The sequence below is a fragment of the Rhodanobacter sp. C03 genome (assembly GCF_002001175.1).
Classification (GTDB): domain Bacteria; phylum Pseudomonadota; class Gammaproteobacteria; order Xanthomonadales; family Rhodanobacteraceae; genus Rhodanobacter.
The window spans coordinates 692,060-804,994 of sequence record NZ_MUNT01000006.1; the positions used below are offsets into that span (position 1 = coordinate 692,060).

116 protein-coding genes, 2 tRNA genes and 1 other RNA gene (2 of these 119 only partly in view) are annotated in these 112,935 nt (G+C 63.5%); 33 read left to right on the forward strand and 86 right to left on the reverse strand.

Going from position 1 to position 112,935, the window contains the following annotated elements:
• The 26 genes from nuoN to fabD all read right to left on the reverse strand — a co-directional run.
• On the reverse strand, positions 1-192 hold the 5' portion of the coding sequence (nuoN, locus tag B0E48_RS11305; protein ID WP_077518188.1) for an NADH-quinone oxidoreductase subunit NuoN. Its footprint begins 1,263 nt before the window's first position; 192 of the gene's 1,455 nt are visible here — the first part of the coding sequence; the start codon lies at positions 190-192; the stop codon falls past the left edge of the window.
• A 12-nt stretch (positions 193-204) separates the two neighbouring features.
• Positions 205-1,713, reverse strand: a complete 1,509-nt coding sequence (locus tag B0E48_RS11310) for an NADH-quinone oxidoreductase subunit M (RefSeq protein ID WP_077518189.1) — start codon at positions 1,711-1,713, stop codon at positions 205-207.
• A 15-nt stretch (positions 1,714-1,728) separates the two neighbouring features.
• Positions 1,729-3,783 carry an NADH-quinone oxidoreductase subunit L gene (gene nuoL, locus B0E48_RS11315; RefSeq protein WP_077518190.1) on the reverse strand — a complete coding sequence of 685 codons (2,055 nt, stop codon included), beginning with the start codon at positions 3,781-3,783 and terminating at the stop codon, positions 1,729-1,731.
• A gap of 4 nt (positions 3,784-3,787) precedes the next feature.
• Positions 3,788-4,096 carry an NADH-quinone oxidoreductase subunit NuoK gene (gene nuoK / locus B0E48_RS11320; protein ID WP_217318004.1) on the reverse strand — a complete coding sequence of 103 codons (309 nt, stop codon included), beginning with the start codon at positions 4,094-4,096 and terminating at the stop codon, positions 3,788-3,790.
• Positions 4,090-4,740, reverse strand: a complete 651-nt coding sequence (locus B0E48_RS11325; protein ID WP_077518191.1) for an NADH-quinone oxidoreductase subunit J — start codon at positions 4,738-4,740, stop codon at positions 4,090-4,092. The genes nuoK and B0E48_RS11325 overlap by 7 nt, the downstream gene beginning before the upstream one ends.
• Before the next feature lie 8 nt (positions 4,741-4,748).
• On the reverse strand, positions 4,749-5,240 hold the full coding sequence (gene nuoI / locus B0E48_RS11330; RefSeq protein ID WP_077443807.1) for an NADH-quinone oxidoreductase subunit NuoI: 492 nt from the start codon (positions 5,238-5,240) through the stop codon (positions 4,749-4,751).
• Between the two features lie 8 nt (positions 5,241-5,248).
• Positions 5,249-6,277, reverse strand: a complete 1,029-nt coding sequence (gene nuoH, locus B0E48_RS11335) for an NADH-quinone oxidoreductase subunit NuoH (protein ID WP_077518192.1) — start codon at positions 6,275-6,277, stop codon at positions 5,249-5,251.
• Positions 6,278-6,282: 5 nt separating this feature from the next.
• The gene (gene nuoG / locus B0E48_RS11340) at positions 6,283-8,610 is read right to left on the reverse strand and encodes an NADH-quinone oxidoreductase subunit NuoG (RefSeq protein ID WP_077518193.1); all 2,328 of its coding nucleotides are present in this window, start codon (positions 8,608-8,610) and stop codon (positions 6,283-6,285) included.
• Positions 8,607-9,932: an NADH-quinone oxidoreductase subunit NuoF gene (nuoF, locus tag B0E48_RS11345; protein ID WP_077518194.1), complete on the reverse strand. Its 1,326-nt coding sequence runs from the start codon at positions 9,930-9,932 to the stop codon at positions 8,607-8,609. The genes nuoG and nuoF overlap by 4 nt, the downstream gene beginning before the upstream one ends.
• Entirely contained in the window at positions 9,932-10,459 is a 528-nt protein-coding gene (gene nuoE / locus B0E48_RS11350) for an NADH-quinone oxidoreductase subunit NuoE (RefSeq protein WP_077518195.1), read from the reverse strand. The genes nuoF and nuoE overlap by 1 nt, the downstream gene beginning before the upstream one ends.
• A gap of 21 nt (positions 10,460-10,480) precedes the next feature.
• Positions 10,481-11,710 carry an NADH-quinone oxidoreductase subunit D gene (locus B0E48_RS11355; protein WP_254423956.1) on the reverse strand — a complete coding sequence of 410 codons (1,230 nt, stop codon included), beginning with the start codon at positions 11,708-11,710 and terminating at the stop codon, positions 10,481-10,483.
• Positions 11,711-11,736: 26 nt separating this feature from the next.
• Complete coding sequence (locus B0E48_RS11360) at positions 11,737-12,465, reverse strand: NADH-quinone oxidoreductase subunit C (RefSeq protein ID WP_077518196.1); 729 nt, start codon at positions 12,463-12,465, stop codon at positions 11,737-11,739.
• Between the two features lie 9 nt (positions 12,466-12,474).
• The gene (locus tag B0E48_RS11365) at positions 12,475-13,032 is read right to left on the reverse strand and encodes an NADH-quinone oxidoreductase subunit B (protein WP_077518197.1); all 558 of its coding nucleotides are present in this window, start codon (positions 13,030-13,032) and stop codon (positions 12,475-12,477) included.
• The gene (ndhC, locus tag B0E48_RS11370) at positions 13,023-13,379 is read right to left on the reverse strand and encodes an NADH-quinone oxidoreductase subunit A (RefSeq protein ID WP_077443814.1); all 357 of its coding nucleotides are present in this window, start codon (positions 13,377-13,379) and stop codon (positions 13,023-13,025) included. Before ndhC ends, B0E48_RS11365 begins: the two co-directional genes overlap by 10 nt.
• A gap of 273 nt (positions 13,380-13,652) precedes the next feature.
• Positions 13,653-14,006 carry a PilZ domain-containing protein gene (locus B0E48_RS11375; protein ID WP_077518198.1) on the reverse strand — a complete coding sequence of 118 codons (354 nt, stop codon included), beginning with the start codon at positions 14,004-14,006 and terminating at the stop codon, positions 13,653-13,655.
• Between the two features lie 106 nt (positions 14,007-14,112).
• Positions 14,113-16,992 (reverse strand): EAL domain-containing protein, encoded by a 2,880-nt coding sequence (locus B0E48_RS11380; RefSeq protein WP_254423938.1) that lies wholly within the window; start codon positions 16,990-16,992, stop codon positions 14,113-14,115.
• 183 nt (positions 16,993-17,175) lie between these two features.
• Positions 17,176-18,168, reverse strand: coding sequence for a PIG-L family deacetylase (locus B0E48_RS11385; protein WP_077518199.1), 993 nt, complete (start codon positions 18,166-18,168; stop codon positions 17,176-17,178).
• Positions 18,159-19,094, reverse strand: a complete 936-nt coding sequence (gene holB / locus B0E48_RS11390; protein WP_077518200.1) for a DNA polymerase III subunit delta' — start codon at positions 19,092-19,094, stop codon at positions 18,159-18,161. Before holB ends, B0E48_RS11385 begins: the two co-directional genes overlap by 10 nt.
• Positions 19,091-19,729: a dTMP kinase gene (gene tmk / locus B0E48_RS11395; protein WP_077518201.1), complete on the reverse strand. Its 639-nt coding sequence runs from the start codon at positions 19,727-19,729 to the stop codon at positions 19,091-19,093. The genes holB and tmk overlap by 4 nt, the downstream gene beginning before the upstream one ends.
• The gene (gene mltG / locus B0E48_RS11400; protein ID WP_077518202.1) at positions 19,726-20,757 is read right to left on the reverse strand and encodes an endolytic transglycosylase MltG; all 1,032 of its coding nucleotides are present in this window, start codon (positions 20,755-20,757) and stop codon (positions 19,726-19,728) included. The genes tmk and mltG overlap by 4 nt, the downstream gene beginning before the upstream one ends.
• Positions 20,754-21,581, reverse strand: coding sequence for an aminodeoxychorismate lyase (gene pabC / locus B0E48_RS11405; protein WP_077518203.1), 828 nt, complete (start codon positions 21,579-21,581; stop codon positions 20,754-20,756). The genes mltG and pabC overlap by 4 nt, the downstream gene beginning before the upstream one ends.
• A complete protein-coding gene (locus B0E48_RS11410) occupies positions 21,581-22,927 on the reverse strand; it encodes an aminodeoxychorismate synthase component I (protein ID WP_077518204.1) in 1,347 nt (448 codons plus the stop codon). Before B0E48_RS11410 ends, pabC begins: the two co-directional genes overlap by 1 nt.
• Positions 22,928-22,929: 2 nt before the next feature.
• Positions 22,930-24,168: a beta-ketoacyl-ACP synthase II gene (gene fabF / locus B0E48_RS11415; protein ID WP_077518205.1), complete on the reverse strand. Its 1,239-nt coding sequence runs from the start codon at positions 24,166-24,168 to the stop codon at positions 22,930-22,932.
• A gap of 237 nt (positions 24,169-24,405) precedes the next feature.
• Entirely contained in the window at positions 24,406-24,645 is a 240-nt protein-coding gene (gene acpP, locus B0E48_RS11420; RefSeq protein WP_007805185.1) for an acyl carrier protein, read from the reverse strand.
• 202 nt (positions 24,646-24,847) lie between these two features.
• Complete coding sequence (fabG, locus tag B0E48_RS11425) at positions 24,848-25,591, reverse strand: 3-oxoacyl-ACP reductase FabG (protein ID WP_077518206.1); 744 nt, start codon at positions 25,589-25,591, stop codon at positions 24,848-24,850.
• Positions 25,592-25,647: 56 nt separating this feature from the next.
• Positions 25,648-26,595: an ACP S-malonyltransferase gene (gene fabD, locus B0E48_RS11430; protein WP_077518422.1), complete on the reverse strand. Its 948-nt coding sequence runs from the start codon at positions 26,593-26,595 to the stop codon at positions 25,648-25,650.
• Between fabD and B0E48_RS17790 the strand changes: the two genes are divergently transcribed.
• Positions 26,594-26,743 (forward strand): hypothetical protein, encoded by a 150-nt coding sequence (locus B0E48_RS17790; RefSeq protein ID WP_168170344.1) that lies wholly within the window; start codon positions 26,594-26,596, stop codon positions 26,741-26,743. The genes fabD and B0E48_RS17790 overlap by 2 nt on opposite strands.
• Here B0E48_RS17790 and B0E48_RS11435 read toward each other — a convergent pair.
• The 3 genes from B0E48_RS11435 to B0E48_RS11445 all read right to left on the reverse strand — a co-directional run bounded on the left by B0E48_RS11435 (position 26,737) and on the right by B0E48_RS11445 (position 28,611).
• On the reverse strand, positions 26,737-27,711 hold the full coding sequence (locus B0E48_RS11435) for a beta-ketoacyl-ACP synthase III (RefSeq protein ID WP_077518207.1): 975 nt from the start codon (positions 27,709-27,711) through the stop codon (positions 26,737-26,739). The genes B0E48_RS17790 and B0E48_RS11435 overlap by 7 nt on opposite strands.
• A 156-nt stretch (positions 27,712-27,867) precedes the next feature.
• A complete protein-coding gene (rpmF, locus tag B0E48_RS11440; protein WP_077441856.1) occupies positions 27,868-28,062 on the reverse strand; it encodes a 50S ribosomal protein L32 in 195 nt (64 codons plus the stop codon).
• Positions 28,063-28,131: 69 nt separating this feature from the next.
• A complete protein-coding gene (locus tag B0E48_RS11445; RefSeq protein WP_077518208.1) occupies positions 28,132-28,611 on the reverse strand; it encodes a YceD family protein in 480 nt (159 codons plus the stop codon).
• Positions 28,612-28,795: 184 nt separating this feature from the next.
• Between B0E48_RS11445 and B0E48_RS11450 the strand changes: the two genes are divergently transcribed.
• The 6 genes from B0E48_RS11450 (at position 28,796) to B0E48_RS11475 (ending at position 34,419) form a co-directional block, all read left to right on the forward strand.
• Positions 28,796-29,251, forward strand: coding sequence for a hypothetical protein (locus B0E48_RS11450; RefSeq protein ID WP_077518209.1), 456 nt, complete (start codon positions 28,796-28,798; stop codon positions 29,249-29,251).
• Positions 29,248-29,847, forward strand: coding sequence for a Maf family nucleotide pyrophosphatase (locus tag B0E48_RS11455; RefSeq protein WP_077518210.1), 600 nt, complete (start codon positions 29,248-29,250; stop codon positions 29,845-29,847). The genes B0E48_RS11450 and B0E48_RS11455 overlap by 4 nt, the downstream gene beginning before the upstream one ends.
• A gap of 69 nt (positions 29,848-29,916) precedes the next feature.
• Positions 29,917-30,858 carry a MoxR family ATPase gene (locus tag B0E48_RS11460; RefSeq protein ID WP_077518211.1) on the forward strand — a complete coding sequence of 314 codons (942 nt, stop codon included), beginning with the start codon at positions 29,917-29,919 and terminating at the stop codon, positions 30,856-30,858.
• On the forward strand, positions 30,858-31,811 hold the full coding sequence (locus tag B0E48_RS11465; RefSeq protein ID WP_077518212.1) for a DUF58 domain-containing protein: 954 nt from the start codon (positions 30,858-30,860) through the stop codon (positions 31,809-31,811). Before B0E48_RS11460 ends, B0E48_RS11465 begins: the two co-directional genes overlap by 1 nt.
• Positions 31,808-33,781: a DUF3488 and transglutaminase-like domain-containing protein gene (locus B0E48_RS11470; protein ID WP_077518213.1), complete on the forward strand. Its 1,974-nt coding sequence runs from the start codon at positions 31,808-31,810 to the stop codon at positions 33,779-33,781. Before B0E48_RS11465 ends, B0E48_RS11470 begins: the two co-directional genes overlap by 4 nt.
• Before the next feature lie 47 nt (positions 33,782-33,828).
• Positions 33,829-34,419 (forward strand): Slp family lipoprotein, encoded by a 591-nt coding sequence (locus B0E48_RS11475; protein ID WP_077518423.1) that lies wholly within the window; start codon positions 33,829-33,831, stop codon positions 34,417-34,419.
• Between the two features lie 59 nt (positions 34,420-34,478).
• Here B0E48_RS11475 and B0E48_RS11480 read toward each other — a convergent pair whose 3' ends face one another.
• The 8 genes from B0E48_RS11480 to B0E48_RS11515 all read right to left on the reverse strand — a co-directional run bounded on the left by B0E48_RS11480 (position 34,479) and on the right by B0E48_RS11515 (position 39,451).
• Positions 34,479-34,823: a histidine triad nucleotide-binding protein gene (locus B0E48_RS11480; RefSeq protein WP_077518214.1), complete on the reverse strand. Its 345-nt coding sequence runs from the start codon at positions 34,821-34,823 to the stop codon at positions 34,479-34,481.
• Positions 34,824-34,843: 20 nt separating this feature from the next.
• Complete coding sequence (recR, locus tag B0E48_RS11485) at positions 34,844-35,446, reverse strand: recombination mediator RecR (RefSeq protein ID WP_077518424.1); 603 nt, start codon at positions 35,444-35,446, stop codon at positions 34,844-34,846.
• A 6-nt stretch (positions 35,447-35,452) separates the two neighbouring features.
• Positions 35,453-35,776, reverse strand: a complete 324-nt coding sequence (locus B0E48_RS11490; protein ID WP_077441864.1) for a YbaB/EbfC family nucleoid-associated protein — start codon at positions 35,774-35,776, stop codon at positions 35,453-35,455.
• A gap of 29 nt (positions 35,777-35,805) precedes the next feature.
• Positions 35,806-37,494 carry a DNA polymerase III subunit gamma/tau gene (gene dnaX, locus B0E48_RS11495; protein WP_077518215.1) on the reverse strand — a complete coding sequence of 563 codons (1,689 nt, stop codon included), beginning with the start codon at positions 37,492-37,494 and terminating at the stop codon, positions 35,806-35,808.
• A gap of 135 nt (positions 37,495-37,629) precedes the next feature.
• Positions 37,630-37,726, reverse strand: an RNA gene (gene ffs / locus B0E48_RS11500) — signal recognition particle sRNA small type.
• Positions 37,727-37,780: 54 nt separating this feature from the next.
• A tRNA-Ser gene (locus B0E48_RS11505) sits at positions 37,781-37,870 on the reverse strand.
• Positions 37,871-37,961: 91 nt separating this feature from the next.
• Positions 37,962-38,723 (reverse strand): MBL fold metallo-hydrolase, encoded by a 762-nt coding sequence (locus B0E48_RS11510; protein ID WP_077518216.1) that lies wholly within the window; start codon positions 38,721-38,723, stop codon positions 37,962-37,964.
• The gene (locus B0E48_RS11515) at positions 38,720-39,451 is read right to left on the reverse strand and encodes a 3-deoxy-D-manno-octulosonic acid kinase (protein ID WP_077518425.1); all 732 of its coding nucleotides are present in this window, start codon (positions 39,449-39,451) and stop codon (positions 38,720-38,722) included. Before B0E48_RS11515 ends, B0E48_RS11510 begins: the two co-directional genes overlap by 4 nt.
• Before the next feature lie 54 nt (positions 39,452-39,505).
• Here B0E48_RS11515 and B0E48_RS11520 point away from each other — a divergent pair, with 54 nt between their 5' ends.
• Entirely contained in the window at positions 39,506-40,564 is a 1,059-nt protein-coding gene (locus B0E48_RS11520) for a glycosyltransferase family 9 protein (RefSeq protein ID WP_077518217.1), read from the forward strand.
• 75 nt (positions 40,565-40,639) lie between these two features.
• On the opposite strand, the gene B0E48_RS11525 is transcribed toward B0E48_RS11520, so the two are convergent.
• The 3 genes from B0E48_RS11525 to hisS are packed head-to-tail and all read right to left on the reverse strand — an operon-like array spanning position 40,640 to position 44,434.
• Positions 40,640-41,038 (reverse strand): DUF6165 family protein, encoded by a 399-nt coding sequence (locus B0E48_RS11525; protein WP_077518218.1) that lies wholly within the window; start codon positions 41,036-41,038, stop codon positions 40,640-40,642.
• A 30-nt stretch (positions 41,039-41,068) separates the two neighbouring features.
• Positions 41,069-42,991: an aromatic amino acid ammonia-lyase gene (locus tag B0E48_RS11530; protein WP_077518219.1), complete on the reverse strand. Its 1,923-nt coding sequence runs from the start codon at positions 42,989-42,991 to the stop codon at positions 41,069-41,071.
• A gap of 57 nt (positions 42,992-43,048) precedes the next feature.
• Positions 43,049-44,434, reverse strand: a complete 1,386-nt coding sequence (gene hisS / locus B0E48_RS11535) for a histidine--tRNA ligase (RefSeq protein ID WP_077518220.1) — start codon at positions 44,432-44,434, stop codon at positions 43,049-43,051.
• Between the two features lie 164 nt (positions 44,435-44,598).
• Here hisS and B0E48_RS11540 point away from each other — a divergent pair.
• A tRNA-Pro gene (locus B0E48_RS11540) sits at positions 44,599-44,675 on the forward strand.
• Positions 44,676-44,725: 50 nt separating this feature from the next.
• On the opposite strand, the gene B0E48_RS11545 is transcribed toward B0E48_RS11540, so the two are convergent.
• The 12 genes from B0E48_RS11545 to B0E48_RS11590 all read right to left on the reverse strand — a co-directional run bounded on the left by B0E48_RS11545 (position 44,726) and on the right by B0E48_RS11590 (position 58,363).
• Entirely contained in the window at positions 44,726-45,535 is an 810-nt protein-coding gene (locus B0E48_RS11545) for a ferritin-like domain-containing protein (RefSeq protein WP_077518221.1), read from the reverse strand.
• Between the two features lie 98 nt (positions 45,536-45,633).
• Positions 45,634-47,109: an amidophosphoribosyltransferase gene (gene purF, locus B0E48_RS11550; protein ID WP_077518222.1), complete on the reverse strand. Its 1,476-nt coding sequence runs from the start codon at positions 47,107-47,109 to the stop codon at positions 45,634-45,636.
• Between the two features lie 14 nt (positions 47,110-47,123).
• Positions 47,124-47,789, reverse strand: a complete 666-nt coding sequence (locus B0E48_RS11555) for a CvpA family protein (RefSeq protein WP_077518223.1) — start codon at positions 47,787-47,789, stop codon at positions 47,124-47,126.
• A gap of 46 nt (positions 47,790-47,835) precedes the next feature.
• Positions 47,836-48,882, reverse strand: coding sequence for an SPOR domain-containing protein (locus B0E48_RS11560; RefSeq protein ID WP_077518426.1), 1,047 nt, complete (start codon positions 48,880-48,882; stop codon positions 47,836-47,838).
• Positions 48,883-48,982: 100 nt separating this feature from the next.
• Positions 48,983-50,263, reverse strand: a complete 1,281-nt coding sequence (gene folC / locus B0E48_RS11565) for a bifunctional tetrahydrofolate synthase/dihydrofolate synthase (protein ID WP_077518224.1) — start codon at positions 50,261-50,263, stop codon at positions 48,983-48,985.
• Between the two features lie 47 nt (positions 50,264-50,310).
• Positions 50,311-50,475, reverse strand: a complete 165-nt coding sequence (locus B0E48_RS17795) for a hypothetical protein (RefSeq protein ID WP_168170345.1) — start codon at positions 50,473-50,475, stop codon at positions 50,311-50,313.
• A 210-nt stretch (positions 50,476-50,685) separates the two neighbouring features.
• Complete coding sequence (locus tag B0E48_RS11570; protein ID WP_077518225.1) at positions 50,686-53,295, reverse strand: heavy metal translocating P-type ATPase; 2,610 nt, start codon at positions 53,293-53,295, stop codon at positions 50,686-50,688.
• Complete coding sequence (locus B0E48_RS11575; protein WP_077518226.1) at positions 53,295-53,717, reverse strand: MerR family transcriptional regulator; 423 nt, start codon at positions 53,715-53,717, stop codon at positions 53,295-53,297. The genes B0E48_RS11570 and B0E48_RS11575 overlap by 1 nt, the downstream gene beginning before the upstream one ends.
• A 137-nt stretch (positions 53,718-53,854) precedes the next feature.
• Positions 53,855-54,037, reverse strand: coding sequence for a hypothetical protein (locus tag B0E48_RS17555; RefSeq protein ID WP_139350249.1), 183 nt, complete (start codon positions 54,035-54,037; stop codon positions 53,855-53,857).
• 304 nt (positions 54,038-54,341) lie between these two features.
• Positions 54,342-55,922, reverse strand: a complete 1,581-nt coding sequence (gene murJ / locus B0E48_RS11580) for a murein biosynthesis integral membrane protein MurJ (protein ID WP_168170346.1) — start codon at positions 55,920-55,922, stop codon at positions 54,342-54,344.
• 62 nt (positions 55,923-55,984) lie between these two features.
• A complete protein-coding gene (locus tag B0E48_RS11585) occupies positions 55,985-56,509 on the reverse strand; it encodes a GNAT family N-acetyltransferase (protein WP_077518227.1) in 525 nt (174 codons plus the stop codon).
• A gap of 12 nt (positions 56,510-56,521) precedes the next feature.
• Positions 56,522-58,363, reverse strand: coding sequence for an ABC transporter ATP-binding protein (locus B0E48_RS11590; RefSeq protein ID WP_168170350.1), 1,842 nt, complete (start codon positions 58,361-58,363; stop codon positions 56,522-56,524).
• A 113-nt stretch (positions 58,364-58,476) separates the two neighbouring features.
• Between B0E48_RS11590 and B0E48_RS11595 the strand changes: the two genes are divergently transcribed.
• From B0E48_RS11595 to B0E48_RS11605, 3 genes are all read left to right on the forward strand, one after another.
• Complete coding sequence (locus B0E48_RS11595) at positions 58,477-58,962, forward strand: GFA family protein (protein WP_254423939.1); 486 nt, start codon at positions 58,477-58,479, stop codon at positions 58,960-58,962.
• Positions 58,963-59,079: 117 nt separating this feature from the next.
• Entirely contained in the window at positions 59,080-61,494 is a 2,415-nt protein-coding gene (locus B0E48_RS11600; protein WP_077518229.1) for a DUF3772 domain-containing protein, read from the forward strand.
• Positions 61,495-61,599: 105 nt separating this feature from the next.
• On the forward strand, positions 61,600-62,028 hold the full coding sequence (locus tag B0E48_RS11605; protein ID WP_077518230.1) for a VOC family protein: 429 nt from the start codon (positions 61,600-61,602) through the stop codon (positions 62,026-62,028).
• 62 nt (positions 62,029-62,090) lie between these two features.
• Here B0E48_RS11605 and B0E48_RS11610 read toward each other — a convergent pair whose 3' ends face one another.
• The 3 genes from B0E48_RS11610 to B0E48_RS11620 all read right to left on the reverse strand — a co-directional run bounded on the left by B0E48_RS11610 (position 62,091) and on the right by B0E48_RS11620 (position 66,308).
• Entirely contained in the window at positions 62,091-62,585 is a 495-nt protein-coding gene (locus tag B0E48_RS11610) for a DUF3761 domain-containing protein (RefSeq protein WP_077518231.1), read from the reverse strand.
• Positions 62,586-62,857: 272 nt separating this feature from the next.
• The gene (locus B0E48_RS11615) at positions 62,858-64,513 is read right to left on the reverse strand and encodes an alpha/beta hydrolase-fold protein (protein ID WP_077518232.1); all 1,656 of its coding nucleotides are present in this window, start codon (positions 64,511-64,513) and stop codon (positions 62,858-62,860) included.
• Positions 64,514-64,622: 109 nt separating this feature from the next.
• Entirely contained in the window at positions 64,623-66,308 is a 1,686-nt protein-coding gene (locus tag B0E48_RS11620; protein WP_077518233.1) for a serine hydrolase, read from the reverse strand.
• 173 nt (positions 66,309-66,481) lie between these two features.
• Between B0E48_RS11620 and B0E48_RS11625 the strand changes: the two genes are divergently transcribed.
• Complete coding sequence (locus B0E48_RS11625; protein WP_077518234.1) at positions 66,482-67,294, forward strand: phosphatase PAP2 family protein; 813 nt, start codon at positions 66,482-66,484, stop codon at positions 67,292-67,294.
• Positions 67,291-68,136 (forward strand): DUF72 domain-containing protein, encoded by an 846-nt coding sequence (locus tag B0E48_RS11630; RefSeq protein WP_077518235.1) that lies wholly within the window; start codon positions 67,291-67,293, stop codon positions 68,134-68,136. The genes B0E48_RS11625 and B0E48_RS11630 overlap by 4 nt, the downstream gene beginning before the upstream one ends.
• Positions 68,137-68,162: 26 nt before the next feature.
• Here the strand turns inward: B0E48_RS11630 and B0E48_RS11635 are convergent, their stop codons facing one another.
• Positions 68,163-68,531 carry a VOC family protein gene (locus B0E48_RS11635; RefSeq protein ID WP_077518429.1) on the reverse strand — a complete coding sequence of 123 codons (369 nt, stop codon included), beginning with the start codon at positions 68,529-68,531 and terminating at the stop codon, positions 68,163-68,165.
• A 132-nt stretch (positions 68,532-68,663) separates the two neighbouring features.
• On the opposite strand from B0E48_RS11635, the gene B0E48_RS11640 reads away from it, so the two are divergent.
• From B0E48_RS11640 to B0E48_RS11650, 3 genes are read left to right on the forward strand one after another with little or no spacing between them, the layout of a single operon-like run.
• Entirely contained in the window at positions 68,664-69,077 is a 414-nt protein-coding gene (locus B0E48_RS11640; protein WP_077518236.1) for a ribonuclease domain-containing protein, read from the forward strand.
• Positions 69,074-69,517 carry a barstar family protein gene (locus B0E48_RS11645; RefSeq protein ID WP_077518237.1) on the forward strand — a complete coding sequence of 148 codons (444 nt, stop codon included), beginning with the start codon at positions 69,074-69,076 and terminating at the stop codon, positions 69,515-69,517. The genes B0E48_RS11640 and B0E48_RS11645 overlap by 4 nt, the downstream gene beginning before the upstream one ends.
• A 39-nt stretch (positions 69,518-69,556) precedes the next feature.
• On the forward strand, positions 69,557-69,787 hold the full coding sequence (locus tag B0E48_RS11650; RefSeq protein ID WP_077518238.1) for an RNA-binding S4 domain-containing protein: 231 nt from the start codon (positions 69,557-69,559) through the stop codon (positions 69,785-69,787).
• 18 nt (positions 69,788-69,805) lie between these two features.
• Here B0E48_RS11650 and B0E48_RS11655 read toward each other — a convergent pair whose 3' ends face one another.
• Complete coding sequence (locus B0E48_RS11655) at positions 69,806-70,621, reverse strand: arylamine N-acetyltransferase (protein ID WP_077518239.1); 816 nt, start codon at positions 70,619-70,621, stop codon at positions 69,806-69,808.
• 229 nt (positions 70,622-70,850) lie between these two features.
• Here B0E48_RS11655 and msrA point away from each other — a divergent pair, with 229 nt between their 5' ends.
• The 6 genes from msrA (at position 70,851) to B0E48_RS11685 (ending at position 77,685) form a co-directional block, all read left to right on the forward strand.
• Positions 70,851-71,561 (forward strand): peptide-methionine (S)-S-oxide reductase MsrA, encoded by a 711-nt coding sequence (msrA, locus tag B0E48_RS11660; RefSeq protein WP_077518240.1) that lies wholly within the window; start codon positions 70,851-70,853, stop codon positions 71,559-71,561.
• A gap of 90 nt (positions 71,562-71,651) precedes the next feature.
• Complete coding sequence (locus B0E48_RS11665; RefSeq protein WP_254423940.1) at positions 71,652-73,499, forward strand: ABC transporter ATP-binding protein; 1,848 nt, start codon at positions 71,652-71,654, stop codon at positions 73,497-73,499.
• A 74-nt stretch (positions 73,500-73,573) separates the two neighbouring features.
• Positions 73,574-75,463 (forward strand): DNA topoisomerase IV subunit B, encoded by a 1,890-nt coding sequence (gene parE / locus B0E48_RS11670; RefSeq protein WP_077518242.1) that lies wholly within the window; start codon positions 73,574-73,576, stop codon positions 75,461-75,463.
• Positions 75,464-75,697: 234 nt separating this feature from the next.
• Positions 75,698-76,291 carry a fasciclin domain-containing protein gene (locus B0E48_RS11675; RefSeq protein WP_217317970.1) on the forward strand — a complete coding sequence of 198 codons (594 nt, stop codon included), beginning with the start codon at positions 75,698-75,700 and terminating at the stop codon, positions 76,289-76,291.
• A gap of 173 nt (positions 76,292-76,464) precedes the next feature.
• A complete protein-coding gene (locus B0E48_RS11680) occupies positions 76,465-77,055 on the forward strand; it encodes a fasciclin domain-containing protein (RefSeq protein ID WP_174566735.1) in 591 nt (196 codons plus the stop codon).
• Between the two features lie 108 nt (positions 77,056-77,163).
• Positions 77,164-77,685, forward strand: coding sequence for a 3-hydroxyanthranilate 3,4-dioxygenase (locus B0E48_RS11685; RefSeq protein WP_077518243.1), 522 nt, complete (start codon positions 77,164-77,166; stop codon positions 77,683-77,685).
• Here B0E48_RS11685 and B0E48_RS11690 read toward each other — a convergent pair.
• Positions 77,682-78,197, reverse strand: coding sequence for an NUDIX hydrolase (locus B0E48_RS11690; protein WP_139350250.1), 516 nt, complete (start codon positions 78,195-78,197; stop codon positions 77,682-77,684). The two genes, B0E48_RS11685 and B0E48_RS11690, sit on opposite strands and share 4 nt — an antisense overlap.
• A gap of 206 nt (positions 78,198-78,403) precedes the next feature.
• On the opposite strand from B0E48_RS11690, the gene B0E48_RS11695 reads away from it, so the two are divergent.
• Together B0E48_RS11695 and B0E48_RS11700 are read left to right on the forward strand one after the other, a co-directional pair.
• The gene (locus tag B0E48_RS11695; protein ID WP_077518244.1) at positions 78,404-79,888 is read left to right on the forward strand and encodes an amino acid permease; all 1,485 of its coding nucleotides are present in this window, start codon (positions 78,404-78,406) and stop codon (positions 79,886-79,888) included.
• Between the two features lie 70 nt (positions 79,889-79,958).
• Entirely contained in the window at positions 79,959-81,419 is a 1,461-nt protein-coding gene (locus B0E48_RS11700) for an amino acid permease (RefSeq protein WP_077518245.1), read from the forward strand.
• A gap of 444 nt (positions 81,420-81,863) precedes the next feature.
• Here B0E48_RS11700 and B0E48_RS11705 read toward each other — a convergent pair whose 3' ends face one another.
• Positions 81,864-82,196 (reverse strand): high-potential iron-sulfur protein, encoded by a 333-nt coding sequence (locus tag B0E48_RS11705; protein ID WP_077518246.1) that lies wholly within the window; start codon positions 82,194-82,196, stop codon positions 81,864-81,866.
• A 166-nt stretch (positions 82,197-82,362) separates the two neighbouring features.
• Here B0E48_RS11705 and B0E48_RS11710 point away from each other — a divergent pair, with 166 nt between their 5' ends.
• The 4 genes from B0E48_RS11710 to B0E48_RS11725 all read left to right on the forward strand — a co-directional run bounded on the left by B0E48_RS11710 (position 82,363) and on the right by B0E48_RS11725 (position 85,393).
• Positions 82,363-83,013: a methylthioribulose 1-phosphate dehydratase gene (locus B0E48_RS11710; RefSeq protein ID WP_077518247.1), complete on the forward strand. Its 651-nt coding sequence runs from the start codon at positions 82,363-82,365 to the stop codon at positions 83,011-83,013.
• Positions 83,010-83,576, forward strand: coding sequence for an acireductone dioxygenase (locus tag B0E48_RS11715; RefSeq protein ID WP_077518248.1), 567 nt, complete (start codon positions 83,010-83,012; stop codon positions 83,574-83,576). The genes B0E48_RS11710 and B0E48_RS11715 overlap by 4 nt, the downstream gene beginning before the upstream one ends.
• 83 nt (positions 83,577-83,659) lie before the next feature.
• A complete protein-coding gene (gene mtnC / locus B0E48_RS11720; RefSeq protein ID WP_077518249.1) occupies positions 83,660-84,346 on the forward strand; it encodes an acireductone synthase in 687 nt (228 codons plus the stop codon).
• A 21-nt stretch (positions 84,347-84,367) separates the two neighbouring features.
• Positions 84,368-85,393 carry a C13 family peptidase gene (locus B0E48_RS11725; protein ID WP_077518250.1) on the forward strand — a complete coding sequence of 342 codons (1,026 nt, stop codon included), beginning with the start codon at positions 84,368-84,370 and terminating at the stop codon, positions 85,391-85,393.
• 19 nt (positions 85,394-85,412) lie between these two features.
• Here B0E48_RS11725 and B0E48_RS11730 read toward each other — a convergent pair whose 3' ends face one another.
• Genes B0E48_RS11730 through B0E48_RS11745 form a run of 4 tightly spaced genes read right to left on the reverse strand, consistent with a single transcriptional unit; the run spans position 85,413 to position 89,556 of the window.
• Entirely contained in the window at positions 85,413-86,039 is a 627-nt protein-coding gene (locus B0E48_RS11730; RefSeq protein ID WP_254423941.1) for a DUF2894 domain-containing protein, read from the reverse strand.
• A 22-nt stretch (positions 86,040-86,061) separates the two neighbouring features.
• Entirely contained in the window at positions 86,062-86,709 is a 648-nt protein-coding gene (locus B0E48_RS11735; protein ID WP_077518252.1) for an OmpA family protein, read from the reverse strand.
• Complete coding sequence (locus B0E48_RS11740; protein WP_077518253.1) at positions 86,706-88,802, reverse strand: DUF802 domain-containing protein; 2,097 nt, start codon at positions 88,800-88,802, stop codon at positions 86,706-86,708. The genes B0E48_RS11735 and B0E48_RS11740 overlap by 4 nt, the downstream gene beginning before the upstream one ends.
• Before the next feature lie 10 nt (positions 88,803-88,812).
• On the reverse strand, positions 88,813-89,556 hold the full coding sequence (locus tag B0E48_RS11745) for a DUF3348 domain-containing protein (RefSeq protein ID WP_077518254.1): 744 nt from the start codon (positions 89,554-89,556) through the stop codon (positions 88,813-88,815).
• Positions 89,557-89,749: 193 nt separating this feature from the next.
• Here B0E48_RS11745 and B0E48_RS11750 point away from each other — a divergent pair, with 193 nt between their 5' ends.
• Positions 89,750-90,421 (forward strand): serine protease, encoded by a 672-nt coding sequence (locus tag B0E48_RS11750; protein ID WP_077518255.1) that lies wholly within the window; start codon positions 89,750-89,752, stop codon positions 90,419-90,421.
• 89 nt (positions 90,422-90,510) lie between these two features.
• Here the strand turns inward: B0E48_RS11750 and B0E48_RS18065 are convergent, their stop codons facing one another.
• The 19 genes from B0E48_RS18065 to gltX form a co-directional block, all read right to left on the reverse strand.
• Positions 90,511-90,714 (reverse strand): hypothetical protein, encoded by a 204-nt coding sequence (locus B0E48_RS18065; RefSeq protein ID WP_254423942.1) that lies wholly within the window; start codon positions 90,712-90,714, stop codon positions 90,511-90,513.
• The gene (locus B0E48_RS11755) at positions 90,683-92,707 is read right to left on the reverse strand and encodes a M13 family metallopeptidase (RefSeq protein ID WP_077518256.1); all 2,025 of its coding nucleotides are present in this window, start codon (positions 92,705-92,707) and stop codon (positions 90,683-90,685) included. Before B0E48_RS11755 ends, B0E48_RS18065 begins: the two co-directional genes overlap by 32 nt.
• Before the next feature lie 58 nt (positions 92,708-92,765).
• Entirely contained in the window at positions 92,766-93,503 is a 738-nt protein-coding gene (locus B0E48_RS11760; RefSeq protein WP_077518257.1) for a LytTR family DNA-binding domain-containing protein, read from the reverse strand.
• On the reverse strand, positions 93,500-94,396 hold the full coding sequence (locus tag B0E48_RS11765; RefSeq protein ID WP_168170347.1) for a histidine kinase: 897 nt from the start codon (positions 94,394-94,396) through the stop codon (positions 93,500-93,502). The genes B0E48_RS11760 and B0E48_RS11765 overlap by 4 nt, the downstream gene beginning before the upstream one ends.
• Before the next feature lie 391 nt (positions 94,397-94,787).
• Positions 94,788-95,420 carry a bifunctional phosphoribosyl-AMP cyclohydrolase/phosphoribosyl-ATP diphosphatase HisIE gene (hisIE, locus tag B0E48_RS11770; RefSeq protein WP_077518259.1) on the reverse strand — a complete coding sequence of 211 codons (633 nt, stop codon included), beginning with the start codon at positions 95,418-95,420 and terminating at the stop codon, positions 94,788-94,790.
• A 20-nt stretch (positions 95,421-95,440) separates the two neighbouring features.
• On the reverse strand, positions 95,441-96,211 hold the full coding sequence (gene hisF, locus B0E48_RS11775) for an imidazole glycerol phosphate synthase subunit HisF (RefSeq protein ID WP_077518260.1): 771 nt from the start codon (positions 96,209-96,211) through the stop codon (positions 95,441-95,443).
• Complete coding sequence (gene hisA / locus B0E48_RS11780; RefSeq protein WP_077518261.1) at positions 96,205-96,936, reverse strand: 1-(5-phosphoribosyl)-5-[(5-phosphoribosylamino)methylideneamino]imidazole-4-carboxamide isomerase; 732 nt, start codon at positions 96,934-96,936, stop codon at positions 96,205-96,207. Before hisA ends, hisF begins: the two co-directional genes overlap by 7 nt.
• Before the next feature lie 10 nt (positions 96,937-96,946).
• Positions 96,947-97,537 carry an imidazole glycerol phosphate synthase subunit HisH gene (gene hisH / locus B0E48_RS11785; protein WP_077518262.1) on the reverse strand — a complete coding sequence of 197 codons (591 nt, stop codon included), beginning with the start codon at positions 97,535-97,537 and terminating at the stop codon, positions 96,947-96,949.
• Positions 97,537-98,601 (reverse strand): bifunctional histidinol-phosphatase/imidazoleglycerol-phosphate dehydratase HisB, encoded by a 1,065-nt coding sequence (gene hisB, locus B0E48_RS11790; protein ID WP_077518263.1) that lies wholly within the window; start codon positions 98,599-98,601, stop codon positions 97,537-97,539. The genes hisH and hisB overlap by 1 nt, the downstream gene beginning before the upstream one ends.
• Positions 98,598-99,710 carry a histidinol-phosphate transaminase gene (gene hisC / locus B0E48_RS11795; RefSeq protein WP_077518264.1) on the reverse strand — a complete coding sequence of 371 codons (1,113 nt, stop codon included), beginning with the start codon at positions 99,708-99,710 and terminating at the stop codon, positions 98,598-98,600. The genes hisB and hisC overlap by 4 nt, the downstream gene beginning before the upstream one ends.
• A complete protein-coding gene (gene hisD, locus B0E48_RS11800) occupies positions 99,707-101,014 on the reverse strand; it encodes a histidinol dehydrogenase (protein WP_077518265.1) in 1,308 nt (435 codons plus the stop codon). The genes hisC and hisD overlap by 4 nt, the downstream gene beginning before the upstream one ends.
• Before the next feature lie 10 nt (positions 101,015-101,024).
• Positions 101,025-101,918, reverse strand: a complete 894-nt coding sequence (hisG, locus tag B0E48_RS11805) for an ATP phosphoribosyltransferase (RefSeq protein ID WP_077518266.1) — start codon at positions 101,916-101,918, stop codon at positions 101,025-101,027.
• Positions 101,915-102,253 (reverse strand): YerC/YecD family TrpR-related protein, encoded by a 339-nt coding sequence (locus tag B0E48_RS11810; protein ID WP_077441929.1) that lies wholly within the window; start codon positions 102,251-102,253, stop codon positions 101,915-101,917. The genes hisG and B0E48_RS11810 overlap by 4 nt, the downstream gene beginning before the upstream one ends.
• A 304-nt stretch (positions 102,254-102,557) precedes the next feature.
• Complete coding sequence (locus tag B0E48_RS11815; protein WP_077518267.1) at positions 102,558-102,719, reverse strand: 30S ribosomal protein THX; 162 nt, start codon at positions 102,717-102,719, stop codon at positions 102,558-102,560.
• A 67-nt stretch (positions 102,720-102,786) separates the two neighbouring features.
• Positions 102,787-103,731, reverse strand: coding sequence for a cation diffusion facilitator family transporter (locus B0E48_RS11820; protein ID WP_077518268.1), 945 nt, complete (start codon positions 103,729-103,731; stop codon positions 102,787-102,789).
• 61 nt (positions 103,732-103,792) lie between these two features.
• Complete coding sequence (locus tag B0E48_RS11825; RefSeq protein WP_077518269.1) at positions 103,793-104,227, reverse strand: MerC domain-containing protein; 435 nt, start codon at positions 104,225-104,227, stop codon at positions 103,793-103,795.
• A 220-nt stretch (positions 104,228-104,447) separates the two neighbouring features.
• Positions 104,448-104,957: a transcriptional repressor gene (locus tag B0E48_RS11830; RefSeq protein ID WP_077518270.1), complete on the reverse strand. Its 510-nt coding sequence runs from the start codon at positions 104,955-104,957 to the stop codon at positions 104,448-104,450.
• Positions 104,958-104,987: 30 nt separating this feature from the next.
• Positions 104,988-105,266, reverse strand: coding sequence for a hypothetical protein (locus tag B0E48_RS11835; RefSeq protein WP_077518271.1), 279 nt, complete (start codon positions 105,264-105,266; stop codon positions 104,988-104,990).
• A 35-nt stretch (positions 105,267-105,301) separates the two neighbouring features.
• Entirely contained in the window at positions 105,302-106,702 is a 1,401-nt protein-coding gene (gene gltX, locus B0E48_RS11840; protein ID WP_077518272.1) for a glutamate--tRNA ligase, read from the reverse strand.
• Positions 106,703-106,790: 88 nt separating this feature from the next.
• Here gltX and B0E48_RS11845 point away from each other — a divergent pair, with 88 nt between their 5' ends.
• A complete protein-coding gene (locus tag B0E48_RS11845) occupies positions 106,791-107,546 on the forward strand; it encodes a transporter (RefSeq protein WP_254423943.1) in 756 nt (251 codons plus the stop codon).
• 31 nt (positions 107,547-107,577) lie between these two features.
• On the opposite strand, the gene B0E48_RS11850 is transcribed toward B0E48_RS11845, so the two are convergent.
• The gene (locus tag B0E48_RS11850; RefSeq protein WP_077518274.1) at positions 107,578-108,012 is read right to left on the reverse strand and encodes a DUF4399 domain-containing protein; all 435 of its coding nucleotides are present in this window, start codon (positions 108,010-108,012) and stop codon (positions 107,578-107,580) included.
• 145 nt (positions 108,013-108,157) lie between these two features.
• On the opposite strand from B0E48_RS11850, the gene B0E48_RS11855 reads away from it, so the two are divergent.
• Together B0E48_RS11855 and B0E48_RS11860 are read left to right on the forward strand one after the other, a co-directional pair.
• Positions 108,158-109,318 carry a glycosyltransferase family 1 protein gene (locus tag B0E48_RS11855; protein ID WP_077518275.1) on the forward strand — a complete coding sequence of 387 codons (1,161 nt, stop codon included), beginning with the start codon at positions 108,158-108,160 and terminating at the stop codon, positions 109,316-109,318.
• Positions 109,287-109,862 (forward strand): phosphatase PAP2 family protein, encoded by a 576-nt coding sequence (locus B0E48_RS11860; RefSeq protein WP_077518276.1) that lies wholly within the window; start codon positions 109,287-109,289, stop codon positions 109,860-109,862. Before B0E48_RS11855 ends, B0E48_RS11860 begins: the two co-directional genes overlap by 32 nt.
• A gap of 479 nt (positions 109,863-110,341) precedes the next feature.
• Here B0E48_RS11860 and accD read toward each other — a convergent pair whose 3' ends face one another.
• The 3 genes in view from accD to trpB are tightly spaced (at most 50 nt apart) and all read right to left on the reverse strand, a layout consistent with a single transcriptional unit that may run on beyond the window.
• On the reverse strand, positions 110,342-111,211 hold the full coding sequence (accD, locus tag B0E48_RS11865) for an acetyl-CoA carboxylase, carboxyltransferase subunit beta (RefSeq protein ID WP_077518277.1): 870 nt from the start codon (positions 111,209-111,211) through the stop codon (positions 110,342-110,344).
• A gap of 50 nt (positions 111,212-111,261) precedes the next feature.
• Positions 111,262-112,062: a tryptophan synthase subunit alpha gene (gene trpA, locus B0E48_RS11870; protein WP_077518278.1), complete on the reverse strand. Its 801-nt coding sequence runs from the start codon at positions 112,060-112,062 to the stop codon at positions 111,262-111,264.
• Positions 112,059-112,935, reverse strand: partial view of a tryptophan synthase subunit beta gene (gene trpB / locus B0E48_RS11875; RefSeq protein ID WP_077518279.1) — the 3' portion only. The gene runs 335 nt beyond the window's last position; only the last 877 of its 1,212 coding nucleotides appear in the window; the start codon falls outside the window, past its right edge — the gene reads right to left on this strand; the stop codon is at positions 112,059-112,061. The genes trpA and trpB overlap by 4 nt, the downstream gene beginning before the upstream one ends.

The following is a 112,935-nucleotide window of genomic DNA, read 5'->3' on the forward strand; positions in this document are numbered from 1 at the left end:
TGCCGTCACCGACTGCGGCGGCTGCCCCATCACCAGCAGGTAGGCTGCCACCAGCAACACGGCGATCGACAGCCAGTGCAGCACCGGGCGCTGCGCGGGTTTCATCCAAGCGTCCAGCAACAACAGCACGCATGCCGCCACCACCAGATAGAACTCCGGCAGCATGATCAGGATGTCATTCAAGGTTGGCATGTTTGGTCCCGATCAAATCTTGTGAATGGCGAGCTGCTGCACCAGCTGCGACACCGAGCTGTCCATCAGATGGACCAGCGGCTGCGGCCAGATACCCAGCGCCAGCACGGCGGCGGCAAAGGAAACCAGCACGAAGGCCTCGCGGCCGTTGATTTCCTTCATCTCGGCCACGTGCGGATTGGTGATGTCGCCCCACAACACGCGCTTGACCAGCCACAGCGTGTACGCCGCGCCGATGATCAGGGTGAATGCGGCAAACAGCGCGATCCACGGATTCGCCGCGAAGCTGGCCAGGATCACCATGAACTCGCCGACGAAACCGCTGGTGCCCGGCAGACCGCAGTTCGCCATCGCGAACAGCACGTAGAAGAAACCGAACCACGGCATCACGTTGATCACGCCGCCGTAATCCTTGATCGAGCGCGTGTGCAGGCGGTCGTACATCACGCCGATGCAGGTAAACATCGCGCCGGAGACGAAGCCGTGCGAGATCATCTGGATCATCGCACCCTGCATGCCGAGCAGCGCCATGTCGGTATTCCCCGACTCGCGTACCAGCAAGAAGGCGATGAAGATGCCCAGCGTGACGAAGCCCATATGGGCCACCGAGGAATACGCCACCAGCTTCTTCATGTCCTCCTGCACCAGCGCGACATAGCCGATGTAGACGATCGCGATCAGGCTCATCACGATGATCAGCCAAGCATAGTGCGCACCCGCATCCGGCACGATCGGCAGGATGAAGCGCAGCATTCCATAGGTACCGACCTTCAGCATCACCGCCGCCAGCACCACCGAGCCGCCGGTCGGCGCCTCCACGTGGGCATCCGGCAACCAGGTATGCACCGGCACCATCGGCACCTTGATCGCGAACGCGATCAGGAAAGCGAAGAAGATCCAGGTCTGTTCCTGCATCGTCAGCGGCAGCGCCGCCAACGTGGCGAGGTCGAACGTGTGCGCCTTCTGGTACAGGTACAGCAGCGCGATCAGCATGAAGACCGAGCCGAAGAACGTGTAGATGAAGAACTTCAGCGTTGCGTATACCCGCCGCGGGCCACCCCAGATACCGATCAGGATGAACATCGGGATCAGGATCGCCTCGAACAGCGCGTAGAACAGCAGCGCGTCGGTGGCGCAGAACACGCCGATCAGCAGGCCTTCCAGCATCAGCATGGCGGCCATGTACTGGTGCGGCTTGTCCTGGATGACTTCCCACGCGCCGGCGATTACCAGGATGCCGACAAAGGTGGTCATCAGGATCAGCGCCACCGAGATGCCATCAGCCGCCAGGCTGTAATGGACGTTCCATGAGGCGATCCACAGATAGCTTTCGGTCAGCTGCATGCCACCCGCGTCAGGGTGGTACTGCACCAGCAGGAACAGGCTGACTACGAAGGTCAGCACCGCCACCAGCAGCGCCAACCAGCGCGCCAAATTGGGACGGCTGGAGCCGGCAAGCAGCACCGGGATGGCCCCGGCGACGGGGAGCCAGATCAGCAGGCTGAGCAAGTGATTGAACATGTGTGCTTGCTTCCCTTATTGCCCGACCAGGCCGGAACCGATCGGCCCAGAACCAAAGAACCAGTACCCGCCAAGCAGCAGGATCAGGCCAAGAATCATCGCGAAGGCATAGTGATAGAGATAACCCGACTGCAGACGACGCGTCGTGGCAGCGATACGGTGAATCACGCTCACCGAGCCGTTGACCATGGTGTCGTCGATCACCGCCGTATCACCCGCCTTCCAGAACAGTCGGCCGAGCTTGACGCCACCGCGGGCAAATACCGCGAAGTAGACGTCGTCGACCCAGTACTTGCGATCAAGCACGGTCCACAGCGGCTTCAACGCCGACTTGATCTTGCCAGCCATGGCCGGGTTGAACAGGTAGATGTAGGTGGTGATCACGAACGCCGTCAGCACCAGGGCGAACGGCAGACTCCAGAAGCCGTGCAAAGCCATGTCCGTGGCACCATGGAATTCCTGACCGAGTTCGGCCAGCACATTGTTCGCCTCGTCCACATGGATCGCACTGCCGAACCAGTTGCCGAACAGCATTGGCCCGACCGTGAAGAAACCAACCAGCAGTGACGGGATCGCCAACAGCACCAGCGGCAGCGTCACCACCCACGGCGATTCCTTAGGCGCATGTTCCAGCACACCCGGCTCATGGTGGCCGTGATCGTCGTCATGGTGACCATGGCCGTGATGCGCGACGACCGTGAAGCGCTCCTTGCCGTGGAACGTCAGGAACATCTGGCGGAACGTGTACAGACTAGTCACCAGCACACCGGCCATCACGCAGAAATACGCGTAATGCGCACCCCAGCGATGCGATTCGCCGACCGCCTCGATGATGGCGTCCTTCGAGTAGAAGCCCGAGGTGAACGGTACCGCCACCAGTGCCAGCGAGCCGATCCACATGGTGATCCAGGTGATCGGCATGTACTTGCGCAGGCCGCCCATGTAGCGCATGTCCTGCTCGTGGTGCATCGCGATGATCACCGAGCCGGCGCCGAGGAACAACAGAGCCTTGAAGAACGCATGCGTCATCAGGTGATACACCGCACCGCTGTACATCGACACGCCCAGCGCCACCGTCATGTAACCGAGCTGCGACAGCGTTGAGTACGCAATCACCCGCTTGATGTCGTTCTGTACGATGCCAATCAGACCAGTGAACAGCGCCGTGGTCGCACCGATCACCAGCACGAAGCTGAGCGCGGTCGAGGACAGTTCGAACAGCGGCGACATGCGCGCCACCATGAAGATACCGGCGGTCACCATCGTTGCCGCATGGATCAGCGCGGAGATCGGGGTCGGGCCTTCCATCGAGTCGGGCAGCCACACGTGCAGCGGCACCTGCGCCGACTTGCCCATCGCACCTATGAACAGGCAGATGCAGATCACCGTGGCGGCATCCCACTGCGTGCCAGCGGTGATCTGCAGGGTCTTGCCGATCAGCGAAGGCGCCGAGCCGAACGCGGTGGCGTAATCCAGCGTACCGAGGAAATACAGCACCGCCGCGATGCCGAGCAGGAAGCCGAAATCGCCCACGCGGTTGACCAGGAACGCCTTCAGATTCGCGAAGATCGCGGTCGGCCGCTTGTACCAGAAGCCGATCAGCAGATACGACACCAGGCCCACCGCTTCCCAGCCGAAGAACAGCTGCATGAAGTTGTTGCTCATCACCAGCATGAACATCGAGAAGGTGAATAGCGAGATGTAGCTGAAGAAGCGCTTGTAGCCGTCGTCGTCGGCCATGTAGCCGATGGTGTACACGTGCACCAGCAGCGACACGAAGCTCACCACCACCAGCATCATCGCGGTCAGGCGGTCGACCAGGAAGCCGACGCTGGCGTTGAAGTGACCGATCTGGAACCAGGTGTAGATGTTCTGGTTGTACGTCTCCGCGCCGCCCAGGGTGAGCTGGTACAGCACATAGAACGACAGCGCGCAGGAGATCGCCACGCCGAGGATGGTGACCGTGTGCGAACCGGCACGGCCGAGGAACTTGCCCAGGAAGCCCGCCAGCAGGCAACCGACCAGCGGGGCCAGCGCGATCGTCAGCAGAATGGATGTCGAAAGCTGCATCGGATCAACCCTTCATGCTGTCGATGTCGGCGATATTGATCGTGCTGCGATTGCGGAACAGCAGCACCAGGATCGCCAGGCCGATGGCAGCTTCTGCCGCGGCCACGGTAAGGATGAAGAACACGAACACCTGCCCCGACACATCGCCGAGGAAGCGCGAGAAAGCCACGAAGTTCATGTTCACCGCAAGCAGCATCAGCTCGATCGACATCAGCAGCACGATCACGTTCTTGCGGTTGATGAACAGGCCGGCGACGGCGATGCAGAACAGCACCGCGCCAAGCACGATGTAGTGCGAGAGCGTGATCATGATTTGGATTCCTGCGGCGGGACCGGCGTTTCGTCGACAGGGCGCTCGGCCGCCATCTTCACGAGGCGGACGCGATCACGCGGGTTGACCTTGACCTGCTGGCTGGCCGACTCGTAACGCGCGTCGGCGCGCTTGCGCAGGGTCAGTGCCACCGCCGCGACCACACCCACGGTGAGGATCAGCGCGGCGACCTCGAACGGCAGCAGGTATTGCGTGTACAACGCGCGACCCAGCCATGCCGTGTTGGATGTGCCCGCTGCGGCAGCCGGATCGGCGCCCATGACCTGCGTGTGCATCGCACGCACGCCGATCAGGCCAAGCATCTCCACCAGCATCGCCGCCGCCACGATCAGGCCGACCGGCAGGAACTTCACGAAGCCCTCGCGCATCTTCTCCTGGTCGATGTCGAGCATCATCACCACGAACAGGAACAGCACCATCACCGCGCCGACATAGACCACGATCAGCGCCAGTGCCAGGAACTCGGCATCCAGCAGCATCCACAGGCAGGCGGCACTGAAGAACGTCAGCACCAGCGCGAGCACGGCATGCACAGTGTTCTTCAGCGTGATCACCGACAGCGCGGCGGCCACGGTGACGAAGCCGAAGGCGTAGAAACAGATGAGTTGGAACAGTTGGGGATTCATCGTTGGCCTCAGCGGTACGCCGCGTCTTGCGCACGGTCGGCGGCAATCTGCTGCTCGAAGCGGTCACCGATGGCCAGCAGCTGCTGCTTGGTCACCACGTTCTCGCCGCGATGCTCGAAGTGATACTCGTGGATGCTGGTCTCGACGATCGAGTCGACCGGGCAGCTCTCTTCGCAGAAGCCGCAGAAGATGCACTTGAACAGGTCGATGTCGTAGCGCGTGGTACGGCGCTGGCCGTCGCTCTCGCGTGGTGCCGAGTCGATCGTGATCGCCAGCGCCGGGCACACCGCCTCGCACAGCTTGCACGCGATGCAGCGTTCCTCACCGTTCGCATAGCGGCGCAGCGCATGCAGGCCGCGGAAGCGGTTCGACTTCGGAATGTGCTCCATCGGATAGCGCACGGTGTACTTCGGCTTGAACATGTAACGCAGGGTCAGGCCCATGCCCTGGAACAGCTCGACCAGCAGCAGGCTCTTGAAATAATGGGTAATGCGGGACATGGCTTTCTTCAGACCCCCGTGCCGATGGTGACCAGGCCGTAGTACTTCATGCAGCCGGCCACGAGAACCCACACGATGGCGATGGGGATGAACACCTTCCAGCCCAGCCGCATGATCTGGTCATAGCGGTAGCGCGGAAAGGTGGCGCGGAACCACAGGAACATGAAGGCGAACAGGAACGCCTTGATGAACAGCCAGATAAAGCCGCCCTGGCCGATGAAGCCCCACGTATCGGGGAACGGCGACAGCCAGCCGCCCATGAACAGGATCGCGGCCAGGAAGCTGACCAGGATCATGTTGGCGTATTCGGCCAGGAAGAAGATCGCGAAAGCCGAACCGGAATATTCCACGTGGAAACCGGCGACGATTTCCGACTCGCCCTCGGCCACGTCGAACGGCGCGCGGTTGGTCTCGGCCACGCCGGAGATGAAATAGATCACGAACACCGGCAGCAACGGCAGCCAGAACCAGTCGAACAGACCCTTGTGGCCGGCCTGCGCGTTGACGATGTCGGTCAAGTTCAGCGAACCGGCCAGCACCAGCACGCAGACCAGGCACAGACCCATCGCCAGTTCATACGAGATCACCTGCGCGGCCGAACGCATCGCACCGAGCAGTGCGTAGCGCGAGTTGGATGCCCAACCGGCCAGGATGATGCCGTACACGCCCATCGAGGTCATCGCCAGCAGATACAGCACGCCGGCATTCGCGTTGGATAGCACCATCTTGCTGCTGAACGGAACCACCGCCCACGCCGCCAGCGCCGGGATCAGCGCCAGCAACGGCGCCAGGTAATACAGCGCCCGGTTCGCCTTGGTCGGCAGGATCACTTCCTTGATCAGCAGCTTGACCACGTCGGCGAATGCCTGCAGCAGGCCGAACGGACCGATCTTGTTCGGCCCCAGGCGCACGTGCATCCAGCCGATGACCTTGCGTTCCCAGTACACGAACATCGCCACCGCGATGATCAGCGGCACCGTGATGCACAGGATGTAGATGATCGGCCACAAGAGCTGGTTGATAAGTTGATCAGCCATGATGCTTATGCCTTGCTCAAGGTGATGGCCGCGCCATACGGCGGCAGCGTGGCGGTGAGATCCTGGGCAGCCTCGATCCATGCCGTGCCGTCCGGCACGGCCACATCGACCACCAGCGGCAGCAGCACGTCGCCGAGGCGCACCTGCGTACCGTGGGCCAGACCGAGCCGCTGTGCCTCAGCCGCATTCAGACGTACCGCCGGGGCACGATTGAGCGGATGTGCGTTCAACGCGGTGGCACGACGCAACACCGCATCGCCACGATAGATCGGCCAGGTGGCGAGACGGGTCAAGCCGGCGGCAACCGCACGTGCGGCCAGACCGCTGCGTGGCGCCGCGGCACGTTCGCTGATGCCGTCACGCAGACCGGCCAGATCGTCGAACTCGAAACCGGCCAACTTCAACGCGCCGCCCAACGCACGCAACACCTTCCAGCCAGGACGAGCCTGACCGGGTGCCTTGGCACCGGCGCTGACGCCCTGCGCCAAGCCATCGACATTGACCAGAGTCGCATCGATTTCCGGCAGCAGCGCGATCGGCAGGATCACGTCGGCCACTTCGCGCAACGCGGTGCTGGCGTAGGCGCTGAACGCCACCACCTGCTCCGCACTGCGCAGCGCCTTCAGTGTTGTCGCACCATCGGCGAAATCGTGCGGCGGCTCGACGCCATACAGCACGTAACTCTTGCGTGGCTGCGCCAGCATCGCCTGCGCGTCGAGCCCACCATTACCCGGCAGTACGCCGAGCTTGGCCAGACCCACAGCATTCGCGCCCACCGGCAGTTCGTTGTAACCGGCGCCAGTGGCGTCGGCAATGAACCGGGCCAGTGCACGCAGCCATGAAGCCTGCGGATGCGTGACCGCGGCTTCACCAAGAATCACAACTGCACTGCCCGATTTCAGCGCAGCGATCGCATCGTTGTCGCCCTGATCGCCAGTCGCAGCATCGATCGCGTCGACCAGCGTCGCCGGTGCCGTTGCACCGGCGGCCACGGCCGACTTGGCCAGTGCCAGCAGCGCCTCGACCAGCGTCTGCGGCGCGACGATGGATTCGCCAGCCAGGTTGTAATTGAAATCGAAGCTCGCAGGATTGACCGTGTAGACCTTGGCGCCCTTCTTCACCGCCTGATGCAGGCGATGGTTGAGCAAGGGCATTTCGTGACGCAGATCGGAGCCGACCAGCAAGGCAGCCTTGACCTGCGCGACGTCGGTGACTGGCAGCGCGAAACTGCTGGCAAAGGCGTTGTCGGCAAAGTCGAGCTGACGCAGACGATGATCGACATGTGCGCTACCCAGACCACGGGCCAGACGCATCAGCAGATCGCCTTCCTCGTTCGAGCTGCCCGGATGCACCAGGATGCCGAGCTCGCTGCCCGGCACCTTCTTCAGCGCCTCACCGGCAAACTGCAAGGCATCTTCCCAGGTGGTCGTCTGCCACTGGCCGTTGCGCTTCACTTCCGGCGCATGGATACGGTCGGCCGCGTACAGGCCCTGGTGGCTGTAGCGGTCGCGATCGGACAGCCAGCATTCGTTGATCGTTTCGTTGTCGCGCGGCACCGTGCGCAGCACTTCACCGCGGCGCGTATGCACCCACAGGTTGGAGCCGAGCGCGTCGTGATAAGCAATCGACGGCTTGGCAATCAGCTCCCAGGCGCGCGCCTGGAACTGGAACGGCTTGTTGGTCAGCGCGCCAACCGGGCAGACGTCGACGATATTGCCGGACAGCTCCGTCTCGATCGTCTTGCCGATATAAGTGCCAATCTGCAGGTTCTCGCCACGACTCATGCCGCCCAGTTCATAGGTGCCGGCAATCTCGCTGGTGAAGCGCACGCAGCGCGTGCACTGGATGCAGCGGGTCATCTCGGTGGCGACCAGCGGCCCGAGGTTCTCGTCGGCGATGGTGCGCTTGCGTTCGGTGTAGCGCGACACGCTGCGGCCGTAACCCAGCGCCACGTCCTGCAGCTCGCACTCGCCGCCCTGATCGCAGATCGGGCAGTCGAGCGGATGGTTGATCAGCAGGAACTCCATCACGTCTTTCTGGAATTTCAGCGCCTTGTCCGAGCGCGTCATCACCTTCATGCCTTCCGCTACTGGAGTAGCACACGCCGGCTGCGGCTTGGGCATCAGCTTGCCGCCCATTTCCACGTCGACCAGGCACATGCGGCAGTTCGCGGCGATCGGCAGTTTGCGGTGATAGCAGAAGCGCGGGATCGCGACGCCGATCGCGTCGGCCGCCTCGATGATCATCGCGCCCTTGCGGATCTGCGTGGGCTTGCCATCGACCTCGATGTTGATCAGGTCGGGCGCGGTGTTATTGCTGGGCTGCGCACTCATGCGGCAACTCCCTGGTTGGCTTCGGCCAGTTGGTCATCAACCATCGAGCGCCCGTGCTGCACAAAATATTCGAATTCGTTCCAGAAACGCGCGAGGAAACCTTGCACCGGCCACGCCGCAGCTTCGCCGAACGCGCAGATGGTGTGACCCTCGATCTGGCCGGCAATCGCCTTCAGGCGGTGCAGGTCGTCCTGGGTGCCCTTGCCTTCGACGATGCGCGAAAGCACGCGGTACATCCAGCCGGTACCTTCGCGGCACGGCGTGCACTGACCGCAGGACTCGGCCATGTAGAAACGCGAGATGCGATGACAGACCTTGACCATGCAGGTGGTCTCGTCCATCACGATCACCGCGCCGGAACCGAGGCCCGAACCGGCCTTCTGCAGGCAGTCATAGTCCATCGTGCTCTCGAGCATGATGTCGGCCGGCAGCACCTTCATCGAGGAGCCGCCCGGAATCACCGCCTTCAGCTGGTTGCCGTTGCGCACACCGCCAGCCAGCGCCAGCAGATCCTTGAACGAGGTACCAAGACGAATCTCGAAGTTGCCCGGGTTGTTGACGTGACCGGACACCGAGAAGATCTTCGGGCCGCCGTTGTTCGGCTTGCCGAGATTGAGGAACCAGTCGGCGCCATTGCGCAGGATCGCCGGCACCGAGGCATAGGTCTCGGTGTTGTTGATCGTCGTTGGCTTGCCATACAGGCCGAAACCGGCCGGAAACGGCGGCTTGAAGCGCGGCTGGCCCTTCTTGCCTTCCAGCGATTCCATCAGCGCGGTTTCCTCACCGCAGATGTAGGCGCCGGCGCCGAGCGCGTTGTGGATATCCACGTCGATGCCACTGCCCTGCACGTTCTTGCCAAGCAGGCCGGCCGCATACGCTTCCTTGAGCGCTTCTTCGAGGTGTTCGTACGGCTCGTGATGGAATTCGCCACGCAGGTAGTTGTAGGCCACGGTCGAGCCGGTGCAATAGCAGGCGATGGCCATGCCCTCGATCACCGAATGCGGGTTGTAGCGCAGGATGTCGCGATCCTTTGACGTGCCCGGTTCGGATTCGTCCGAGTTGCACAGGATGTATTTCTGCATCGTGCCTTTGGGCATGAACGACCACTTCAGCCCGGTCGGGAAACCCGCGCCACCGCGACCGCGCAGGCTGCTCTTCTTGATTTCCTCGATCAATGCGGCCGGATCGGGCTTCTCGGCGAGGATCTTCTTCCACGCCTTGTAGCCGTCGACCTGCAGATAGCTGTCCATCGACCACGGCGTGTCGAAATGCAGCGTCGTGTAGACGACCTGATGTTCCTGCGGGGCGGGTCCGACGGCCATTATTTCAACCCATCCAGAATTTCGTCGAGCTTCTCGGGAGTGAGCCGCTCGTGGTAATGCCCGTTCACCGTCATCGCTGGCGCGTACACGCAAGCGGCGATGCACTCCTCTTCCTGCTTCAGATAGATGCGGCCGTCCGGCGTGCTCTCACCGGTCTTGATGCCGAGCTTCTTCTCGCAGTGGCGCACCAGGCCTTCCGCACCGTTGAGCCAGCACGAGATGTTGGTGCAGATCGCCACGTTGTTGCGGCCGACCGGCTTGGTCTCGAGCATCGAGTAGAAGCTCGAAACCTCGTACGCCCACACTGCCGGCAGGTCGAGGTACTTCGCGACCGCGGTGATCAGTTCATCGGTGAGGAAGCCCTGGTTCTGCTCCTGCGCGGCGAACAGCGCCTGGATCAGCGCCGAGCGCTTGCGATCCGGCGGGAACTTGGCCACCCACTCATCGATGTGATGGCGGGTATGGTCGGTGAGTACGACGAGCGGATCGACGTTCCTGACCTGCTCGAAATGTCCGGTGGCTTTCATGCGTTTCTCCGTCGTGCCGGCTCAGCGATCCACTTCGCCGAACACGAGGTCATAGGTGCCGATCATGGCTACCACGTCGGCGAGCATGTGGCCGCGCACGATGGTGTCCATGGATGACAGGTGGGCAAAGCCCGGTGCACGCAGGTGCACGCGGAACGGCTTGTTGGCGCCATCGGAAACCAGATAGCAGCCGAACTCGCCCTTCGGCGCCTCGACCGCAGCATAGGTCTCGCCAGCCGGCACACAATAGCCCTCGGTGAACAATTTGAAGTGATGGATCATGGCTTCCATGTCCTCCTTCATCTCGACCCGCGACGGCGGCGCAACCTTGAAGTTCTCGACCATCACCGGGCCGGGATTCGCCTTCAGCCACTTCACGCACTGCTGGATGATCCGGTTCGACTGGCGCATCTCTTCGACGCGGCACAGATAACGGTCGTAGCAATCGCCACCGACGCCGACCGGGATGTCGAAATCCATCTCGGCGTACTTCGCGTACGGTTGCTTCTTGCGCAGATCCCAGGCGACGCCCGAACCGCGCAGCATCACACCGGTCATGCCCCACTGCTGGGCCAGCTCCGGACTGATCACGCCGATGCCGACGGTGCGCTGTTTCCAGATGCGATTGTTCGTCAGCAGGTCTTCGTACTCGTCCACCTTCGACGGGAAGTCGGCAGTGAACGCCTCGAGATAGTCCAGCATCGAACCTTCGCGCCAGCTGTTGATGCGCTTGAGGTCGTTGCCCTTGTGCCACGGCGACTCGCGATACTGCGACATCTGCGCCGGCAGGTCGCGGTAGACGCCGCCGGGGCGATAGTAGGTCGCGTGCATGCGCGCGCCCGACACCGCCTCGTACACATCCATCAGCTCCTCGCGCTCACGGAACGCGTAGAGGAACACCGCCATCGCACCGAGATCGAGCGCGTTCGAGCCGATCCACATCAGGTGGTTCAGGATGCGGGTGATCTCGTCGAACATGGTGCGGATGTACTGCGCACGTTCGGGCGCCTCGATCCCCAGCAGGTTCTCGATCGCCTTCACATAGGCGTGCTCGTTGCACATCATCGAGACGTAGTCGAGCCGGTCCATGTAACCGATCGACTGGTTGAATGGCTTGGATTCGGCCAACTTCTCGGTGCCACGATGCAGCAGGCCCACATGCGGATCGGCACGGATGATCGTCTCGCCGTCCATCTCCATGATCAGGCGCAGCACGCCGTGCGCGGCCGGATGCTGCGGGCCGAAGTTCATCGTGTAATTGCGAATTTCTTGCACGATCAGTTCCTCTGCCAATCGTCGGCCGCTTCGGCCTTGGCCTGCATCAGGTCGGCGTCGTTGCGGATGGTGCGCGGTACCAGCACGCGCGGCTCGATCGACACCGGCTCGTAGATCACCCGCTTCTGCTCGGGGTCGTAACGCACCTCGACATTGCCGATCAGCGGGAAGTCCTTGCGGAACGGATGACCGACAAAACCGTAGTCGGTGAGGATGCGGCGCAGGTCCGGATGGCCATCGTAGATGATGCCGTACAGGTCGAACGCCTCGCGCTCGAACCAGTTCACACCCGGCCACACCAGGATCAGCGACGGCACCACCGGCATGCTGTCGTCCGCGCAGAACACGCGCAGGCGCAGGCGGCGGTTGTGTTCGATCGACAACAGATGGACCACCGAGGCAAACCGACGCGGCTCGTCGTTGCCGCGCGGGCGCCCGGCCCAGTCGAAACGCCCCATCGCCTGGCCTTCCACGCCACGTGAGAAACCGTCGCCACCGGCGGTGTTGGTTTCCCACTCGGTCTGGCCATAGCCGAGGTAGTCGACGCCGCACAGGTCGACCAGCTCGGAGAAGCGGAAGCCCGGCTCGTCGCGCAATGCAGTCGCCACCGCGATCAGATCGGCGGCGGCCAGCTCGGCAGTGATTTCGTTGCGCTGCGTGCTGATGGTCAGCGTGTCGCCGAATCGCGCAGCAAGGCGTTCGGCCAGCGAGGTCGCAGGTGTGTCGGACATATCAGGGCCTCACGAACGCGCGATGGTGCTGGTGCGGCGGATCTTTTTCTGCAACTGCAGGATGCCGTGGATCAAGGCTTCGGCCGTGGGCGGGCAGCCAGGCACGTAGATGTCCACCGGCACGATGCGATCGCAACCGCGCACCACCGAATAGGAATAGTGGTAATAACCACCGCCGTTCGCGCAGCTGCCCATCGAGATCACCCACTTCGGCTCGGGCATCTGGTCGTAGACCTTGCGCAGCGCCGGGGCCATCTTGTTGACCAGGGTGCCGGCCACGATCATCACGTCGGACTGGCGCGGACTGGGACGGAAGATCACGCCGTAGCGGTCCAGGTCCAGTCGCGCCGCACCGGCGTGCATCATTTCCACGGCGCAACAGGCCAGTCCGAACGTCATCGGCCACATCGAGCCGGTGCGTGCCCAGTTCATCAGCGCATCGACGCTGGTGGTGGCAAAGCCGCGCTGCACGATCGGGTTGTCGCCGGCCGGGCGCAGGATATCGTCGACAAGGTTCAAGGGCTGCGGGTTATGCATCACCTTGTCGAAGCTGGACATCACTCCCATTCGAGCGCTCCCTTCTTCCACACGTAGGCAAAACCGATGACCAGCAGCAGCAGGAACAGCGCCATCTCGATCAGCGCGATGATGCCGATCTGCTGGAACACCACCGCCCACGGAAACAGGAAGGCGATTTCCAGATCGAAAATGATGAACAGGATGGCGAGCAGGTAGTAGCGCACGTCGAAGCGCATGCGCGCATCTTCGAATGCCTCGAAGCCACACTCGTAGGGCGCGAGTTTTTCCGCCTCGGGACGGCTAGGCCCCACCAGCAGACCGACGGCCAGCAAGACCAGGCCGAGGCCGGTGGCAACGCCGATGAACAACAGAACGGGCCAGTATTCGGCAAGCACGATGCAACTTACCTCCGCGCCATCAGGCGCATCAGTGACCGCGGGGGATAAACCCTGAACTCACGGTCCGGCGACTTCGATTCGGCAGACCGGCACGACCATGGGTCGCCCAGCCACGTCTGCAGGCGTTGAAGCCGCAAGCGTCCGATGTTCCGCGAGATGAGTTCGCGAATCTCGCCATTGTATCAGCGCGCATGGGTACAACGACAAGCCTTGACGGCCGACGCCATGCGGATTATCGCCATGCGCTGCAGCCATGGCGTGGTGATGCCATCACATGGTGTGGGTGGCGCGCTCGGAGGTCAGTGTGCCGGCGAGGATGTTCTCGATGCGGCTGCGTGCAGCTTCGGCGTCGCTGGACTCGTTGAAATGGATGCCAATACCGGCGGTGCGGTTGCCCTGTGCGCCCAGCGGACTGATCCAGACCACCTTGCCGACCACCGACAGTCGCTCGGTCTCCTCGGCCAGGGTCACCAGCAGCACCACTTCGTCACCCAGCGAATAAGCTTGTGCAGTTGGCGCGAACAGGCCGCCATGCTTGAGGAACGGCATGTACGCGTTGTACAGCGACGCCGCATCCTTGATTTTGAGTGAAATGATGCCCTGACGGGCAGCCACGGGTTTCATGCTGAACTCCTGCCGGGCGATTCCGCCGCCCGCTCGATGGCGTTGATCTTAGACGCTGCGATCCACCGGCACCACTGCCGCCGTCGATGCAGGCTCTTGCGCAGCATCAAGCATGGTCGACATGCCCGGACAGTAGCGACTGCCGCTCGTTCACCAGTCGCCCCCACGATGCCGGTGGCACCCAGCCAGCGACCCAGGCAGGAACCGCTTCGGCCGCCATCGGCCGGGAAATCGAAAAACCCTGCAACTGGTGGCAGCCCAGCGAGGCCAGCAGATCGCCCTGCTCTGCTGTCTCGACACCTTCGGCAATCACCGTCTTGGCCAGCATGCGCGCAGTGGTGATGACGCCGGCAGCAATGGCCATATTGCGTTCGTCGCTGAGGATGTCGCGCACGAAGCTCTGATCCAGCTTGATGTGCTCGATATCCAGCTGCTGGATGTGGCTCAGCGACGCACTGCCGGTGCCGAAATCGTCCAGACCGACGCGGATGCCGCGCCGCCGGCATTCCTCGATGACGATTTTCGCGCCGGCGTGATCCATCGACGGACCGGTCTCGGTCACCTCGATCCCGAAGCCCACGTCCATCACGTCCGGATAAGCCTCCAGCACGGCGTCGATGTCGCTGAAGAAGGCCGGATGCAACAGGTGACGGGTGCTGATGTTGATCGATACCGGAATCGAGATGCCTTGCCGCATCCAGGCCTGGCAGCGGCGCAGCGCCTCATCCAGCACGTAACGGCCGATCGGCCGCGCCAATTGCGGGTCGTCCAGCACATGCATGAAGTTGGCGGGTTCGACCAGTCCCTGCTCGCCGTCATTCAGACGCAGCAGCGCTTCCATTCCGGCCACTCCATGCCGGCCAGGCAGTCCATCGATGAACACGATCGGCTGGAACATCAGCTGCAAGTGCGACTGTTGCAGGGCCTGGGCGATCCGTTCGCGCATCGCCTGCAGCCGCAGCTGCTCCAGCTCCATCACCGGTTCGTACAACGAACCGCGATCCTTGCCTGCTTCCTTCGCCGCATGCATCGCCAGATCCGCATGTCGCAACAGGCCCTCGGCATCGGACTCGTCGAGCGGAAACAGGGTCCAGCCGATGCTGGCGGACAGGCACAGCTGCTCGCCCATCAGGTTGAACGGGGCCCGCAGGGCCTGCAGGATACAGCGGCTGATCACATCGAGCTGTTCCTGACTGTCGAGGCCGGAGATCACCAGCGCGAACTCGTCGCCGCCGAAGCGGGCCAGCACGTCGGCTTCGCGCAACATGCCCAGGATCCGCGCCGAGGCCTCGGCCAGCACGCGATCGCCACCGCCATGCCCGATCGTATCGTTGACGTTCTTGAAGCGGTCGAGATCGAGTACGCCGACAGCGAGCTGGAATTGCTCCCTGCTGGCGCGCATCCGTGCCTGCTCCAGCAGCTCGAACAACAGGCGTCGGTTCGGCAGACCGGTGACTGCATCGTAGAACGCCAGCCGTTCGACCCTGGCCTCGTGCATCTTCTGTTCCGTGATATCGCGCTGCTGCCACAAACGCCCCTGTGGCACGCCATCAATCCTGATCGGCACGAAGTCGCGCAGGTAGATGCGGCCATCCCGCATGGCGATCTCCTCACCCTCGACCGGCTCGCCGCGACTGAGGATCTGCTGGATTCTTGCCACCTCGCGTTCGGGATCCTCATAAGTCGGTTTCAGGCAGGCATAGATCACCGCCACCGGCTGGTTCTCCAGTTCGGCTGGCGTCTCGGACAGGCCGAACAGCGTACAGAAAGCCTCATTGGCAAACTTCACGCGGTTGTCTTCGTCGATCACCAGGATGCCCGCGTACTGGTTCGACAGGATGGTGCGGAAGTGGATCAGGTTGAGCCGAAGATTCTGTTCCGCAGCAACCCGCGCGGCGCGTGCGCGCTGCATCTGGATGCCGAGGCCAAGCTCGACCGTCATTTCCGAAAAAACCTGGACCTCGACCGTGGTGAAGGCGTCTGCCCGGGCCGCACCAATCACGAATACACCGATGATCGCCCCATCCACCCGCAGCGGCAGCGCCAGCAATGCATGCACTCCCGCCATGTCGGACCCGGACGGCCAGTCCACACGCCCCGACGACAGCCGATGGCTGATCTGGGCCTGCCCTGTTGCCAAGGCCATCACAGCAGCCTCGTCGGCATGCCGGGTATCGTCCAGGTCGAGCCGGGCTTCCGTGCTTATCCCGGCAGCCAGTCCGTCATGGGCACACAGCTGCAAGGTTGCACCGGCATCTTCCGGCAGCAGACCGATCCAGGCTACCTGATATCCGCCGGTACGCCGCGCCACGCGGCAGGCCTCAGCCAGCAACACCTGTTCGTCCACGCTGTGCGTGGCGAGCTTGATCATCTCGCTGAGCAAGCGCAGCGCGTGTCGCTGGCGTGCCTCGTCATGCACCGATTGCAGCAGCCGCATCCGCTGTCCGTGCGCTTCCAGCCCCAGCCCGATGCTTGCCGCCGACTGCTGCAGCAACTCGATCATCTGCGGAGAAAAGAAGCTGGCGTGCGATGACCGTATCACCAGCGCAGCACACACCTCACCAAACTTCAGTACCGGGACGGCAATCGCCGAGGTCACTCCGTGCCGCAGGTAGGCCGGGCGGAACATTTCCAGGCCCGGCGTATGCCGGATATCGCTCTCCACCTGTGGTGCGCCCTGCCAGAACGCCGGTCGCGCGATGGAGAACGACATGCTTTCGGGATAGATATCGTCCATGCCGGAGGCGACCCGTGCCGGCGCGATCCGCCGGAACCGACTGCTGTCGCGATCCAGTTCGCCCACCATCACGAAGCGCGCACCGATCCGACGCTCGAGTACCTCGATGACCGCCTCGTAAAGCACCGGCGGGTCGAGCGAGCGCACCAACAACTGGCCGATCTCGGACAGCGCCGCATAGAAGCTCTCGCTGGATGCGGCCGCCATGCCCGCATCGATCTGCATCGAGTTCTGATCCGGATTGTGCATACGCGATGAATCGTCAGTGGATGGAATCAGCGATGACTGTTTCGATCTGAGAGACGTCCGGTCGGTTGGAATCGTTACCGGTTTTGGACGATGCTCCGGGCGTCGGCGCATTCACGCAGCCGTGCCGTCATGTTCCGCCACCTTTCCCCTGTCCTGCTCCCCTTGCCCGCCAAGCTAGCCCTGTCAACCGATCGATGCAAGGACGGCATCATCGTGATGGGTGATGGGTCGCAATTCGCACCAGCCCCAGTGGTCGAAGATCCACGGCGATGGCAGCGTCGATGCCAGTCTGGCGAACTGCGGTTGACCTGATATTTGAACCGTTGGCGCCAGTCGATAGCTGCCGTGCTGGTCGCGTTGCAATGGCGCATCGCGCCAGCTCCAGCTCTGCGTACCGGTCGGGCTGACGATGCTCAAGCGCAACCATGGCTGTAGCCAGACGGGCGGCTGCCACGGCAGGCTGGAGGACGAGGGTGCCACCACCTCGATATATCGCTCCGGTCGCGCAGCCAGACGACGCATGCGCTGACCGCTCAAGGCCATCTGGCTCGCATGCGCGCCAAGCGCCGCCTGCTTGCTCGCAGCCTGTTCGAGGGAGCCGCGGATCGCGATGAATCCGGCATCCAGCGCATGGCCGTGCACCAGATACGTCAGCAATGGCGGCGGCTCGCCCTGCCCCGCCAACGCCAGCCGGACCAGCACGTGCGCTGCACTGTGATCAGGATGATGATCATCCAGCGCGGGCAGCGCGATCAGATTGGGCTGGAACCGGCCGATCGCCGCGGCCAGCGCGGGTACAGCCGTGCTTCCCGGCTGCAACAGACAGCCGGTAAGACCCATGTCCGGCCAACCCATGCCTTCCAGTGCCGATTCCGGCAGATCCAGTCCTTGCAGCGCCTGCCGCATTTCCGCATGACGGCGCTGCCCCCAACGCTGCCGGTCGGCGTCGCGAATTCGCACGCGCCGCTCCAGCCAGCGTTGTGGCCACGGGTTGTTGTCGCCAGCAGTCAACAGCAGGATCCGGACTTCGCCGCCGGCAGCCCGTACCTGCTGGATCAGCAGGCCGGTGGCAATCGTCTCGTCATCCGGGTGCGGCGCCACCACCAGCAAGCGGGTCTTTCCGGAAAACGGCGGCCACCCGGGCAACGCGCGCGCGGCGACTTCCGTCAACGCCATTGCGCCAGCAGTTCCAGCAACAACAGATCGCCGCGCAACGGACCACGCAGGCCCTCGCGGGTACGATTGACCGCGTTGTACCAATGACCCAGTGCCTCGACGTCCAGTGCACTGGCGAGCGGCCCGGTACTTTCGGTAGCCCGTGCCCTGATCTCGTCGGCGGTGGCCTGGGCGGCAAACCACAGCCGCTGTGCCGGCTCGCTGTCCAGCCAGCGCTTGACCACCTCGGTCGGCTGACCGCGACCGGCGGCCAGCGCGGCCAGATCCTTGCGCACTTCCAGCCGTCGATCGAGTGCGCCTTCCTGGGCCCAGGCATGCGCCAGACCCGGATTGCCGCTGGCGGCAGTGAGCGCAGCCGAAGGATCACGCACGTCCTCGGCCTGCAACCATGCCAAGGCGTCGGCAGTCGCCGGCAGCTGAAACTCGATCCGCTGGCAACGGCTGCGGATGGTCTGCGGCATGCGCCATGGCGCATCGGCGAGCAGCAACAGCATGGTTTGCGCGGAGGGCTCCTCCAGCGTCTTCAGCAACGCGTTGGCGGCCGCCGTGTTCATCGTGTCAGCCGGATCGATCATGGCTACCTGCCAACCACCGAACTGGCTGCGCATGGCCAGCCGCGCCGACAATTCACGGATCTGTTCGACCACGATCTCGCTGCGCTGCACGCCGTCCTTGCGCAAGCCGAAGCTCAGCGTGATCACATCCGGATGCGTGCCTGCCGTCATCAGCAGGCAGCTGCGGCAAGCACCGCAGGCTTCGCCATCGATCGGACGCTCGCATAACAGTCCGCGCATGAAGCGCTGGGCGAATGCGCGCTTGCCGAGGCCGGCGGCCCCGCACAGCAACAACGCATGCGGCAGCGCATCGCGCTGGCGTCGCCCCTGCAGCCGCAACCAGTGTTCCGCATGCCAGGGCATCGCGCTCATGCCGTGGCCTCGAACAGATGATCCATTGCGGCCAGCGCCACCTGCAGCACGGCCGCTGGCGACTGACTGGCATCGATCGTGCGAAAGCGATCCGGCTCCGCCGCGGCGCGCTGGCGGTACGTCGCGCGCACACGCTCGAAAAAGCTGTCGGCTTCCACCTCGATGCGGTCCGCAGCGCCACGCCCCGCGGCGCGGGCACGCCCGGTCGCCACCGGCAGATCGAGCAGCAGGGTCAGGTCGGGCTTGATACCCGCACAGGCCCACTGTTCCAGCACGGCTATGCGCGAGTCCGGCTGACCGCGACCACCGCCTTGATAGGCGTAGCTGGCATCAGCGAAACGATCACAGAGCACCCATTGGCCAGCACGCAGAGCCGGCTCGATCACTTCGTGCACCAGTTGCGCGCGCGAGGCGAACATCAACAGCAATTCGGTTTCGGCGGCCAGTTCGCGCTGCGCCGGATCGAGCACGATGGCGCGCACGGCTTCACCGACCCGGGTGCCACCGGGTTCGCGTGTCTGCACCAAGGCAATGCCGTGCTGCTCGATGCATGCGCGCAGCCCGGCCAGCAGGGTGCTCTTGCCGGCACCCTCGCCACCTTCGAGCGTGATGAATTTTCCGCGTGCCGCGCTCATGGACACTGCTTCCGCTGGTAACAGTCGACGTTGCGATTGTGTTCCTCCAGCGTGCTGGAAAACGCATGGGCGCCGTCGCCACGGGCGACGAAGTAGAGCTCGGTGCCGGGCGCCGGGTGCAGGGCGGCCAGCAGCGCCGGCCGGCCCGGCAGTGCAATCGGCGTCGGCGGCAGGCCCGGTCGGGTATAGGTGTTGTACGGCGTGTCGGTGGTGAGATCGCTCTTGTGGATATTGCCGGCATAGTTCGCGCCCATGCCGTAGATCACGCTGGGATCAGTCTGCAGCAGCATGTGATTTTCCAGCCGCCGCACGAACACGCCGGCGATCCGCGAACGCTCATCGGCACGACCGGTTTCCTTCTCCACGATCGAGGCCAGGATCAGCGCGTCGTACGGCGTGGCCAGCGGCAGATCCTTGTCGCGCCCAGGCCACAGCGCATCGAGCGTCTTGACCATGTCGACGTGTGCGCGCTTGAGGATGTCCAGATCGCTGTCGCCTTTCACATAGGCGTAAGTTTCCGGCAGGAAACGCCCTTCCGGTGCCTCGCCGGGTGCACCGATCTTCTGCATGATCGTCGCATCGTCCAGGCTGGCACTGTTGTGATCGAGCTTGTCGGCCTTGGCCAGCGCCTGGCGCAGATCCGCGAAAGTCCAGCCGTCCACGATGGTGAAGTTTCGCTGCAGCACCTTGCCAGCCGCCATGTTGGAGAGCAGCTGGCGCGGCGTGATGCCGACGGCCAGCGCGTACTCGCCGGCGTGCAACTTGCCGGCTACACGCATCTGTTCGGCCAGCAGTCGCCAGTACCACGGGCTGGCCGTGCTCAGCTTTCGCTGGTTCAGTTCGCCGACGATGTTTCTGAAGCTGGTGCCGCGACCGATATCGATGCTGTCGCCCTGCGTGGCCACCTGCAACGGCGCATTGCTGAAGCGGCTGAAATCATTCCAGCCGTACAGCAGCGCGCCGGCAACCGCCAGCAGCATGAGCAGCATCCATGGCCATGCGCGTCCGCGCATCGATCGGTGACTCATCCGCCCTGCTCCATCGAAAAACCGAGATTGTGCCAGTGCAGTTGCAGCTGGCGTGTGAGTGCGCCTGGCACATACGCCCGCTCACCCAGTGAATGTACCGGCAGGATGCCGCGCACGCTCGAACTGAGAAAAACCTCGCTCGCCCCCAGCAGGGTATCCAGCATGAGTTCACCCACATGTGCCTGCGGATACATCGCCAGCACTTCGGCACGGCCCACGCCGGCCACCCCGCAACGATCCAGCGCCGGTGTCAGCAGCACGCCATCGACGACGGCAAACAGATTGGCCATGGTCGCTGAAATCACCCGGCCGCGGCTATCGCACAGCACACCTTCGGCGATCGCGGGATCGTCCCACTCGGCACGTGCCAGCACCTGTTCCAGCCGGTTGAGATGTTTCATGCCGGCTAGCAGCGGCTGTTCGGCCAGCCGGATAGCGCAGATGCGCATGCGTACGCCCTGCGCATACGCCGAATCCATGACCTGCGGCGGTGCGAAAGCTGCCACCACGCGCATCGGCTGCGGCGATACCGGCAACGCGTAACCGCGCTCGCCGACACCGCGGGTCACGGTGATGCGCACCACGGCCAGCGGCATGTCGCGGATGACTTCCAGGGCCTCGCGCCACAGTTGCGCCGTATCAGGTGCCGGTATCCGCAGGCGTTCGCAGCTTTCGCTGAGCCGCTGCATGTGGCGTGACCACAACGGCGCCACGCCACCGACGAAACGGATGCTCTCGAACAGGCCATCGCCGTAGGCCAGCCCGCGATCCAGTGCCGGAACCCGATCGGCCGCCGCGCCGTCGATCAGCACGCGTGCGGTCATCAGTCCGGTACTCCCAGCGCACGCAGTAGCCCACGGGCCTTGGCGCGGGTTTCATCCAATTCCAGCGCCGCCACCGAATCGGCGACGATGCCGGCTCCGGCGCGCAGACTGACTTCATCGCCGGCCAGAGTCAGTGTGCGGATCAGGATATTCAAGTCGAGGTCACCGTTGCGATCGAGATAGCCCAGCGCGCCGGTATAGGCACCACGCGGTGCGTCTTCCAAGGCGGCGATGATTTCCATGCAGCGCACCTTGGGACAACCGGTAATGGTGCCGCCGGGAAAGGTGGCGGCGATGACTTCACCGGGTGTCACCTCAGCACGCAGACGGCCCCGTACATTGGACACAATGTGGTGAACGTGGGCGTAACTCTCCACCGCCATCAATTCGTCGACCTCGACCGTGCCCGGCACGCAGACACGACCGAGGTCGTTGCGCTCCAGGTCGATCAGCATCACATGTTCGGCGCGTTCCTTCGGATGCGCGCTCAATTCGCGGATGCGGGCCAGCTCGTCATCGCCAGGCAGCCGTGGTCGCGTGCCAGCGATCGGCCGGGTCTGCGCCACGCCACGGCGTACCTCGACCAGTCGCTCCGGCGAAGAACTCACCACCGCCCACTCCGGTTGCTGCAGCAGGCCGGCAAACGGGGCCGGATTGGCCTGGCGCAGCACGGCATACAACGATGCCGGCGTGGGTGGCTGCGCGTAACGCGCGCGCCAGGCGCGCGACAGGTTCACCTGGAAAATGTCGCCGGCGTAAAGGTGTTCGTGGATGCGTGCAACACCATCGAGAAACAATGGCGGCGCATCTTCTTCCCACCCGGTCGGTGCAGGCAACGACGGAATCAGCGGGGTTGCCGCAAGATCGGACTGCAGCGCATCGAGCAGTTCCTCATGGCCGAGTTCGGCAAGCAGGATCGTGCAGTCGCGCGCATGGTCGACGATCACCGCAGCCGGGCAACGCACGGCGAGTGCCACCGGCAACGCCGACGGCGGTCGCAACTTCAGCTTCGGCTCGATCTCGCCGGCCAGTTCGTACGCCAGCAGCAGGACCCAGCCACCATGGAATGGCAGCTCATCGTCGGCAGCGGGCAATCGTTCGGCTTGCCAGGCTGCGTCCAGCGCATCGAGGAAACGCCCACTCTGCAGATTCCCGGCACCATCGCACAGACGGCCGTCCGCGTGCAGCGTGAGCCGATCACCCGGAAACGCGAACAGAATGTCGTAACGCGATTGCGCGGTACCGCGCACCACGCTTTCCAGCAGGCACGGATAGCGCTGCGGAAACGAAGCGGCCGGCGCGAGCAAATCGCGCCGGCCGGCCAGGATACGACGATGGCAGGTCACACTCAGACGCGACGGAATGCCAGCGTGCCGTTGGTACCGCCAAAGCCGAACGAGTTGGAGATCGCCACGTCGAGCTTCGCTTCGCGCGCAGTATGCGGTACGAAATCCAGATCGCAGCCTTCGCTCGGCTCGTCCAGGTTGATCGTCGGCGGCAACACTTGATCGCGCAGCGCCAGGATGGTGAAGATCGCCTCGACACCGCCGGCTGCACCCAGCAGATGACCGGTGGTCGACTTGGTTGAACTCATCGCCAGCTTGTAGGCGTGATCGCCGAACACCTTCTTCGCCGCCATGACTTCGCCCAGATCGCCGAGTGGCGTAGAGGTGCCATGCGCGTTGATGTACTGCACGTCGGCAGGGGCAAGCTGGGCATCGTTCAAGGCGCTCTGCATGCAGCGCGCCGCGCCCTCGCCGCCCTCACTCGGCGCGGTCATGTGGAATGCATCGCCGCTCATGCCGAAGCCTGCCAATTCGGCGTAGATCCGCGCGCCACGAGCCTTCGCGTGCTCGTACTCCTCCAGCATCAGCACACCGGCGCCGTCGGACAGCACGAAACCGTCACGGTCCTTGTCCCACGGACGGCTGGCCTTGGTCGGGTCGTCGTTGCGGGTGGACATCGCCTTGGCCGAGCAGAAGCCGGCCATCGCGGTACCGGTGGTGGCGAACTCGGCGCCCCCGGCGATCATCGCATCGGCATCGCCGTACTGGATCATTCGCGCGGCCAGACCGATGTTGTGGGTCGCCGTGGTGCACGCTGTGACGCAAGCAATATTCGGCCCCTTCAGGCCGAACATGATCGACAGCTGGCCCGAGACCATGTTGATGATCGAACTGGGCACGTAGAACGGCGACACCCGGCGCGGACCCTTGGCGGCCAGTTCGAGCGTGGTCGCTTCGATCGTGTACAGACCACCGATACCGGCGCCAACGGCCACACCGATGCGCGGTGCGTTCGCCTCAGTCACTTCCAGCCCGGAATCACGCAAGGCCTGGGTACCCGCCGCCACACCGTAGTGGATGAACGGGTCCATCTTCTTGACGTCCTTCACCGGCATCCACTGCGCCGGATCGAAACCACAGACCTGGCCGGCAATGCGCGTGGAATAAGCGGAGGTATCGAAATGGGTGACTGGGCCGATTCCGCTGACGCCCTTGAGGACACGCTCCCAGGCGCTGGCGAGTTCGTTGCCGACCGGCGAGATGATGCCCATGCCGGTCACTACCACACGTCGCTTGCTCATGCTGATGTTCCTTGGTGATTCCGTAAATCCGCCGCGGGCGGGCGCCGCGCGACACGGATCGGAGATACGTCATCCGCCTCGTCAAGGACGCATCCTGCGCACCATACGGGGTCGGACGTTACAAAATGCAGAAACGAAAACTGCGCCAAGAAGGCGCAGCATTCAGTATCGCTGTATGAACCGACTGGCTCGCAGAGTGCAGGCCAGTCAGGCGCACAGCGATCAATGGCGTACCGATCAATCCTTGGAGTGGGCCTTGATGTAATCAACGGCCTGCTGCACGGTGGTGATCTTCTCGGCGTCTTCGTCCGGAATCTCGGTCTCGAACTCTTCCTCGAGCGCCATCACCAGTTCCACCGTGTCCAGCGAATCTGCGCCCAGATCGTCCACGAACGAAGCGTTCGCCGTGACTTCATCTTCCTTCACGCCCAACTGCTCGATGACGATTTTCTTGACGCGCTCTTCGATGGTGCTCATGTTGCCCATACCTCTCAAGGTGTAATTGTTTGTCTGTGCCGGCGCTCGTTGCCTGCAAAAGGCCGGCCGCATTGTAGTGGCTAAACCGTGAGGCCGCCACGATCCACCGGTGATACCAGGAGCGCACAGCCCCTGTGGGCCGACGCGAAAGGTCAATTGTCGCCTAAAACGAGCTCGCTGGCGACAACTGCCTGCGCATGCCTTACGGCATATACATGCCGCCGTTGACGTGCAGGGTCTCGCCGGTGATGTAGGCCGCCGCCGGCGAGGCCAGGAAACCCACCGCCTTGGCGATGTCGGCTACCCCGCCGAGCCGGCCCAGCGCGATCTGGCCGAGCAGCGCCTGCTTCGACTCTTCGGGCAAGGCGCGGGTCATGTCGGTATCGATGAAGCCCGGTGCCACCACGTTGACGGTGATGCCGCGTGTGCCGATCTCGCGCGCCAGCGACTTGGAGAACGCAATGATGCCGGCCTTCGCTGCCGCGTAGTTTGCCTGGCCCGGATTGCCGGTGAGCCCGATCACCGAGGCGATCGAGATGATGCGACCCTTGCGCGCCTTCATCATGCCGCGCATCACTGCCTTGGAAGTGCGATAGACCGAGCTGAGGTTGGTGTCGAGGATGACGTTCCAGTCCTCCTCGCGCATGCGCATCAGCAACTGGTCGCGAGTGATGCCGGCGTTGTTGACCAGGATCGACACCGCGCCGAATTCCTTGGTGATGCCATCGATCAATGCGTCGACTGCAGCACTCTTGGTGACGTCGAGCACGCGGCCGTAGCCACCAAGCGTAGCTAGCCGCTCACCGATTGCCGCAGCGCCGCTCTCACTGGTCGCGGTGCCGATTACGGTGGCGCCCATCGCGGCCAGTTCATCGGCAATCGCCGCACCGATGCCACGACTGGCGCCGGTGACCAGCGCGATTTCACCTTGCAGTGGCTTGCTCATCTTTAGAGGTTCCTGACATTCAATCGATAGAAGAAATCATGCATAACGCGAGAAGGTCACGCCCACTCGGCGAACGCGGTATCCAGTTCGACCGGCGCACCGATCGCGCGCGCCTCGACCGTCTTGTCGATGCGCTTGATCAGGCCGCTCAGCACCTTGCCGGGACCGCATTCAGCGATACGGGTGGCACCACCCGCTGCCAGCGCCTGCACGCATTCGGTCCAGCGCACCGGCAGGTACAGCTGGCGCTGCAACGCGCCGCGAATTTCGTCGACCGTGCCATAGCTGCGCGCCTCGGCGTTCTGCATCACCGGGATCGACGGCAGCTGCCAGTTGATCGAGCCCATGCGCTCACCCAGCTTGTCAGCAGCATCACGCATCAACGCGCAATGCGACGGCACCGAAACAGCCAGCTTGATCGCCTTCTTCACGCCCAGCTCGGCCAGTCGCGCCAGCGCGCGATCGACTGCCTCGGCATTGCCGGCGATCACCAGTTGGCCGGGTGAATTGAAATTGGCCGGCGATACCACCTGCCCCTGCGCCACTTCCGCGCACACGGCGGCAATCTGCGCGTCGTCGCCACCAAGGATCGCTGCCATCGCGCCGACGCCGGCCGGCACGGCTGCCTGCATCAAACGGCCGCGCTCGGCCACCAGCGCCGCCGCGTCATGCAGCGACAAGGCACCGGCACAGACCAGCGCGCTGTATTCGCCCAGGCTGTGACCGGACAACTGCGCCGGTTGCGCGCCCCCCAGCTTCTGCCATACCCGCCACACAGCCACACTGGCAGCGAGCAGCGCCGGCTGGGTGTTCTCGGTGCGGTTGAGCTGGTCTTCTGGCCCGTGCGCGCTCAAATTCCACAGATCGAGCCCGGCGCCCTGCGAGGCCTCGGCAAACGTCGCCTGCACTTCGGCATGCGCAGCAGCCAGTTCGGCCAGCATGCCAACCGACTGCGAACCTTGACCGGGGAAAACGAAAGCGAGCGAAGCGGAAGTTGAACTCATGGATACGCAGATCCCGTCGACGAAAACCGCCATGGTGCCAGTATCGCCGCCCATACGCAGCTGTATTCGTTATTTTGCGGGGCGGAAAAACACGATGCCGCCCGAAGGCGGCATCGTCGAGAAAGCTTGGACCAGCGTGACTCAGTAGCGCAGCAACGCCGAGGCCCAGGTGAAGCCGCCGCCGAACGCTTCCAGCAGTAAGTTCTGGCCGCGCTGCACCTTGCCCGAACGCACCGCGTAATCGAGCGCCAGCGGCACCGAACCGGACGAGGTATTGGCGTGCTTGTCGACCGTGACGATGACCCGCTCCATCGACATCTTCAGCCGCTTGGCGGTCGCTTCGATGATGCGCAGGTTCGCCTGATGCGGGATCAGCCAGTCGATGTCCGATTCGACCATGCCAGCTGCCTGCAGGGTTTCATCGACCAGCGAGTCGAGCGTCTTCACCGCAACCTTGAATACTTCACGACCGGACATCTTGATGCGCACGCCATGGTTGGGCTCGTCGTTGAAACCGACCGAGACGCCCACCGGGTTGTACAGCAGATGCTTGAAGCCACCATCGGCATGCAGGCAAGTGGCATAGATGCCCGGCTCGCTGGAAGCTTCCAGCACCACGGCACCTGCACCATCGCCGAACAGCACGCAACTTTCGCGTTCGGTCCAGTCGACCATCCGGGTCAATGTCTCGGCACCGATCACCAGCACTTTCTTCGACTGCCCGCTCTTGATGAACTTGTCGGCAATGCCCAGCGCGTAGACGAAACCCGAGCAAGCCGCGTTGACGTCGAACGCCGCGCAGCCGTTCGCACCCAGCCGGTGCTGCACCAGGCAGGCAGTGGACGGAAAGATGATGTCCGGCGTGGTAGTGCCGAGCACGATCAGGTCGAGCTCGGACGCCTTGACGCCAGCCGCTTCCAGCGCACGCTGCGCGGCAAGGAAGGCCAGATCGCCGGTGGTCTCGCCGTCGGCAGCAATATGGCGCTGGCGAATGCCGGTGCGGGTGTGGATCCACTCGTCACTGGTGTCGACGATCTTTTCCAGATCGGCGTTGGTGACCACGCGCTCGGGTAATGCGCTGCCGGTGGCGATGATGCGGGAGTAGATCTGGGACATTCAGCTATCCATCAACGAAACAGAGGATTGAACGCCTTGGCGGCGTCTGTACAGCACCGCAACGTTACGTTCCGGTGGACATAAACGCAAAACGGCGCGTCGCCGCGCCGTTCCGCATGATCGCATCGAGGAATCCCGAGGGATCCCGCGAACCGATCAATCCTCGACCGACACCGCACCCTTGGTTTCGATCACTTTCTTGCCGCGGTAGTAGCCATCCTTGGTGACGTGATGGCGCAGATGCACTTCGCCACTGGTCGGATCGGTGGACAGCTGCACGGTCTTCAGCGCGTCGTGCGAACGGCGCATGCCGCGGGTGGACGGGGTACGGCGGCTCTTGGCAACTGCCATGGTAGTTCTCCAACTGAAACTTGATGATCTGTTTCGACAAAACCAGGATCGGATGATCCGGGTCGGTGGTTACTTCTTCAGTTCGCGCAACACCGCGAACGGATTTTCGGAGCGCCCCTCGCCGGCGGAATCTTCTTCCGGGTCGTGGCCTGTCACTTCGTCGGGCAAGCTGCTGTCCGGGTTGATCGGAATCAGCGGCAGCGCCAACAGCAATTCGTCTTCGATGACATCCGCCGGATTCAACCGGCCATCCTCGGCCACCAGCAGCGGTTCGCAATCAGGCGGCAAGCCAGCCTCATCACGCTCCTGCTTGATCAAGCCGAGCCGGGTGTTCACCGTCACCGGCAGTACAAACGGTTCCAACGTGCGCTGACAAATTAGTGCCAGCGAAGCCTGCGCGCGAACATCCACATAGTTCGTGCCCATGCTGTCACAGCCGAAATCCAGCTCGAACTGCACCACGCCGTCGGTACCCGCAAGGGCTCCGCACAGGCGTGCCATGGACGCGATGGGTAGCGTTCCCTCGAACGAACGCCGCGCCGAGACCATGCGCCAAGCGTCCACGGACTCTGGCAGTGTCACGGACATAATCGCGAAATGTTAGGTATGAAGCCGCCTAAAGTCAACTGGCACGGCTGTCCCGAGCCATCGAACGGTTGCTACCCGGGCTTATTTTGCCTGATCCGGCCCCGATGCGGCAGACTGAATCCCTTCGCCGCCTGAGCTGCCATCCGTGAATGACTATCTGACGCTCAGCGTCGCCATCTTGCTGGTGTTGCTGATTGCCGGTGCCAGCTGGGGACTGATCCTGCGCCGACGTCAGGCGCTGCGCAGCCGCAGCCTGCAGAACCTGCTCGACCTGGCCGACCGGCTGGAAGCCGACCTGAAGACCTGTCGTTCCGGCCTGCAGCAGGCGCATGCGGTGATGTCGCTCAATCCCGACCTGCCCGCCGCCAGCGAGCAGGACGCCCGGCACGCCATCGACGGCGGTCTGCGCGCCCTGCTGCAGCAACGGCTATGGATTCGCGACCACTCATCACACGCCGGCCAGCACGAACTGGACGAGGCCGCCCGCTCGATGCGCAGCACCGACGAGCGCCTGCAACCCCTGTTGCAGGCGCTGACCCAGGCCCAGCGCGACCTGAACAGCGCCATGCGCGAACATATCCGGCGCGAGTCCGATACATGAATCCGGCAGCACCGCTCTCACCCCGGCTCGTGCTGGGTTCCACCTCGCGCTACCGCGCCGAGTTGCTGCGCCGGCTGACGACGGATTTCGAGCAATGTGCGCCCGGCACGGACGAGTCCGCGCTGGCCGGCGAAACCCCGGTCGCACGCGCACTGCGCCTGGCGATCGCCAAAGCCGAGGCCGCCGCAGACGGCCAGCAGGGTGCGTTGGTGATCGGTTCCGACCAGGTCGCCGAACTCGACGGCCTGATCCTCGACAAGCCTGGCACGGCCGCACGCGCGCACGCCCAGCTCACGGCCTGCTCCGGCCGCGAAGTGCATTTCCACACGGCGCTGTGTCTGCTCGACACCCGTAGCGGCCATCGGCACACCCATGTCGATCACACTCACGTGCGCTTCCGCACCTTGAGCGCGGCAGAAATCACGCGCTACATCGAACGCGAGCAACCGCTCGACTGCGCCGGCAGCTTCAAGTGCGAAGGCCTCGGCATCAGCCTGTTCGAGGCGATCGACAATCGCGATCCCAGTGCACTGATCGGCTTGCCATTGATCGCACTGGCACGCCTGCTACGCGAGGCCGGTATCGAGCTGCCGTAGAACTCGGGTACGCCGAACAGTCGCTACACTGCCTGTCGACCACACAACCCGCCTCGCATCGAAGAAACCATGTCTGCAATCACTCCGCTACGCGATGAAGGTCTGCAACAGCGCCTGGATGCCGCGATGGCCCAGGTCAATCGGGTTCTGCTGGGCAAACCGCGCCAGGTGAAACTGGCGTTCACCTGTCTGATTGCCGGCGGCCACCTGCTGCTGGAAGACGTGCCGGGCGTCGGCAAGACCACCCTCGCGCATGCGCTGGCCGCCAGCTTCGCGCTCGATTTCCAGCGCGTGCAGTTCACCAGCGACCTGCTGCCGTCGGACATCATCGGCGTCAGCGTGTACGAACGCGAGACCGGCCAGTTCCGTTTCCATCCCGGCCCGATCTTCACCGGCCTGCTGCTGGCCGACGAGATCAACCGCGCCAGCCCGAAGACCCAGAGTGCGCTGCTGGAAGCGATGGCCGAGCATCAGGTGACGGTGGATGGCCAGACTCATCTGCTGGCGCAGCCGTTTTTCGTCGTCGCCACGCAGAACCCACTCGACCTCAACGGGACCTTCCCGCTGCCCGACTCGCAGCTCGACCGCTTCATGTTGCGGCTGTCGCTGGATTATCCGGATGCGGCCGCCGAACGTGCGCTGCTCACCGGCAGCGATCGCCGCGACCTGTTGGCACAGTTGACCCCGCAACTCGATGGTGCCGCCCTGCTCGCTCTGTATCGGCAGGCGCAGACGATCACCGCCAGTGCCGCCCTGCTCGACTATCTGCAGGCCTTGCTCGCCGCCAGTCGCCGGCATGCCGAGGTCCGAGTGGGCCTGTCGCCGCGCGCCGGGCTGGCATTACTGAGCGCAGCACGTGCATGGGCGCTGCTCAGCGGTCGTACGCACGTGCTGCCGGAAGACATCCAGGCGTTGTTCGTGCCGCTGGCCGCCCATCGTCTGCTGTCGACCCGAGGAGCCAGCGGCGACACGCTGGCGCGGCAGCTGCTGGCCGAGGTCGCGGTGGATTGATGCGCGACATCCTGCGGCGCATGCAGACCTGGGCCGAACGCCGACTGCCCGCACTCACTCGCTATCGACGCCCGGAAAACCTGCCGATCGAACTGCATCGGCGACGCATCTATATCGTGCCGACCGGCTTCGGGCTGGGGTTTTCCGTGCTGCTGCTGGTGATGATGGTCGGTGCACTGAACTACACCAACAATGCCGCACTGCTGCTCACCTGTCTGCTTGGTGCCGCCAGTGCGACCAGCATGCTGCTGGCGTTTCGCAGCCTCGACAGGCTGCGGCTGAGCCACATCCGCGCCGGCCATGCGGTTGCCGGCCAGCCGATCGAGCTCATGCTGGTGTTCGACTCCCGCCGCAACCGCAGCGCAATCCGGGTCGACCTCGAGCACAGTCGCACCGCCTTCGCCATCGGCGCGAGCGGATCAGCCGAGGTGAAACTGACCCTGCCGACCGCGCACCGTGGCTGGCAGATGCTGCCGCGCCTGCGCCTGTGGAGCAGTTGGCCGCTAGGCCTGTTTCGCGCTTGGAGCTGGCTGCATCCAGAACAGTCGGTGCTGGTCTGGCCGCGACCAGAAGCAGCCGGCCCACCACCGCACGCCGCTGCTGACGACGCTCGCCACATGCGCCTGCACCAAGGCGACGAACTGGCTGCACTGCGCGATTACCGCGTGGGCGACCCGCAGCGACACATCGCCTGGAAGGCCAGTGCCCGTCATGCCAACCTGCTGGTGAAGGATTTCGAGCAACCGCAAAGCCGCCCGCAATGGCAGCTGGACTGGCGCCAGTTGCCCGGGCTGGACCACGAAGCGCGCATCGCGCGGCTGGCCCGCTGGCTGGGCGAAGCCCAGGCGCAACAACGCAATTACAGCCTGTGGCTGCCCGGCGATGAGATCGCCAGTGGCAGTGGCCCGCTGCATTACGCGCGCTGCATGAATGCACTGGCGCAACTGCCATGATCGCGCCGCCATCGCGCAAGGCTCGCAGCGAGACACCGATCGACATCCGCAGCTTCGATCTGCTGAGTCTGACCACGGCCTTCGTGCTCGGCCTGCACGCAGCACATCTGCCATGGTGGCTGGACATCACGCTGGCATTGCTGCTGGGCTGGCGCTGGTGGCAACGGCGCCAGCGCGCCGGGCGCGTGCCGCGCTGGCTCAAGTTGCCGCTGCTGATGCTGCTGACGCTGGCTGTGATTACTTATTACGGCAGCATTTTCGGCCGCGAGCCAGGGGCGGCATTCGCCATCGGCCTGCTGATCCTGAAACTGCTGGAGACCGAATCCGCTCGCGATGTCCGCGTCGGCATCGGCTTCGCCTGCTTCGCGCTGATGACGGCACTGCTGTTCGATCAGGGACTCATTGTCACCGTGATCGTCGCGCTCGGCTTGCTGCCGGCTCTGGCGACCTTGCGCGCACTGGAACCGGCGCAGACACCCATGACGCTGCGACGATCCCTGCTGCCGGGCCTCGGCCTGCTGGCGGCGGCGTTGCCGCTGGCGCTGCTGGCGTTCCTGCTGGTACCGCGACTGAGCTCACCGCTGTGGGGCGCCCCGTCACCCCGAGAAGCCCGCACCGGACTGAGCGACCGCATGTCGCCGGGCAACTTTACCGACCTGCTCACCGATGACCGCCCCGCACTGCGGGTAAGTTTCGGCGGCACGCCACCACCGCCGGATCAGCGCTACTTCCGTGCCTATGTCATGTGGGACTACGACGGCACCAACTGGAATTACGTGGATCTCGTCTATCGTGCACCGGTCGAGCTGCTGACCAGCCACACTATTAAGTACCAGATCAGCATGGAGCCGACGCACCAACGCGTGCTGCCGATGCTGGATGTGCCAGTCGATGCGCCGGAGGGTGCAAGGCTGCGCCAGGATCATGTGGTCATGGCCGACAGGCCGGTCAACGATCCACTCACCTATACGGCACAATCAGCTGTGCAATACCGGTTGCAACCGGAACTCGGCATCCAGGCGCGCCAGCGCGGGCTGTCCCTACCCGTCGGCTTCAACCCGCGGGCCCTCGCACTCGGACGCGAATGGCGCCAGCGCTACGGCAATGACGATGCCGCGATCGTGCAGACTGCGCTGGCGTTGTTCCATGATGGCGGCTTCAGCTACACCCTGTCGCCGGCCCCGCTGGGCCGCGACGCGATGGACGACTTCCTGTTCAATACCCGTGAGGGCTTCTGCGAACACTATTCGTCGGCGTTCACCGTACTGATGCGCGCCGCCGGTATCCCGGCGCGGGTGGTCACCGGCTACCAGGGCGGCTACTGGAACCAGGTGGGCGATTACCTGCTGGTGCGTTATTCCGACGCCCATGCCTGGAGCGAGGTGTGGCTGGCTGGACGTGGCTGGGTACGCGTCGACCCTACCGCTGCGGTACGCCCGGAGCGGGTCTCGCTGGGCGCGGCTGCGGCCGCGGGCGAACAACTGGCCTGGTATCGCAATGACTGGTTGCAAGGTCTGCGCAATCACTGGGACATCGTCAACCGCTGGTGGGGTGAAGGCGTTATCGGTTTCGATGCAGTGCGCCAGCGCGGCCTGCTGACGCCATTCGGCATCCGTGATGCCGACACGAAGACGCTGGGTGCCTTGCTCGCGATCGGCAGTGTGCTGTTCATTGCGATCGGGCTGGGCTGGGCATTGTTGCGGCGGCAGGCACGCGACCCGTTGCGTGCCGCGCTGCGCGAACTGGAGCGGAAGCTGGCGCGCAGGGGTGTCGTGCGCCGGCCCAGCGAAGGTCCGCAGCATTACCTGAGCCGTGCCGCCCGTGCGCTACCGGGGCAGCGCGACGAACTCGCCATGTTGATGAGGTGTTACCTGGAACTGCGCTATGCCCATGACGAACCGCCGCCTGAATCGTTGCGAGACTTTCAACGCGCGGCACGGGATTTTCGGGTCGTCCGCGTGGTCAAATGAAAACCGACGCGATGGCGCATGCCATCGCCCTTGATGGAGAAGCAGTCATGTCACTGTACCGCCCCCTTACCCTCGCTGCAGCGATCGCCTTGCTGGGCGGATGCGCCACGATTCCCCAACCATTGCAAGGCACCTATACCGACGTCTCCACTACCAGTGCCCAGCAGGGCGGCGCCGGGGGCACCCGCGTGCGCTGGGGTGGCGAGATCATCAAGACCGAACCGGGTCAGCAGGAAACCTGCTTCTACCTGCTGTCGCGTCCGCTGGACAGCGAGGCCCGTCCGCAGGGCGGTAACGCCGGGGAGAATCAGGGACGCTTCGTTGCCTGCCGCGCCGGCTTCTATGATCCGGAAGTATTCACTCGCGGACGCGAGCTGACGGTGACCGGCACACTCCACGGCGCGGTGTCGCAGAAGGTGGGCGATTACGACTACGCCTACCCGCGTGTGGAGGCCGATGTGGTCTACCTGTGGCCGAAACGTGTCGCCTACGCGGCTTACCCGCCGGGTTACTACGATCCGTTCTGGGGCCCTGGCTTCGGCCCGTACTGGGGCGGACCGTGGGGTGGCTACTACGGCTACGGTGGTCCGCGGGTGATCGTGGTACGGCCGCCACCTCCGCCGCCGGCAGGCAAGTAATCGCAGACAGGAACGCCGGCATCAAGCCGGCGTTCCTTTATCCCCACATCTCGCCACGCTCAGCCGGGCGGCCAGTGCAGACGGCGACCAGCCAGCAGATGCAGGTGCAGGTGGAACACGGTCTGCCCACCGTCCTCGTTGCAGTTGAGCACCGTGCGATACCCCTGCTCGGCTAAACCCTGCTGCTTCGCATACTCGGCCGCAGCCAGCAGCAACTTGCCGAGCAGGGTCGCATCCGCCTCGGTGGCGTCATTGAGTGTGGCCAGCGCCCGCTTGGGAATGAACAGCACGTGCACGGGTGCCTGCGGATTCAGATCGCGGAACGCCAGCACTTCGTCGTTCTCGTAGACGATGTCGGCCGGTATCTCGCGGCGGATGATCTTGCTGAAGATGGTGTCGCTCATGCTCGCTTGCTCCGTGTGAGTCAGTCCAGCAACTGTCGGCCGCCGAACGCATGCGCCAGCGTGCTGCGATCGACGTATTCCAGTTCGCCGCCCAGCGGTACACCGTGTGCCAGCCGGGTCGGCCGCACGCCACCGGCACGCGCCAGCTGCGCCAGATAATGCGCGGTAGCCTCGCCTTCCACCGTGGGATTGGTGGCAATGATCAACTCCTCGATCTCGCCCTCGCCCAGTCGCTGGGTGAGTTGTGCCAGCCCCAATTCCTCCGGCCCCAGTCCGTCCAGCGGCGACAGCCGCCCCATCAGCACGAAGTACTGGCCGCGGTAGCCGGTGGCCTGTTCGATCGCCGCCAGGTCGGTCGGCGACTCCACCACGCATAACACCTGTCGGTCGCGACTGCTGCTGGCGCAGAGTGAGCACAGCGGCTCCTCGCTGAAGTTGCGACATTGGCTGCAATGGCCGATGCGCTGCATCGCCTGCTCCAGCACGGCGGCAAGTCTCAGCCCGCGCTCACGCTCACGCTCCAGCAGATGGAAGGCCATCCGCTGCGCACTCTTGCCGCCCACGCCGGGCAGGCAGCGCAGCGCTTCGATCAAGTCAGCAAGAAGATTGGATCCGTTGCTCACGATCAATCAAAACGGCATCTTGAAGCCGGCCGGCAGGTTCATCCCGGCGGTGACGCCGCCGAGCTTGTTCTTGCTGACCTCGGCCACCTTGTTCACTGCGTCGTTGATCGCGGCAGCGACCAGATCTTCGGCCATCTCCGGGTCGTCGGCAAACGTCTGCCGGTCGATCTGCACGCGACGCACTTCATGCGCACCGGTCATCACCACACTGACCAGGCCGCCACCGGCGCTGCCGGTGACTTCCAGCTTGGCGATCTCGTCCTGCGCACGCTTCATGTCTTCCTGCATGCGCTGGGCCTGCTGCATCAGCTGACCGATCTGTCCTCTCATCACACTGCTCCGGCTTCAACTTTCAGGGTTCAACTATCAAGGGGTTTGACGGACTGCGGCACCACACGCGCACCGAATTCGCGCTTCAACGACTGCACGAGGGGATCACCTTCGATCGCCAGCTCGGCCGCCGCCTGTGCCGTATCGCGCGCCTGCGCGGCGCGCGCTGCCGGTGTCTGCGCAGCGGCTTCGTGGCTGCTGCTGACGAAGCGCAAACGGATGCGTTCACCGAGCACCTGGCCGATGCGCTCCTCCATCTGGCTGACCATCGGCTCTACCGCCAGACTCATGTGCGCAGGCTGCAGCGCGAGCACCAGAGTCTGGCCGTCGCGTTCGCGCAAGACTGCATTCTGCGCCAGCAAGCCGAACGGACCACGCAAGGCGGCCTGCTCGATCAAGCTTTCCCAGTTCGGCAAGCCGTTGGCATCACGAGCTACTGAGGCCACCACCGCTGCTGGTACCGCTGCCGGGCGGGTTGCCGGCTCCGTACGTGGCGCTGGCGGGGAATTCTGCTGGCGCTCGGCCGCCTCAAGAGGACGCACCGGCGCCACGCTTGAACGTGGCGCCGGTGGTGTTGGCGTTGCGTTGCTGGTGGCGGCAGGTCTTTCGGTACGCGCCGCTGGTGCGCCATCGCCGGGCCGAAACGCCAGCATGCGCAGCAACGCCATCTCGAACCCTGTACGCGCGTCCGGCGCCAGCATCAGGTCACGCCGACCGGAGGTGGCAATCTGGTAATACAGCTGCACGTCTTCCGGCGTCATCCGCTCGGCCAGTGCGACCAGCACACCGTCATCGTCGCTGTCTTCCTCCGGCCGGTAGCCGGGAATCAGCTGGATCAGCTGCAGCCGATGCAGCACGCTGGCGATATCGTCGAGCACGCCACCGAAGTCCGGCGAGTACGAGGCAATCTGGGTGCACTCGACCAGCAGCCGCTCACCATCGCCAGCGGCCAGCGCGTCGAGTACGCCCAGCACCTGCCCGCGCGCCACGCTGCCGAGCATGGTGCGTACGTCATCGGCATGCAGCGCACCGCCGCCGTAGGCAATCGCCTGGTCGAGCAGCGACAGGCCGTCACGCAAGGAGCCATCGGCAGCACGCGCGAGTTCGCCGATCGCGCTGTCTTCGTAGGCAATGTTTTCCGCGGCAAGGATGTGCCGCATCTGGCCCGAGATTTGTTCGGGCAACAACCGCTTGAGGTTGAACTTCAGGCAGCGCGAAAGCACCGTCACCGGCAGCTTCTGCGGATCGGTGGTGGCGAGCAGGAACTTCACGTGCGGCGGTGGTTCTTCCAGCGTCTTCAGCAACGCGTTGAACGCGTTCTTCGACAGCATGTGCACCTCATCGACCAGGTACACCTTGAAGCGACCGCGCGACGGCGCGTACTGCGCGTTCTCGATCACCTCGCGCACATCGTCCACGCCGGTATTGCTGGCCGCGTCGATCTCCAGCAGGTCGACAAAGCGACCTTCGTCCACCGAGGTGCATACCGAGCATTCGCCGCAGGGATCCGCCGACTGCCCGCGCTCGCAGTTCAGCGACTTGGCGAAGATGCGCGCGATGGTGGTCTTGCCGACACCACGGGTGCCGGTGAACAGGTAGGCGTGATGCATGCGTCCGGTCTCGAGCGCATTGGTGAGTGCGCGCACCACATGCTCCTGCCCGACCAGCTCGGCGAACTTGCGCGGGCGCCATTTGCGAGCGAGTACCTGATAAGACATGCCTGACTACCTTGGGGCGAACAGTGATTGTGCCAAGTCGGGCGCGGTTTCGGTAGGAGCGGCTTCAGCCGCGATCGGGCTGACGAGGATTGTGGCCTGGACCGCCCGCACAGGCGCATCCCGAAAAGGCGGCGGCCCCGCCAGCCACACCCCGGCACCCGAATCATTCGCTACCGTTGCTTCCTTCCGGACCTGGCGGAGTTTGCGAACTATCGTCGCGGGGGGACCGACGGGGCCACCATAGACGTGGGCTGCTGAGCCCTGAAACTGATATGAAACTAGAAGTTGGCGGAGAGAGCGGGATTCGAACCCGCGATACGTTTTACCGTATACACACTTTCCAGGCGTGCTCCTTCAACCACTCGGACACCTCTCCGCATGAAACTCTCTTTGTCGGGCATCCGGCCCGGCAAAGAAGCGGAAGGATAGCGTCAGGCCCGGTTACAGGCAAGCGGACGCAACCGGATTCAGCCGGCATCGGCCCGCGGCGTGGACGGTATGCCCACGTCTATCCGGTCACCCGTGGCGGCAATGCGGTAGCCAAATGCGGCCAGCGCCGTGCCATCCGCCACACTGCCATAGTGGTACAGCAGCAGCCGCGAGCGCATCGCCTCGTTCGGATATTCCCGCTCGATGTCGTCGATGCCGGTGTGCGATGGATTACCGACCAGGCTGCAATCGTGCGCGATCACTTCATTGCCATCGGCGTAGCGCGCGAGGGCTTCGGGGATCGGACGGGTGTCGCCGGTGTAGACGAAGCTGCCGTCCAGTGCGAGTCCGTACGATGTGCCTGGCACGTGGTGCCGGGTGGCGAACACGTCGAACCACAACCCGTCAAGCCAGAACCCGCGCGTGCACGGCACCAGGCGGAATGCTTCCCAGAAATTGACGCCGCCCTCGGCGAGGGTACCGGGATAATCCGCCACGCGCGCCTGCAGCCAGGGAATCAGTCCGGCATGCGCAAACAACCGGGTGGTACCGCGCAGGTGCGGATCGAACCACAGCCGGAAGAACAACCGCTCCAGCCCGGCCACGTGATCCATGTGGGTGTGCGTGATGTACAGCGCCGGCGGCAACGCGTCGTAGGCAGCCATGTAGCGATCCAGCGTATCCGGGCCGCAGTCGATCAGCAGCTGCGGCACGCCGGCGCGCTCCAGCACCACGGCCGAAGAGCCGAGTTCCACCGCATGGGCGGCGCCCACGCCTAGAAAATGCAGATGCCAGTTCATGGAGTCAGGGTACGCCCGTATCGGTAAAGTAACGGTTGCCAGACGGCTTTCTCGAAGACCGCTTCGCCCTGACTGGCAGCACCGAGCTTGAGCAGCGAACGGCGCAGGCGCTGCAGGTTGGCCTGCTGCCAGGTAACAGCCGGCGTACGCAAGCGGCCACGGTCGAAGTCGATCAGATACAGCTCGTCCGACGCCACCAGCACATTGTGTGCATTCAGGTCGGCATGCCAGATGCCAGCGCGATGAAAGCGCGCCACCAGCGCACCGACTTCTTCAGCCAGCTCGCTATCCAGCCGTCCTTCCGCCAGGCATTCGGCCAGTGTCTGCGCATGGGCAATGCGACGAGTGATCAGGTCGGCGCTGTAGAACAGGCCGTGCCGGACATAGCGCGCGGCCACCACCGCCGGCCCGGGCAGACCGAGCCGGGCAATTTCGCCGAGCAAGCGGAATTCCGCGAACGGACGCGTGCGTTCGACCCCGGTCCACAGATAGCGATCACCCATCAGCGCAGCGACCAGTCCGCCACGGTGATAATGCCGCAACACGCATTCACCAGCCGGCGTCGCGATAATCGCCACACCACCGCGCCCGCCCGCCTGTGTATGCAAGGCGCTGCGCTCGCGCCAGTAGTTCGGCGCAAACCACTCGTGCCCGACTTGTGGCGACACCGCGGCATCGAACAGAATCGCGCCGACTGCGTCTTTGTATGTGCGTTCCTGCATCATCAGTGCTGCCGCACTCCGGTCACCGTTCACTCTCAGGTAATTCTAGCCCAAGCCCCCATGACCCCGAACCCGACGACTGCCGCCGCCTCGATCTGCCTGCTGCGCACCTCCGCCATCGGCGACGTCACCCATGTGGTGCCGCTGGTACGTACCCTGCAACAGGCGTGGCCGGACACCGCACTAACCTGGATCGTGGGCAAGCTGGAACGCAAGTTGGTCGGCGACCTGCCCGGGGTGGAGTTCGTCACCTTCGACAAGGCTGCTGGCTGGGCTGGCATGCACGCGGTGCGTGATGCATTGCGCGGACGACATTTCGATGCCTTGCTGCAGATGCAGGTGGCGATGCGCTCGAACCTGCTGAGCATGGGTATCAAGGCGGAGCGCCGCGTCGGCTACGACCGCGCACGCGCGAAAGACCTGCACGGTCTGGTCATCAACGAGCGCATTCCGGCGCGCAGTGGCGAACATGTGCTGGATGCGATCGGCAGCTTTTGCGAGCCGCTGGGGCTGAAGCAGACCTCGGTGCGCTGGGACATCCCGATTCCCGATGAAGCACATGCGTGGGGCGCCGAACAACTACCCGGCGATACGCCGACCCTGCTGGTCAGCCCTACTTCAAGTCATGCGCTGCGCAACTGGCGGCCGGAACGCTATGCCCGGGTAATGGATCATGCCGCCGCCCGCGGCTGGCGCGTGGCGCTGATCGGTGGCCCTTCGGCGATTGAGCGCACGATGGCCGATGCGGTGCTGGCTGCGTGCCAGCGCACGCCGCTCGACCTCACCGGCAAGGACACGCTGAAGAAACTGATGGCCATGCTCAGTCGCGCACAGCTGTTGCTGACGCCCGACTCCGGCCCGATGCACATGGCCAACGCCGTGGGCACCAAGGTGCTGGGTCTGCATGCGGCGAGCAATCCGGATCGTTCCGGCCCCTACTCCGACCGCCGCTGGTGCGTGAACAAGTATGACGAGGCCGCACGCAAATACCTGGGCAAGCCGGCCAGCGAGATTGCGTGGGGAAGCAAGATCGAGAGGCCCGGCGTGATGGACCTGATCGGCATCGATGAGGTGATCGAGCGCTACGAAGCCGCAGCGCGCGACCAAGGTTTTCTGTAGGAGCGGCTTCAGCCGCGATGCCTTTTGTCCATCACATCAAGGGCATCGCGGCTGAAGCCGCTCCTACAGGCAGCGTCAAACGGCGCGGTAATCCTGGTACGACTTTTCCTCGACCAGCTGCGAGCCTAGCTTGAGGTTGATCTCGCGCTTGAACGCCGCGCGCTCGTCGTTGCGGAAGTACACCGCACGCGCCAAATCGATGAACTCCTGATCGAACGCCTGCGCACGCTCCTTCAGACGGATCTTGTCCTCGATATCCCACAGCAGCTCGTTCACTTCCAACAACCGTGCGCGCTCGGCGGCGATGTCGGTGTGCGAAGCGGCGTGGTTGGCCCAGGTCGCGTTGAGCAGATCCAGCTCGTTGCGCACATTGACCAGCTTGGCCTCGTCGGCAATCCGCTGCGACTTGATCTCGAGGATGGTGATCTTGTCGATCAGTTCGCCGAACGACACGGGTGTTTGGATCAGGCTCATGGGCTTGGTTCCAGTAAAGGAGATGAGGCTTCAGGCCCCGAGGGACTGACGAAACGCGCCCTGCTGCACCAACATGCACACCGTACGCACCTCGCCATCCATCGCACGATCGCGATGCATGAAGCCGATGTGCTGACGCAGGATCGCATGGGCATCGCGCACGCTGGCGCCGGCATGGAAGTCGCCGGCGTTGGCCAGCGCAGCCGTGAGCTGCTGCACCTCGGCGACGAACTGCGCGTAATGCGGCTGATCTTCGCGCGGTGCGTTGCTGATCTTCGCCGCCAGCGCCTGCCAGCCACCGCGGCTGGCCAGCCGGCGTGCGGCATTCAGCATCGCCTGCCGGTAGTCCAGCGCTTGCGCGGCGGTGTACAGCTCCAGTGCCAGCACATGTGAGAGATCCTCGGTCATCTCCAGCACATGGCGCGCCTCGTTGGCGCCCATCGACACGTGATCTTCGGCGTTCGCGCTGGTCGGCACCGAATACACGCTAGCCGGATGCGCACGCGTAGCGAGGTCGTTGACCAGTGCGGCGGCGGTGTACTGCACGATCATGAAACCGGAATCGGTGCCGTCCTCGTTGCCGGTGAGGAAGGCCGGCAGACCATCATTCGTAGCCGAATCGACCAGCTTGTTTAGGCGCCGCTCGGAGATGGAAGCCAGCACAGGGATCGCCGCCTTCACATAACTCATCGCCAGCGCCAGCGGCATGCCGTGGAAGTGACCGGCCGAGATCACCCGTTCTTCGATCGGGACGTTCTCGATGAACTGCGCGTCCTCCGGGTCCGGGAAGATCAACGGATTGTCGGTGACCGAATTCAATTCGATATCGAACACTCGGCAAGCCTGCGCCCAGGCATCGCGCACCGCGCCGTGCACCTGCGGCATGCAGCGCAGGCTGTAAGCATCCTGCGGCTGATGCTTCTTGCCACCCTTGAACGGCAGGAAGCGGCTGTAGAACGCCTCGCGGCCATGCCGCTGATTGGCCGGCACCCAGTCCCAGCCGATATCGAAACTGAGTGCCTGATCGTCCGGCTCGCTCCACGCCTCGGCACTCCACGACTTGAAGCGCGGCACCAGGTGATAAGGAATATCGACCAGGGTGGAACCGGCCAGCAGCTCGCGCACATGCGCGGCGGTTTCGACCTGGCCCGGATGCGGGCGCAGTGCATGCACTTCAGGGCGCAGCGCGCCACTGCGACCGGCGAACGCGTCCAGTGTCATCGACGCGGCCAGGTCGGCGGTATCCAGCAACTGCTCCAACGTATCCAGTGCCAGCACACCCGTCGCCAGCATCTGTGCGGTGCCATTGTTAAGTGCGAGACCTTCCTTGAACGACAGCCGGATCGGCGTGAGGCCGGCGCGCTTCAGCGCTTCCGCACCCGACACGCGCTCGCCTTGATAAAACGCTTCGCCACCGCCAAGCAGCACGATCGCCAGATGCGACAGCGGCGCCAGGTCGCCACTGGCACCGACCGAGCCCTTCTCCGGTACCACCGGCACCACGCCGGCGTTGAGCATCGCGGTCAGCGCTTCGAGCGTGCTCACCCGGATACCCGAGTGACCGCGCATCAGCGTATTGATGCGGATCAGCAGCATCGCCCGCACCACGTCTTCGCCAAACGGCTTGCCCACGCACACGGCATGCGTGGTGATCAGGTTGTGCTGCAGTTCCTCCAGCAGCGTGCCCTTGGGCTTGTGCGGATTCCCGCCGGGCAATTCGTCACGCAGACGATGCGCACCAAGCAGCTTGTCGGCATTGCTGCCGAAGCCGGTGGTGACGCCATAGGTCGGTTCGCCACAGCTGACTTTCTCGGCAAGAAAATCCGCAGCGCATTGCACGCGCTTGAGTCCTGCCGGGTCCAGTGAAACCTTGTTGCCATGGCGTGCCACTGCCACCAGCTGGGCGCGGGTGAGGCTGTTGCCGTCGAGAACGATGGTGTCGAATTTGCTCACTGCTGCCTCACTGAAGAATGTCGTCGTCTATTCCCTGATCACCGAACCGCAGGGCATTCAGCCCATCGCCGCGGCCTGTTCCAGCTCCACTCGCAAGGTCTTGATCAATTCGCTGCGCGCCACCTCGAACTGATCCTCGCGGCGCAGGTCCTTCACCGTGACCACGCCCTTGGCGATCTCGTCCTCACCCAGCACGATCACGAAGCGGATTCCGGCGCGGTCGGCATACTTGAACTGCTTGCCAAGCTTGCCGCCTTCCAGCACCACTTCGGTGGCGATGCCGGCACCGCGCAGCTCGCTGGCGAGCGCGAGATAGGCTGGCAGTTGTGCTGCGTCCATCTGGGTCACCAGCACATCGACGGTGCTGGTTGCGGTATTGATCAGGCCAGCATCGCGCAACTGCCAGTACAGACGGGTCAGACCAATTGAGATGCCAACGCCGGGCAGCTGCGACTTGGTGTACTGGCTGGCCAGGTTCTCGTAGCGACCACCCGAGCAGATCGAGCCGATCTGCGGGTGATCGTTCAAGGTCGTCTCGTAAACGGTGCCGGTGTAGTAGTCGAGCCCGCGGGCGATCGACAGGTTCAGCACGTAATGCGTTTCCGGCACGCCGAACGCGTGGATCAGGCCCAGCACTTCCTTCAACTCGTTGCGGCCCTGCTCCATCGCCTCCGGGCCAGCGCCCAGCGCATCGAGCTTGTCGTACGCATCCTGCAGCGAAATGGAGCGCACCTGCACGAAGGCGAGGATTTTCTGCGCCACCTCGGCACTCAGGCCAAACGTCTCGCCGGTCAGCATGTCGCGCACGTAATCGGCGCCACGCTTGTCAAGCTTGTCCACTTCGCGCAGCACGAGCATCTGCTGCTCGCCGTCGACGATGCCCAGGCTCTCGAAATAGCCGCGCATCAGCTTGCGATTGTTGAGCTGGATGGTGAACGCGCCGATGTTCAGTTCGCGGAACACGCTGTAGATCACCGCCGGAACTTCGGCGTCGTAACGCACCGACAGTACATCCTTGCCGATCACGTCGATGTCGCACTGGTAGAACTCACGAAATCGACCGCGCTGGGCGCGCTCGCCGCGGTACACCTTCTGCATCTGGTAACGACGGAACGGGAAGCTCAGGTCGCGCTCGTGTTCGGCGACATAGCGCGCCAATGGCACGGTGAGATCGAAGCGCAGCGCCAGCTCGGGCATGCCCTCGTCATCTTTTGCGGCGTTCAACGCACCGGTCGACTGCACGAAATACACCTGCCGCTCGGTCTCGCCGCCGGTCTTGGTCAGCAGCACGTCGGAGTATTCGATCACCGGCGTCTCGATCGGCAGGAAGCCGAAGCGCTCGTAATTGCGACGGATCACGTCGAGCATGCGCTGGAACGCGATCTGGTCGAGCGGCAGCAGCTCGAGCACGCCGGGCATGGTACGGGCCGGGGTAAGCGCCATGGAATCCTCTACTGACGATGGAAACATTCCGTCTGACCGCTGACCGCGCGACGGCAGCCGTCAAGATTAGCAGAACGCCTGGCGCCTTCCGCACCCGCGAGCAGCCAGATGCATCGTACCTGTTGCCAAGCCAGCGCCCGACGATTAAGATACGCGGCTTCCCACGGGGTGTAGCTCAGCCTGGTAGAGCGCTACGTTCGGGACGTAGAAGTCGCAGGTTCGAATCCTGTCTCCCCGACCAAAAATTCGATGAAGAAGCCGGCCTTGCGCCGGCTTTTTTTATTTCCACGGTCAGCTCTCCAGCGCCAGTCCGGCGAGTCGATCAAGCTCGGCTTCGACAAAACCCGCCTCGATCCGTGCCGGCCGGTTGAACGGCCCACGCAGGCTGACGCCCATGTACTCGCGCAGCAGGGCGAAGAACGTGTCGACCGGCTCCACACCATCGCGCTCGCAGCAGTACTGGTACCAACGAGTGCCGGCAGCGACGTGAGCGACTTCCTCGCGCAGGATCACTTCAAGGATCGCTACAGTGCCGGTGTCGCCCAGGTGGCGCAGGCGTTCGATCATGCCGGGAGTGACATCCAGTCCACGCGCTTCCAGTACGCGCGGCACCAGCGCCATGCGCGCGGTGTCGTGATGCGCGGTTTTCTCGGCCATCGCCCATAGGCCGTCGTGCGCATCGAAGTCGCCGTAGGCGTGATCGAGCTCAGCCAGTCGTGCCGACAGCATCGTGAAATGGCGTGCCTCGTCGTTGGCGCAACTGGCCCAATCACGGTAATACGCCTCCGGCTTGCCGCGGTAGCGATAGACCGCGTCCCACGCCAGGTTGATCGCGTTGAACTCGATGTGCGCCACCGCGTGCACCAAGGCGGCACGGCCTTCCGCACTGCCGAGTCCGCGCTGCGGTACCTGGCGCGCGTTGACCAGTCGCGGTTTTGCCGGGCGGCCGGGCGCACCGATCGGCTCAGGCAGCGGCGATGCGGGATCAGCGCACAACTCGCCAGCCACCAACGCCTGCCAGGTCACATGGGTCAGGCGCAGTTTTTCTGCCGGATCGGTGGCGTCGAGGCAGCGCTTGGCGGCGGCGTGGAGATCAGTCATGGCGTTTCTGGAGCCCACCCTGTGGGCGATGCTTTTGCTCTGATGTGCATCGAAGCCAGGAGCATCGCCCACAAGTGGGCTCCTAGAGGGGCGCGCGATTACATGCTGCGGCGCGCGGCCTTGGCATCGTCCGAGCGCAGCATCTGGATCTGCTCCAGATAACGCTGATCGAGGCCGGTGACGTATTCGCCGGAGAAGCACGAGGTATCGAACTGCTTGAGCGCCTCGTTACCATCCTGCACCGCCCAGATCAGATCCTTGAGGTCCTGGTAGATCAGCCAGTCGGCGCCAAGCATCGTCTCCACTTCCTGCTCGGTATGGCCGGCGGCGACCAGCTCGGAGGTGGACGGCATGTCGATGCCGTAGACATTCGGATAGCGCACCGGCGGTGCAGCGGAGGCGAAGTAGACGTTCTTCGCGCCAGCGTCGCGGGCCATCTGGATGATCTGCTTCGAGGTGGTACCACGCACGATCGAGTCGTCGACCAGCAGCACGTTCTTCTTGCGGAACTCCAGCTCGACCGGGTTGAGCTTGCGGCGCACCGATTTCACCCGCTCACCCTGCCCCGGCATGATGAAGGTGCGACCGATGTAGCGGTTCTTGACGAAACCCTCGCGAAACGGCACGCCGAGCGCCTCCGCCAGTGCGCTCGCGGCAGTCCGCGCGGTGTCGGGAATCGGGATCACCGCGTCGATGCCATGGTCGGGCCGTTCGCGCAGGATCTTCTCGGCGAGCTTCTGGCCCATGCGCAGGCGCGCCTTGTAGACCGAGACGTTCTCCATCATCGAGTCAGGTCGCGCCAGATAGACATATTCGAAGATGCACGGCGTGTGCAATGCACCTTCGGCGCAGCGGCGGCTGTGCAACTGGCCCTGGTCGGTGATGATCACTGCCTCGCCCGGCTCGATATCGCGGATGCGCTTGAAACCGAGCACGTCGAACGCGACCGACTCGGACGCCACTGCATACTCGCGGCCTTCCGCGGTAACACGCTCACCCAGCACCAGCGGCCGGATACCGTGCGGGTCGCGGAACGCCAGCAAGCCGTAGCCGAGCACCAGCGCGACGCAGGCATAACCACCACTGGCGCGTGCGTGCAGGCCAGCGACGGCCTTGAAGAGGTGATCAGGGGTCAGCTCCATCCGATCCTGGATCTGCAGTTCGTGTGCCAGCACGTTCAGCAGCACTTCGGAATCGGACTCGGTGTTGATGTGACGGCGGTCATCCTCGAACATCTCGCGTCGCAACGTTTCGGTGTTGACGAGGTTGCCGTTGTGCGCGATCGCAATGCCGTAAGGTGAATTCACGTACAACGGCTGTGCCTCGGCCGAACCTTCCGAACCGGCGGTCGGATAACGGCAATGGCCGATGCCGATGCGTCCGCGCAGACCACTCATCGCCGCCTGGCCGAACACGTCGCGCACCAGCCCGTTGCCCTTGTGCAGGCGCAGCCGCGAGCCATCCACGGTGGCGATGCCGGCAGCATCCTGACCGCGATGCTGCAGCACCGTCAGTCCGTCATAAAGTGCCGATGCCACTTCGGTGGTACCGACAATGCCGATGATTCCGCACATGGTTGCAGCCTGCTTCAGTGATTCGTGGGGTGGACGGCTGCGCTGGTCGCAGGCGCCGGTGACGCTGTGTACGATGCCGCTGGTGCGGACGTCGCGCCAGATATAGGGGCGTGCGGTGGCACCGACAAGTCATGCAAATGGTCGAGCACACCGGACGACTGGACCTTCTCGATCACGGCCGACGGCTTCAAATGTTCGCGCACATCGGCCGACACGCTGGCCGGCACGTTCTGCCCCATCCACGCAGCCGCCTCCTGGAATTGCGGCAACAGCACCGACTGCTGCCACCACGGCTCACGTGTGACTCCGGTCAGGCCCACCAGAAAGACCAGCAGCGTCACGATCAGCACGCCGCGCACGAAACCGAACAACATGCCAAACAGCCGATCGATGCCTGACAGACCGGTACTCCAGATCAATCGCCTTACCGCGAAACGCACCAGCGCCCCGAGTATCAGCACGCTGACAAAGCAGACGCCGTAACCCACGCAGTAACGCAAGGTGGGCATCGTGATCGTGTGTTCCAGATGCGCCGATACCACCGGACCGAACGCCCAGGCCACCCAGAACGCGGCGATCCAGATGACCAACGACAGTACTTCGGAAATCAATCCACGGAAAAGCCCGATCAGGACAGAAAGGGCGAGTACGCCGAGAATGATGCCATCGGTCCAGTTCACCCGTTCACCTGCCCGGCTCGTATGCTGGATGCTGGCGCGTGCATGCTCAGGGCACCGAAACGACGTTGCCGTCGGTACCCAGCTTGGCCTTGATCTGCTCGCGCAGACGCAGCGCATCGGCGCGCTGGGTCTGCGGGCCGGCGCGTACGCGCCACAGCTGCTTGCCACCGGACTGCACGGTATCGACGAAACCGTCGAAGCCGTTCGCACGCAGCTTGTCGCGCAAGGCATTCGCGTCAGCCTGGTTGCTCATCGCAGCCAACTGCACTGCCCAACCGCCCGCGCGAGCAGTCGCACGCGTTGCGGGGCCGGCTGCCACTGGTGCCGCGCCTTCATCGTGACTGGCATCCTGCTGCAGTCGCGCCGGCACGCCGGGGATCGACTGGGTGATTTTCAGACGCGCCGCCTCGGCGGCCGTGCGTGTCTCGAACGGTCCGGCGATCACCAGGGTACGCGACTGGCCGGCCTGACTGATGGCGTGGCCGCTCACCGGATAGCCCAGCGCACGTACGCGGCGCTCGAGGTTGGCGGCGCCGGCGGTGCTGGCATAAGCGCTGAGATTCAGGGTGTAGTTGCCGCTCCCGGCCTCGGCGGGAGCCATCGGGGCGGCCGGCGACGGCGTCGGGGCCGACTTGGGAATGACCGCCAGCGGCTGCGATGGAGCCGGAGGCGCACTGGCGGTCGGCCTGGCCTGCATCGGAATCAGCGGCTGGCTCGGCGAGGTGCCGGAGCCGGGGGTCACCGTTGTCGGTGTCGGCGCCCTGCCGGCGTCGGGATCGGTTTCCACATCGCGCGGGCGGTTCGAACCGATGTTCACCGTCGCCAGCTGGTCGCCTGCGCCCTTGGCGACAGCAGTGGCCGCGGGCTGGGTCGCCGACGCAGCGATGGCCGGAGCCGTGCTGGATGCAGCTACCGCCGCATCCGGGTTCAGGCTCATGGTTTTGGTCTGCAGATCGCGATCCGGTGCCGCGGGAATCGCCAGACTCACGGACTGATCGCCACCGGGTGTCGGCGACTTGCCGTTGAAGATCATCGGCAGAAACAGAACCGCCAAGGCGATAAGGACGGCAGCTCCCAGCAGGCGTGTTTTCAAGACTTCGCTCCAAAGCGGCAAACGCGGCACGTAACGGCGTGATTATACCTGTACGCGCCGAACGCCATGATTGACCGGCCACGCAGGCCGACCCGTACGTTCAGCCGACCGCTTCGGCAATGACGGCGCTGGCCACGAAAAACGAGCCGAATGCGAGGATGCACTCGCCCGGTCGCGCCGCCGCGCGGGCTGCCGCCAGCGCTGCAGCCACATCGGCATGGGTATCGAACGCGGGTTGCGGCAAGGTCTGCCGGAGTATGCCAGCCAGTGCGTCCACCGCCAGTCCGCGCAAGGTGGCGTGATCGAGCCCAGCCAGATGCCAGTGGTCAATCCGCGCGCCGAGCGCGCCGATCACTCCAGCCACGTCCTTGTCCGCCAGCGCGCCGTAGACCGCGTGCACGCGACCCGCTGGCCGTGCATCCAGCCATTCGGCCAGTGCGCGCGCAGCCTGCGGGTTATGGCCAACATCCACGATCAGGAGCGGATCGCCACCGAGCGACTGCAGCCGCGCCGGCACGCGCACCTCATGCAGACCGGCACTGACCGCGGCGAAGACATCCTTCGGTGCAAACGACACGTCGCCGGCCCACAACACATGCAGTGCGGCAATCGCCGCCGCCGCATTGGCAAACTGCACCGGCGCCGCCAGCGCAGGATCCGGCAGCTCCATCGCGCTGCCGTCACGGTGCTGCCAGCGCCAGCCATCGGCATGACGTTCAAAGTGAAAATCGAGCCCGGCGCGCTCGACTCGCGCACCGCATGCCGCCAGCGCATCGAGCAGACCCGCCGGCGGATCGAGTTCGCCCACGATCACCGGCCGGCCGGCCCGCGCAATCCCGGCCTTCTCGCGGCCGATGCTGTCGCGATCCGGCCCCAGCCAGTCCATGTGATCCAGATCCACCGTGGTGACGATCGCGACGGCGGCATCGATGATGTTGACCGCGTCCAGGCGCCCACCCAGCCCCACTTCCAGCACCGCCACGTCCAGTCCAGCACGGGCAAACAGGTCCAGTGCGGCCAGCGTGCCGAATTCGAAATAGGTCAATGGAATCGCGCCACGGGCTGCGTCGATCCGCTCGAACGAGGCGGTCAGCGCCGCATCGTCGACATTCGCGCCGTCGATGCGCACGCGCTCGTTGTAATCCAGCAGATGCGGCGAGGTGAACGCGCCGACACGCAGACCTGCTGCTCTCAGCATCGCCTCGAGCAGGGCCACGGTCGAGCCCTTGCCGTTGGTGCCGCCGACCGTGATCACCCGATGCGCCGGCGCCGGCGCCCCCATTCGTTGCCATACCTCGCGCACGCGATCGAGGCCCAGCTCGATGCTGCGTACGTTGACGTGTTCCTGATACGCCAGCCATTCGGCGAGAGTGCGGGTCATGCAGTGACTTTGCGCGGACGGACAAGCACAAAGCTTAAAGCATTGCCTCAGCCAAACAGGTGAATACCGCTGTAGTGCAGTGCCATGTACATGCCGAACACGGTCCAGAAGGTTTTCTTCAGTGCCTTGCCGGCCAGCAGGGCCACCAGCAGGCCAAGCAGCAGCGGCATGTGTTTTTCCAGCGTGCTGCGGGTGTCGTTGATGACGTTCATGGGTTTCCTCCGGTGACGGTGTGGGAACCATGATCGGCAAACGGCCAGGTCGGTGGCAGAAGCAGATGTCAGCGATCGCGGATGACATGCATCACCCGCCATTGCCGACGACCCTCATGCAGGAGCGGCTTCAGCCGCGACGCCCTTGGTCTTGCAGGTCTCGGCGACCTGAAGAGCATCGCGGCTGAAGCCGCTCCTACACAACAACCGTCACAACGGCACATGGCGCAGCCGCAACGCATTGCTGACCACCGAGACCGACGACAGGCTCATCGCCAACGCGGCGATCATCGGCGACAGCGTGATGCCGAACCATGGATACAGCGCGCCAGCCGCCAGCGGTACGCCGACCGCGTTGTAGATGAAGGCAAAGAACAGGTTCTGCCGGATATTGCGCACCGTCGCCTGCGACAGCGTGCGCGCACGCACGATCGCACCCAGCTCACCTTTCACCAGAGTCACCTGCGCGCTCTCCATCGCCACGTCGGTACCGCTGCCCATCGCGATGCCGATATCCGCAGTGGCCAGCGCCGGCGCGTCGTTGATGCCGTCACCGGCCATCGCCACACGGCGACCTTCGGCGCGCAAGGCATTCACCACCGCGGCCTTGTCGGCTGGCGAAACATCCGCATGCACGCTGTCGATACCCAGCTCGCGCGCCACCACCTGTGCCGTGGTGGCATTGTCGCCCGTCAGCATCACGATGTGCAGGCCGGCCGCGCGCAATGCCTTGAGTGCGACCGGTGTGTCCGGCTTGATCCGGTCTGCCACCGCCAGCAACGCGGCGAGTACGCCATCAACCGCCAGGAACATCACGGTGGCGCCCTGCCCGCGCAGCTTTTCGGCACGTGCGCTGGCGTCGCCGACTGACGCGATGTGCAACTCCGCCATCAACTTCGCATTGCCCAGAGCCACGGCACTGCCATCCACATTCGCGCTGACACCACGACCGGTCAGCGAACGGAAATCCGTGGCTGCGAGCTTCGGTACGTTGTCCGCTTCCGCCGCGATCATGATTGCCCGTGCCAGCGGATGTTCGCTCGGTCGCTCCAGCGCTGCGGCCAGCGCCAGCAGACGCTCGCGCGATTGACCATCGAGGCCCACCAGCTCGGTCAAGGCCGGTTTGCCGACGGTCAGCGTGCCGGTCTTGTCCACCACCAGCGTGTCGATCTCGCGCATGGCCTCGATCGCGCTGGCGTCCTTGAACAACACGCCGTTCTGCGCGCCACGACCGCTGGCGACCATGATCGAGATCGGCGTGGCCAGGCCCAGCGCGCACGGGCAGGCGATGATCAACACGGATACGGCGGCGATCAGCGCATGCGCGAATTGGGGCGACGGCCCCAGCAGTGCCCATAGCGCAAAGGCCAATAGCGCGACCGTCACCACCGCTGGCACGAACCACGCTGCCACCCGATCGGCGACGCGTTGCAGCGGTGCCTTGCTGCGTTGAGCCTGTGCAACGAGTGTCACGATCTGCGCCAGCATGGTCGCACCGCCCACCTTCTGTGCGCGCATGGTCAGCGCGCCATCTTGATTCACCGTACCGCCGGTGAGCGGGTCGCCCATCGCCTTGGCCACCGGCATGGGTTCGCCAGTAAGCATCGATTCGTCGACATGGCTCCCGCCTTCCAGCACCACGCCATCGACCGGCACTTTCTCGCCGGGGCGCACGCGCAGCACGTCACCGGCTTGCACCTCATCCAGCGATACCTCGTTTTCGCTGCCATCGTCAGCGATTCGCCACGCGGTCTTCGGCACCAGCCCCAACAGTGCCTTGAGCGCCGTACCCGTGCGTCGGCGCGCACGCAGCTCCAGGAAATCGCCCAGCGTGACCAGGGTGATGATCACCGCCGCCGATTCGAAATACACGCCAACCTGGCCGTGCATGTCGCGGAAGCCGGGCGGGAAGAGCTGTGGCGCGACGAAGGCCACCGCGCTGTACAACCAGGTGACGCCCGTGCCCAGCCCGATCAGGGTGTACATGTTCGGCGACCACGGCCGCAGCGAACGCCAGGCGCGCACGAAGAACGGAATACCGCCCCAGATCACCACGATGGTGGCAAGCATGCCCTCGGCCCAACCGGTGCTGAGCGCCCAAGACGCAGGCAGCTGCCAGCCGAACAGATGCGGCCCCAGCGCCAACAGGAACACCGGCAGGGTCAACGCCACCAGCGTCCAGAAACGCCGCGTCATCGTCGATAGTTCACCACCATCGTCCTCATCCAGGCTCGGCATCATCGGCTCCAGCGCCATGCCGCACTTCGGGCAATCGCCAGGACCGACCTGCTGCACTTCCGGATGCATCGGGCACGTATAGACCGCGCCGGGTACTACCGGTAACGGGATTGCGCGGCCTTCCAGATAAGCAGACGGCTCCGCTACGAACTTTTCGCGGCAACGCGCCGAGCAGAAGTGGTAGGTATCGCCGTCGTGCTCGGCGTGATGCTTCGCGGTATGCGGATCCACCGTCATCCCGCAGACGGGATCCTTCACCGTGTGCGCATGGCCGTGATGGGCATGATCGTGCTGAACGTGGCCATGGCCTGCATGCGGATGATCATGAGCCTCGATCGCCGCGGACTTCGCGGCGCAGCAACCCGTCGATGCCACCTCCGAGCCAGACGCACCCAGATACGTCACCGGTGCCGCCTCGAACTTCGTCTTGCAACCGGCGCAGCAGAAATGGAATACCTGCCCGTCATGCGTGGACTGATGTTTCGATGTGGTCGGATCCACCTGCATGCCGCAGACCGGATCAGTCGTCATCGCAGCTGGAATCTTGTCGCTGCCAGCGCAGCAAGACGCGTGCTCGCCCATCACGACACTGCCTCATCGCTCAGCGCGCGCAGGATCGGGCACTCTTCAGGCTTGCCATGCCCCGGGCACGACTCGACCAGCTGTGCCAGCCCGTCACGCACGCGCTGCAGTTCCGTAATTCGCAGCTCGATCGCCGCCAGCCGCTGCTGCGCCCGCTGCTTCACTGCTTTCACCCCGCGCTGGCGATCCGCTGACAAGGTCAGCAGCTCGCGAATTTCGTCCAGCGTGAAACCGAGATCCTTGGCGCGGCGGATAAAGCGCAGTTGCGCAATCGTGCTATCGCCATAACTGCGATAGCCCGAGGCACGCCGCACCGGCTCGGGCAGCAGCCCCTCGCGCTCGTAATAACGGATCGTATCGATCGCCACACCGACGCGCTTGGCGACGGCACCGATGGTAAGTGAGGTGTGTTTTGCATTCATGCGACAAGTCTAGACCCAGGATCCAGGTCAAGAGTCAAGAGTCAAGAGTCAAGAGTCAAGCGTTACATCCGTACGCTGCCCGCAGCCTGCGACTATCGGGATGCCGTCGCTCCTACCGGTGCCGATAGATCCGCCACCTATCGGGGTGTGCGCAGCATGGACTCGCGTAGCGCGGCTTCGTGCAGAACTTCGTCAAGACAGGCCGTTTCTTCAGTGTCCAGAGCACAGTGCGGTGGGCGATGCATGCCTGTCGGCGAAGTCGTGGTTTCCGCCATGCCGCTCTTGTTGAGGTCGGCATCGACCGTGGCTTTTGTACTCATGGTTCAGCCCTGGAGGTTATGAGCGTCTTGCAGATTATTGCAGCATGAAAGCCGTCGGCTATGGATGCGGATTGAGTGCATGAAAGGGAGTCATCAACATGACTTCTGTGATGATCAAATAACCCACGGCAGCTAGTAATACGCATCCAAGAACAGTGAGCACCAGTCGCAAGATGCCACGACCAATCCAGAGAAACATCTTGTAACTCATCGGAGTTTTCTCTGGGCCAATTCATCCATGTGCATGAATCTTATCTCGTGCCGATAAATCTTCTCTGCACTGAAAAGAGCATACGGACACCTCCTATCCGATACCCGCGCGACGCAGCAGCTTGCCCAGCAGCTCCACACATTCCTTGATGCGCATCAGGTAGGTCACCGCGAAATAGGCCGCGCCGTAAATGCCAAGCACGTAGACCGCTGTCAGTATCGGACCGTGGTTCGGCACCAGATATTCGACTGCGCATGCTGCGATGGCAGCCAGACACGCGGCCGACCAGAGCTTGAACATGATCGGGACCGGAACACCGGTCGGCCCAAGCTTCCTGTTCATCTTCCGCCGCAACAGATAGAACTCGATCCAGCCAGCCACGCCGGCCGAGGCTGTGAGGCCCACGGCACCCCATTGCGCGGGTATCCCGAGCAACCCAGGCAGCAAGAAAGCACTGGCCAGACCAAGCGCTGCCGTGACGGCCAGCCGCACCAGCGCGAAACGCAAAGGTGTCCGCGTGTCACGTATGGCGTAATAGGTCGACGAATACAGACGGCCAAACGTCGAGGCGAGCAGGCCCACACCCGAACCGGCGAGGATCGCCCACACGTAGTAGGAATCCTTGCTGGTGAACTCGCCGGACTGATAGAGCGCCGCCACGATCACGTTGCCCAGGGCAAAAAATGCCACGGCCGAGGGGACGACGAAGAACGCAATGCGCTCCAGGCCGCTATCCAGTCGCGCGGAAAGACTTGCTGCGGTGGCCTCGTCGAACTCCTGCCCGGCCATCCGCGACAAGGTCGGCAGCTCCGCGGCCGATACCGCCATGCCGAACAGGCTGATCGGCAACATGTTGATCGAGGCCGCGGTGGTCATCGCCGCCATCGCGCCGCGGCCAAGCAGGGTCGAGATCGCCTGGTCCACGAAGGCACTGATCTGAACGACACCGCGTCCTACCGCCACCGACATGAAGCTGCCGACGACCTGCCGCACATGGAGGCTGCTCATATCGAGGCGAAACCGCATGTCGGGCACCAGCTTCAGCACCGAGGGCAGCTGAACCAGGAACTGCAGCAGGCAACCCAGCACGGTCCCCCAGGCCAGGTACACGATCAGCTTGTCGGACGGCAGGTCCCTGAAGACCAGCAGCGTCACGATCATCGACAGGTTCCACACCACTGGCGCGACGTAGGACAGGAAAAACTTGTGGTGGCTGTTGAGGATGCCCAGGCACCACGCCGACCAGACCAGGACGCCGGTACCGGGAAACAGGATCCGCACGATCAGGATCGTCAGCTCGCGCTTCTCGCCGGTGTAACCGGGTGCGATAAGCCACAGCAGCCATGGCGTCGCCACGACGCCAATGGCGACGATGATGGAAATGACCAAGGCCAGGATGGTGGCGATCGCCCCGGCCAGACGTCCAGCCTCCTCGCGCTTGCCTTGGCCAAGCAGGCCGGCATAGACCGGAATGAAGGATGCCGAGAGCACGCCTTCGCCGAACAGGTTCTGCAGGAAGTTGGGTACGCGCAGTGCCGAACTGAAGATGTCGGCAGCGTCGGACAGGCCGAAGTAGTGCGAGAAAACCCGCTGGCGCACCAGACCGAAGATGCGGCTGCAGAGGATGCCCGCCCCGACCAGTACGGCGTGCTTTCGACCAGCCTCCTTCGCCATGCTCACACGCCCGCTCAAAACGCCGAGCCTATCATTTACGCGACTGGTGCCTCTACGTCCATCTACAGCAGCTTGCGGTAGACGACGAAGCCCGACTTCTCGGCAACCCGGTCGTAGAGCTGCATGGCGGTCGCATTGGTCTCGTGGGTCTGCCAGTAGACACGCCGGCAGCCGGCATCGCCTGCCCGCCGGTAGACATCATTGATCAGTGCACGGCCCGCTCCTTTGCCTCTGGCCGCCTCGATGGTGAACAAGTCCTGCATGTAGCAGCTCGGTTCCAACTGGATGGTGCTGCGGTGATAGAGAAAGTGCGCCAAGCCAAGCAGCCCACCGGCACTCTCGGCAACCAGCGCATGCACGGGCTCATAGGCATCGAAGAAACGCGACCAGGTCGTCTGCGTGATCTCCGCCGACAAGGCGGTCAGGCCGCTGCGGCCGTAAAAGGCGTTGTAACCGTCCCAGAGCACTCTCCAGACGGGGAAGTCCTCTTTCGCCACCGGTCGTATCACGATTTTCTGATTCACGTGGATACCCTTGATTCCCCCGACTGACGGCTTGCAGCAATTCGACACATCAAGCGCGGCCATGATGCAGCACGTTCATGCCATGGCATCCTCGGCCGCCACAAAGCCACCGGTTTGCCGCTTCCACAATCGTGCATACAGTCCCTCGTGTGCGATCAGTTCCGCATGGGTGCCGGTTTCCACGACCTGCCCCTTGTCCAGCACCACCAGCCGATCCATCCGCGCGATAGTGGACAGTCGATGCGCGATCGCGATCACCGTCTTGCCCTGCATCAGGATGTCGAGGCTGTCCTGGATCGCGGCTTCGGCTTCGGAGTCGAGCGCCGAGGTGGCTTCATCGAGCACAAGGATCGGCGCGTCCTTCAGCAGTACGCGGGCGATCGCGATGCGCTGGCGCTGGCCGCCACTGAGCTTCACGCCGCGCTCGCCGACGAGTGCCTCGTAACCTATGCGGCCTTCGCCATCGACCAGCTGCGGGATGAATTCATCGGCGCGTGCCTTGCGCACGGCGTCGAGGATCTGCGCTTCGCTGGCATCGGGGCGGCCATACAGCAGGTTGTCGCGGATCGAGCGATGCAGCAGCGAGGTGTCCTGGGTCACCACGCCGATCTGTGAGCGCAGGCTTTCCTGGGTCACCTGCGCGATGTCCTGGCCGTCGATCAGGATGCGGCCACCTTCCAGGTCGTACAGCCGCAGCAGCACGTTGACCAGGGTGGACTTGCCGGCACCGGACGGTCCGACCACACCGATCTTCTCGCCCGCGCGCACGGCCAGGTCGAGTCCGGCGATCACGCCACCCTTTTTCCCGTAGTGGAAATGGATCTGCTCGAAGTGCACCGCGCCATTGACCACTTCCAGCGGCATCGCACCTTCGCGGTCCTGCACTGCCCGCGGTTGCGAGATCGTGGTGATGCCGTCCTGCACGGTGCCGACGTTCTCGAAGATGCCGTTGACCACCCACATGATCCAGCCGGACATGTTGTTGATGCGGATCACCAGCCCGGTCGATAGCGCGATCGCGCCCACGGTCACCTTGCCCTGGCTCCATAGCCAGATCGCCAGCGCCGAGGTCCCCACGATCAGGAAACCGTTGAGCGTGGTGATGCTGGCGTCCATCGCGGTAGTGAGCCGGGTCATTCGGCGCAGCTTGCCGGTCTGCTCGGCCATCGCCTCGGCCACGTAGCTTTCCTCGCGTCGCGTGTGTGCGAACAGTTTCAGCGTCAGCACATTGCCGTAGCCGTCTACGATCCGCCCCATCAGCTTGGACTTCGCTTCCGAGGCCAGCCACGAGCGCTCTTTGGTGCGCGGAATGAAGAACGCCAGCGTGCCGACATAGGCAAACAGCCACACCACCAGCGGCGCGGCCAGCCAGAAATCCGCCTTGGCAAACAGCACGATCGCGCTGCCGGTATAGATGGTGACGTACCAGATCGCATCGACAATCTGCACTGCCGATTCGCGCAACGAAGCCCCGGTCTGCATGATGCGGTTGGCGATGCGTCCGGCGTAGTCGTTCTGGAAGAAGCCCAGACTTTGCCGGATCACGTAGCGGTGGTTCTGCCAGCGGATGCGGTTGGTCAGGCTGGGCGCGATCGACTGGTTCACCAGCAGGTCGTGCGCGCCGATTGCCAGCGGGCGCGCGACCAGTGCCACGAAGCCCATCCACAGCAGCGCGTGGCCGTGCTGCCGGAAGAAATCCGGCGCTGGCACGCCCTTCGCCATGTCGACGATGCTGCCGATGAAACCGAACAGCGATACCTCGATGATCGCCACCACAAAACCCACCACCGTCGCCACCGCGAACACTGGCCATACCTGGCGCAGATAGAACAGGTAGAACCGCCCCACCGACGACGGCGGCATGTCGTCGACCGGTTCCTTGAACGGATCGATGAAGGATTCGAACCAGCGGAAGATCATCAGGCGTTCCCGTCACGCGTAGGCCGACATTGTGCTTGAAGCACGCCCGCAGCGGTGTGAGGATATCGCGTCATGCATCACCTCATCGACGCGATACGGGAGAGCCGGCCGTGACGACCGAAGCACTGGAAGGCGCCTGCACCTGCGGCGCGATCCGTTACCGACTGAGCAGCGAACCGATGTTCGTGCATTGCTGCCATTGCAGCTGGTGCCAGCGCGAAACCGGTACTGCATTCGCGTTGAACGCAGTGATCGAAACCGATCGGGTGATCCTGCTGCAGGGTGAACCGGTGCTGGTGGACACACCGTCGCTCAGCGGCAAGGGCCAGCAGATCGCGCGCTGCGCGCAATGCCACGTCGCGTTGTGGAGTCACTATCCCGGCGGCGGCAAGGCGATGGCCTTCGTGCGCGTGGGTACGCTGAAGGAACCGGGCCGGTTACCGCCGGACATCCACATCTTCACCTCGACCAGGCAACCATGGGTGGTGCTTCCGCCAGGCGTGCCCGCCGTGGAGGAATTCTACAAACTCAGTGAGTACTGGCCTGCGGCGAGCCTCGCACGGCGCGAGGCACTGCTGGCCAGCAGTCAGCGCTGAACTGCCGGACCGAATTACGGCTAGGTCGATCGCCAAGCCTGAACCCCACGTCAAAGCCGGAACGCCGTGCCGGTCATTTCGATTGACCCGTCACGACGTGGCCGTGATCATCGGCGGATGCCTATCCTGTCCCGTTATCTCCTCGTCCTGCTGTTGGCGCTGTCCAGCAGCCATTTGCTGGCGCAAGACACCACGAATGCCGCTGCAGCCGCCTCGGCGCCAGCACAGACTTCCGCGCAGACACTCACCCAGTTGCGCTCCCAGCTGGACAGCATCAAGGCCACAGTCGATGCCAGCAAAGGCGATGTGCCACTGACTGACGTGCGTGCCAGCGCGCTCGCCATACAGCAACAAGCGGAGCAAGTGGGCTCGACTCTGTCGCCGCAATCGGCCAGCCTGCAGGCGCGGCTGGATGTACTCGGTCCACCACCCGCCAAGGGAGCGCCGGCCGAATCCGCCGAACTCAGCTCGCAACGCCGGCAGCTGGGCAAAGCCAAGAATGACCTGGATGGCCAGATCAAGCAGGCCAATTCGCTCAGCACGGAAGCCACCCAGCTGGCGGCCCACGTCGCCGAGTTGCGGGTGGACCAGTTCCAGGCCCAGCTCGCCTCACGCACGGCCACGCCATTCAGCCGCGCCTTCTGGGCCGACCCGATCCGGGCATTTCCGGACGACGCGACGCGCGCCGCGCGGCTGGGCAGCGATGCCTCGGACGCAGTCAGACAAGCCTGGCAACCGCCCAATCGCACGCCGTTCGTGCTGTGCCTGATCATTGCCGTGCTGCTGCTCAGCGTAGGGCGCTGGCTGATCGAACGCTTCCTCGTGGACGTGACCACCAACCGCATGCCCGCCGGCCGCCTGCGGCGCAGTGCGCTGGCGGTCGCGATAACGCTGGCCTATACGCTGGCGATCGGTCTGGCGGCACATTTCGCCTATCTCGCGCTGAACTGGAACGATCTGCTCAACGACGACCTGGATGCGCTGGCGCGGAAGATGGTGCGACTGGTGACTTTCGCCGCCTTCATGACCGGACTTGGCCGCGCCATGCTGTCCAACAAGCGACCGTCATGGCGACTGTCCACCTTGTCCGACGATGCGGCACACCGGCTGCGTGCATTCCCCTGGTTGCTCGGAGCGGCAGCATTGCTGCTTGGACTCGTCGAAAGCGTCAACAGTGCGATCGGTGCCAGCCTCGCGATCACAGTGACGACGCGCGGGCTGCTCTCCGTGATGATCGGGCTGCTGGTAGGCAGTGCGCTGCTCCACCTGGGCCGGTCGCGACGCGCCACGCTGGCTGCTGGCGAGTTGCCCGGGCAACGCCCGCTGTGGGTTGGCCTGGTGGTGGCGGCGGCCTTCGTCTGTGTCGGCATCACCTTGCTCGGCGTGGCCACGGGCTACATCGCTTTCGCGTTCTTCATCGCGCGGCAGATGCTGTGGGTCGGGGTGATCCTCACGACGCTGTACCTGCTGATGCACCTCGTCGGCGACATCTTCGACACCGTGTTCGCCCCCAAGGGACGCACCGGCAAGCGCATGCAGAGCAGTTTCGGCCTGCCCGCCAGTGCGCTGGAGCAAACCGGCACCCTGCTCTCCGGCATCACCCGCGCCATCCTGCTGATCCTGGCCGTGGCAATCGTGCTGGCACCGTTCGGCGCAGGACCGCAGGAACTGGTGGGGCGTGTCGGTCAGCTGTTCTCGGGGAACCATACCCTGGGCTCGCTCCCGATTGTTCCCGGCAACATCTTCCAGGCCGTGGTGATGTTCGCGCTGGGCCTGATCATCCTGCGCGTGCTCAAGCGCTGGCTGAGCGATCAGCTGTTGCCGAAGACCTCGCTCGATCTCGGCATGCAGAACTCGATGGTCACCCTGCTTGGCTACGTCGGCTGGGTGCTGGTGTTCGTGCTGGCACTGGCCAGCCTGAACGTGGATCTGCAGAGCATCGCCTGGATGGCCAGCGCACTCTCGGTCGGCATCGGCTTCGGGCTGCAGGCGATCGTGCAGAACTTCATCTCCGGGCTGATCCTGCTGGCCGAGCGGCCGGTGAAGGTGGGCGACTGGGTCAGCATCGGCGGCGTCGAGGGTGACATCCGCCGGATCAACGTGCGCGCCACCGAGATCCAGATGAGCGACCGCTCGACCATGATCGTGCCGAACTCGCAGTTCATCACGCAGAACGTGCGCAACGTGACCCTGGCCAACGCACAGGGCCGCGTGCAGATCAAGCTGCCGATGCCGCTGGATACCGACGCGAGCAAGGCGCGCGAGCTGATCCTGGAGGTGCTCCGCGCGCACCCTGGCACGCTCGGCACGCCGGCACCCAGCGTGCAACTGGATAACCTCGATGGCGGCTCGATGCTGTTCAGCTGCACCGCCTACGTCAACAGTCCGCGGGAAGTCAGCGGTGTGAAGAGCGACCTGCTGTTCGAGACGCTTGAGCGCCTGCGCGACGCCAAGCTGCCGATGACAAGCCCGCAGAGCATGGTGGTGCGCAACCTGCCGCCGATTGCCGAGAGCAATGACGACAAGGATTGAGTGCGGCCTGCATTGATAGGTAGTGACTGACGGAACAGCTTCACATGACGGCAACCTGCCACGGCGCTAGCCTGATGTCCGGTTCCCGCCCCCGGAGTCACCGCCATGGCCACATCCGCGACAACCGGCAGCACGATCATCCCCGGCCTGCGCTACCGCGACGCCCACGCCGCGATCGACTGGCTGTGCAAGGCCTTCGGTTTCGAAAAGCATGCCGTGTACGAGAACGAGCAAGGCAGCGTCGAGCACGCCCAACTTTCTTTCGGCAACGGCATGATCATGCTCGGTGAAGTGCGCGACACTGATTTTGGTCGGCACATGGCCCAGCCCGAAGAGGTCGGTGGCCGCGAGACGCAATGCCCCTATGTGGTCGTCGCCAACTGCAAGTCGCACTATCAGCAGGCCAAGGACATGGGCGCGGTGATCGTCGACGACTACGCCGAGAAGGATTACGGCGGCGCTGGCTACAGCTGCCGCGACCCGGAAGGCCATCTATGGTCTTTTGGCAGCTACGATCCGTGGCATGCGTCGTGAAGCAGGACAACGGGCCGGCATGAGCCGACCCGTTGTGGATACCTAGCGGCCGAAACCGCGGATTACGAGCACTTCTCGCCCTTGGCCGCGTGATAACCCGCTGCCTGCGCGTCCGATGCGCTCATGTACTTGCCCTCTTTGGTAGTGCCGTACCACTTGCTGCCCTGGCAGTGATACGCCTTGCTCTTGCTACCGCTATTGACCCACACCTGACCTGCACCACCACCTGCAGCGGGCGTGGCGGCCGGAGCCGGCATCGCATGGGACGACTTCATCGCGGTATTCGAAGCCGGAGCGGCGGCGGCAGCGGCCGGAGCAGCGGCCGCTGCAGGGGCCGCAGCGGCAGCCGGGGCAGCGGCGGCGGCGCCAGCAGCGGCGTACCACTCCTTCACACCCTTGTGACCCTTGCACGCGCCTTTCTTGCTGGCCTGACTGGAGTAACTGCCGTCCTTGCACTGGCCGGTGGAACCAGCCGGCGCGGAAGCCTGCTGGGCATAAACGGCGGAACCAGCGAACAGGCAGGCTAGTGCCACGGCAAACAAAGCTGACGATTTCATCTTAGGACTCCCTCCAACGTGAATTCGCATGGCGAAACGGACAACCGGTCAACTCGTGACGAGCCACCCACCCCGCCTTGTCGACCCCATGCCCGTTGCCTTCCGCATGATGCGGCATGCGACTGCCTGTGACGACACCCAGGCACCCGCAACGGAATGCCTGCCGTACGACTATGCCGCAAAATTGTGACGGCGAGGTACTACCGTCACTTGGCGTTCATTTCGCAGACGGCGATATCGCATGAAATTGCGAAATAACGATCCATCAGTGCTCAGGGTGCCGTTGCCGCTGGCGCTTTCAGCTTCGAATCCGGCCGCGCAATCGCGTACATCTCCCAGCTGATCTGTTTGAGCAGACCCTGCCGATCCTTGCCCTGCACGTACAGGTCGAAGTGCGTGCGATCCGGCAGGAAGTGGAACTCGGACTTCGCATGCAGGCCGTCCAGCACCGCCTGCAGCTTGTGCGCGGCACCGTCCAGGTAGAACGTATCGGCGGTGCCGACGTACAGATGGATCTTGCCGTCCAGATCGGCCTTGAGCTGCGGCCATTGCTGCTGCAACCGGTACGCGATGTCATAGTGATCGCGCCAGTAGGCGACCACCGCCGGATCGACGACTCCGGTGTCACGATCGAACATCGGTTCGGGCCGGCCGTCCCTGCCGCGCGGCGAGAACACCCACTCGAACGAGGCCAACTGGCCGCCGTAGGGGCCGAGCACACGCTCGAGTTTCGCGAATTGCTCAAACGTGCCAAGTACTTTGGCGTGATCACGCACCAGCGGATACGCCGAGCCATCGGGCCGGTGGTAGGCATTGGCGTCTGGCGCATACAGGTCGATGCCAGTGAAATCATGGAAATCGCTGGGATCGGGCGAGGTCGACCAGGTGCCGCCGAAGATCTTCGGATAGCGCGTCTGCAGCCATAGCGTGGCCCAGCCGCCGGAGGAGTGGCCGTTGAGGAAACGCCCGTTCAGGCGACCATCCATCCGGTACTGTGATTCCAGCTGCGGGATCAGCTCCTCGGTAAGCGCGTGGCCCCACGGACCGTTGTTCACCGAATCGGCGAACTCATGCGTGCCGGTCGGACTCGACTCGTCGAGGAAGACCCAGATCATCGGCGGCATCTCACCCTTCGCCATCGCCGCACTGACGTTGGACAACGGTCCCATCACGCGATCGTTGTTGCCGCCGAATCCCTGCGTGTAATACACCGTGGGATAGCGCGTGGCGGCCTTGGCGTCATACCCCGGCGGCGTCAGTACCCAGCCACGCATATGGATCGAACGCCCCCAGAACGCACTCAGCGAGGGACTGGTGAAATCGACCAGGGTCGCATGCTGGCGCGCCGCCGCCATCGCGTCACGCATGGCTGCTGGCGCCGATGCGGATGCCACCCACGGATCGCGTGCCGGCAGCGTCTTGACCAGAGCCAACGTCGGAATGCTGGCACTCGGCAAATGGACCTTCACCACGGCGCTGACCAGATCGCCAGCGCCGCGGCCGGTGTAGTTGTAGCTGTGGTCGACATCGAGCACGGCCTGCACGTAATAGTCGCCCGACGGCAGTTGCGACCAGCCCGCCGGGAAGGCCAGTCGGTCAGCGTCGATATCGACGCTCTGCCCCGGCACCCAATAATCTACCTCGCGTGCGGCCACACTGGTTTCGGTGGCACGGAACGGATTGGCGTCGACTTCGTCGATCACGCTGTTCTTGCCTTTGGACTCGGACTCGGCCTTGGCTTTGGCCTCGGCGGTCGTCGCATCGATGGCGAATAGCAGCAGCCGGCCTGAGGTCGGCTGTGCCGACGCCGCACCCAGCTGCACGTGGAAGAAGCGGTGAGCGACGATGCTGTCGATGCGCGCGTGGGCGACGCCCGTCAGCAATCCAAGCGACAGCAATAAGGCAACAGCATGATGACGGTAACGCATGGTGACTCCCCTTGGACGATCCTGCGGAGCACGAAACTGGCCCATCACGCAGCTCCCCTCGGCGTGATCGGTGGCTCGACCGGGTCGAACCCGGCCAGCCGGCGGTCGATCAATCTTCCGATGTATCAGGCTTGGCAGCCGCTACCGGCACAAGCCGCAGGTCCTGGAAGTCAAAGCTGAAATCGGTCAACGGCGACATCGGCTGCATGCGCATCTCGCGGATATGGCCGTCCATATCCAGCGTGAAGTCGACGAATGCATCGGCGTTGAGCGCACGATCGTCCCAACGCACGGTGAAAGTGTCGTGCTGCCACGGCGTCATCGTGCCGATCAGCTGCGCGGTCTTCGAGAAGCGCAGGCGCAGCTTGCCGTTCTCGTTGCTGATGACGACATCCCCATACCACGGATCGCGATAGGTACCGGCGTACTGCGCCAGCGGCAGCGAGGGTTTGCTGTTCTTGTCGCGGGCCGCTTCATGCTTGGTCAGGCTGTCGTCGGCCTTGGCTTCGCTTTGCTTGACTGCCTTGTCGTACACGGTGACCCAATCCGTCTTCTGGTCCGGATTCAGATAGGCATCGAGCACGCGATAAGTCACCGCGTTGAACGCAGCACCGGATTCCTGGTTGGTCAGCACCACCACGCCCAGATGCAGTTCCGGCACCAGCGTCACGCGAGAAACCATGCCGGGCCAGCCACCGGTGTGCCAGACCAGCCGCTGGCCGCGGTAATCGGACAGGAACCAGCTCTCGCCGTAACCGTAGAAGTGCGGCGTCAGCGGTGCCAGTTCGGGGATCGGCGGTTTGCCGATCGTGATCGGAGTAAGCATCGACCACATCTGCCGCTGGCTATCCGCAGAGAACAGCCGGGCCGGCTTGCCATCCGCGCCCTTGGTCGGCAACACGCCACCAGCCAGTTGCACGTTCATCCACTTGGCCAGATCATGCACGCTGGCATAGATGCCACCGGCGCCAGGATCGTTGAGCCACGCCATCGGCGGCACCGGTTCGAGATCCTTGAAGCTGGCCTTGGCGTGGCCGATCGCCACGTCCATGCCTGGTTTGAGGTAAGTCTTGTCGATCAGCGATTCGTCCATGCCGACTGGCTGGAAGATGTGCTCGTGCACGTAGTCGGCATAACTCTGACCAGAGGCCTGCTCGATCACCAAGGTGGCCACCGCAAACAGGATGTTGTCGTAGGCGTAGTTGCTGCGGAAGCTGTTCTTGATCGGCACATTGCGCAGCCGTTCGACCACTTCCTTCGTGGTGTAAGAGGTCGGCGGCCAGTACAGCAGATCGCCTGCGCCGAGCGAGAGGCCGCTGCGATGCGCCAGCAGGTCACGGATGCGCATCTCGTGCGTCACGTACGGATCGGACATGCGAAACCACGGCAGGTGATCGACCACCCGGTCGTCCATCTTCAGCTTGCCCTGCTCGGCCAGCTGCTGCAGCGACGCGGCGGTGAACGCCTTGGTATTGGAGGCGATCGCGAACAACGTATGTGCGTCGACCGGCTCCGGCTTGCCGATCTCGCGCAGGCCAAAGCCCTGCTCCATCACCACCTTGCCATCCTTGACGATCGCCACCGCGATGCCCGGCACGTCGAAGGTCTTGCGCGCACTGTCGACGTAGGCGCCGAAATCCTGCAGCTGCGTCGGCAGCATCGGCTGCACGATGTCATGCGTCGACACCGGCGGCGGCAACGGTTTCGCCGCAGGAGCCTGCGCAGCTGCGCTGGTGGCGAACACGAACAGTGCGCAGCATCCCGCCAGACGCGGGGAAAGGTATCGCAGGGACATCGGCGACTCCACAGGTTGGAAGCGGGCCACTATCGCGGTAAACGTGAATGGAGGCCAGCGCTGGAAGTCACGCACCCCGATGCCGCCTCTCGACGCGTCGAGCGTCAACGCCGATCATGCACTCTATTGACGCTACGCAAACTGCCGTAGCGCACCGAGGATCGAAGGCCGAGATGAATACCCTGGTGGATTGGATCGCCGTCCATGCGCTGCCGTTGTGGGTCATGTTGCCATTGCTGGCCGTGCTGAGCGGCGACCTGATCGGCCAGCGCAGCGCGCACCGACGCATGATCGCCATGGCCGATGGACGCCAGCCGGACGTGATGCAGTCGCGCACGGTGGCCACGCTGGGCACACTGGCAGCCCTGCTGTTCGCCGTCATCGCTTTCGCCATCGGCACCAGCGAGCCCGGTGCATTGGTGCGCTTCGACACCGCCCTTGCCGCCGACATCCACGTACGGCTGCCACCATCCGCCTTGCCCGTGCTTGCCACCGTCAGTCTGCTCGGCAGCACGCCATGGGTGGTCACGGCGTCCATGCTGATGTTGCTGACTCTGCTGCTGCGCCGGCAATGGAACCTGGCGGTCTGTTGGGCCATCGCGCAGATCGGCATCCTGCCGATCGCCTACGGCATCAAGGCCTGCTTCCAGCGAACTCGCCCACCGCATGACCCCCGCTTCGTCACCGATGTCGGCTGGAGCTTTCCGAGCGGCCACGCGATCAGTTCCGCCGTGTTCTACGGCATGCTTGCCTACGTGCTGTTGCGCCTGCTGCCACCGCGCTGGCATCGCATGGTGATCGCCGCCACCCTGCTGCTGGCCGGCCTGATCGGCCTCAGCCGCATCCTGTTGCAGGCGCATTATTTCAGCGACGTCGTCGCCGGCTATGCCTGCGGCCTGGCGTGGCTGATGCTGTGCATCGGACTGGCAGAGCGTCTACGGCGACGCGACATGATGCGAAGTCCTGCCGGGAAATCATTCCGATGAGCCCATCGAACGGTGACCTGTTCGCCTCATCGCCGTCGAGTGGTCTGCGCATCCGCGTCGGCATCGGCGGCTGGAATTACGCGCCGTGGCGCAACAACTTCTATCCGGCCGGACTGGTGCAGCGGCGCGAGCTGGAATACGCCAGCCGCCAGCTGCGCACGATCGAGATCAACGGCACTTACTACGGCGCGCAGAAGGCAGCGACCTACGCGAAGTGGGCCGCGGAAACGCCGCGCGACTTCATCTTCTCGCTGAAGGCGCCGCGCTATATCACCGAAGGCAAACGGCTGGCCGAGACCGGCAAGGGTATCGGCAGCTTCGTGCATGGTGGTCTGGCTGAAATGGGCGATCGATTGGGACCGATCCTGTGGCAGTTGCCACCATCGCGGTCGTTCGATGCCGACGATCTGGCGGCATTCCTGGATGCGTTGCCGCGTGAGCTGGATGGCCAGCCGCTGCGGCATGTGCTCGAAGTGCGCCACCCCAGTTTCATGGACGAGCGCTATGTGGCGCTGGCGCGCAGCCATGCGGTGCCGACCGTGTTCACCGATTCACCGGACTACCCGTCGCTGGCCGATCTCACTGGTGATTTCACTTACGCGCGGCTGATGCGCAGCGCCGACGGGATTCCCACCGGCTATGCACCGGAAGCGCTGGATCGCTGGGCCGAACACGCACACAACTGGGCCGCGGGCAACGACATCGGCGAACTGCCGCATGCGGCTGCGTTGCAAGCGGCGAGCCAGCCGCGTGACGTATTCGTGTTCTTCATCAGCAGCGCCAAGCATCGCAATCCGGCCGCGGCGATGGCGCTGCAGTCACGCGTCGACGGCAGCCACTGAATGCGGCGTGCTGCCATTCACATGACTCAACCCATGCAGAACGCATTGAGCTTGTTGCCTTCGAGATCGCGGAAATAACCCGCGTAGAAGCCGTCCCCGCGCTCGCCAGGCGCACCCTCGTCGCTGCCGCCCAGTGCCAGCGCCTTGGCATGCAGTCGATCCACCTTGTCGCGACTGTTCATCACCAGCGCCACCATGACGCCATTACCGACGCTGGCAGGCTGACCGTTGAATGGCTTGATCATGACCAGGCTGGGTTTGTCGAAGGACATACCCCAGAAAATGTAGCGATCGCTTTCCATCAGGCGTTTGACACCAAGCTCGCCGAACAGCGCGTCGTAGAACGCTGATGCACGCGGCATGTCATTGGTACCCAGAGTGACGTAACCGATCATGGCAATCTCCTGTGTGATGGTGGATGGCAGCGTGCCAGCATCCTGCAATCACACGCCGCTGTCATCTGCCGGTATATCGAAGGGCGCGGCCTGCATTAAGCTCAATGCCTGCCCCCACACCGGCCCATCCGAATGCGTCGACTCAATCCGCTGATCCTGCTCGCTGCCCTGGTTGTTGCCGTGGTGCTGTGGCGACAACAGACGCCCGCGCCAGCCGGCCCGGCGAACCCCGCTACGGCGACCGCGGGCAGCGACGGCACGACCGCGGCACTGCCGGCATTCCTGCCACCTGAAGCGCACACCACGCTGGACCTGATCGCCCGCGGCGGCCCGTTCCCGCACAGCCAGGACGGCGTGGTGTTCGGCAACTACGAGCATCTGCTGCCAGAGCAATCGCGCGGCTACTATCACGAATACACGGTGGAGACACCCGGCGCGAGTACGCGCGGCACACGGCGCATCATCACCGGCGGCACGCCACCCGACGTCTACTACTACACCGACGACCACTACCACAGTTTCCACAGCTTCAAGGTAAACCAGTGAAGGCACATGGCCTCGATCCGGACCTGACCCGCCCGACACAGAGCGGCGTGTATTTCGTCGGCGCCCACAACCTCGATCGCCTGGCCAAAACCGCCCGGCAGCACGAACTGCATGTCTGTCGTACCGACCTGACCGGCTGTCACGACAAGGACGATTTGCTGCAGCGTCTTGTGATATCGCTGCCGTTGCCCGCTTCGTTCGGCCACAACTGGGACGCGCTGGCGGACTGTCTGCGCGATCTGCGCTGGATTCCGGCCTGGGGTTATGTGCTGCTGTTCGAGCATGCCGACGAACTGCGCCAGGCTGCCGAGACCGACTACAACATTCTGCTCGGCATCCTCGACGACGCGGCGACGTTCGGTGCCGAGCATGAGATCCCGTGGTTCGCCTTCCTCACGCTGCCCGATGACGCGTTCGACAGCAGCCACACTAACGGCTGAAGCTGTCATCCTGTGCAACCCAAGAACTCCCGGAACACCATGCAAACGATCGAATTCGAACTGGAAGGCACCTACGTCGAGCTCAACATGCTGTTGAAGCTGACCGGCCTGTGCGACAGCGGTGGCGCCGGCAAGGCGATCGTTGCCACCGGCGCCGTCTCGGTGGACAAGCAGATCGAGCTGCGCAAGACCTGCAAGATCCACGCAGGCCAGGTGGTCACCATCGACGACGTCGAGATCCACGTGCTGGCCGATTCGGGCGACGAATAAGCCCAGCAGCAACAAAAATCACGCTGGCAGCTCGTCCAGTCGCCGGTCGAGCTCAGCGTAGTCCGGCACGCGCAACAGGAACTCGCGTTCCATGACATCGCGTATCTCCGCGCTATCGCGCAACGTATGCCGCTCGGGCTCGTGTCCCAGGCGGCGCACCGTGAACTCGCGGTTGAGCAGGCTCAGGCGCCGATCGGCTGCAGTGCGCGCCATGATCAGGTTGCTGACAAATCGCGACGCTGGATGCGTGGACACATAGTGGTTGGCCACCACGTAGTCGACCGGCTGGCTGGGCTTGAGGTCGAAACGGTACAGCGACAACCACTGCCCGCGCACCAGCGACTGCATCCGCCAGTCGCCATCCCGCAGGATCAACCGGAACGGTTCGTGACCGGTGGCTTGTTCGATGTCGGCCTGCAGTCGCAGTGCGCCGGCAAGCACTTGCCCACCGAAACCGACATCGACGAGCCAGCTCTCGCCCGCCAGCTCGACGCGCAACAGCATGTGGGTCTGGCCGGTGACCGCATCTTCCGGCTGGTTCCACAGCACCCGTGCGATCAACCCCGACACCTCGAAGCCGATCGTCCGCAACACGGCCGCGAACAGCAGGTTCTGCTCGAAGCAGTAACCGCCGCGGCCGTCCTGCACCAGTTTGCGCTGCAGTGCGGCCAGTTCCAGATCGACCGGCAGGCCGAGCAAGGGATTGAGATTCTCGAATGGAATCGCCGCCACATGGGCCATAGCCAGCGCATGCAGGGTCGACAGCTGCGGTGCGACGGCGTCTGCATGGCCAATGCGCCGGAGGTAGGCCGCCAAGTCGATGGATTCACTCATGCTCGATATCCACAGGTTCAATATTCAAGGGAACCGGGACCACGATAGTACCCGCCCGCTGATGGCCGTCATCCAGGTAACCGGGGCCGTGTGACCGGCGAAGAAACAGTATCCGACGCATGCAACGGCATTCAGCCGTAGCCGTCGTTGCATCTGTCCTTGGCGCTCCAACGTAACTTCAGGCGTCGAGTGTCGGCCCGATACAAAACCACTGTCCGCGAGGCACACCATGATTCGTCGAACTGCCTTTCACGTTATCCCGCTGGTCGCCGCCTTGATGGTGGCCGGACTGAGCGCCTGCCAACCCGCTGCGGCCAACGATGCGCAGGCGTTGCCCGCACCCACGGTGGATGCGCCAAAAACCACCGCCGCCGGTGAGCAGACCGCGGTATTGGCCGGCGGCTGCTTCTGGGGCATCGAGGCCGTGTTCGAACATGTCAAGGGCGTGCACAAGGTAGTAGCTGGTTTCTCCGGTGGCGCCGCCGACACCGCGCACTACGACGAAGTCAGCGACGGCAATACCGGCCATGCGGAGTCGGTCAGGGTCCAGTTCGACCCCGCCAAGGTCAGCTACGGCCAGTTGCTGCAGGTGTTCTTCTCGGTCGCGCTCGATCCCACCGAACTCAACCGGCAAGGCCCGGACAGCGGCACGCAATACCGTTCGGTGGTCTTCTACGGCAACGACGAACAGAAGAAGATCGCCACCGGCTACATCGCCCAGCTGACCGCAGCGAAGTCCTTCCCGGCACCGATCGTGACCCAGGTCGTGCCGCTCAAGGCGTTCTACCCGGCCGAGTCCTATCACCAGCATTACTTCAGTGAGCATCCGGACAATCCGTACATCGTCATCAACGATGCACCGAAAGTCGCGAATCTGCAGAAACTGTTTCCGACGCTGTACCAGCCGGAGCAGCAAGTGGTGGATGTCCAGTTGCACTGAGCTGGGTCAAGTTTGACTTGCATGAGGCGGCACGAACCCCATGTCTGGACTTCCGCGCCCCTCACGCGCCTGCCCTGACCTGCTCCCCACGTGCCGCCTCACGCTCATTCATCGCCGGCTGAATCCACCGAACTCACCCGCAGCTTCCTGGGCGTGTTCCGCTACAGCGGGCGGGCGTTGGAGCTGGTGTGGAGTACCAGCCGCCCGTTGACCGTCGCACTGGCGCTGCTGACGCTGATTGCCGGTCTGCTGCCCGCTGGCGTGGCGTATGTCGGCGCGCATATCGTCGATGCAGTGGTGACGGCCAGCCGCCTGTGGGCGAGCAACGGCCGTGCGCCACTGGTCTCGGTGTTCCAGTGGGTAGCGCTGGAAGGCGTCCTGGTGGCGGCTCTCGCCGGCGCGCAACGCGGCCTGTCGATGTGCCAGTCGCTGCTGCGCGCGCAGCTGGGGCAACGCGTCAACGTGATGATCCTGGAGAAGGCGCTAACGCTGGAACTGGCGCATTTCGAGGATTCCGAGTTCTACGACAAGCTCACCCGCGCGCGGCGCGAAGCGTCGACCCGGCCGCTGTCGCTGGTCACCCGCACGTTCGGGCTGGGCCAAAACGCGATCTCGCTGATCAGCTACGGCACCTTGCTGTTCCACTTTTCTCCATGGGCGGTGGCGGTATTGCTGCTGGCCGGGCTGCCCTCGTTCCTGTCCGAAACCAAGTTTTCCGGCGATGCGTTCCGGCTGTTCCGCTGGCGTTCGCCGGAAACGCGCATGCAGCTGTATCTGGAAACCGTGCTGGCACGCGAAGACCACGCCAAGGAGGTCAAGCTGTACGAGCTTGGCCCGCTGCTGCTGGATCGCTACCGCGAGATTTTCGACAAGCTCTACGGCGAGGACCGCGACCTGACCGTCCGCCGCGAAAGCTGGGGCTTCGGCCTCGGCCTGCTCGGCACGATCACGCTGTACGGCGCCTATGCATGGATCGCCATGACCACGGTGATCGGCCGCATCACGCTCGGCCAGATGACCATGTATCTGTCGCTGTTCCGGCAAGGCCAGTCGGCGGTATCGGCGATGCTGTCGGCGATCGGTGGCATGTACGAGGACAACCTCTACCTGTCGACCCTGTACGAGTATCTGGAAACCCCGGTGCCACCGTCGCAAGGCACGGCCCAGCGCGGCGCAAAGCCGGACGACGGCATCCGTTTCGAGCAGGTCAGCTTCACTTATCCCGGCGCCAGCGAACCGGCACTCCACGACATCAACCTGCATATCCGCCCCGGCGAATCGCTGGCCCTGGTCGGCCAGAACGGCTCGGGCAAAACCACCCTGATCAAGCTGCTGACGCGGCTGTATTCGCCCGACAGCGGCTGCATCCTGCTCGACGGCACCGACCTGCGCGACTGGGACGAAAGCACCCTGCTGCAGCGTATCGGCGTGATCTTCCAGGATTTCGCGCGTTACCAGATGCGTGTCGGCGAGAACGTCGGCGCCGGCGATGTCAGCCATTTCGAGGACGAGGCGCGCTGGCGCGAGGCCAGCGACAAGGGCATGGCCAGCGAATTCATCGACAGCCTGCCCTCCGGCTTCAACACCCAGCTCGGCAAGTGGTTCCGCGAGGGACGCGAGCTGTCGGGAGGCCAATGGCAAAAGATCGCCCTCGCCCGCGCCTTCATGCGCTCGCGCGCGGACATCCTGGTGCTGGACGAACCCACCGCCGCGATGGATGCCCAGGCAGAGGCGAATATCTTCGAACATTTCCGCGAGCTGGCCGGCAATCGCATCGCGATCCTGATCTCGCACCGCTTCTCCACCGTGCGCGTGGCCGACCAGATCATCGTGATCCAGGACGGCCGCATCATCGAGCACGGCAGCCACGAACAGCTGATGGCGCAGGACGGCCACTATGCGCACCTGTTCTCGCTGCAGGCGCAGGGGTATCGCTGATCCGGCCTTGTCAGCTTGACCCTGCCCGCCCGCGCCCTCCATGCTTCGCCGTCTTGACCCACCCGTAGACACGCATGAGCAGTCGCTACAACGCCGCCGATATTGAAGTCCTCTCCGGCCTGGATCCGGTCAAACGCCGCCCCGGCATGTATACCGACACCACCCGCCCGAATCATCTGGTGCAGGAAGTGGTCGACAACTCGGTGGATGAGGCGCTGGCCGGGCACGCCAGCTCGATCGAGGTGATGCTGTACAACGACGGCTCGGTGGAAGTGAGCGATGACGGCCGCGGCATGCCGGTGGACATCCATCCCGAAGAAGGCGTCTCTGGCGTCGAGCTGATCATGACCCGGCTGCACGCGGGCGGTAAGTTCAGCGGCAAGAACTACAACTTCTCCGGCGGTCTGCACGGCGTCGGCGTCTCGGTGGTCAACGCGCTATCCGACCGGGTCCAGGTGAACATCCGCCGCGACGGTTCCGAGTACCAGATGGTGTTCGCGCACGGCGACAAGATCAGTCCGCTGGAAGTGATCGGCACGGTACCGAAGAAACGCAGCGGCACCACCTTGCGCTTCTGGCCGGAAGCCAAGTACTTCGACTCACCGAAGATCTCATTGTCGAAGCTCAAGCACCTCCTGCGTGCCAAGGCCGTGCTGTGCGCCGGCCTCAACGTCAAGCTCACCGACGAAGCCAGCGGCGAGACGATCGAGTGGCATTACGAGGATGGCCTGCGCGATTACCTGCGCGGCGAACTCGACGGTGCCGAGGCCTTGCCGAACGAGCTGTTCGTGCACCACATGGCGCGCGACGTGGAAGGTCTGGAAGTGGCGCTGGCCTGGTTGCCGGAAGGCGAATTGGTGCAGGAGAGCTACGTCAACCTGATCCCCACCGCGCAGGGCGGCACCCACGTCAACGGCCTGCGCACTGGCCTGACCACCGCGATCCGCGAGTTCTGCGAGATCCGCAACCTGCTGCCGCGCAGCGTCAAGCTGGCACCGGAAGATGTGTGGGAACGGCTCGCCTTCGTGCTGTCGGCCAAGCTGCAGGACCCACAGTTCGCCGGCCAGACCAAGGAACGGTTGTCCTCGCGCCAGACCGCCGGCATGGTCGAGAACGTTATCCACGATGCCTTCAGCCTGTGGCTCAATCAGCACGTGGAAATGGGCGAGCGGATTGCCCAGCTGGCCATCGAGCGTGCCAGCGCGCGCCTGAAGGCCGCCAAGCAGATCGTGCGCAAGAAGATCACCCAGGGCCCGCAACTGCCCGGCAAGCTGGCCGACTGCACCGCGACCGACCTCACCCGTACCGAACTGTTCCTGGTCGAGGGCGACTCCGCCGGCGGCAGTGCCAAGCAGGCGCGCGACAAGGAGTTCCAGGCGATCCTGCCGCTGCGCGGCAAGATCCTCAATACCTGGGAAGTCGAATCGACCTCGGTGCTGGCATCGGAAGAAGTACACAACCTTGCCGTTGCGATCGGCTGCGATCCGGGCAAGGACGACCTGTCCGGCCTGCGCTACGGCAAGGTGATCATCCTCGCCGATGCGGACTCGGATGGCCTGCATATCGCCACCCTGCTGGCGGCGTTGTTTCTGAAACATTTCCCGACCCTGGTCAGCGAAGGCCATGTGTTCGTGGCGATGCCGCCTTTGTTCCGCGTCGATGTGGGCAAGCAGGTGTTCTACTGCCTCGACGAAAGCGAGAAGGAAGCGATGCTGCAACGGATCGAGCGCGAGAAGATCAAGGGCGCGGTCAGCACCACTCGCTTCAAGGGTCTGGGCGAAATGAACCCGCCGCAGCTGCGCGAATCGACGATCCATCCGGACACTCGCCGGCTGGTGCAGCTGACCATCAGCGATGATGACGGCACGTCAAAGCTGATGGACATGTTGCTGGCGAAAAAGCGTGCCGGTGACCGCAAGGCGTGGCTGGAAGAAAAAGGCGATCTGGCGACGCTCGAGGTTTGAATCGCAGCAGCAGTTGCGACCGGTAGCATCCCACCCCTCATATCGTCATCCCGGCGAAGGCCGGGATCGCTTCTACGCAGCCGTATCGGAAAAGCGTTCCCGGCCTTCGCCGGGATGACGACTTGGGCAAGATGCCTGTCGCCACCTGCGTGCATCCGAATCTGTGCTTACGCCGTATCTCCACATGCTTCCAATCCGGTAAGCGGAAAAGACCTGGAGATACAGATAATGAAGATGAACCATTCCATGCGAACCCTCGCCATCGGCCTTTGCATCGCCTTGTCCACCGCTGCCGTAGTGCCGATGGCCTTTGCCCAGTCGGACGCCATGGGCTCGATGGGCATGCACAAGGACCCGATGGTCGGCGGCGCCGCGATGTATCCGTCGAAGAACATCATCCAGAACGCGGTCAACTCGAAGGATCACACCACCCTGGTCGCTGCGGTAAAGGCTGCTGGCCTGGTCGATACTCTTTCCGGTACCGGTCCGTTCACCGTGTTCGCGCCGACAAACGAGGCGTTCGCTGCCCTGCCGGCCGGCACCGTCGACACCCTGCTGAAGCCCGAGAACAAGGCCACACTGACCAAGATCCTTACCTACCATGTGGTGGCCGGCAAGATGACTTCGCATGACCTCGAAAAAGCAGTCATGGCGGGCGGCGGCAAGGCTGTGCTGAAGACTGTCGAAGGCGATTCGATCACGGTCGCGAAAAGCGGGGGCGCCTGGACAGTCACCGACGACAAGGGCAACGTGGCCAACATCACCATTGCGGACGTGATCCAGTCGAACGGCGTGATCTTCGTGATCGACAAGGTGCTGATGCCGTAACTCGTCGAAACGCAACGCTTCACTCTGTCCGCCGCCTCGATTCCCTCGTCGGGGCGGCTTTTTTATGGCGACGGCAACACCATGGCGCTCAATGCACTCATATGGTCAACCACATAGCTGCTGTATCTTCATGTGCTACCGATCCGTGAAGCGAAGATAGTCTGGAGAGACCCATGAAGATCAATCAGCGCATGCGAACCCTCGCCGTGGGTCTTGCACTGGCATCGGCCATGATGCCGATGGTGGTGACCGGCAAGACCAGCACGCCCAAGGTCACCGCGCCCAGGGCCGTGCCGGACAGCGAACCTGCCATGTCGCCGTCGAAGAACATCGCGCAGAACGTCGACGGCGCGAAGGATCTCGCCACCCTGACTGCTGCGATGAAGGCTGCCGGCCTGCTGGATACTTTATCAGGCACCGGCCCGTTCACCGTATTCGCGCCGACCGACAAGGCCTTTGCCGCCCTGCCCGCCGGTAGCGTCGACAACCTGATGAAGCCAGAGAACAAGGCCGCGCTGATCAAGATCCTCACCTACCACGTCGTCGCTGGCCGGTTGACCAGGCACGACCTGGCCAATGCCGTCGAAGCCGGCGGCGGTACCGCCGCGCTGAAAACCGTCGAAGGTGACTCGATCACCATCAGCAGGGACGCCCACCGCTGGGCGATCAGTGATGACAAGGGCAATGTCGCGCACGTCACCATCGGCAATGTGATGCAGTCCAACGGCGTGATCTTCGTGATCGATCAGGTACTGATGCCGTAAGCGGTTTCAAAGCAACGCTTTCCAGCCGCCCCGACTCCCTCGGCGGGGCGGCTTTTTTTGCGGCGACATCAGCGCTAAGGTGCTTGCTGGTTTTTGTGGGAATTTCGCATGGCCCTGCTACCTCCGCTCGACCTCCAGCGCTGGATCGACGAACACCGTCACCTGCTCAAGCCACCGGTCGGCAACAAGTGCATCGTCGATGGCGACTTCATCATCATGATCGTCGGCGGCCCGAACGCACGCACCGATTACCACCACGATGAAGGCCCGGAATTCTTCTATCAGCTCGAGGGCGAGATGGTGCTGAAGGTGCAGGACGATGGCCACGCGCGCGACATCCCGATTCGCGCCGGCGAAATCTTCTACCTGCCACCGCGCGTGCCGCATTCGCCGCAACGGATGCCTGCATCGATCGGACTGGTGATCGAGCGCCGTCGCACCCATGGTGAAAAGGATGGCCTGCTGTGGTTCTGCGAGCGCTGCAACCACAAGCTGTTCGAGGAGTACTTCGTACTCGACAGCATCGAACAGGATTTCCCGCCGGTGTTCGATCGCTTCTACGGTTCGCGTGAAGCGCGTACCTGCGATGCCTGCGGCCACCTGAATCCGGCGCCAGCGAAATACGACTAGACGCCGAGGGCATCCCGCGCCAACCACTTGCGTGCCATCCGTCGCAGCGAGGCATCGAAACTGCTGTCAGCTGCCACGTCAGCCACCGGCCGCCACGCCAGTGCCCGTGATTCCCCGTTGAGCACGAAACGATCGTCCGCGCCTGCGCGCAACACATAGCGCACGTCGTAATGCCAGTGTTCCGCTTCATCTTCGCGCGCCGGAATGCGATGCCGATCGATATCGAAGATGCCGCCTTCGACGCGCAGATCGCTCACGCCGGTTTCCTCTTGCCCCTCGCGCCATGCCACCCGCGCCAGATCGGTATCGCCGTCGGCGTGACCACCCGGCTGCAGCCACCGATCCAGTTTGCGGTGATGCATCAGTAGCACCCGTGCACCATCCGCACTGACCAGCCACGCCGAGCCGGTGAAATGCCCCGGCGGATGTGCGCGTTCGAACACCGACGGATGGGAGTTGAGGAAATCGGTGAACACTGAGGCAGCATCGGCTTCTTCCGGATACCGGGACATATAGTCTCGAAAGCCGACCATTACTCGCGAAACATCTGGTTGCATGACTTGTGGCATGGTGCTGTCGGAAATGTCCATCATAGCTGCGTCGCAGCTTGTTCCCCTTCCCCCGCTCCGTTATGGTTGCGTGTCACATCGGCTCGTCGCGTCATACTCGTCGCGGTCTCGGACGAGCGTGGTATTAGTTTTTACGGGGAGTCACCGCAATGCTTTTCAAGCGCGTCAAGTCGCTCGACCAGATTCTCGCCACCGCAGAGAAGAAAGGCCTCACACGCCAGCTCGGTCCATTTCAGCTCACCATGCTCGGTATCGGCGCCATCATCGGCACCGGCATTTTCGTGCTGACCGCCGAAGCAGGCCAGAAGGCCGGCCCCGGCATGATGATCGCCTTCGTGATCGCTGCGGTGGTCTGCGCACTCGCCGCGCTGGCCTATGCCGAACTGGCCTCGATGATACCGGTGGCCGGATCGGCCTATACCTATACCTACGGCGTGCTTGGCGAAGGCATTGCCTGGATAGTCGGCTGGGCGCTGGTGCTGGAGTACACCATCGCCGCCAGTACGGTGTGCGCCGGCTGGGCGGGCTACGTCAACGGTTTGCTGACACATGCCGGATTCGGCTTGCCGCACTTCCTGCAGGCAGGTCCGATGGACGGTGGTAGCTTCAACCTGCTCGCCTGCCTGATCGGCTTGGCGATTACCCTTCTGCTGGTGTTGGGCACCTCGAAATCGGCCAAGGTCAATACCGTGCTGGTGCTGGTCAAGATTGCCGCCCTCATCGCCTTCATCTTCGTCGCGCTACCGGCGGTGAAGGATCAGAACTTCACACCTTTCGTACCCAACGGCTGGGGTAGCCCCATGGGCGGCATCGGCGTACTGGGTGCGGCAGCTTCCATCGTGTTCGCCTACATCGGCTTCGACGCCATCTCCACAGCCGCCGAGGAAACCAAGAACCCGAACCGCAACATCCCGATCGCCCTGATCGCCTCGCTGAGCGTATGTACCGTCTTCTACCTTCTGGTGAGCTACAGCGCAGTGGGCTCGGTGGGTGCACAGCCCATGCTGGGCCCGGACGGGCTGGCTCTTGAGCCGGGTACACCGGCGTTTGCCGCGGCCTGCCAGGGTTCGCAGGCACTGGTGTGCAGCAAGGAGGCGTTGGCCCATGTGGTCCGCCTGCTCAACCACAACAATATTGGCTCCTTCATCGCCTTCGCCGCCGGCATCGCGTTGCCGTCGGTGATCCTGACGATGACCTACGGCCAGACCCGCATCTTCTTCACCATGTCACGCGATGGTCTGCTGCCCAGCAAGCTGGCCAAGATCCATCCGCGCTTCCACACGCCGCACATCATCACCCTGATCACCGGCAGCTTTGTCGCACTGTTCGGCGCGCTGTTCCCGGTGGGCATCCTCGCCGACATCACCAATTCGGGCACGCTGTTCGCATTCATCATGGTGGCGATAGGCGTCCTGATCCTGCGCCGTACCCAGCCCGATCGTCCGCGTCCGTTCCGCACCCCGCTGCCGTGGCTGATCTGTCCGCTGGCGGTGATTGGCTGCCTGCTGCTGTTCCTCAACCTGTCGAAGGAAGCCAAGATCACCTTCTTCGTGTGGGGCGCGATCGGCTTGGTTGTGTACTACCTTTACGGTTACCGCAAGAGCCATCTGGCCAATGGCACTGAGCCGAGCTGAAGCGATTGTTTTTTGCCTGACCCATCAGCCGGCACGGTAATACCGTGCCGGTGTCATATCCGGAGTACCCATGCTCAAGCAATTGCTCGCCCGCAAGACCGATTTCAGCAATGACGACAGCGTCCACGGTCCGGCGCTTCGCCGTACGCTTGGACCATGGGGAATTACCGCGCTCGGTATCGGCGCTGTTATCGGCACCGGCATCTTCGTGGTGACCGGCACGGCGGCGGCGGAACATGCCGGCCCGGCGGTGCTGCTGTCATTCATCATCGCAGCGATATGCAGCGGGTTCAGCGCCGTGTGCTACGCCGAGTTTGCCACGCTGATTCCGATCTCGGGCAGTTCGTACTCCTACGCCTATGCCTCGCTGGGCGAACTGGCGGCCTGGTTCATCGGCTGGAACATGGTCGCCGAGTACGGCATCTCGGCCTCCGCGGTCGCTGCCAGCTGGACCGGTTATTTCACCAGCCTGCTTGACCACATGGGCCTCCATCTGCCCATCGCGCTGACCGAAGCGCCGCTGGCCTTCATCGATGGCCACCTCGTCACCACCGGCCACCTCTTCAATCTGCCGGCGGTAGCCATCGTGCTGGCGCTGACCTGGCTGTGCTACATCGGCATCCGCGAATCGTCAGGCCTCAACGCGTTGATGGTACTGGTCAAGGTAGGCCTGATCGTGATCGTGGTGGTTGCCGGCTACCGCTATGTGAATCCGGCGAATTGGCACCCGTTCATCCCCGAGGCACAAGGCGACGGCAAATACGGCTGGTCCGGCATCATGCGCGGCGCAGCAATGGTGTTCTTTGCCTACATCGGCTTCGAGGCGACCTCGACCGCGGCGCAGGAGTGCAAGAACCCGCAACGCGACCTGCCTTTCGGCATCATTGTCTCGCTGGTCATCTGCACCGTGTTGTATCTGGCCATGGCCGCTGTGCTGACAGGCTTGGTGCCATATACCGTGCTGGACACTTCGGAGCCGGTAGTCACCGCGGTGGGAGCGCACCCCGAGTTGGGCTGGCTGCGTCTGGTCGTGGAAATCGGCGCGATGATCGGACTGTCCTCGGTGATCCTCGTGATGATCATTGCGCAGCCGCGCATCTTCATGATCATGGCCCGCGACGGCATGCTGCCGCGGGTTTTCGCCAAGGTGCATCCGCGCTACCGCACGCCTCACATCAACACGCTCATCACCGGCGCGATGATCGCCTTGCTGGCCGCGATATTCCCGCTCGACCTGCTGGCCAACCTGACCTCGATGGGTACGCTGATCGCTTTCTCCGCGGTCTGTGCCGGCGTGTTGATCCTGCGCCACACGTTGCCGGATCTGCCCAGGACTTTCCGTGTGCCTTGGGTCTGGTTCACCTGCCTTGCTGGTGTGGTCAGTTGCTTCGCCCTGTTGTTCAGTCTGGACTGGTTCAACTGGGCCATTCTGGGGATCTGGACGGTACTCGGATTCGTGATCTACTTTTTCTACGGTCGCCGCCACAGCTACCTCCGGCATCCTCTGGCGTCCCCTGAAAATCAGCGGTAGCCAAATTTCGGCGAACTGCGCCAAATTTGCCAAAAAATCGTCGAATTTCAGGCTATCGTTACAATTTGTGCCGCGTGATTCACTTCACAAAATTTCTCAAGAAATTTTAGATAACGCATTGTTTTTTATAAATTTAACGAGAATTTTCCGATAGAAATTCGGTGGCTGGTCGCCCATTCGCCGATCGCGGGAGTATGATCCTCAGTCCGCGGGTTGATCACTTGGCAGTGGGCCCCGGATCGTGGCTCGGCGTGCCAGGTGGGTAAGCTCCTCAGCCTGTCGCGCCGGGCCGCACTTTTCTCGCAGCGCCCTGCCCGCGTCCCCATCTCCTTCCTTCAATGCAGATTTGCCGCGCAACGCCTGGCGCATTGAGTGTGCATCAACGCAAAAGGCCGGCGATGAGCCGGCCTTTCTGGTGAGCACGCGCATTGGATCGTGATGCGATCAAGCCTTCTTCGGCGTGTGCGACACGCACCAGCCCTGCGCATTCACCGACTTGCCCGGAAACAGCTGGCACGGTCCGCGACCGCTGGCACCGCCGGAATAAAACTGGCAATTGGCGCAAGCGTCGCCGGCCTTGTGCTTCGCATTGGCGGACTTGCCGGCATCTTCCACATAGCCCAGAGCCTTGGCGGTCGGATCGGCTTCGGTCACCGGCGGCAGATCGGCAGCGCGTGCAAACCGCGGCAGGCCGCCGATAATCATCGCGGCCGCCGTGGTACCGGCCGCCACCTTGAGGAATCGGCGACGCGATTCGATATCTTGTTCATTCGACATGGGCAAGCCTCCGTCGGGATCTATCCAGCACACCAAGCGCTGAATTCTCATTGAATGGTACGCCCGCCAGCGCAATCTGTCCTGACTGGCGAGAATGGCTCTCATTCCAGCAAGGCAGCCGCCCCGCCCATGTTATAGTCGCCACTCATTTGGACGTCCAAACAGCATGAGCCAAGACCTCCCAACCACGATTCCCGCCAGCCTGTTCGACGCCTGCGCAGACGCCATCGCGGACACCGCGCGCGAGCTGTCGGCCATGGGCTGGACACCGGCGACCAGCAGCAATTTCTCGACGCGGGTCGATGTGGAGCATGCCGCCATCACGGTCTCCGGCCGGCACAAGGGACGGCTTGGCCGCAGCGACATCATGCTGATCGACCTGGATGGCAACGCCGTAGGCACGGATGCCCGCCCCAGCGCCGAAACGGCGCTGCACACCCACATCTATCGGCGCTGGCCGGACATCGGCGCGGTGCTGCATACCCATTCGCACACGCAAAGCGTGGCCTCCCGCCTGTTCGCCAGCGACGGCGTGATTCGCCTGCAGGGCTGGGAACTGCAGAAGGCGATCACCGGTTACAGCTCGCATGAGGGCGTGCTGGAGATCCCGGTGTTCCCGAACACCCAGCACATGCCTGAGCTGGTCGCCCAGGTCGACGCCTGGCTGGATACCGGCAAGCCATTGCATGCCTACCTGATCGACGGCCACGGCATCTATACCTGGGGTCGCGACATGGCCGAAGCCCAGCGTCATCTGGAAGCGCTGGAGTTCCTGCTCAGCTGCGAACTGGACCTGAAAAAACTGAGGGCATCATGAGCCGCCTGCGCATCTTCGACGAATCCCGGCCGCTATCACCGCTGACGGAACACCACGAACACGCCGCGATTGCCCGTGAACTGGACTTGGTCGGCGTTCGCTTCGAACAATGGGAAGCCAGCCAGCCGATCGTGCCGGGTGCAAGCCAGGACGAGGTGATCGCCGCCTACCGCAGCGACATCGATCGGCTGAAGCATGAGAAAGGCTACCAGGCGGTCGACGTGATCAGCCTCACGCCCGACCACCCCGAGCGCGCCACGCTGCGCCAGAAATTCCTCAGCGAGCACACCCACAGCGAGGACGAAGTACGCTTCTTCGTTGCCGGCTCCGGCCAGTTCACCCTGCACATCGCCGGCAAGGTCTACGACATCCTGTGCGAACAGGGCGACCTGATCGGCGTACCGGACGGCACCCGTCACTGGTTCGACATGAGCGAGGCGCCCTACTTCGTGGCAATCCGGCTGTTCACCAACAAGGAAGGCTGGGTGGCGCAATTCACCGGCGACGACATCGCCCAGCGCTTTCCACGGATGCAGCCGCGCCAGGCCATGGCTGGCCGATAGCCGGCCGCCGAAACGGTGACCGCTCACGGCGCAATGCGGCAGCCATTCCTTTATGCTGATCGTCCTTTACCAGCATCACCGCCATGATCGAAATCCGCGCCATCGTCACCGACATCGAAGGCACCACCAGCTCGATCAGCTTCGTTCGCGACGTGCTGTTCCCTTATGCGCGCAAGCGGCTGCCTGCTTTTGTCGAAACCCATGGCGACCAACCCGAGGTGCAGCACTGGCTGCATGAAGCTGCCAGGGAAGCCGGACTGGTCGAGGCCAGCCGCCAGGACATCATCGAACTGCTGTTGCAGTGGATCGACGAGGATCGCAAATCCACCGCGCTGAAGGCGTTGCAGGGAATGATCTGGAAGGACGGTTATGCCGCTGGCGACTACCGCGCCCACATGTACCCGGAAGTCGCCGCGCGACTGCGCGACTGGCGCTCCGATGGACTGCGCCTGTATGTCTATTCCTCCGGCTCGGTGCCGGCGCAACAGCTGCTTTTCCGCTACAGCGAGGCCGGCGATCTGACCTCGTTGTTTGCCGGCTACTTCGACACCGAGACCGGCCCGAAGCGCGAGGCCGAATCCTACCGACGCATCGCCGCGGCGATCGACGAGCAGCCACGGCACATCCTGTTCCTGTCCGATATCGTGGAAGAACTCGACGCAGCGCAGGCCGCCGGCTTCCACACCGGCTGGCTGATCCGTGAGCCGCTGACGTGGCCGATCGAACCGCGCCATCGCGCTTATCGCGATTTCGACGCGATCACTCCCTGAACTCCAGGCACGAGTCCCGCCATGCGCACCATCCTGATCGTCCTGCTTGCCTTTGCCGCCGGCGTGCTGCTGATGCTGTGGCTGCCCGATCATGCAGGAGTGCCGTCGATCGCCAGCCACTCCGTAGCCACCCCAACCACACCAGGCAGCAGCGCGCCGGACGAGGCATCGTCAACCGAAGCCAATGCCGATAGCGGCGATGACTGGCCGAACGCTGGTCCGACCCCGGAACAGGTGCTTTACGCGCAACCGCGGATGATCCACGACGCGCTGGCACAGCTCACCCCGCGCGTAGCCGGCAAGCCGAACCTCTACCTGCTGGCATTTGCCGGCGATGGGGGCGAGGACGTGTTCCGCAATGAAGCCGAATATTCCGCACAGCTGTTCGGCAAGCGCTTCGGTGCCACCGCCCACAGCCTGATCCTGGAAAACAATCCGGCCAGCCTCGCCACTCATCCACTGGCCAGCTGGAGCAATCTGGATGCCGCGCTCGATGGACTGGGCAAGGTGATGCAACCGGGCCAGGACATCCTGCTGCTCTACGTCACCAGTCACGGCAGTCAGGATCACAGCTTGCTGGTCGACATGGACCCGCTACCGCTGGATCAGATCGGCGCTCCGGATCTAGCCAGCATCCTGGCCAAGCACCCGCTCAAGTGGAAAGTCGTCGTGGTCAACGCCTGTTACTCCGGCGGCTTCGTGCCACCACTGCACGGCCCCGGCACACTGGTACTCACCGCCGCCCGTACCGATCGCAGCTCGTTCGGCTGCGGCAGTGATTCAGACATCACCTACTTCGGCAGGGCATGGCTGGTGGACGCACTGAATCGCACGCCGGATTTCATCGATGCGTTCAAGCAGGCCAGCGGCGAGATCAACCAGTGGGAACAGCAGGACAAACTCACCGCGTCGGAACCACAGATCGATATCGGCAGCGGCATCGCGGATCAGCTCGCGTTGTGGCGCAAAGGCTTCACGCCCGGCCCCGCGGTGGCGTTCAAGCCAGTGGAGCCGGCACAGGCCAGTACGACGGCGATAGCGCAGTAGGCTACTCGCAAGGCCAACTTCACCCGCGCGGTTTACCCCGAGCGCGCTTTCTGGCACTCACGGAGCGGGCCCCCTCTTTGGCCGCCAAGGCGCCGCCGTCGCTCATCTGTTCCAGCCACGACAAGGTGTCGACGTACGCCAGGAACTGCTGGAGATACCCTGGCGAAAGCTCGCGCATGAGCGTGAGCGACCGGTGTACGAGGCTGCCTGAGTTGAGCGGACCGGCATTGGCAGGCACGTGCTCCAGCGACTGCCGCACCTGGCTTTCCGTGCGGACCTCGGACCAGATTTTTCTGAATTCATCGAGCGCCTCCAATGCTGGAAAGGCGGGAGGCTGGGGCGCCACATCACGCACGACAGGATAGTCGCCGTGCGTCGCCGCATACTGGGTGATGTGATCGATCAGTCCGCCTAGCGCTCCACGGGAAGGCGCGCATGTCGTCGTCACGCTGTCGGCATGGCCGGTGTTGGATGCCGCCATGTCGAGATCGGCCGCATAGGTCTCGATCAGCGTGGACAGCCTGTCGTCCAGAATGCATCGCGTCTCGCCATCATGACCTGCCGCGCGCCGCTCCAACACCTCGATGAAATGAAATCGCAGGGGATTCAGGCGATCGGCGCCCTGCTCGCGCCACACATCGAGCATCGCCCGGGCTCGTGTCCCGCTATCACTCATGAGGCGTCATGGTTACTGTCGACTGCTTCGGGATAGGCGAAATTTCCACGCGCCGGTTCCGCGCCCGCCCCTCGTCATCGGCATTCGAACTCACCGGCTGCTCGGCACCGAAGGCGGCGGCAAATACCGAGGAGGCCGGGAGGCCATCGGCGATCAACGCACGAGTCACGGTCAACGCGCGCTCGGCTGACAGCTCCCAGTTATCGGCGAACTGCCGGTTGCCATCGCGTACTTGCCGGTCGTCAGTGAAGCCGCTCACCATCAGGATCTCGTCGCGAGACTTGAGGTAATCGGCAAGCGGAGTCGCCAGGCTCTTCAGTACTTCCCGCCCTTCGGACTGAAGCTGATCGGAGTTCAGCGCGAACAATACGCTGCCGCGAATACCGATGCGTCCATTGACGAGCGTCACGCGGCCAGCGGCCAGCGGCACCGCCAACGCCTGCTCCAGCGTCATGCGGCGTTGCGCCTCGGCCTGTCGCTGTTTGACCGCTTCATCCAGCTTGTTCGAGAGTTGCAGCTGCACGCCGATCACGCCCACCAGGATCAGCACGAACACACCCAGCAGCACCGACATCAGGTCGCCGAAGGCGGCCCAGATCGGTGCCGTCGACTCCTCGACGCCATCCACTTCGTCGTTCATGCCGTTTCGGCCTCAGCGAGCACGCGTTGGCCGGCGAGCTGCTGCATTTCCTCGATAATCTGTTTCTGTGACAGCATGCTCAGGTCGATCACTTCCCTGGCCTGCGCGACGTAATAAGCCAGTTGTTCGTCACTGCGCGCGAGCGATTTGTCCAGCGCGACTTCGATGCGCTGCAGGTGATCCATCAACAGGCCGTTCGACTCGCCGAACGTCTGTACGGCCACGCCGAATACTTCGCCGAGGCTTGCCACCTCGACGGCACTGCCGGTGACTTGCGCGGCCACCGCGCCGAGCTTGCCAGTCTCGGCCTCGATATGGTCAGTGAACCGCGTGCCGACACGCTCCAGCAGATCCGCCGACGTGGCCACCAGCGCATCGACGGCCACCCGTTGCTCGGTAGACGCATGGTTCACGGCATCGAGCAGGGTATCGAGCGTGGCCATCAGGCGGCTACGCTCCTCCAGCATGGCGGTATCGCGGACCATGCTGTCGGAGAGTTTCTGGCGCAGCTCGGCGACAACTTCGGCCGCCGCCTTGGGCGCTTCGGACGCAGCCTGCACGAGCCGGGAAATCTCGGCGATCGTGCCGCTGGCGTGTGCTTCTGTCTGCGCAGAGATGTCGCGCGCGGTCTTCGCCAGAGCGTCGCAGATCTCCAGCTGCCGGCTTGCGGCGTGCTCGCCCGCCTGCTCCCACTGCTTGCTCAACGCCGCGCTCATCGAACCGAACGAATCTGTCCAGACAGTCAACCGTTCCTGATCCCGCGATTCCAGCACCGCCTGCACGTCCGCATGCGACTGATGCACGCTGCGAACCAGCGACGTGGCGTGCTCCTCGAACGTCGCCACAGCCGCGGTCAAGGCTTGCTGATTGCGGGCCGCCAGATCCGCGTTGACGGCTTCTTGCCGCGACAGCGCGTTGTTCCATGCGTTCGCCGCGCTGCCCGCCGTGGCGTCGAGACGTGCAGCGACGCCTTCCAACAGACCGGCCGAGCGTTGCTCGAAGGTGTCGGTGAACTGCTGCAGTGAGCTGCGCTGATCCTGGGCCAGCGCTTCGTTCGAGCGCCGCTGCTCCACCAGCGTATCGTTCCAGATCGCAGCCATGGTCGTGGTGGTCGTCTCCAAGCCGGTCGACAACCCCTCCAGCTGACGCTGCACGGCGTGTGTGACCGTGTCGTGCAACGCTGCCGTTTCGCGTGCGAGACCGGCCATCGTGGCCTGCATTGCCGGTTGCAGCGCCGCCCCGACAGCAACGGCACTCGCGGCGACGCTCTCCTTCAACGACGCCTCCACGGAGGAGGCAAGGCGCGTATAGGTAGCCTCGGTCTTCGCGTGGAAGGCCTCGTGGTTGGCCATCTGCCGCTCGCTGGTGGCCATGCTCTGTTGCTCGATGGTAGCCATCATCGTCTGCAGGCGATAGATCAGGGTAGGCATTAGTTCGGTCTGCTGCTGCAGGAGCTTGAACGATTCCTCGCGCTGATGACTCTGCGAATGGATGCGCAACGTCGTCGCGATTTTCATGTCCAGAAGCTGCACCGCCTGCAGCCGCTCGCGCCGGCATAACGCAGAAAGCAGCCCAAGCATCGCCGAGCTGGCAACGCCCGCGATCGAGGTGCCGAACGCAAACCCCAGCCCCTTGACCGGTGCGGCAAGAGATCCACGGATAGCCTCCAAGTCCGTTGCGCTTTCCAGCGCCATGCCGGTGCCTCGAAGCGTCGCCATCATGCCCAGCAGCGTGCCCAACATGCCCAGCAAGACGAGCAGACCCACCAGATACGGCGTCAGCGCCGGCACCGGCAAGGCCACGCGCTCACCCTCGATGCGCAGGCGTGTCGCATTGCGCAGGCTGGGATGCAAGCGGCCCAGCCAGTCACTCAAGCTGGTCGGCGCAACGGACAAATCCGTCACGGCGCGCGTCAGCGTGGACGTGGCTTGCCGATAGCGATACAGCTCAAGCCCGCCCGCCAGATAGCACGCGCCAATCACCATCGTGACGGCCGTCGCCAGCGGATTGGAGCCGACGTAGCCGGCGCCGATCCAGCACACCGCGACCAGACCTGTGAAAAACACCGCGAGATTAAGAAGATTTCTGAACATGACTTCCCAGTTAGTTGGTGCGAAGCGCTGCGAGCAGGCCTTCGACCGGGTGAAAACGAACGTCCAGTTCGGCGAGCAACACGCTCTGCACGTCCTTGCGAAACACGTCCAGCCATGCCCCAGGCGCTATCGCCAAGGCGCCCTCCGAGACCTGCGCGTCGGCCAGCGCCGTCTGCTCGGCCTGACGCAAGCGTTCGAAGTAGTCCCCGAGTAGCGCAGGCACGTGGGCCAACAGAGCCTGCTCGCGCGGGCTCAGTGCACGCTCCATCGCCGCATCCACGGCCGCCAGCCGCGCCATGTCGGCCGTCCTCTGCGCGAGCATGTCCCGCAGACGGCCGCGCAGGTTACCGGCGGCTGCCTGCATCGACCGCTGGATGGCGAGATAGCGCTGACGAAACAGCGAGTAATCGACCACCTCGTTCGCGCCACCTTCCTCGACCAACGTGTGCTCAGCCCCGCGCTGGCTTGCGGTGGCGAATGCTCGATCGCCAGTAATGACACTGGCCAACGAGGTACGCACACGGATGTACTCGTTCTCTTCCGCGCTGCCAAAGGTCGGCACGTCGAAACCCACCTCAGACGGTTTGCCGTCAAGCGTCGTGGACAGCGCAACAGCGTGCGTCCAGTCAAGCCATTGGCCGAGCCGGTCCGACAGCGATTGTCTGGATGGGGGAACGTCGACGTCCGTCAAGCGAGCAAGCAAGCGTATGAACGTCGGGCCGCGGACATTGGTCCGTTGAGGAGCTTGCAGCATATTTCTGGCTGAAAAACCGCCATTTTACATGCTAACGGGGTGGAGGCTGCTGCCTGTCGATTGGCGTGCAAGCGGCCGAGGCGGCCGGCCGGCATACTGGTGGCGTCCGCTTTCGATCCATAGCGGACAAGGGATAGTCGATCCGGAGCTCATCGCTTCGGCGCTGAAAGCGATTTTCAAATTGATCTGATCTATGTTTCCCATCCAGGCGAACATTCTTTACCGAGTCTTCTTCATCAAGGCGGCTAAGTACGGAACGGCCTTCATCATTGATGTCGAAGGCACCGAATACCTCGTCACAGCGAAGCACCTGTTCGACCAGGCCGCGGACAATCATGAGATTCAGCTATTCCAAAACAACCGGTGGGTGCCGTATAAGCCGAATGCCATCGCCTTCTGTAGGAGTGAGGCGGACATTGCCGTTCTGCGCCTGCATCAGCGGTTGACGCCGCCCGACTTGCCTGTAACGCCCACTGTTGCAGGGCTGACCTTGGGTCAGGACGTATATATCTTGGGGTTCCCCCACAAAATGCACGAAGACGTCGGGCAGCAACTCGGCGGGAATCCATGCCCCCTGATCAAGCGAGGCACCGCCTCAAGTCTTGGCGTCGGTGATCCGCAGGTTTTGTTCGTGGACACACTGTCGAATGAAGGTTTTTCAGGAGGACCTGTGGTCTTCCTACCGCCGAGTTCGCCCCAAGGCGTTCGAATCGCTGCGGTTATTTCGGGTTTCAAGACGCACCCTAAGCCAGTCATCGGAAGCGACGGCGAGCCAACCGGCGCGTATGTCGAGATGAACACAGGACTGCTTCGGGCCTATGGAATCGCTTACGCCCTTGACCTGATTAGTCGAATGCCGCGATGAGAATCGGGCGCGTTTGCCTCGGCGGATGTCCGCTTCTGGCCGGATAGCGACCATGTCACGCGGCGCTATCTGGCCAGCAAATCCTCCGATCAGACTTCGGTCTGCTCTGCGATCTCAAGAGCATCCTCCACCTCGATGCCTAGATAACGCACTGTGCTTTCGAGCTTGGTGTGTCCGGGTTCTACCCAGTTTGCTGATGGCATGCGTAGAAGGGATACATCGAGCTCTTTCATTTTAGGTTGTCGTGCTGTTTGTAAGAAATCACCAAAGCCGAACCCGATCTTCAGGTGCAAGATAAAGTTTGTCGTCCTTGGTCACGTGCCATGCGTCGTACCAAGCGTCCAGATTGCGAACCGGGCCGTTAACACGCGCCACGGGCGGACTGTGCGGATCTGACGCGAGGTTTTCGCGGAGCCTGTCGTCGCGTGTCTTATTCCGCCACGATTGCGCCCAGCTCAGGAAAAAGCGCTGGTCGCCGGTGAGGTTATCGATTACCGGCGCAGCCTTGGTTCCCAGCGAATCATGATAGGCGGCGAGCGCAGTAGACATACCCGCGAGGTCCGCGATGTTCTCGCCTAGCGTCAGATCACCCTTAATGTGAACACCCGGCAACGGCTGCATGGCAGAAAACTGGGCACTTAGGCGGCTTGCCTGCAGCTTAAAGCGCTTGGCATCATCTGGCGTCCACCAGTCTCGCAGCCGGCCGTCTGCGTCGACATGACGCCCTTGGTCGTCGAAGCTATGGCTGAGCTCATGGCCGATGACGATCGCAATCGCGCCGTAGTTAACTGCCGGGTCGGCTTTGGGATTAAAGAATGGAGGCTGCAGCATCGCACCGGTGAAAATCAGCTGCCTATTTTCGGTGTAAGCCGTGGGATATTGGGGCCAAAAGCGCCAGTCGCTCTTGTTCCAAGGGCCCTTGCGCTGGGCGACCCTTCGATGCCAGTCAAACGCACGTGCGCGAGACACGTTGCCGAAAAGATCGTCGCCTTGAATATCGAGTGCGCCATAGTCAATCCATCTGGCCGGATGCCCCACCTGTACCTCAATATTGGCGAGCTTGCGTAGTGCCTCTCGGCGGGTGGACTCACCCATCCAGGATGCAGTACCGATTTGCCGTTTAAGTGCAGCACGAACGTTTTTTACAAGCTCGACCATTGCTTCCTCCGTCGACGCCGGATAGTAACGCTCGACATAGAGTTCACCCACGGCGGACCCCATAAGCGTGTTGAGCATCTCCAATCCACGCTGCCAGCGCGGCAAAATGGTGGGTTGACCTGAAATGGAGCGCCGGAGCTCAAAGCTCGCTTCTACGAAGGCGTTGGGTAAATATGCCGAAGCGTTATCGGCTGTGCGAAAGGCCAGCCAAGCCTTAAGAACGGGTAAGGGTGTCGTCGAGTACAGCGCGGCAAGCCGCTGCACACTGCTAGGTGTTGAAAGGTTGACTTCAGTCAGGTCTTTTAAGTCGGCTGCGGCCCAGAACTGCGCCCAAGGAAATTGAGGAATTTCCTTTGCTAACGTGCTCATTTTTACTGGGTTGAACGTGGTCGTTGGATCACGCACCTGCTCTTCCGTCCAGCTCGCCGCCGCAATTTGCGCTTCAAAGTTAACGACCGAGTTGGCCGCAGTAGGTGCGTCGGGCCAATCACAGAGAGCGAGCATCTTTGCGACATACGCCCGATAGGCAGACAGCTTGTTCGCGAAACGGGGATCAACGTAGTAATCGCGGGCCAGCCGCAAGCCACCCTGCTGTACGTTCACCTCGTACCCGTAGCCACCAGATCGATCGGCGCTAAAATCAACGTCGAAGAGGCTAACGCCAAAACCTGAGTTGGCTCGCCCCATTAAGGTCGCTACGTCTGCGCGATTCGCAGCAGCGGCGATATGTGCGAGTTCGCCATCCAGCGGATGGCGGCCGCGCGCCTCGACGACGGGCTCGTCTACGAAGGAGCGATAAAGCTGTCCAACCTTTCCAACTTGGTCGGTGGGAACGAGGCCTTTGTCAGGTATAGATTCAACAATCACCTTGGTCCGCTGGCTCGCGTCTCGGGACATATTGGCGAAAGGACCAACGCTCACCCGGTCGTCAGGGATCTTTGTCCTATCCTCCCACGTACCATTTGCGAAACGATCGAAATCGTTGCCTGGTCTAACCTGTCGGTCCATCCCGATGAAATCGAGCCCGGACCCTACCGTGACTTTTTCGGTATGAGGCATTTCGGCCGCCATCGCGGCACACGCCATTGCGACGACAACCAGAGAAATTGAAAAGCGCAATAGGCGCATTGGTGATGATCCTTTATCAGATACGAATGAGGTCGAGCTAAAAGTCACGAAGAGATCACTACGCTGTGGGATTGCGCAGCACTTTGCGGACGCCTGGCAGGTAATTAGGGCCTACCTGGACGGTCTCTCCGTCTGTCATGACAAGCCGGTAAACGCCCGTCTCCGATCTGACTAGACGCTCGACGAAAGCCAGGTTGACGAATGCTGATCGGTGCACGCGTGGCATCGTCGCTGGCAGTCGTTCTGCCATCTCCAACATCGTGCTGCGAAGTAGATGACTCAGTGCAGCGGTGTGTACGATCACGTAGTCTCTAGCTGCTTCGATCCACTTGATGTCACTCATGGCAACATCATGGCCGCCACGGGCGTCCGGTACGTGCAGCATGCGGTGTGCACATAAAGGCTCCGCAACTGCTGTCTCCAACGCGGTGATCTCGGCGATACGTCGTTGCGCCCGGAACACCGCTTGCTGGAGCCGATGCGGACGCACCGGCTTAAGGACGTAGTCGGTTGCTTCCACAGCAAAGGCTTCGGTGGCGTAACGGGCGAACGCAGAGACGACGATTACCTGAATCCTCCGCTCAACCGCCAGTATTGAAGCAACTTCGATTCCGTTAAAAGCTGGCATCTCGATATCGAGCACAATCAAGTCAGGTAGCAGCCGCCGGGCTTCAATTAAGGCAGCCGCCCCGTCACTCGCCGTACCAACTAACTCAACATTCGGCATTTCCCCAACGATCGCTACGAGTCGTCTCAGCGCAAGTGGCTCATCATCGACAAGTAACACCCGGATCATGCTTTTCTCCAATGCGTGCCCTGACTTATGGGCAAGCGGATTGTTGCGAGAAAGCCGTCGTCAACCTTTTTCGTTTCTAGCGAGCCTGCTTGGCCATATTGTGTCTGAAGGCGCTGTGCGACGTTGCGCAATCCAAGGCCAGCCCCTGTGCCACTATGCTTGTGATCACGCGGACTTGCCGTCGTGGCGTAGTCCTCCACCGTAATAATAAGTTCCTGCTCAATGACGTGCGCGGTGATGACGATCGTTGCCCCGGCTATAGTTGGGGCAACCGCGTATTTAATCGCGTTTTCGACAAGTGGCTGGAGAATGAGGCTTGGAACGGAAGCGACGACACTCAATTCGTCAAAGCGGTATTCGACGTGGAGTCGGTCACCGAACCGCACCGTCTCGATATCGAGATAGGCCTGTACCGTTTCAAGCTCTCTACCTAGCGGGACAAGCGCAGACAGGTCGGCGTGCAGCGTGGCACTGAAAAAGTCTGCGAGTTTGGCAATCATCTCTTCCGCAGCGTCACCATTCCGCTCCGAAATCAGGGTCGAGATGGCATTCAACGTGTTGAAGAGGAAGTGCGGATTTACTTGGAAGCGCAATGCCGCGAGCTGGGCCTCAACAAGCTCCTTTTCCCGTTGCGCTAGAGATCGCGTCGATTGGATCAACGCTAGAACGATGATTTGAAAACCAAAAAGCAAGTTGAAATAAACCCAGTTGTAGCGCCGGATCGCGAAGGATCGAAGGGTCCATCCGCCTACGACGGTAGACGCCTGTAACAGCGTATCTACCAGCCAGAGCAGCGTTCCACTTGCAAATATCGTCAATGCAAGCAATGCCAAACTTTCTCGCTGCGGTAATGCGAGCGTGCGCTGAGTAAGTTTTGTTACAAAAAAGGACAAGCAGATACCGCATCCGGTAGTTCCGGCCAGCTTTAGCGGAACACTAGATTCGATCGGAGGCACAAATGAAAGTCCGATACCTAGAAATGCAATCGTCGCCCATAATCCACAGATGAGGTATTGGGGATTGGCATTCTCTAAGGAGCGCAAAAATGATCTTGTTTGCATTCCTGCAGACTATTGACTTTCGGGCTGATATCCAACCCCGTTTTGTCGCATTTTCGAGGCCTTCGTCGAAAACATCCAAGCCGCCAGCGCCGACCAACGAACGTCCGCCTTTGGGCTTCGAATTGAGCGCAACGAATGTCTCAAACTGGCCGATGGTTGACGTTCAAAAAACGTACCTAAACCAGATTCGACGAGTCGTGGTCGCCACCTTTCGAAATTCTTCTCAATGCTCAATGTGCACGTTGTGCCGCTTGGCCAGCAGCGATGCAACATCGGCCAGCGATAGTCCGCGTGCCCGCAACACTACCGTGAGATGAAAGATCAGGTCAGCCGACTCACCCAACAGTTCGGCATCGTCCTGCACCACGGCGGCGAGCGCCGTCTCGACACCTTCCTCGCCGACCTTCTGCGCCATCCGGCGAATACCGCCTTCAAACAGGCTGGTGGTGTAACTCCCCTCGGGGCGTTCGGCATGGCGTTGCGCAACCAGCGCATCAAGTTCGGCGAGGAAACCGAGTGGCGGTTGCACGGCTTCGCCAAAGCAGCTGGACGTGCCCAGATGGCAGGTCGGTCCATGCGGCTCGGCCTGCACCAGCAAGGTGTCGGCGTCGCAGTCGATGCGGATCGACTTCAATACCAGTACGTTGCCGGAGCTTTCGCCCTTGGTCCACAGGCGCTGCTTGCTGCGGCTGTAGAACGTGACCTTGCCGCTGGCCTGCGTCTGCGCCAGCGCTTCGGCATTCATGTAGCCGAGCATCAGCACCTCACCACTCAGCCAGTGCTGCACGATCGCCGGCAGCAGGCCATCGCCCTTGGCCCAGTCGAGGCGACTGAAGTCGGTAGTGGAATCGCTCATCGCTGCTTGTCCTTGGATGCTCACAGGCGGACGGCTACGCCCTGCCCGTGCAGATAATGCTTGAGTGCGGGGATCGCGATCGCGCCGGAGTGGAACACGCTGGCGGCCAGTGCACCGTCCACATCGGCGCCGATGAAGGCATCACGGAAATGCTCCGGCGCACCGGCACCGCCGGAGGCGATCAGCGGCACCTGGCAGATCGCGCGAGCTATCGACAACTGTTCCAGATCGTAGCCCTGTCGTACACCATCACTGCCCATGCAGTTGAGCACGATCTCGCCGGCGCCGCGCTGCTGCGCTTCGATCATCCAGTCCAGCGTTTTGCGCGGCAGCGCCTGTGTCTTGTCGGGATCGCCGGTGTACTGGCGCACGCGCCATGCGCCGTCCGCATCGCGCAACGAATCGATGCCGACTACCACGCACTGCACACCGAATGCGGCGGCCAGTTCGTCGATCAGCGCAGGGCGTTCCAGTGCCGGTGAGTTGACCGAGATTTTGTCTGCGCCGGCATGCAGCACCGCGCGCGCCTCGTCCACCGAACGGATACCACCGGCGACGCAGAACGGAATGTCGATCACCCGTGCCACCCGCTCGACCCAGGTACGATCCACGCTGCGCCCTTCCGGGCTGGCGGTGATGTCGTAGAACACCAGCTCGTCGGCGCCCTCGTCGCGATAGCGCAGCGCGAGGTCGACGATCTCACCCATCACCACGTGATCGCGGAAACGCACGCCCTTGACCACCTTGCCGTCGCGCACGTCCAGGCAGGGAATGATGCGGCGACTCAGCATGCCAGCGCCTCCTGCACGGTGAAGCGCCCTTCCAGCAAGGCACGCCCAAGAATCACGCCCTGCGCGCCGGCCTCGCGTGCCGCACGGATATCGTCCAGCGAACGCACGCCGCCAGAGGCCTGCACAGCCAGCTGCGGCACACGATCGGCGAGATGGCGATACAGCTCCAGGTTGAAACCGGCCAGCATGCCGTCACGATCGATGTCAGTGCACAGCAGATGGCGCGCGCCACGCGCGGCGTACCACGGCGCGAGTTCGTCCAGCGTGCGCGCCTCGACTTCGGTCCAGCCGGCACTGGGCAACGCCCAGCGGTCATCGATATGGCGCGTGTCGAGTGCGATGGTCAGCCGCTCGGCGCCGTACTTGGCCAGCCAACCGGCGACCAGTTCGGGATCGCGGATCGCTACGCTGCCCAGCACCACGCGACGCACACCCGCCTCGAAGAGACGCTGGAGATCGGTCTCCTCGCGCACGCCACCGCCGGCCTGAATCTGCATGCCGTCAGCAGCGATGGCCTGGATGACAGCCAGATTGTCGAGGCTGCCGGAACGGGCACCGTCCAGATCGACCAGATGCAGCCAGCGTGCTCCTGCAGCAGCATAGCGTTGCGCCAGTTCGCGCGGATCGGCCGCGTAGGTAGTCTGCTGTGCGTAGTCGCCCTGCTTCAGGCGCACCACTTGGCCGCCACGCAGATCGATCGCGGGAATCACTTCAAAGATCGTCATCGAGATGCCGTCATAGCGCGAGAAAATTCTGCAGGAGCTTCGCGCCAACGGCGGCGGAACGCTCGGGGTGAAATTGCATGCCGTGGAAGTTGTCGCGGGCGATCACCGCCGAGAACGCCTCGCCGTAGTCGCTGGTGGCAAGACTCCAGTCGCCTACCGGCACCGCATAGCTGTGCACGAAGTAGGCCTGATCGTCATCGCCCAGCCCGGCCAGCAACGGGTGCGGCTGTTTCGTGCGCAGTTGATTCCAGCCCATGTGCGGCACGCGCAGGCCGGGAGCTTCGACGAAGCGGCGCACTGGCGCCGGTATCAGTCCGAGGCATGTGGTATCGCCCTCCTCCGAATGCGCGCACAGCAGCTGCATGCCCAGGCATACGCCAAGCACCGGCTGGGTCAGCGTACGCATCAGTTCGACCAGCCCCAGCTCACGCAGCCGTGCCATGCCGGGACCGGCCGCACCGACGCCGGGCAGGATCACCTTGTGGGCGGCGCGGATCGTGGCGGCATCCGCGGTCAGCGCAGCATCCACCCCCAGCCGCTGCAGCGCATAACGCACCGAGCCGATATTGGTGCCACCCGCATCGACGAGGACCACGCTCATTACAGCGTACCCTTGGTGCTTGGCAGCTCACTGCCCTCGCGACGAATCGCCTGGCGCAAGGTACGCGCGACCACCTTGAAGCAGGCTTCGACCATGTGATGTGCATTGTCGCCCTGCACCGTCAGATGCAGATTCGCGCCCAGCGTCTCGCACAGCGAACGGAAGAAATGTGGCACCAGTTCCGTCGGTACCTCGCCTACGCGTTCGCGCGGGAAGCTGCCTTCGAACACGAAGTACGGCCGCCCGGATAGGTCCAGGGCCGCGCTGGCCTGCGACTCATCCATGGGAAGCGTGAAGCCGTAGCGACCGATGCCGCGCTTGTCGCCCAGCGCCTGCTTCAGCGCCTGACCCAGCGCCAGCGCGCAGTCCTCGATGGTGTGATGCTCGTCGATATGGGTGTCGCCGTCGCAGTTCAGCTTCAGCGCGAAACCGCCGTGCTTGCCGATCTGTTCCAGCATGTGATCGAAGAAGCCCAGCCCGGTATGCGCCTTCGGCTCGGCTACCTTGTCCAGATCCACGCTGACCGTGATGCGGGTTTCCTTGGTGTTGCGCACCACCGTCGCCGTGCGTGGCGCATCCAGAAGCTGATGTGCCAGTTCATCCCAGCTCACGCCGAGCGGGCCGACACGGAGGCCACGCACGCCGATGTTCGCGGCGAACTGCAGATCCGTTTCGCGATCGCCGACCATCGCCGAGGCCACCCGGCTCCAGCTGTCGTCGGCAAGGTAATGGCGCAACATGCCGATGCCCGGCTTGCGGGTGTCCTTGCCCTCATGTGGGAAACTGCGGTCGATCAGCACTTCGCGGAAACGCACACCCTGCGAGGTGAGGATGCGCATCAGCAGCTCGTGCGGTCCGGTGAAATGCGGCTCGGGGAAACTGTCGGTACCGAGGCCATCCTGGTTCGTCACCATCACCAGCTCGTAGCCGGCAGCGACAAAGCGCTGCAATGCGGCGATTACGCCCGGCAACAGCGCCAGCTTCTCGTAGCTGTCGATCTGCTGGTCCGCTGGTTCCTCGATCAGGCAACCATCGCGATCGACGAAAAGAATCTTGCGGCTCATGCGTAATCACCCGATGCCGGTTTGCCGGCAACACCACGGCCACCGATGGCCGCCTTTTTCAACTCGCTCAAAACACGATCGTTTTCATCGGGCGTGCCGATGGTGATGCGCAGCGCGTCGCCAAGACTCGAATAGCGGCGTACATCGCGTACCACGATGCCAGCAGCGAGTAGCTGTTGATATACCGCAGCCGCATCGACGAAACGTACGGCCAGGAAATTGGCCTGCGACGGCAGCACCTCGCGCACGCCAGGCAGTTGGCGCAACGCTTCCTGCATCCGCGCCCGTTGATTGCGCACGATGGCGACGTGATTACGCGCATTCACCTGGCCCCAGCCAGACAACGCAATCAGCGCAGCTTCCACGCATGGCAACGGCAATGGATACGGCGGCATGATCCGCTTGAGCAGCGCTATCACCTCGGCATTCGCCAGCAACGTACCGATGCGCGCGCCAGCCAAGGCCCACGCCTTCGACAAGGTGCGCAGTACCGCAAGATTGTCGTAGCGGTCGATCAGGTCAGCCACGCTGGCGTCGCCAGCATCAGTGAACTCCACATAGGCTTCGTCCACCACCAGCAAGGCACGGCCGGCCAGCGCCTGCGCGAGGCGTTCGACACTCGCCCGCGGCACCAGCTGGCCAGTGGGGTTGTTCGGGGTGCAGATAAAGACCAGTTTCACCGCAGGTGTCACGGCAGCGAGTATCGCGTCCACATCCAAGGTGAAATCGGCCTGCAGCGCCACCTCGATCACGCCCGCATTCTGGATCCGTGCACATACCGCGTACATGCCGAAGGTCGGCGGCTGGATCAGGATCGCGTCTTCGCCGGCGCGACAGAATGCACGCACGAGCAGATCGATCGCTTCGTCGCTACCACGGCCCACCAAGAGTTGCTCACGGCGCACGCCGTATAGCGCGGCCAGTGCTTCGACCAATGCAGCTGGCTGCGGTTCAGGATAGCGGTTACAGCCGAGGCCGTCATCGCCCACTGGCGCCCATGCCGATTCATTGGCGTTGAGAAACACTTGGCCGCCGCTAGCTTCCATGCGCGCGGAAGAATACGGCTGCATGGCGCGAATTTCCGGCCGCGCCAGATCGAGCACGCTCATGACTGTGCCTCTAGTGCTGCCAGGCGCAGGGTCACGGCGCGACGGTGCGCTTCCAGTTGCTCGGCCGCCGCCAGTATCGCGGTGCACGGACCGATATTGCGCAAACCTTCTTCACTCACTTCCTGCACCGTGATCTGTTTCTGGTAGCTGGCCACCGATACGCCGCTGTAGCTGCGCGCGTAACCGTAGGTCGGGAGCACGTGATTGCTGCCGCTGCAGTAATCGCCCACGGATTCAGGTGTCCATGCACCAAGGAAAATCGATCCGGCGCTGTCGATGCCATCCAGCAAAGCGCGCGGATCGGCCACCTGCAAAATCAGATGTTCGGGCGCGTAGCGGTTGCTCACCGCGACCGCCTGGCTCAGCGACTCGACGGCTATCGAGCGGCTCTGTGCCAGCGCCTTCTTCGCGATATCTCCGCGCGGCAGTTCGGCACATTGCCGATCGACCTCGATAGCCACCTGGTCCAGTAGCGCTGTGGAAGGACTCAGCAGAATTACCTGCGAGTCCGGCCCATGCTCTGCCTGTGACAGCAGATCGGCGGCGACGAACGCCGGATTGGCCTCCGCATCGGCAATCACCAGCACCTCGGACGGGCCGGCCGGCATGTCGATCGCCGCGCCGTCCGGATCAGTGGATACCTGCAGCTTTGCCTCGGTGACCCAGGAGTTGCCGGGACCGAACAGCTTGTCGCAGCGTGGCACGCTCGCCGTGCCATAAGCCATCGCCGCGATGGCCTGTGCACCGCCGAGCTTGAATACCTTGTGCACGCCGGTGACACGCGCGGCATACAGCACCGCCTCGTCGCAGCGGCCGTCGGCGCGCGCCGGCGAACACAGCACCACCTGACGGCAACCGGCGATCTGCGCCGGGATGCCGAGCATCAGCGCAGTCGACGGCAACGGCGCCGTGCCCGCCGGCACGTACAGGCCGACCCGGCTGATCGGACGCAGGATCCGTTCCACCCGCACGCCGGGAGCGGTATCCACGCCCATTGGCTGCGGCGCGGCGGCACGGTGGAACAGTTCGATGCGTGTGGCCGCTTCGTGGATCGCGGCTTTCAGGGTTGGATCGAGCGCCGCCTCGGCCGCGGCGAATTCGGCCTCGTCGACTTCGATCGCGTCCAGCGCGCAACGGTCATATTTCGCACTGAGTTCCCGCAGTGCGACATCACCTTTTTCACGCACGGCGACGATGATCTGCTCCACACCGCGACGCAGCTCATCCGCACGCGATTGCGCGGGGCGTGCCAAGGCCTCGCCTCGCGCGCTCTCGTCCAACGCATTCCAGTCGATACGGTTCATGCGAGCCTGCTCATGCCAGCATCTTCTCCACCGGCAGCACGTACATCTCGCGCGCACCGGCCTTCTTGATCTCTTCCAGCTGCCGCCAGCTCACCTCGCCGGCGCACAGCGCCTGCAGCATCAGCTGATCCGGCTGACCGGCGACCGACAGCAGGGTTGGCTGCGGCCCGCCCGGCAGCAGCCGGGTAACTGCCTCAAGCGTGGCTCGAGACGTCTGCAGCAGCAGCAGGCGTGACTCGCGCACCTGGATCACGCCATCCAGTCGCTTCAGCAGCAGCTCCAGCATGTCACCGCGCTCATCGACCGGCAGCGTCAACGGACCCGCCAGCACCGCCTCGCTCTCCAACAGCACCTCAGCCTCGCGCAGCTGGTTCGCGACCAGGGTGCCACCGCTCTGCACCAGGTCGCAGATCGCGTCCGCGGTGCCCAGCTTCGGCGCGATCTCGACCGAGCCGGCCAGCATCACTACGCCGGCATTCACGGCATGCGTGCGCAGCCACTCGCCGAGCAGGCCGGGATACGAGGTGGCGATACGCCGGCCTTCCAGCTGCTGCGGCCCGTGGTAATCCAGCTCCTGCGGCACCGCGATCGACAAGCGGCAGCGACCGAAACCGAGCGGACGCAGTTCGCTGAGTGGCGCCAGTTCGCGGCCCGCGGTGAGCTGGAATTCGCTCAGCACATTGCGTCCGACGATGCCGAGGTCGCATACACCTTGCGCGATCAGGCCGGGAATGTCGTCATCGCGCACCAGCAGCAGGTCGACCGGCTCGCCTTCGCCGAAACAGAACAACTTGTCGCGACTCTGCCGGAAAGTGAGCCCGCAACGGTTGAGCAGTTCCAGCGCCGGCTCGGTGAGCCGGCCGGATTTCTGCATCGCAATACGCAAACGGTCGCGCGTCTTCATGCCTTCGCCTTCTTCGCCGCCAGCGATTGCCGCCGCGCCGCGCGTGCTGCCGCGGCCAGATAGCCGCCATTGCCCTGATTGAGATAGCGCGCCACCCGCCCGATGGTGGTGATGCTGACCGCGGTGCGCTCGTGGATCTCGCGGTAGGCGATGCCTTCCAGCAGATACGGCACCACCCGCCAGCGGTCCACCAGTACCTCCAATTCGGCAGGTGTGCACAAGTCGCCGAGAAAGGCGCCCATCTCGTCGGCGTTCTTCATCGACAGCAGCGCCTCGCAAAGGCTCAGCTTGGCTGACTCATCAGGGGTTTCGGGATCCAGCGATCGACGCTTCATAATGTACTAATGCATTAACACAATGGATCGCATGATACACGGCAGGTGGCGGTGCAGCAAATCGGTTACCGGCGCGCGTGAATCGGCATTCAGATTCCAGTGGCCCGCGCGCACTGGCTTGATGCGCAACGAATCAACAGGAGGGCAATGGCGTTCGCTAAGTCCACAGAACTCGCAGCGACACAGGCACGCAGCGACACAGGCACGCACGATCAGCAGATCCATGCGGCCCAGACAGATCCACACCCCTGAAACAAAAACCCCCGCCGAGGCGGGGGTCTTCATCAGTCCGGTGCGGGCTGGCTCAGGCCGATTTCTTCTTCGGCGCAGCCTTCTTCGCAGCGGCCGGCTTGGTCACCGTCGGCTTGGCGCCGACGACGGCCGGCAGCGCGCCGTGCACACGGGTATTGCCGTAGCTGCCGCGGTAGGTCTTGCCGCGACGGGTCTTGCGATCGCCCTTACCCATGGGAACTCCTTGATTTATTGGATGAACGGTCGTCCATGATAGCAGCGCGGGACCCACGCAGCCAGCATCAGCGATGGCCGTGTCCCGTGCAGCCCGGCGCCTGGTCCAGACATTCGCCCGGATCAATCTGCACGGTCACATGCTGGACGCCGAAATGCTCCCGCAGCATCTGCTTGATCGCCCGCAATGCCTGCGCACTGTCGGCATGCTCATGCAGCTCGGCATGCAGGGTCGCCATGCGCGAACCCGATGCCAGCTGCCAAACGTGCAGATGATGGACATCGCGGATCGACGGATCAGCCCCACGCAACGACGCTTCCACCGCCACGCTGTCCAGACCGTCGGGCACGCCTTCCAGCAGGATGTGCGCGGACAGCCGCAGCAATCGCCAGGCGCTGTTGAGGATCAGCAGCGACACCAGCAGCGACAACAGTGGATCGGCCCACAACCAGCCGAACCAGCGGATCAGCAGCGCGGCCACCACCGCCGCCACCGAGCCCAGCAGATCGCCCAGTACATGCAGGGTTGCACCGGCCAGGTTGACGTTGTCATGCGCATGCCCGTGCAGCATGCGCAATACCAGCAGGTTCACCAGCAAGCCCATGACGGCCACCACCAGCATCGTGCCGGACAGGATCTCTCCCGGATGCATCAATCGGGTAATCGCTTCGTAGATGATCCAGCCGACCAGCACGAACTGGCTCAGCGCGTTGACGAAACCGACCAACACCTCGATGCGGCCATAACCGTAACTGCGCCGCGCATCGGCTGGCCGAGTCGCCATCCACGCACCCACCAGCGCCAACAGCAATGCCAGCGCGTCGACCATCATGTGACCGGCATCGGCCAGCAACGCCAGTGAACCGGACCAGGCGCCGCCGATCACTTCGGCCACCATCATCAGGGTGGTCAGGACGAAGGCAACCATCAACGGGCGGCTGCGCCCGTCGCCCTGGACGGCATGCTCGTGCACATGCGGGTGATCGTGATCGTGGGTATGCGACATGCTCATCCGCGCATGCTAGAAACGGCAGCTGCCGTTACACAATCACCCCGCCGCGGGCACAAGCGATTCAGTGCGCGCATTGCGGACCATGCACATGATCATGATCGGAGCGCCGGTCACTGCGCAGATTGATGAAATGCGCGGTGGCCAGCAGCAAACCACCGCACGTCACCAGCACGCTGTGCAGGATGATCGAATAGTGTTCCGCATAGGTGACGCCGAGCAGCAGCAGCGCCAATCCCGGCGTAGCCAGCAGCAGTGGCAACGTAACCTGGTGCCGACGGTAACCGCGGATCATGGCGAACAAGGCCAGTGTGCAGGCAAACAACACGAAGCCGCGTTCGAAACGATGGTCGGCCAGGAACTCCAGGCCAACAAAGGGCAGCAGCGCCAACACGAACGGCAGCAGCGCACAGTGGATCGCGCACAGGAACGAAGCCGTTGCACCGACGCGATCGGCCACACGCCACCAGCGGGATTTGCTTGCCTGTTCGGAGTCCATCAACCTGTTCTGGCATCGCCAAAGGGGGCGATTCGTTGGTCCCAGTTGCCACGATGTTACTTTATAACACTGCGGAACGCCACATCGAGTTGCCCATGACTTGAGCGAGCCCGCTCATGCCACAGGCAAGCTCCATCCACTGACCTTGATCTTGTCCACACAAGGCACACCACTCCGCAACGCGACAAATCACGCATGTCGTCGATTCCAGTAACCGGATTCAGGCCTTGCGGCAGTTCTTGCAGGTGCCGTGCACTTCCAGCGTCTGCGCCTGCGGCCGGAAGCCGAGCGCCCTGGCCTGTGCCTCGATCAGATCGGCAACGCGCTCATCGCAGACTTCCTGCGCGCTGGAACAAGTATCGCAGATCAGGAACGGCACCTGATGCGCCTCGGCCGGATGGTGGCAGGAGACGAACGCATTGATCGATTCCAGCTTGTGGATGAAGCCGTTTTCCAGCAGGAAATCGAGCGCCCGATACACCGTGGGCGGTGCCGCATTGCCATGCTTCTCGCGCAACAGATCGAGCAGGTCGTAGGCCTTGATCGGCTTTTGCGCGGCGGCAATCAGCTCCAGCACTTCCCTGCGCAGCGGGGTAAGGCGCAGGCCGCGTTCCTCGCTGGCATGCTCCACCGCACGCACGAAACCCTTCGCATCGTGATGATGGGGGTGATGCGGGTGCGTGTTGTGGGCAGCGTCGTGACTCAAGGGTTTCACCTCTGAATGGATCATACACTGGCCTGCGGCGTACCTTGGCAAGCTTCACCGCCGCAGCGGTGGCGGCCTGACAGGTGGCTTCGGCCGGGGCTTGGCGAGGATCACGGCCCAGCCGATCGGACCGAGCACGAGCGCCCAGACGATGCCTTCCGCCGTTCGGCCGCGCCACCAGCCAAGCAGTGCGCCGACAGCGATGAACAGCAGGTTCCACCAGAACATGGCGGCCCACGGCAGCATATTCAACAGATTGACGAAGATCTGCCAGAACGCGCCCGGTGCGTCGGGATCGACGCCCTGGGAGGCTCTGGCGAGCAGTTCATCCATGTCGAAGCAGGTTCGTCATCGACATGGCGACAGGATCAACCCTGCGCCAAGGCTATCGCGGCGTCGATGCGCTTGAGCGCCTCGCTGCGACCGGCCAGATAGATCGTGTGCTCGATCGAGGGCGATACCTGGGTGCCGGTCATCGCCACGCGCAGCGGCTGGGCGATCTTGCCCATGCCCAACTCCAGCTTGGCGGCAACCTGCTCGATCACCTGATGGATCGGCTCGGGCTTCCATGCGCAATCGGCCAGCAGCGATTTCGCCGCATTGAGCACCGCTAAGGCACTGTCGTTCTTCAGGTGCTTGGCGACCGCCTTGTCGTCCCATTCCGTGATCGGGCCGTACCAGATCTTCGCGCGCTCGGCCATTTCCTTCAGCGTGTGCACGCGATCGCGCAGCGCCACGATCACGTCGACCGGCGCCGGGCCTTGCGTGGTGTCGATGCCGGCACGCGCCAGATGCCATTCGAATTCCGCCACCAGCGACTGTGGCTCGTCGGTCTTCAGGTAATGCTGGTTGAGCCATGCCAGTTTTTCGGTATCGAAGCGCGAAGCGGCCTTGTTGACGTCGGCAATGTCGAACAGCGTGATCATCTGCTCGCGCGAAAAAATCTCCTGATCGCCATGCGACCAACCCAGCCGCACCAGGTAGTTCAGAAGCGCATGCGGCACGAAGCCGTCGGCACGGTAGTCCATCACGCTGACTGCGCTGGTGCGCTTGGACAGCTTCTTGCCTTCCTTGTCGAGGATCATCGGCAGGTGCGCGAACTCCGGCACCTTCGCACCGAGCGCGTGGTAAATGTTGATCTGGCGCGGCGTGTTGTTGACATGGTCGTCGCCGCGGATCACCTCGGTGATGCCCATGTCGATGTCGTCGACCACCACGGCGAAGTTGTAGGTCGGCCAGCCGTCGGAACGGAAGATCACCAGGTCGTCCAGCTCGGTGTTGGCCCATTCGATCCGGCCCTTCACCTTGTCGTCGAACACCACCGAGCCTTCGCTTGGATTGCGGAAACGGATCACGCGATTGGGATCTTCGCGAAGAGGTTCGCTGCGATCGCGGTAATAGCCGTTGTAACGCGGCTTCTCGCCCTTCGCCATCGCCGCCTCGCGCATCGCCTCGATCTCGTCCTTGCTCTCGTAGGCGTAATACGCCTTGCCGGCAGCAACCAGCTCGTCCGCCACCTGCTTGTACCGCTCCAGCCGCTGGGTCTGGTAGAACGGACCTTCGTCGGCATCGAGGTCGAGCCAGTGCATCGCGTCGATGATGGCTTTCACCGCCTCGTCGGTCGAACGCTCGCGATCGGTATCCTCGATGCGCAGGATGAACTCGCCGCCGCGACGACGCGACTCCAGCCAGCAGTACAGTGCGGTGCGGGCACCGCCGATGTGCAGGAAACCGGTGGGGCTGGGGGCGAAGCGGGTGCGGACAGTCATGGGTTTTCAAAGGATGCGGAGCGAAGTGATGGATTTTAGCCGATACCGGGGCACAAACCGTTGCTTGCGCACGCATGCGCGACGAAGCATGTGTCTCGCGGCATTCGGCACGCTCATGCTGGGGGTTGGCCTGCCTGCACTGGCCGACAACCCTGGCTACGATCGTCCCGGCTATGGTTTCACCCCCGTCGTACTCGGTGCCGGCGACATCACTGTCGAACAGGGACTACCGGACTGGAGCCGTGATCGGCAGGCAGGCATCACCAGTTCGCAGTACAGCGCCGACAGTCTGCTGCGCATCGGCATCGGTGGCCCGCTGGAACTGCAATTGAGCAGCTCGCCGTGGAACTCGCTGCGGCAGAGTGGCGCCGGCAGCGATTACAGCAGCCAGGGGCATGGCGACACGATACTCGGCCTGAAACTGGCGCTACCCTCCTCCAACCAGGCCTTCAGCTGGGGCCTGCTGGGCAGCGTGGAATTCACCGATGGCGCGAAGGCGTTCCGCAGCGCCCAACGCCAATACCTGCTCGGCACCCAGTTCAACCTGCAGACAAATGAGCGCAATTCGCTGGGCCTGTATCTCCAAGACGTGCGCAGCGGTGGCGCGGATAGCTCCACCGTGGCGGTCAGCGACAACTACGCGCTGAACAAGACGCTGACGCTGTATGCCGAGGCCGCGTGGCTGCACGCGCCGGATCAGGGCGGCGGTACGGTGGCCGGTGGCGGCCTGGCGTGGATGATCACACCGCGCGTGCAGTTCGACGCCGGCTTCGATCGGCGGTTGGGTGGCGCGGCGCCCGAATGGCAGACCAATCTCGGCGTCTCGATTTACTTCGGGCACTGACCACAGCTGGCAAGCCAGCGCCACCCGAGGCTCATTTGACGTGGATGGTGATCTTCTTCGACACCAGCGGTGGATCGAACGGGATGTGGTTCTGGTCGCCAAGTTCCAGCTGCAAGGTATGCGTGCCGGGTTTCAGCTTCAGCGTGGTCTCGGTCTGTCCACCACCGAAGTGGAGATGGTCGTCGTCTTTCGGGATCGGCTGACCGGCACCCGGCAGCTCCTTCACGTCGATCAGCAGGTGATGGTGTCCGGTGTGTTCCTTGGCAACCCCAGCCGGCGCCACGCCCATACCCTTGAGGCCGAAGCGCACGGTGAACTCCTGACCGACGCTGGCGCCATCGCTGGGCGAGATGATGTAGACCGCGGCGTCGGCGGGAGCCTTGGTGACCGGCAGGGCCGGCGCGTCCGCGGCCATCACGGTGCCGACCAGTCCCGTCAGGGCAAGCGCAAGCAGGATGTGTTTCATCGGTGCTCTCCACGTTGGCAGGAATACTCAGTGTAGGCGCGCCAGCCCGGACAAGACACCCTGGGCGTAACCGCGGCGTCATGCGCCCGCCATACCGCCGCAACGCCATCTGACGAGGATATGCCAAGCCAGCACGGGCATCGTCATGCGCATCGGCATCGTCAGCGAAACCTATCCACCGGAAATCAACGGCGTCGCACTGACCGTGCACAGCCTGGCATCCGGCATGGTTGGTCGCGGTCATAGCGTGGACCTGATCCGCCCGCGGCAACCACACCCGTGTCAGGACGAACCCGGCATCGACGTACTCAGCGTACGTGGCGGCGCACTGCCCCGTTATCCCGGTCTGCGCTTCGGCCTGCCAGCAGGTCGCACGCTGCGCCAGCACTGGCAGCGGCAGCGCCCCGACGCGATCTATGTCGCCACCGAAGGTCCACTCGGCTGGTCGGCGGTGCGCGCGGCGGCGCGACTGGGCATTCCGGTCAGCAGCGGATTCCACACCCGTTTCGACAGCTACGCCGATCATTACGGTCTGGGCCTGCTCACGCCACTGGTGCGCGGCTATCTGCGCCGCTTTCACCAGCGCGCTGCCGCCACCTTGGTACCGACCGACGCTCTTGCACAGGAGTTGCACGCCATGGGTATCTGCAACGCTCGTCTGCTGCGCCGCGCGGTGGACACACAACTGTTCCATCCGAACCAGCGCGATGACCAGCTGCGCGACAGCTGGGGCGTCGATGCCGCCACCCCGGTCGTGCTGTACGTGGGACGCATCGCACCGGAAAAGAATCTCGAACTGGCAGTACAGGCGTTTCGGGTGATCCAGCAACGGGTGCCGCAGGCACGCTACGTCTGGGTCGGCGATGGCCCGGCGCGTGCCGCGCTGGAAGCTGCGCATCCCGACTTCATCTTTGCCGGCGTGCAACGCGATGAGGCGCTGGCACGGCACTACGCCAGCGCGGATCTGTTTCCTTTCCCCAGTCTCAGCGAAACCTTCGGCAACGTGATACTCGAGGCGCTGGCCGCTGGCCTGCCCGTAGTGGCGTATGCCGAAGGCGCGGCACGCGAGCATCTGATCGACGGTGTCAACGGTTACTGCATCGAGTCGGGTAACGCCGCGGCGTTCATCGATGCGGCCGCCCGACTGGCCGGCAACCCGGGCCTGATCCGGCACATGGGTCGCGCCGCCCATGTCGGGGTGGCCGGGCTATCGCCGGATGCGGTGATCCGCGACTTCGAAACCCTGCTGCGCGAAATGGCCGAGGAGAATCAACATGAGCACCTTGCCACCGCTGCACACGCCTGAATTGTCGATCGGTTCGCCACGTCTCGCGCTGGATCGTCGCGTCTGCGTGGTGGCAAACCGCTGGGGCACACGACGCGCCGTGGGCCTGTTCTTCGGCGCGATCAGCCGGCTCGGCGATGGCATCTTCTGGTATGCACTGATGGCGGTGCTGGCCGTGGTCGGCGGCCAGCACGGACTCGCCGCCGCCGCACACATGGCCACCACCGGACTCGTCGCGCTGCTGCTGTATCGCCTGCTCAAACGCTGGACTCATCGACCGCGCCCGTACCGGGTCTGTCCCGGTGTGATCGCCCACGTGCCGGCGCTGGACGAGTTCAGTTTTCCGTCGGGACATACCTTGCAGGCGGTGAGCTTCAGCATCGTCGCACTGGCTTGGTATCCGCAGCTAGCGCCACTGCTGCTCGGCTTCAGCGCGCTGGTGGCTGCCTCGCGAGTGATCCTCGGGCTGCACTATCCCAGTGACGTGCTCGCGGCGATCGTCATCGGCAGCGGGCTGGGTGCGTCGTCGCTGTGGCTGCTGTCGCTGGCGACGAAACTCGCATGAACTGGCGCAGCCACTGAGCAGCCTTTGCGCACGCCGTCACAAGCGCCTTTGCGGTCAGGCAGATAGCGCACTTGTCCACAGGCTTTACCGCGCACGCTCCACAATCGCTGTGGATTACTCTGCATCGAACAGAGAAGCACTGCGCAAAATATCAGCACGCCGTGCCAAGTGCCTGTCGACAAAAGGACTAAGCAAGGTTGTCCACAGGCTTGCAGCGAAGACGTGCACAGATGCTGTGGAAAACTATCGCATCGGTCATGACGACGTCCCTGTGCCACTCCTCGTCATCGTGCGACGCACCTGTGCAATTCCTGCTCACCGCGTAGCAAGTGTCTGATCGACAAGTGGCAAGCACGGCTTGTCCACAGGCTTTACCGGCAGGCGTCCACATCGATTGTGGAAAACCCGTGCGCCCGAATATCCGGATGCAGAAACGACGATGCCGCCTGACGGCGGCATCGCTACGCGCAACAGCAGCATCAGGCCGCGCGCGGTGCCTTCACCAGGATGCCGAGCAGGTCGGCCAGCTTGTCGCGCATCTCGCGGCGGTCGACGATCAGGTCGATCGCACCGTGCTCGACCAGGAACTCCGAACGCTGGAAGCCTTCCGGCAGGGTCTCGCGCACGGTCTGCTCGATAACGCGCGGACCGGCAAAACCGATCAGCGCCTTCGGCTCGCCGATGTTGATGTCACCGAGCATCGCGAGGCTGGCGGACACGCCGCCGGTGGTTGGATTGGTCAGCACGCTGATGTACGGCACGCCGGCATCGCGCAAACGCGCCAGTGCGGCCGAGGTCTTGGCCATCTGCATCAGCGAGAACAACGCCTCCTGCATGCGCGCGCCACCGGTGGCGGAGAAGCACACCAGCGCACTGCGGTCGGCCAGCGCGCGCTCGGCGGCACGGGTAAATTTCTCGCCCACGACCGAACCCATCGAACCACCCATGTAGGCGAACTCGAAGGCCACCGCCATCAGTGGGCGGCCCTTGAGCTTGCCGCTCATCGCCAGCAGCGCGTCCTTCTCGCCGAGCTTTTTCTGGGTCGCGACGATGCGGTCGCGGTACTTCTTGGTATCGCGGAATTTCAACGGATCGGTGGGCTCCAGGCTGGCCCAAAGTTCCTGCGCAGAGCCTTCATCGAGCAAGGTATCCAGCCGCATGCGCGCACTGATGTAGTGATGATGGCTGCACTTCGGGCAGACCATCAGGTTGCGCTCCAGCTCCGGCCGGTACAGCACGGTGCCGCAACCGCCACACTTCTCCCACACGCCCTCGGGTACCGAACCCTTGCCGCCGTTCGTACTCTGCGGGCGGGTGCGCGGGTTCATGATTTTCTGCAGCCAATTCATCGCATCACCCTACCATTCGTGAGCGCACCACCCGCAGGCGGTATGTATTCTCAATGCGCATCGAGCGCAGTGCGGATCGGCGCGAGAAACGCGCGGACTCGCACGGTTATTTCTTCGGCATCCGTCGCGCCGGCCAGTCGTTCGACCAGCGCACTGCCGATCACCACGGCATCGGCAAAAGCGGCAATCGCCTTGGCACTCGCCGCATCGCGGATGCCGAAGCCCACCGCCACCGGCGTTTTTGCATGAGCGCGAATATCCGCCACGCGCGCCGCGATGTCGCCGGTACTCAAGTGTGCCGCACCGGTGATGCCGGCAAACGACACATAGTACAGGAAACCCTCCGCGGAACCGCACAGCTGCGCCATACGCGCGGGTGCGGTGGTCGGTGCAGCGAGCAGAATCTGCTGCAGGCCGGCGTCGCGCAACGGCTGCAAGACCGCCGACTCTTCCAGCGGACAATCGACCAGCAGCACACCATCGACGCCGGCCCGCACGGCTTCCTGCGCGAAGCGCACATAGCCGTGGATCTCGACCGGATTGAGGTAACCCATCAGCACGATCGGCGTCTCGGCATCACGCTGGCGAAACGCGGCGACCCAGCTCAGCACTTCGTTCAGACCGACGCCTTTCTCGATCGCCCGCTCGCTGGCGTGCTGGATCACCGGACCATCAGCCATTGGATCGGAAAACGGCACGCCCAGTTCGATCAGGTCGGCGCCGGCATCGACCAGTGCATGCATCAGCGCCACCATGTGTTCAGGCGACGGATCACCGGCGGTGACGAACGGAATCAGGCCGGTGCGGCCGGCGGCTTTCAACGCGGCGAAGCGGCGATCGATGCGACTCATACCTCGACTCCTTCGCGCGCGGCAATCGTGTGCACATCCTTGTCTCCGCGACCAGAAAGGTTGCACAGCACGATGCCGTCCTTCGGCATCTCCCGCGCAAGCTTGATTGCCTGCGCCACCGCGTGGCTGGATTCCAGCGCCGCCAGGATGCCTTCAGTACGCGCCAGCAAATGAAATGCCTCCATCGCTTCGTCGTCGGTCACCCCGACGTAGTCGGCGCGGCCCGCATCCTTGAGGAACGCGTGCTCCGGGCCGACGCCGGGATAATCAAGTCCCGCCGAGATCGAATGCGTCTCGGTGATCTGGCCGTTGTCGTCACAAAGCACGTAAGTACGGTTGCCGTGCAGCACACCGGGCCGACCCGCCGCCAGTGAAGCCGCGTGATGGCCCGTCGCGATGCCCTCACCCGCCGCCTCGGCGCCGACGATGCGCACATCGGCGTCGTTGAGGAACGCATGGAACAGGCCGATCGCGTTGGAGCCGCCGCCGACACAGGCGGTCAGCACATCCGGCAAACGGCCGTACTGCTCCAGCATCTGCGCACGCGCCTCGCGGCCAACGATGGCGTTGAAGTCGCGCACCATCAGCGGATACGGATGCGGACCGGCGACGGTGCCGATGATGTAGAACGTATCGGCGACGTTGGTGACCCAGTCGCGCATCGCCTCGTTCAGCGCATCCTTCAGCGTCTTCGAGCCTGAAGTCACCGGCACGACTTCCGCACCAAGCAGCTTCATCCGGTAGACGTTGATCTTCTGCCGCTCGATATCGACCGCACCCATGTAGACCACGCACTTCAAACCAAGCCGCGCGGCCACCGTGGCACTGGCCACGCCGTGCTGGCCGGCGCCGGTCTCGGCGATGATGCGCGGC

Bases quoted from the DNA above. Each gene is read 5' to 3' on its own strand.
- B0E48_RS11860 (WP_077518276.1), top strand. From the start codon at position 109,287: ATGAGCACCTTGCCACCGCTGCACACGCCTGAATTGTCGATCGGTTCG.
- B0E48_RS11725 (WP_077518250.1), top strand. From the start codon at position 84,368: ATGCGCACCATCCTGATCGTCCTGCTTGCCTTTGCCGCCGGCGTGCTG.
- B0E48_RS11480 (WP_077518214.1), bottom strand. From the start codon at position 34,823: ATGAGCGACACCATCTTCAGCAAGATCATCCGCCGCGAGATACCGGCC.
- rpmF (WP_077441856.1), bottom strand. From the start codon at position 28,062: ATGGCAGTTGCCAAGAGCCGCCGTACCCCGTCCACCCGCGGCATGCGC.
- hisF (WP_077518260.1), bottom strand. From the start codon at position 96,211: ATGCTGAGTCGCCGCATCATTCCCTGCCTGGACGTGCGCGACGGCAAG.
- B0E48_RS11510 (WP_077518216.1), bottom strand. From the start codon at position 38,723: ATGAACTGGCATCTGCATTTTCTAGGCGTGGGCGCCGCCCATGCGGTG.
- B0E48_RS11570 (WP_077518225.1), bottom strand. From the start codon at position 53,295: ATGGGCGAGCACGCGTCTTGCTGCGCTGGCAGCGACAAGATTCCAGCT.
- B0E48_RS11735 (WP_077518252.1), bottom strand. From the start codon at position 86,709: ATGAACGACGAAGTGGATGGCGTCGAGGAGTCGACGGCACCGATCTGG.
- B0E48_RS11545 (WP_077518221.1), bottom strand. From the start codon at position 45,535: ATGACTGATCTCCACGCCGCCGCCAAGCGCTGCCTCGACGCCACCGAT.
- B0E48_RS11730 (WP_254423941.1), bottom strand. From the start codon at position 86,039: ATGCTCGATGTGTGGCGCGAGCAGGGCGCCGATCGCCTGAATCCCCTG.
- B0E48_RS11355 (WP_254423956.1), bottom strand. From the start codon at position 11,710: ATGAACTTCGGCCCGCAGCATCCGGCCGCGCACGGCGTGCTGCGCCTG.
- hisS (WP_077518220.1), bottom strand. From the start codon at position 44,434: ATGGCGCTTACCCCGGCCCGTACCATGCCCGGCGTGCTCGAGCTGCTG.
- B0E48_RS11460 (WP_077518211.1), top strand. From the start codon at position 29,917: ATGTCTGCAATCACTCCGCTACGCGATGAAGGTCTGCAACAGCGCCTG.
- B0E48_RS11625 (WP_077518234.1), top strand. From the start codon at position 66,482: ATGAATACCCTGGTGGATTGGATCGCCGTCCATGCGCTGCCGTTGTGG.
- B0E48_RS11715 (WP_077518248.1), top strand. From the start codon at position 83,010: ATGAGCCGCCTGCGCATCTTCGACGAATCCCGGCCGCTATCACCGCTG.
- B0E48_RS11850 (WP_077518274.1), bottom strand. From the start codon at position 108,012: ATGAAACACATCCTGCTTGCGCTTGCCCTGACGGGACTGGTCGGCACC.
- B0E48_RS11375 (WP_077518198.1), bottom strand. From the start codon at position 14,006: ATGAAACCCGTGGCTGCCCGTCAGGGCATCATTTCACTCAAAATCAAG.
- B0E48_RS11575 (WP_077518226.1), bottom strand. From the start codon at position 53,717: ATGAATGCAAAACACACCTCACTTACCATCGGTGCCGTCGCCAAGCGC.
- B0E48_RS11490 (WP_077441864.1), bottom strand. From the start codon at position 35,776: ATGAGAGGACAGATCGGTCAGCTGATGCAGCAGGCCCAGCGCATGCAG.
- dnaX (WP_077518215.1), bottom strand. From the start codon at position 37,494: ATGTCTTATCAGGTACTCGCTCGCAAATGGCGCCCGCGCAAGTTCGCC.
- nuoF (WP_077518194.1), bottom strand. From the start codon at position 9,932: ATGGCCGTCGGACCCGCCCCGCAGGAACATCAGGTCGTCTACACGACG.
- B0E48_RS11700 (WP_077518245.1), top strand. From the start codon at position 79,959: ATGCTCAAGCAATTGCTCGCCCGCAAGACCGATTTCAGCAATGACGAC.
- B0E48_RS11680 (WP_174566735.1), top strand. From the start codon at position 76,465: ATGAAGATCAATCAGCGCATGCGAACCCTCGCCGTGGGTCTTGCACTG.
- B0E48_RS11360 (WP_077518196.1), bottom strand. From the start codon at position 12,465: ATGTCCGACACACCTGCGACCTCGCTGGCCGAACGCCTTGCTGCGCGA.
- fabF (WP_077518205.1), bottom strand. From the start codon at position 24,168: ATGAGCAAGCGACGTGTGGTAGTGACCGGCATGGGCATCATCTCGCCG.
- nuoG (WP_077518193.1), bottom strand. From the start codon at position 8,610: ATGAGTGCGCAGCCCAGCAATAACACCGCGCCCGACCTGATCAACATC.
- B0E48_RS11465 (WP_077518212.1), top strand. From the start codon at position 30,858: ATGCGCGACATCCTGCGGCGCATGCAGACCTGGGCCGAACGCCGACTG.
- B0E48_RS11475 (WP_077518423.1), top strand. From the start codon at position 33,829: ATGTCACTGTACCGCCCCCTTACCCTCGCTGCAGCGATCGCCTTGCTG.
- B0E48_RS11745 (WP_077518254.1), bottom strand. From the start codon at position 89,556: ATGCTGCAAGCTCCTCAACGGACCAATGTCCGCGGCCCGACGTTCATA.
- B0E48_RS11620 (WP_077518233.1), bottom strand. From the start codon at position 66,308: ATGTCCCTGCGATACCTTTCCCCGCGTCTGGCGGGATGCTGCGCACTG.
- B0E48_RS11760 (WP_077518257.1), bottom strand. From the start codon at position 93,503: ATGATCCGGGTGTTACTTGTCGATGATGAGCCACTTGCGCTGAGACGA.
- B0E48_RS11835 (WP_077518271.1), bottom strand. From the start codon at position 105,266: ATGGATGAACTGCTCGCCAGAGCCTCCCAGGGCGTCGATCCCGACGCA.
- B0E48_RS17795 (WP_168170345.1), bottom strand. From the start codon at position 50,475: ATGAACGTCATCAACGACACCCGCAGCACGCTGGAAAAACACATGCCG.
- accD (WP_077518277.1), bottom strand. From the start codon at position 111,211: ATGAATTGGCTGCAGAAAATCATGAACCCGCGCACCCGCCCGCAGAGT.
- B0E48_RS11655 (WP_077518239.1), bottom strand. From the start codon at position 70,621: ATGAGTGAATCCATCGACTTGGCGGCCTACCTCCGGCGCATTGGCCAT.
- B0E48_RS11695 (WP_077518244.1), top strand. From the start codon at position 78,404: ATGCTTTTCAAGCGCGTCAAGTCGCTCGACCAGATTCTCGCCACCGCA.
- tmk (WP_077518201.1), bottom strand. From the start codon at position 19,729: ATGAGCGCGGCACGCGGAAAATTCATCACGCTCGAAGGTGGCGAGGGT.
- B0E48_RS11600 (WP_077518229.1), top strand. From the start codon at position 59,080: ATGCCTATCCTGTCCCGTTATCTCCTCGTCCTGCTGTTGGCGCTGTCC.
- B0E48_RS11525 (WP_077518218.1), bottom strand. From the start codon at position 41,038: ATGAGCCTGATCCAAACACCCGTGTCGTTCGGCGAACTGATCGACAAG.
- mltG (WP_077518202.1), bottom strand. From the start codon at position 20,757: ATGAGTCACCGATCGATGCGCGGACGCGCATGGCCATGGATGCTGCTC.
- B0E48_RS11815 (WP_077518267.1), bottom strand. From the start codon at position 102,719: ATGGGTAAGGGCGATCGCAAGACCCGTCGCGGCAAGACCTACCGCGGC.
- hisC (WP_077518264.1), bottom strand. From the start codon at position 99,710: ATGAGCGTGCTCGATCTGGCGCGGCCGGAAATTCGCGCCATGCAGCCG.
- hisB (WP_077518263.1), bottom strand. From the start codon at position 98,601: ATGAGCCGCAAGATTCTTTTCGTCGATCGCGATGGTTGCCTGATCGAG.
- nuoI (WP_077443807.1), bottom strand. From the start codon at position 5,240: ATGTCCCGCATTACCCATTATTTCAAGAGCCTGCTGCTGGTCGAGCTG.
- B0E48_RS11685 (WP_077518243.1), top strand. From the start codon at position 77,164: ATGGCCCTGCTACCTCCGCTCGACCTCCAGCGCTGGATCGACGAACAC.
- nuoH (WP_077518192.1), bottom strand. From the start codon at position 6,277: ATGGCTGATCAACTTATCAACCAGCTCTTGTGGCCGATCATCTACATC.
- B0E48_RS11855 (WP_077518275.1), top strand. From the start codon at position 108,158: ATGCGCATCGGCATCGTCAGCGAAACCTATCCACCGGAAATCAACGGC.
- B0E48_RS11710 (WP_077518247.1), top strand. From the start codon at position 82,363: ATGAGCCAAGACCTCCCAACCACGATTCCCGCCAGCCTGTTCGACGCC.
- B0E48_RS11380 (WP_254423938.1), bottom strand. From the start codon at position 16,992: ATGCACAATCCGGATCAGAACTCGATGCAGATCGATGCGGGCATGGCG.
- B0E48_RS11615 (WP_077518232.1), bottom strand. From the start codon at position 64,513: ATGCGTTACCGTCATCATGCTGTTGCCTTATTGCTGTCGCTTGGATTG.
- parE (WP_077518242.1), top strand. From the start codon at position 73,574: ATGAGCAGTCGCTACAACGCCGCCGATATTGAAGTCCTCTCCGGCCTG.
- B0E48_RS11470 (WP_077518213.1), top strand. From the start codon at position 31,808: ATGATCGCGCCGCCATCGCGCAAGGCTCGCAGCGAGACACCGATCGAC.
- B0E48_RS11675 (WP_217317970.1), top strand. From the start codon at position 75,698: ATGAACCATTCCATGCGAACCCTCGCCATCGGCCTTTGCATCGCCTTG.
- B0E48_RS11690 (WP_139350250.1), bottom strand. From the start codon at position 78,197: ATGTCCCGGTATCCGGAAGAAGCCGATGCTGCCTCAGTGTTCACCGAT.
- B0E48_RS11830 (WP_077518270.1), bottom strand. From the start codon at position 104,957: ATGATCCATTCAGAGGTGAAACCCTTGAGTCACGACGCTGCCCACAAC.
- B0E48_RS11755 (WP_077518256.1), bottom strand. From the start codon at position 92,707: ATGCGCCTATTGCGCTTTTCAATTTCTCTGGTTGTCGTCGCAATGGCG.
- folC (WP_077518224.1), bottom strand. From the start codon at position 50,263: ATGACCCGCACTCTCGCCGAATGGCTGGCGTATCAGGAACACGTCAAC.
- hisG (WP_077518266.1), bottom strand. From the start codon at position 101,918: ATGAAGACGCGCGACCGTTTGCGTATTGCGATGCAGAAATCCGGCCGG.
- gltX (WP_077518272.1), bottom strand. From the start codon at position 106,702: ATGACTGTCCGCACCCGCTTCGCCCCCAGCCCCACCGGTTTCCTGCAC.
- trpA (WP_077518278.1), bottom strand. From the start codon at position 112,062: ATGAGTCGCATCGATCGCCGCTTCGCCGCGTTGAAAGCCGCCGGCCGC.
- purF (WP_077518222.1), bottom strand. From the start codon at position 47,109: ATGTGCGGAATCATCGGCATTGTCGGTACCACCGAAGTGGCATCGGCA.
- B0E48_RS11385 (WP_077518199.1), bottom strand. From the start codon at position 18,168: ATGGCGTTGACGGAAGTCGCCGCGCGCGCGTTGCCCGGGTGGCCGCCG.
- B0E48_RS11435 (WP_077518207.1), bottom strand. From the start codon at position 27,711: ATGTCCCAGATCTACTCCCGCATCATCGCCACCGGCAGCGCATTACCC.
- nuoE (WP_077518195.1), bottom strand. From the start codon at position 10,459: ATGAAAGCCACCGGACATTTCGAGCAGGTCAGGAACGTCGATCCGCTC.
- B0E48_RS11630 (WP_077518235.1), top strand. From the start codon at position 67,291: ATGAGCCCATCGAACGGTGACCTGTTCGCCTCATCGCCGTCGAGTGGT.
- B0E48_RS11365 (WP_077518197.1), bottom strand. From the start codon at position 13,032: ATGGGAGTGATGTCCAGCTTCGACAAGGTGATGCATAACCCGCAGCCC.
- B0E48_RS11610 (WP_077518231.1), bottom strand. From the start codon at position 62,585: ATGAAATCGTCAGCTTTGTTTGCCGTGGCACTAGCCTGCCTGTTCGCT.
- pabC (WP_077518203.1), bottom strand. From the start codon at position 21,581: ATGACCGCACGCGTGCTGATCGACGGCGCGGCGGCCGATCGGGTTCCG.
- B0E48_RS11825 (WP_077518269.1), bottom strand. From the start codon at position 104,227: ATGGACTCCGAACAGGCAAGCAAATCCCGCTGGTGGCGTGTGGCCGAT.
- B0E48_RS11605 (WP_077518230.1), top strand. From the start codon at position 61,600: ATGGCCACATCCGCGACAACCGGCAGCACGATCATCCCCGGCCTGCGC.
- B0E48_RS11640 (WP_077518236.1), top strand. From the start codon at position 68,664: ATGCGTCGACTCAATCCGCTGATCCTGCTCGCTGCCCTGGTTGTTGCC.
- B0E48_RS11325 (WP_077518191.1), bottom strand. From the start codon at position 4,740: ATGAATCCCCAACTGTTCCAACTCATCTGTTTCTACGCCTTCGGCTTC.
- B0E48_RS11810 (WP_077441929.1), bottom strand. From the start codon at position 102,253: ATGAAGCGTCGATCGCTGGATCCCGAAACCCCTGATGAGTCAGCCAAG.
- B0E48_RS11585 (WP_077518227.1), bottom strand. From the start codon at position 56,509: ATGGCCGCGCTTGATGTGTCGAATTGCTGCAAGCCGTCAGTCGGGGGA.
- B0E48_RS11820 (WP_077518268.1), bottom strand. From the start codon at position 103,731: ATGAGCATGTCGCATACCCACGATCACGATCACCCGCATGTGCACGAG.
- holB (WP_077518200.1), bottom strand. From the start codon at position 19,094: ATGAGCGCGATGCCCTGGCATGCGGAACACTGGTTGCGGCTGCAGGGG.
- B0E48_RS11445 (WP_077518208.1), bottom strand. From the start codon at position 28,611: ATGGTCTCGGCGCGGCGTTCGTTCGAGGGAACGCTACCCATCGCGTCC.
- hisIE (WP_077518259.1), bottom strand. From the start codon at position 95,420: ATGAGCGATTCCACTACCGACTTCAGTCGCCTCGACTGGGCCAAGGGC.
- hisH (WP_077518262.1), bottom strand. From the start codon at position 97,537: ATGAGCGTGGTCCTCGTCGATGCGGGTGGCACCAATATCGGCTCGGTG.
- nuoL (WP_077518190.1), bottom strand. From the start codon at position 3,783: ATGCAGCTTTCGACATCCATTCTGCTGACGATCGCGCTGGCCCCGCTG.
- hisA (WP_077518261.1), bottom strand. From the start codon at position 96,936: ATGACGATCTTTGAAGTGATTCCCGCGATCGATCTGCGTGGCGGCCAA.
- murJ (WP_168170346.1), bottom strand. From the start codon at position 55,922: ATGGCGAAGGAGGCTGGTCGAAAGCACGCCGTACTGGTCGGGGCGGGC.
- B0E48_RS11310 (WP_077518189.1), bottom strand. From the start codon at position 1,713: ATGTTCAATCACTTGCTCAGCCTGCTGATCTGGCTCCCCGTCGCCGGG.
- B0E48_RS11750 (WP_077518255.1), top strand. From the start codon at position 89,750: ATGTTTCCCATCCAGGCGAACATTCTTTACCGAGTCTTCTTCATCAAG.
- fabG (WP_077518206.1), bottom strand. From the start codon at position 25,591: ATGAGCAAGCCACTGCAAGGTGAAATCGCGCTGGTCACCGGCGCCAGT.
- B0E48_RS11740 (WP_077518253.1), bottom strand. From the start codon at position 88,802: ATGTTCAGAAATCTTCTTAATCTCGCGGTGTTTTTCACAGGTCTGGTC.
- B0E48_RS17555 (WP_139350249.1), bottom strand. From the start codon at position 54,037: ATGAGTACAAAAGCCACGGTCGATGCCGACCTCAACAAGAGCGGCATG.
- B0E48_RS11635 (WP_077518429.1), bottom strand. From the start codon at position 68,531: ATGATCGGTTACGTCACTCTGGGTACCAATGACATGCCGCGTGCATCA.
- B0E48_RS11520 (WP_077518217.1), top strand. From the start codon at position 39,506: ATGACCCCGAACCCGACGACTGCCGCCGCCTCGATCTGCCTGCTGCGC.
- B0E48_RS11705 (WP_077518246.1), bottom strand. From the start codon at position 82,196: ATGTCGAATGAACAAGATATCGAATCGCGTCGCCGATTCCTCAAGGTG.
- B0E48_RS17790 (WP_168170344.1), top strand. From the start codon at position 26,594: ATGGATACGCAGATCCCGTCGACGAAAACCGCCATGGTGCCAGTATCG.
- hisD (WP_077518265.1), bottom strand. From the start codon at position 101,014: ATGAACCGTATCGACTGGAATGCGTTGGACGAGAGCGCGCGAGGCGAG.
- fabD (WP_077518422.1), bottom strand. From the start codon at position 26,595: ATGAGTTCAACTTCCGCTTCGCTCGCTTTCGTTTTCCCCGGTCAAGGT.
- msrA (WP_077518240.1), top strand. From the start codon at position 70,851: ATGATTCGTCGAACTGCCTTTCACGTTATCCCGCTGGTCGCCGCCTTG.
- mtnC (WP_077518249.1), top strand. From the start codon at position 83,660: ATGATCGAAATCCGCGCCATCGTCACCGACATCGAAGGCACCACCAGC.
- B0E48_RS11650 (WP_077518238.1), top strand. From the start codon at position 69,557: ATGCAAACGATCGAATTCGAACTGGAAGGCACCTACGTCGAGCTCAAC.
- B0E48_RS11455 (WP_077518210.1), top strand. From the start codon at position 29,248: ATGAATCCGGCAGCACCGCTCTCACCCCGGCTCGTGCTGGGTTCCACC.
- B0E48_RS11845 (WP_254423943.1), top strand. From the start codon at position 106,791: ATGTGTCTCGCGGCATTCGGCACGCTCATGCTGGGGGTTGGCCTGCCT.
- acpP (WP_007805185.1), bottom strand. From the start codon at position 24,645: ATGAGCACCATCGAAGAGCGCGTCAAGAAAATCGTCATCGAGCAGTTG.